Genomic DNA, 114,486 nt, shown 5'->3' on the forward strand with positions numbered 1-114,486 from the left:
ATGACGCGACGGAATTGGAGGTCGACGACGCGATTGCCGGCTTGGCGGTGCTGTTGGCCGATCCAGCGATCGCGGGGAAAGAACGGGCCTTGTTGATCCAAGTGGGCGCGACACTCTACCGGTTGGGCCTGAACGAAAGAGTGGTGGCGGCGTTCAAGAAACGAGGCGACACAGCTTAGTGACCATGTCCCCCGCCCCGCCGCCGCCGTGATGTCCCCGGAGTTGAAGGACAGAGGTGGAATGCGGGAACACCGGAACCAGCATTCCAGGCCGTTCGGCCGCTGCGGGAGCTGGTCATTGGCCAGCTTGGACGGATTGTCCGCAGCGCAACGCGGCACATCACCTGCCACGTTTCCCTCGCAGTCTCAGTCGCCTTTGAAGCCCACGCTCTGAACGATGGGAGCCCAGTATTCCACCAACCGCCTCTGTTGCTGGGTAACCTCCGTCGGTGTCGAACCGGCCAGCGGCTCGTATCCAATGTTCTGAATCCGACTTCTGACATCCGGCATGGCCAAGACCTTGCGCATTGCTGCGTTCCAGCGTGACACCTTCGCTGGCGGGGTACCGGCTGGCGCATAGAGCGAATAGCCCGAACCCACAACCAGCGAGGAATACCCCTGCTCGCTGAAGGTTGGAACATCTGGAAGCTGGCTGCTTCGCTGTTTGCCCGACACAGCCAGCACACGGACCTTGTTGGCCCGATGCTGCTCTACAAACACGCCGAGCCCATCGACGGCCGAACCGATCTGATTGCCGACCAAGTTGGTCACCATCGCAGGGCCTCCCTGGAACGGCACGATGGAGATATCGGCTCCCGAACGCCTCGTGAATTCGAATGCAACAAAGTGCAGAGCGGAGCCAAGCCCGGACACGCCGACTGTCGCCACGTTCCGGTCGATTTTTGCAGCCTTGACGTATTCAGCCAAGTTCCGATATGGCGAGCTTGCGCTAACCGCCAGCCCATAGTTGAGGGCAGCCACTTCGGTGATGGGTGCGAAGTCCTTGTCGGGGTCATAGCGGAGATTTTTGTAGACAAGGGGCGCAATCACCATCGTGTCGTGTAAGGTCATCAGCACCGTATTCCCGTCTGGTGCCGCCTGCTTCAACACTTCCGCCGCCACGCGCGTGCTAGCACCGGGGCGGTTCTCCACGATCACAGTCTGTTTTAGCTCGTCCCTGAGCTTTTCCACGAGCACACGTGCCATGGCGTCAGCGGCCCCACCGGCCGGGAAGGGCACGATAAAGCGAGCCGGCGCCTCAGCGTGGGCAGGCTGCGTTGCGCAAAGGCCCACTGCCAGCCAGGCGCCTATCCCTGCCAGGCTGCGAATGACACACCGCCGTCCAATTCGATTTGCTTCGCTCAACATGTTTGCTCCCCCTATCGGTTGTCTGGATGCTGATTTGCGGCCACGTGCTGAACTGAGGGGCATCTGCCCGCCGCTCGGCGATCCGGGACGCGTTAGCCAATCTTCGGAGGCAAATGAGGACCTTGTCGAATCACGATTACAAATACGCTATCACGAATGCGAAATCGCCAGATCTCGCATTCGCGCGCAATATGGAAGCAAGAGCCGGCGCAGTGTCGACCCTGTCCGGAGCCCTGCTGCCCAATCCTATTGGCATTCACATATGCACGCCTATCCGTACCTTCCGACACCCTCAGCGCCGACCAGTCCAAGTCACCTTGGCAAGATCGCCATCGTCGGCGCAGGCATCATCGGTCTCTGTACCGGGCTGTGGCTGCGGCGCGCAGGCTGCGAGGTAACTATCTACGATACGCTCGCCCCCGGGGGCGGTGCGTCATACGGCAATGCCGGGCTAATCAGCGTCGACAGCTGCATCCCGATCGCCCTACCAGGCATGGTATGGCAACTGCCGCGCTGGCTACTCGATCCCAGCGGTCCCCTTGCAATCTATCCACCGCACCTGGTTCGAGCTGCGCCATGGCTGTTTGCATGGCTGCGCGCCAGCAACCCCAAACGCGTGATTCAGGCGTCACGCGCGCTACGTGCCCTGCACGCGCCGGCCTTGGAGGCCTATCGCGAGTTACTAGGGAAGGACGGCTGTGACGAACTGATCAGGACCGGCGGGCAATTGCATCTGTGGTCTGCCAGCAAGGGCCGATCTCGGGCCGACCGGCTTGTGGATGAATTGCGCCGGCAGCAGGACGTTAAGTACGAAAGCCTGAGCGAGGCACGGCTCCGGGAGATGATGCCGAGCCTGGCTGGCCACGTGCGTGGCGGCGTATGCTTCCCCAAGCACGCGCACACGGTGGATCCACAGCGCCTGACTGGAGCGCTGGCCGCCCGGTTCGAGAGCGAGGGGGGGCGCATCCTGCAACGGCGTATTGTGAAGCTGCAAACGGATGGCACCGGATTCCGGCTCTGGAGTAACCTTGGTGACGTTCGCGCAGAACGCGTGGTCGTGGCCGCCGGCGCCTTCTCCGGAGAGCTGTTGCGACCGCTCGGTATCCGCCTGCCTCTCGAAGCGGAGCGCGGCTACCATGTGCAACTCCCCGATCCCGGCGTCACGGTTCCCTGTCCCTTAATTTACAAGGACAAGGCCGTTGCTGTGACGCCGATGGACGGCGGCCTGCGTTTTGCAGGCACCGTAGAAATCGCAGGCCTGAGGCATCCGCCCGACGAAAGGCGGGCGGAGGCGATCCTTGCTACTGCCCGGAGTCTATTCCCAGGCATTGCTACCAGCGGCGCCAGCACATGGTTTGGGCTTCGTCCCTCTACGCCAGACAGCGTGCCAATCATCGCCGAGGCGCCCAATCACCCGGGACTTTACATTGCGAGCGGTCACGGTCATACCGGATTGACAGGGGCGCCAATGACCGGCCGGCTAATCACACACCTCATTACCGGCGGCCCCGCCCCATTAGACCCTGCCCCCTACGGACTGGCGCGCTTCCGCTAGAAGTCCTTGACCGCCATCTCTGCCATGATGTCGCGCGCCAGCGTGACAAGCGGCTGGGGATCGAAATCCGCTGTTCTGGATTTTGGCCAGTATGCCCGGTATGTCAACCGCCGCGACGCCGCGAACCGTTTCACGCTCAGACGAGCGGGATCATAGATTTGTGCCGGGAGACAATCAAACAGGGTAAATCCAATCCCCCCCGCCACCATGCCGCAGGCCGCGATGGCGGCTGGGCATTCCGCCACCGGAACCGGGGTAGCCCCGCAATCTCCAAACGCGGCCCCCACCAGTTCTTCAATACCCTCGATACTCGATAGGGAAATCATCGGCTCGCCGAGCAATTGCTCCGGGGTAACTTCATCCTGTCGTGCGAGCGGGTGGCCGGGCGGCAGGTAGCAAAGTATCGGTAATTCGGCGATCACCGCGCTCTCCACGCCAGGCACCGGCGGCACCTCAAGTGCGAAGCCAATGTCGGCCTTTCGGGAACTAATCAAGGCGGCGACGTGATGCGCGTCCCTAGAATGGACTGACAGGAATACATCCGCGGAGCGGTGCATATAAGCGGCTGCCAGCCTCGGGAATACGGCGGCAGCAAAGGCTGGGGTGCAGGCAACCGACAGATGCCTTAGCTGGTTGCGTTGAATGCGTTCGCAGCAGGCATTAATTGAGTCCAGCCCGATAAAGGAACGCTCGATTTCCTCAAACAACTGATCTGCGCTGGGTGTCGGTAACAAACGTCCGCCGCGCCTCTCAAATAGCACAAAGCCAAGGCGCTCTTCGGCGTCCCGCAAGATGTTGCTGATCGCCGGCTGTGTGAGATGCAGGCGCGCTGCCGCCCCTGTCACCGACCCCGTCAGCACGATCGCGTGGACCGTCTCGATATGGCGAAATCCTAGTTTCCGTTTCATGGAGCCGCAGGCCATCAAAGAGAGATGGGAATTCTGCCCGTTTATACTCGTTAGAACCCAAAGGAAGGGCCCAAGCATTGGTAATTTGGTACCCGCCGCGGCTGGAACGCAGGATCGCTGGCCGGCCTCCCCGCGAGGCTATGGCGGATTGCCAAATATGAGCGTAGCCCCCTGTACTCGCCGATCGCGAATTAGCCGACCCGGTAAAACTCCACCGACTGCCCCGCATTGACCGCCCGCCGCAGCCAGTCCGGCATGTCGCCCTGCTCGTCCCAGCTCTGCCCCGCGGCGTTGCGGTAGCAGACCACGGGCGGTGGGGCGGGTGCGGGTGGCGGCGGTGGCGGAGGGGGCGGCGGATCGAAGCACCCCGCCGCTTCCAACTCCTCCATGGTCAGCCCGTAGTCGGCCATCTCCGCCTGGATCCAGCGGATCGCCGCCGCCCGCTCATTGATTTCTGTCATTGGTGCTGTCGTTGCTGTCGTCACTGCTGTCGCTGCCGTCTTCCGGGTTCAAGGCTGCGGCTGATGCGCCCTGCCTGTCGTCTTGCTGTTCGTCCCGTTTTTCGCCTGGTGCCGCCGACCCGGTCGACGCCGGGTTCCCGGCCTTGCGCCGCCGCCCGCCCCCCTCTCGTTCGGGCGGCCCCATCCGCAATTCTGCCAGCAGCTGGCGCGCCAGCGCCGCCTCGGCCTCGGCCCGTTCGGCCCGGCGCTGCGCACCGCCCCAATTCGCCGCGCAACGTTTCGGCCGTGCGCTCGCTCTGCTGGCGCGCGGTGCGCTCCGCGTCCAGTTCGCGTAAGGCCCGCCGCTCACTGGCCTCGGCCCGTTCCTGCGCGAGGGTCACCGCCTCGCGGGCACGCTCCAGCTCGGTCGAGAATTGGGTACGCAGCTCCGCCAGCTGCCGACCCGCGGCCTCCATAGAAATCGCCGCCGGCGAGGCTCTCCGTCAACAGGCGCAGCGTGGCTGAGCCGGGCAGCGATGTCTTGTCGCTGACCTGGAGCTTGCTCTGATCAGTCAGACGCAGCAGAATCGACAGATCCACCATGGCATCGCGCTCGGTGTACCGCACCGTCAGCCGGTTTTGGCCCCGTCAGTCAACTCCCCTGAAACACTGCCCCGCCCCCGAGCAGTTTTCGCACGTCATCGTCTGAGAAACCCAGCTCCGACAGTATTGTCTGTGTTTCCCAACCTTTTGGCTGTGCTGGCGCGCGTAGGGATGGATACTCATTGTCGAACCGGATCGTCGAGCGAAGTGCAGCCGTCCTGCCTTCGGTGGGATGATCTTCAAAATCGATCAACCCCACAGCGCTCAGGTGCGGATCGTCGGGCAGCGTCTCGAGCGTATGGCACGGCTTGGCGGCGATATCGGCCTGACACAAGATATCCAGCCACTCCGCCGTGGTTCTTTGTGTCAGTGGGGCGCCGCGGATGGCAAACCATTCTTTCACGTTCTGCGCGCGCGCCGCGACGGATGCAAAACGCGGATCGTCGAGCAGATTATGGCGGTCCACAGCCTTCAGGAATGCGCGCACCTGCGAGTCGGTGTTGACCGTGAAAGAAATCCAGCCGTCCGCTGTCTGGACGGGCTTGTTGTGCGGGCTGAGCAGCCGCATGTCGCCCGGCGGCCCCACCGGCGGATCGAAGCTGCGCTGCGCCAGGTGTTCCTGCAGCACGAATGCCGACATGGTTTCGAACATCGGCACCTCAATGCTGCAGCCGTTGCCCGATGCCTGCCACTGCAGCACGGCCGCCAGCACGGAACCGGCCGTGATCTCGCCGACCACATGATCGCAAATCAGCATTGGCACGTATGACGGCGTCCCATCGCGCGCCAGGGAGAGCCCCGTCATTCCAGTGGCAGCCTGGACCACGCTGTCGTAGGTCGGCTGGCCTGCATAGGGTCCGTCCGTGCCGTAGCCGGTGATCAGGCAATAGATCTTTTCCGGATACTTCGCGCGAATTGTCGCCTCGTCCAAGCCAAGTCGCTGGAGCGCAGAAGGACGCATGTTCGCAACGATAACGTGTGCGGAGGCAACCAGTTTCTCCATCGCCTCACGGGCGCCTGGCTTCTTCAGGTCCATGCAGACGTTGCGCTTGCCCCGGTTGAAATGCAGGTAGGTGCCGGAATGCTGCCCCGTCGGCGACAAGCCACCCAGCCCACGCATCAGATCGCCCTCCGGGCTTTCCACCTTGATAATATCGGCACCATACTGCGCCAGCCGCCATGTGCAGACGGGTCCTACTACCACACTGGTAAGGTCCAGTATACGAATTCCCTTGAGTGGCTCGAAGCTCATTGGACGTCGACCTCCATTTGCGCAGCAACTGCTCCCTGATCATCAATGGCTCGCACTTGCCATTTGCCGTCGTTGCCATCGGCGGCCAGCGTGATCGGGCGACCGCAGTAAAGGGGCGCGAGATGTTTCGTTCTGAATTGCACTGGCACCCGCTTCAGCTCATTGGCCACGAACTCGGTCATCAGAAGCGTAATGAGCCCCCCGTTCACGACGAGGTCCGGGAACCCCTCCACCTCGCGTGCATACGACTTGTCGATATGGATCTTGTGGGAATTGAAACCGAGCGCGGAATACTGGAACAGCAGCGTTTCGTCCGGGACGACCACCTTCAGCCGTTGGCCGCTCGGTGTCTGCACAGGCTTGAGGGAATTTGTGGCAGTGCCACGTCCCGCGGCGAGCAGCAGGTAGGTCTGGGTTTCAACAATGGCGATTTCGCCCTCGACGCTAAGTTGATGGCCGATTTCAACGATCGCCATCGGTCCCGCGGAGGTGCCCTTTTCGACTAGACCCTCTATGGCGCTGCTCCGCCGAACGGTCGCGCCAATCGGAATGTCGTTGACATAGCGAACCGACCGTCCACCCAGCATCAGGCGCGGCAAGCCTAGATCCGGCACGGGAACGCCCAGACCGGGGAACCCATCGCCTCGCAGCACATTGCGCGGCGTGTCAGCACCGAGGAGGATGAACTGCCATCCGCGTGGCAGCGCGCTGCCCTCCTTCACCGTGTCCGGATCGCGATCCAGCATGGCCGCTACCCGCCGTGCAGCAGCCAATGAGCACGCCTCGGTCCGGACGACGGCGACATTTTCAGAGTACTTTTCCATTCCCTGCCCTTCTTGATTCATGTCGTTCGCACAGGAGCGCGAAGGCCACGACAGCCATGCTCGCGATCTCGCATCACGTCACTGGTCCGATTTCGCCCCGGAGCGGCGAACGATGTCTTCCCATTTCTTGCGCTCGGCCGCATGTACTGGGCGAACTCCTTGGGCGTGGAGCCAATCGGCTCGGCGCCCATGTCCGCATACTGCTTGCGGACATCAGGTTGCTTGAGCGCAGCCGCCGCCTGCGCCGCCAGCTTTTCCACGATCGGAGCCGGCGTTCCTCGCGGTGCCCACATTCCATACCAGGTGCTGATATTGAAACGAGGCCCATCGGGGGCCGACCTTGCGACCGCTTCGGCGCCAATCATGCCACTGGCACCCGGCTTGTTACCGACGACGAAGGTCTGACCCAGACCTTCGCCCATCTTCACCGCCACCACACGGGCCAGCAGGTCAGTCGGGCCACCAGACGGGAACGGCAGAACCACGCGAACGGGGTGCTGTGGGTATTGCTGTGCCTGGCCCGCCACCGGCTGCACGATCAGCGCGCCCAGCATCAGCGCTCGCAGGGCGCCAAACAGCGTGCGCGCACCATTCTTGGCCAAAAATCGGTTGTCCGTCACTTCTCAGTCTCCTTGAATCTTCTTCCCCGCTTGTCCGGCGAACGGCCGTTGACGATCTGGGCCGGATGCCTGGAATGCGGATGAGCTATGCTATTTCCGTCTTCCCGCCAGGACAATCCGCCAAACCGTGCCAACAGTGTTGATTCATGATTGACAATAACTTCGACCTCAACCTGATCCGACTCTTCGTGACCATGGTCGAGTCGCCCACGCTGACCGCCGCTGCAGAGCGCAGCGGCATGACACGTTCCAATGCTTCGCGGCGCCTGAAGATTCTTGAAGAGCGTATGGGCGCGCAGTTGATGCGGAGAACAACCCGCAATGTTGAGTTGACCGAGGCGGGACACCTCCTCTATTCCCATGCCTTGCGCATGCTCGACGAATTGCAGTCTGCGGGTATGTCGATCGATAGCCTGGGGAAGGTGGTGCGTGGCGATGTGCGCGTTCGTCTGCCAACCGGGCTCGGCCATCTATACTTGACGCCGCTTTTGCTGGAATTCGCCCGAAGCCATCCGCAAATTTCGCTGCGCGTAGCGATCAACGACAACATTGGCGACCTGATTTCCGCCGAAATCGACGTGGCGTTGAAGATCACCTCGCAACCGCCAGAGGATCACGTCGCCCGCCGTATCTGCGAAGTGGGCTGGTGCCTGTGCGCCTCATCGGCCTTCCTGGATGCCCACGGTCCGATCCGCAGCGTGGAGGATCTCGAACGCTGCGATTTCATCACGCCACAATCCTTGGGGAGACGCTTCAACCTCAAGGTCTGGTTGGCCGGCACACCGCAGACATTGCGGGTCAGTCCGCGCATTCAATCCGGTGACTATCCGTTTCTGTTCGAATCGATGATGGCGGACCTCGGCGTTGCGCTGCTGCCGCGTTACGCCGTGTGGCGGCAGATCCAATCCGGAGTGGCACGCGAAGTGCTGGACGAGTGCGAGGCAGAGGGTGTGGGAGACAGCATCTACATGTTGACTGCGCCGAACCGCTACCCCACCCTCGCCACGCGAACGCTGATGGACTTCATCCGCAGTCATCTTGAGCGCCAGGCCGAGAACTGGCAGCGCCGGAATCCGGCCGCCGTCTCGACGCTCAATCGTCCCAGTTGACGCCTTCGAAGCGAAAACTTATCAGCGCTCGTAACCGGAAGGAATATATGGATTCATTCGCCGGTCTGGCCCATAGGATCCATAGAATCTGGCTCTATTGAATCCAGATCAGGTCCCCTAACGGCCGGCGGCGGCACGCGTTTTTCTCCACCGCCCTATCCCTGAATTGCCCTGCCATGAACGATTCCCAGACGACCATTTTCGCTGCGCGCAGCATTGTGACGATGAACCCATTGCAGCCGCGCGCAACACATGTGGCGGTTCGTGACGGGCGAATACTTGATGTCGGGGACGAGTCGCTTCGTGCGACCTGGTGCCACGCTACTCTCGATGACCGATGGCAACACAGCGTAGCTGCGACAATGCTTATCGGCGTTTCCTTCACATTACAAACTTCTCCGCATTAGCGGATCTGCATGTCGCGCAGCATGCGCTCGCGTAGCGGTGTCATGGCGGAACTCCAGAGAACAGTGGATGGAACGCCCCGTCGGGCGCCTCCATGCTGCTCCTGTCCGCCTGCTCATCCCCGTGGTTGCCCACCGCTAGACAAGCGGCCGACCCAACGTCAGGCACTGACCTGCGCGTACCGCCCACTACCGCGTCAGCGGTTTAGTGTACGCCCGTGATGGCGTGCCATCTGCAGGGTGAAAGTCCCTGTCGGAGTTGGCCACAGCTCCGTAGCCGAAGGTAACTGCGTCGTCGTGAGACGGGGTGGGGAGTAACCGGAAGCGAACTGTCGGTCCGTAGGTTAACGAACCTGTTTCGGCGGGGTATGGCGGCGAGCCTGCACTAAAGTGGCGAAGCCTGGAAGTAACACAGCACGCTGTCGTGGCGGACAAAGCGGTGCGGTGGCGTACCACGTGATTGAGGACGGAACGATGGGATGGTGGCACGAAGCAAGCGGGGAGACCTGCCGGCGAGGTGAACGCTGGCAGGAGTCAGAGTCCCGATAGTACTGCACACGGAAGCGTAGAGCCGTGGAGACCTGCGTCAGAGCAAAAGGCGCACTAGGGAAGCGGGGCAGGAAAGTTGATAGCAAAAGACCGGAAGGAAGCAGAGATGAAGATCGAAGCATCGCCAGTGTCGGAAACGACTAGACGAGATGCAAACGCGCTGGGAAGCTGCGTGCAGCGGAAATTCGCGTCAGCTTCAATCTGGACGGACGCTATGTTGGCTGCTCTACAAAACGGAGTTAAGGGAGGTAAATGGCACAGTCTGATTGACAAGGTGTTTCGCCTGGACACGCTCGCGCTGGGATGGACTCAGGTCGAGAAGAACGCCGGGGCAGCGGGAGTGGACCGCATGAGCGTGAAGCGATTCGCGCAAGCGCGGGACCGCTACCTTGCTGAACTGGCGCATGCATTGCAGGATGGTAGCTATCGCCCGCAGCCGGTGCGGCGCGTCTACATACCGAAAGGTAAAGGACGCCGCCCGCTCGGTATACCCGCTGTGAAGGATCGCGTCGTTCAAGCGGCCCTGAAGCTGGTCATCGAGCCGATCTTTGAGCATGAGTTTGAGCCGAGAAGCTACGGCTTCCGCCCGGGCTTGGGCTGCAAGGATGCACTGCGCGAAGTGGACCGACATGTGAAAGCGGGCTACTGCTGGGTGGTCGATGCCGATCTGCAAAGCTATTTTGACTCGATCCCACACCTGCCCCTTCTCGCGAGAGTGGCCGGGCGCATCGCGGACGGCCGGGTTCTGGAACTTATCCAATCCTTTCTCAAGCAAGACATCATGGAAGACATGACGCGCTGGACGCCCACTTCTGGGAGTCCGCAGGGGGCGGTCATCAGCCCTCTGTTGGCAAATCTGTACCTGCACGAGCTTGACGTGGAAATGCGTCAGGCAGGGCTGGTCATGGTGCGCTACGCGGATGACGCCGTGGTGTTATGCCGCACACGTGAGGAAGCGGAAGCTGCGCTAACTCGCATGCGGGCTTGGGTGGATGCGAACGGCCTGACACTGCATCCCGACAAAACCCACGTTGGGGATTGCCGGCTGGAGGGTCATGGGTTCGAGTTTCTCGGTTACCGGTTCGAGGCGGGCCAACGGTGGGTGCGCAAGAAGAGTCTTATGGGGTTGCGGGATAAAATCCGGGCCCTGACCAAGCGTAACAGGGGCGATTCGATCGAGAGCATCATTGCGTCGATCAACCCGACCCTGCGTGGCTGGTTCGGCTATTTCCAGCACGCCCACCGCTACACCTTCTCGTCGGTCGACGGCTTTGTTCGTCGCCGTCTGCGAGCGATCTTGCGCCGACAGCTTCATCGTCCGGGGCAGGGTCATTGCCTTCGCGATCACACCCGATGGCCAAATGCCTTTTTCGCTAATCTTGGGCTGTTCACGATGTCCGAGGCCCTTCGATTGGCGCGCCAATCCCGATGTGGAAACAACTGACTGGAGAGCCCGTCGCGGGTAAACCGCACACCGGGTTCGGAGGGAGGGGACGGCGCACGCCGTTTCCTACCCCTATACAATTGCGAATCTTGGTCGTAGGCCAACTACGGTGACCGATATCGGCACGGGGAGCCCATTGCATCAGGTTTCGTCGAGTCGGCCGTCAACCAGGTGGTCAGCAAGCGCTTCGTCAAACGACAGCAGATGGCCTGGCGGCCTCGGCACGCGCACAACCTGCTTCAAATCCGGACGGCCGTGCTCAATGGCCAGTTCCGATCGCACGTTGAGCGATGGTATCCCTCCGTCGCCGGAGGAGAACGCCACCGCCTTGCCGCTTAGTCAGCCCCCGCTTTGGCGCGGTCTCCGATCGATATGTATGGACCTGGTCATTGGGGGCAGGTCATCTGAAACACGAGATAGACATGCCCCCAGGACTGGCACCATCAATTTTTCTAATATACGTGTCACGAAAAAACGGGCCGCCTGCGGAAGACAGCTCGCTCACTGACGCATGACCTGTATAAACGTCATGGTCGATGGTTGCGGAAAAGTAGCAGATTTCACTCGTACTTGATACCTGACGCAGCCACAATCTTGCCATATCGAACGGATTCAGCCCTCAGATAAGTGTCCGCATCAGCTGGCGAGCTCAAGACCGGTTCCATGACCAGATCAGCCATCAGTTTCTTGTACTCGGTATCAGCCGCAGCGACCTTGATCGCTTGATGTAGCTTCTCAACTCGTTCCCGAGGTGTACCCGCCTTGACCGCGATAGCGAGGTACGTCACCACAGGCGGAATCGAAGCGCCGCTTTCGGGTGCTGCAGGCACATCCTTCATAGCGGGACTACGGCTGTTTTGCAGCAAGCCCAGCGTCTTCACCTTGCCACCTCGCAAATGCTGAAGAGTCGATCCCACGACGTCGACAGTGGCCACAACCTGCCCACCCATCAAATCAGTAACGGCTTGCGGTGAGCCCCGATATGGAACGATTGTGAAATCGAGTTTCGCCGCCTTTTTCCAGGCCTCCAGGCTCAAATGCGCGACACCGCCAAGGCCATTGATGCCAATCGTAACCGTACCTGGATGCGCGGCGATCGTGCGCTCCAGATCACCAATCGATTTCTCCGGCCGGTCGCTGCGCACCATGATCCAGTTCGATGCCCTCGCCAGTACAGTGACCGTCGCCAGGTCCTTCGCAGGGTTATATGGAACGGAAGACATCATCAGTGGAGCAAGATTGAACGTCGTCGCGCTGGACAGAATCATCGTATGTCCATCCGCTTCGTTGCGCATCAGGCTCTGGACAGCTGGAACAGTGGCGCCACCGCTGATGTTTTCGACGATCACGGGCTTTTTGAACTGACTTTCCAGGCGCGTAGCCAAACCGCGTGCCAAGACATCCGTCGAGCCGCCAGCCGGAAAAGGAACGATCAATCGAAGTGATTTCGTAGGCCACTCGGCACCGTAAACAGCACCACCTGATATCGCGCACGCCGCAAAAATGCACATGCTCGCAAACAGCTTTTTCATTGTGTCTCCTTCGTTTGATGAAATTTCAGCCGGCGAGAATCAGATCCGTTTTTGTTATGCTTCGCATGCATGCGCTCCAACAACATGTTGTCCTACCTGGGGAACAACGGGGCTTCGGTCATGCAGGATAAAAATCTTGCCCCGCCGGCATGGACGTGAATTACTCCACTTTGACACCTGCTTGGCTCACGAGCTTGCCATAGCGCGCCAATTCGGATTTAAGAAACGACGAAGCTTCCGCTGGCGAGTTCACAATCGGGTCGTACAGCACGTTTGTGGTCATCAGGGTCTGGAATTCCGCATCGGCAGCCGATTCCTTCATGATCTTGTTGAGCCTCTGCACACGCTCCGGTGACGTTCCAGCCTTGACGACAATTGCCAGGTACGTCGAAATCTCCGGTGCGGTTTTATTGCTTTCGCGCGCCGTTGGCAGATCCTTCAGCGCGGCACTGCGGCGCTCCTGAAAGACGGCAAGCGGCCGGACCTTACCCGCGCGTGCGTACTGGACTGAGGAGCCAGGCACATCAACCGTCGCAGTCACTTGCCCGCCCAGGAGATCAGTTACCGCCGCCGGGCCGCCACGATATGGAACCACGGTGAAGTCGAGATGCTCCGCCTTTTTCCAGGCTTCGAGGCCAAGATGAGCAGCGCCACCGATGGCGTTGACGCCGATGGTCACTTTTCCGGGATTGGCAGCGATTGTCTTGGCAAGATCGCCGAACGTCTTTTCCGGGCGATCCGACCTGACGATCATCCAGTTTGCCGTCGCACCCAGAATAGTGACGGGCGTGAAGTCCTTCAGCGGCGCGTACGAAATCGAGGGCAGCAAGTGAGGATTGACACTGAATGTCACATCACTGGAAATGAAAAGGGTATGCCCATCCGCATCTGAGCGCAGGACATTCTGCACTGCCGGAACAGTTGCACCGCCAGTAACGTTTTCCACCACAACTGACTTGCCCAGTCGTTTTTCCATGCGGACAGCCAGGGCCCGCGCAATCACATCGGTCGAGCCACCGGGGGGAAATGGCACAACCAGACGCAGATTCTTGGACGGCCAATCTGCAGACTGTGCGAACACAGGAGCGGCTGACGCGATAGCCACTGGAACGAACACACAACCGAGCAATTTCACGACTGTTTTCTCTAACATTTGAGTCTCCTAAATCACAATGCCTACTTTCTTATCCGTGGTTGATGTGGCATTCCAAGACGCACCCGGCACAACAACTATCGGACACCGCTCGCATATCAGGCAATCAGCGCAGTGGAATTCCTGACACCACACATGCATCGAGTGCGGCAAGGATTTTTTTCTGGTCGAGCGCTCGACCGATGAACACCAAGGCATTACCGTCGGTCTGCCGGTCTGGATCGACAATCAGCTCGCTACGTTTCCCAACAAGCTGAAATACAGCGCAACGCGGGTCTCCGTGAGAGAAGCAGACGAATCCCTTGCCTCGCACGACCGTCAGCGGCAATGTCCGCACGAAGTCATGAAACGCATTCGGATCCAATTCGCCAGGAGCGCTCCAACTCAGCGACACAAAGCCATGTGCGTTCTGGGGAGACCTGTTGGTTGTACCCACCGGTTTGCTGTCATCAATACGAATAACGCGACGGGCATCCACAGATCCCATGATCAATTCGAGCGGAACATTGCAGTGCTGTGTCGGGATCAGGCGAGCACGTGGAGCAATCACGCGAATGTCCGCGGAAAGTGCATCCAGTGCGGCCTGTTCAGCGAGATCACATTTGTTGAGCAACACCATGTCGGCAACGACCATCTGTGCCAGGGCAAGCTCACCATCGGAGAAGGAGAGTGCGGGATACGCCTCTGCATCCACGATCGCAATCACGGACTCCACGAAAACGTGCGGTGCGAGCAATTCATCATGCAAAGCCGCCGTAATCCCTAGAGGCTGAGCAATGCCGCTTGCCTCGATCACAATGTGATCAGGACGGTCGTTTGCGCTCGCCATGGACAGGACGCTGCCGAGAAGATCATTGTTCATCTGGCAACAAACACAGCCATTGGAAAGTTCAATCACTTCGGAATCGACACGCCGCACAAGGGCCGCGTCGATATTGAGTTCGCCGAAGTCATTGACAAGTACGCCTATCCGCAGTCCGCCCGGTTGTGCCAGGCTGCGTTGCAGCAGGGTGGTCTTTCCCGCGCCAAGAAAACCGGTCAGCACCGTGACAGGAATGGGGTTGTGTGTCTGTGTTGCCATGCTGTTACCTACCGCCATTACAGATCAATATGATCGATCTCGCCAGGAGACCGAACGAGCCAATCAGGTTCGCCGCAGAAGCCATCGGCTTCAAATCGTATGCGGAGAATCGAGCATTGCAGATAAAACGTACCCCTGCCGCACGCGGAAATCCGAGGCGGGCGTCATGTTGATCAAGCGAGCCCGTTTGACTCGCGGATAATTTATGAGGGTCTCTTGACTTCGCGTCCACCGACCCAGGTCGCAAGCACCGGGATGCTTGCGAGCGTCTCGGGTGAAACGGTCAGTGGGTTGATCGCCAGAATGGTGAAATCGGCATACTTTCCAACCTCGATGCTGCCAATGCGGTCATCCATGAACAGCTGATACGCTGCGTCGATCGTGACCGCCCGCAATGCTTGCTCGGCGCTGATGCACTGCGCTTGACCCAGTACACGGCCGGCGTGGGTGCGGCGTGTGGTTGCAATCTGCATGCACAGCAGAGGATTCGGGTCGGTCATGGGTGCATCGCTGTGGAGGCTAAAACGCATACCAGCGGCAGCGGCAGAGCCAATCGGCATGTACCGGGCTGCCACATCTTCCCCGAAGAGATAATCGGCCAGCGGCTCACCCCAGTAGTACAGGTGTCCTGGGAAAAAGCTGCACACGACACCCAGCCTCTTGGCGCGTTCGATCTGGTCATCGCGCATCAGGGCGCAGTGCTCGAGCCGGAAGCGATGGTCCTGACGGGGCAGCGTATCGAGGATCGACTCATAGAGATCCAGAATCAGATCAATCGTCCTGTCGCCCTGCACGTGCGTTGCGACTTGCCGTCCCGCTGCCGCGTAGGCTGGAACGAACTTCTGCAACGCCTCCAATGTGAAATTCATGTGCCCCGTGTTGTTGGCAGGCAGCCCCATTCGTTTAAGGGTAATTTCATTGTTCAGATAGGGATGCGTCACCGCAATATTGCCAACGAAAGGAGACCCGTCGCCCCATAACTTCACACCGACCATGTTCAGCCAGGCATGCTGCTTCTCGAAGCGAAGATGGCTCTTGCCATCGACATTGGCCTGCTCGTACCCGACCACGCGCATGGGGACGTCGTCCATCTGGAGGTAACGCTCATAGGTCGGCTCGAAGCCCGGGATCATGCCAATCTCGGTGCATGTGGTGATGCCTGCCTTGATATGCTTGGCCAGCCATTCGTCGAAAGCCTGCCAGGTTCCCTCATCGCCGCGCTCGGCATACATCGGCTCAAGGAAAATCGCGACGGCCCGTTCTTCGACTTTGCCTGTCAATTCCCCATTGTCATCCAGGCAGATGATGCCGGCGGGAGGTGCCGGCGTCTTCTTGTCCCATCCTCGCCGGCCAAAAGCGAGGCTGTTTGCGAATAGCGCATGCGCGTTGGATGTCTGGATACTGAGCGGATTGGCTGGCGCAATTTCATCCAGCTCCGCCAGAGTGGGTTCGCGCATATCCGGGTGACGCTGCGGATCCAGCCCAAAGAAATGCAGCCACTCGCCGGGAGCCGCTTTTGCGACGCGCCGGCGCACCATTGCCATGAGCGCCGCATACGTTGGCGTGGTTTCCGGTCGCGCATCGATCACGGGCGTTCCGCGATACATCGCAGTCTTCAGCGGATGTCCGTGCGGCTCGATGAATCCTGGTAGCAAAGTTGCGCCTGCGAGATCGACTTCGCGGGTCGCGGCACCACAGTGCTGGCGTATGGCATCGAGAGCACCGACCATGACGATACGGCCGGCCACCACCCCAACAGCCTCCACAGCCGACGTGTCTTCGGCCATGGTGACGATGTTGCCACCATGAAATATCAGATCCAGTTGAGCGCTCACAGACTCCTCCTGTCATTCAACCTGTTTTGGACTGCACAGCTCCCGTCACTAATATGACGGAGGCGTAATGACCCACAACACAACGGCGTCCTCATCGCCAGGATTCATGCATTGGTGCGGGCCCGTTCGATAGAACGCAAAGCTGTCTCCGGCTTCCAACAAAACCGTTTTTCCTTCGAAGTGCAGCTGGAGTTTTCCTGACAGCACGACACCAGCCTCTTCGCCACGACGAATCCGATCCTGATCGCCGGTGCGGCTGCCAGCCTTGAAGGTTGTCATGATGAGTTCCAACTGCCCGGAGAGATGCGGGGATAGCAACTCCTCCACCACTCCAGCACCGGTAAAAGCGAGCCGCTTGCGATTGCCCTTGCGCACGACAAAGTCCCGCTCCCCTTCCGGAACAGGCTGCGCTCCCTGAAAGAACCAGCCGATATTCACGCCCAGCGTGTCGGCGATTTCCTGCAGGGCAGAAATCGAGATCGGAGCGATATCCCGCTCGATCTCGCTGAGATATCCGACCGACTTTCCGATACGATCGGCTAGCACCTGTAACGTGACTCGCTTCAGCTTTCGCAACGTGCGAATCTGCTTTCCCACTGTCGAACCAGCGGCAAGCGCGGTACTTCTTTCGGGATCGCCTACTACATCACGGTCGCTCAGATCAGGATGACTGGGTGGCCTCACAACATGTACTCCTTATGAACATGCGACAGATCGGCAGTGTGTCACAAGCTGCATCGGAGCGGGCTCAGCCTGCATCGCCCAAGCGCTTTGTGACTGCTGATCGCTAGCAGAACTCATCGCGGAACCGATACCAGTGATAGAGACCGCGCTGCCCCAGGCGCCTGAACGGCGCAAGGACACTCCCAGGCAACGGCGAGTTGAATATTGGCAACGCAGGCAGGTTTTTGCCAGCGAGCAAACACGCGAGATGCCGACCCGCCTGGGTCGAATACATCACGCCGCTGCCGCCATACCCCAGCGCATAGCAAATGTTTCCGTGACCAGCACTCCGATAAATCCGCGGCATCATGTCATGACTGACATCGACCCACCCCCACCACGAGTAGTCCACACTTACGCCGGTGAGCGCCGGGAATTTTCGGAAGAAGCCTGCCAGTAGCGAATCATAGTGTTTCGGATTGTCGGCATCCGCACCGGTAATCGCGCCGCGCGTGCCGATCTGGATACGTTGGTCTGGTAGCTTTCTGTAGTAGTACCGAAGCGTGCGTGTGTCCGTCATGACCCGCGATGTCTTGAAACCAGCTGCTTCAATCTCGTCGGATGTGAGCGGGCGCGTAACAATCGAATTCGAGAGCACTGGAAACGACCGGTTCCGCAAGGCGGCATGCAACCCTGGCGAGGTATAGCCTCCTGTTGCAAAACCGATGGCGCGCGCCCGGATACGACCTTCCGGCGTGCGCAGATGATGGATACCCTCACCCGCCTCGATGGCGGTGACCGGGCTACCGGAATACACGCGCACACCGAGCGCGCGTGCCGTGCGCAGATAGCCAAACGCCAGCTTCAGCGGATGGATACCAACGCCATGCGGCTCCAGCATCGCGCCAACGGCATCGGCGTCGGCAACATGGTCGCGGTGAACCTGGCCCCGGCTCAGCATTTCGACCGGATAGGCGAAGACCTTCTTCAGAACGTCGGCTTCCTTGAGCAGCTCCTGAAATGTCCGCTGCCGGTGAGCAATGTAGAGATGCCCTTGTTCTTGCGGATCACACTGGATGTCGTGCTTCGCCACCAGATTGTGGAAAGCGGCATAGGCCTCATCCATCTCGGCATGCATCGCCAGGGCGATGTCCTTGCCCCATCGCTGCAGCCACTGACTGCGAGAAAGGCGGCCAGCGGTGTGAAGCACCTGCCCGCCATTTCTGCTCGTGCATCCCCAGCACACCTGATTGGCCTCGACAACGGTCGCCCGGATACCATGCTCGCTGGCAAGGTAGATCGCGGTGGCCAAGCCCGTCAACCCGGCGCCGACAATGATCACGTCGGCATCTATTTCGCCGCGCAGGACACCGTCATCCTCAGGCACGGCCCCTGCCGTGCTGACCCAGTAGGACGGCGCATAGGCCCTGCCAACACCCGGCCCATCACTCGTCAGGGGATCGTAGCGAGGATCGTACGCTGCGGCGCTCATTGTGCCGGATGGCAGACGCGCGGTCATTGGCTCGCCCTCGTTATTTGCGCACGGTTGGTGATTGTGATCGTCGTCATGATGTCAAACGCTGCTTGCGGAAGGCGTTCTTGACAGCGATCTTGCCGTTCACAAAAGTGAGGATGTCGCACCCATTCACTTCCGTGCGCGAGCCGTCGCGTGCGGTGCCGCTGAACGTCCATTCCGTGACGACGCTGTTGTCCGCAGCCAGTTCGCGGATAGGGGACCAATGGGCGTCGGGATACGCGCTGAATACAGCGGCGATCGCACGCCTGACGGCCGCCGCGCCGATGTGCCGGGCACCATCCCGATCAGTCCCCGCAGGGGACATGAATGTGCAGTCTTCAGTCATGCAAGCCATGACCGCATCAAGATCGTGGCGATTGAAAGCACTGGTAAACGCCCCGGCGACGGCCAGGTGTTTCTTGTCAGTCGGCGTCATCAAAGAACCTTGTTAAGTAATGAGTACAGTCCTCGGCGCCATCGGAGCGCAGAAGCGGGACCTGCACCCTGATCACCCCAAACATGCCCGGACCGGCGGCCGCACGGCCCAAGAATGGTCGCGTGTGCCGTTGAGTGAAAATATACATCAAAATTTCACAAAGGGAATAATTTATTGTAAATTTTCACTTCGGTGCAGCTGGCCTTTGCTCTGATACCGAGCCGGGCGGTTGCACCGTTCTTCGCTGGCGCCCTGCTATTAGAACCACAGAGAAAAAACTGGAGACACTACTAATGAAGCACATCAAATCATGTATACGCGCCCTGATCGGTGCGATGGCGATGACTTGTGCAATCGCCTCAGGCACATCCGCCGCCGCCGAATTCCCGCAGAAGGGCAGCACGATTACGCTGCTTGTGCCCTATGGCCCTGGCGGGCAGATCGATGTCATGGGCCGGGCCATGGCGGCATACTGGGATGCCAAATGGGGCACGCGCACCATCGTGCTCAACAAGGTCGGGGCGAACAACCAGATTGCGCTGTCCGAGCTGCTCAGGCGTCCTGCTGATGGCCATACCATCGCGTTCGCCCAGGGTTTCGAGGCACAACTGACCTATCTCAATCCAGAGGCCAATGCCCCCTATTCGCGCAGCAACTTCGTCCCTGTCGCACTATCCCAGCGCACGCCGGCGGGCTGGGTTGTCCGGGCCGACAGCCCATATCAGACCATGACCGACCTGGTGAAGGCTGCCCAGGCCAAGCCGGGCACCGTGACGCTCGGAACGCCGACCAGCCGCGGGCCCGCGCAGTTGTACATCGAAGAATTCGATAAAAAGCAAAAGGCAAAGCTCAACAGTGTCCCGTTCAACGATGGGCCGTCCATGATGAACGCACTGCTTGGGGGACATATCGACATCGCCGTCACCAATCCGACGATTGCGCTTCCCCATCTCAAATCCGGGCGCATTCGGGCAATCATGGTCAGCGGCAACACTCCTTCCAAATTCTTTCCGAGCGTGCCGACGGCGGGATCACTGGGTCTCGACATTTCGAGCTTCGGTGCGAGTACCGGGCTAACGCTTGCTCGCGGCACCCCCGCACCCGTTGTCCAGGCGTGGTCAACCATGCTCAAGGAGCTTTCGGAAGACGCCGACATGCGCGCAAAGATGGATGCCATGGGCATTCAACCGGAGTACGCCGGCCCCTCGGATTACGCGGCGTTGTGGGATGCGATGCAGGTTGAGGTGACCAAGTTGCTGATGCGCACGCAGGGCAAGGTCCGACCGATCCAGTAACCCCATTACTCCCCAGGAAGCATGCCGGAGCATATATTGACCATAAGCGCAGATACGCTTTCCGGCGTCCGGCGATCTGCGCTCATCGAAGGAACGACTATCGTGCATGCATCGACATCTTCACAGCCGCGCCAAATGCTGCGCATCATTCTTGCCAGGCACATCCACACCATGGATGAATCTCTGCCGCATGCGACAGCGGTTGGCATCATTGACGATCGCATCGTCGCCGTTGGAGACCTGGCATCCATGGAGCCGTGGCGCGCAGGGCGGGATGTTGTCGTCGATGAAAGTTTGCGCGACAAGGTATTGCTGCCGGGCTTCATCGACAACCATGTGCACCCGTTTCTCGGCGCACTGCTCACGCCAATGGAAATCATCGCGCCAGAAGCCTGGCGCATGGAAGGTGGTGAGATCGCGCCAGCGGCAAATACGCCCGAACAGTATCTCGAGCGGCTCAACGCCCGGCTCGCAGCGCGTACCGACCATAGCGAAATTTTTATTTCCTTCGGTTACCAGCCTGCCCGGCACGGCCGCTGGAATCGCCCTGAGCTGGATGCATTGTGCCCGGACAGGCCTGTCATTCTCTGGCAACGGTCGTTTCACGAGACGTACATGAACACCGCTGCCATCAATCATCTCGGCCTCGACGAAGAACCGGTGGCATCGCACCCCCAGGTCGACCTCGCCAATGGTCATTTCTTCGAAACCGGCAACAAGCTGGTCGTCGCCAGGCTCCTGCCCATGATGCTGCGCCCCGAGTGGTATCACCGCGGGCTCAATACCACGGCGACACTGATGCAACAGGGCGGTATCACGACCGCCGGCGACATGCTGTTTGGCTGCATCGACCCGGAGTATGAGCTTGCCGCGCTGGACGCGTGCATCGAACAGAAGAATCGTCCGCTCCGCATCGTCAATATTGCAGATGCACGCGGCTTTTCAAATCGAGCCGTGGGCCGCAAGACCATGGGGCCACCAGATGAATGCCCACCGTTCGAAGCGGGCCTTGCGATGATCGAGGCCATCCGGTCCCGGGAAAGCCGTCGCGTGCGCTTCTCGAAGGCCGTCAAGCTGTTTGCGGATGGCGCAATGTTCTCGCAGCTGATGCAGATGAATCCGCCCGGCTACATCGATGGGCACCACGGTGAATGGCTGATGAGCCCCGCTGTTCTCGCTGAAGGCGTGCGCATCTTCTGGGATGCAGGCTATCAGATGCACGTGCATGTCAACGGAGATGGCGGCATGGATGCTGTCATCTCGGCGCTTTCCGCCGCGCAGGAGCGCAAGCCGCGCTTTGATCATCGATTCACCGTGCACCACGTTGGTTTTCATACCAATGCACAATCGCGTCAATTGGCGGCATTGGGCGCACATGCCTCGGTCAACTCGTACTACATTCACGCACTGGCCGATGACTACGGCCTGCTTGGACTTGGCCGCGAACGGGCTGACCAGATCGTACGGGCCGGCTCGATGGTACGTAATGGCCTGCGCGTTTCGTTCCACTCGGATTTCATGATGGCACCCATGGAACCGCTTCTGCTCGCGTGGTGCGCCGCGACGCGTACCACGCGGTCCGGACGCCAGGTGGCACCAGAAGAAATGTTGAACCTCGACCAGGCCCTGCGTGGCATCACGATCGATGCCGCATTTGCACTCCGGATGGACCATGAAATCGGCTCCATCTCCGCCGGCAAGAAAGCCGACTTCGCCATCCTTGAAGATGACCCGTTCGAGTTTGGCGTGGAGCGGCTGAAGGACGTCCGTATCGCAGGCACGATATTCGAAGGAGAGTTCCATCTCCTCGGCCAACCCGTCGCCAGCGTTCTGGCCGGAGATGCCACCATGCTGATGGCTACGCGACAACATCCCAGGTCCCCATCCAGCGAATATCGGATGATCCCATCTGCATTGTGCTGCGGTCCAGATGGAGATCCTTGCGTATTCTTGCGCTACCTAGCCAGCGCCGGATTGATGAGATCGCATGGCTAGCTAGGATCGAGGCTGGAGGGAAGCTGCCAGGATAGCGCCGGATCCCACTGTAAAGTTAGTGACAAGGTCGCAGGAGAAACCTTGTCATGAAGAAATCGTGGTTCAACGAAGAGCAGATTATTGGGGTGTTGAAGGAGACCGCGCCAAACCGGGGACTGACTAAGCGGCAAGGCGGTGGCCTTCTTCTCCTGCGATGGACGGATACCATCGTTCAATGTAAGACCAGAGCTGTTTATTGAGCACCGCGGTCCGGATTTGAAGCAGGTTGTGCGCGTGCCGAGGCCGCCAAGCCATCTGCTGCCGTTTGACGAACCGCTTGCTAACCACCTGGTTGACGGCTGACTCGACAAAACCTGAGGCAATGGGCTCGCCATGCCGATAGCGGTCACCGTAGTTCACGATGAAGTGCCGGTTTTTGTCCTTCTAGGAGACCGCATGACTTACGTGAAAACCATTCGGGCCGTCTTGGCCTCGGGGCGCTTCATCGCCATCGACCTGCATCGGCACGAAAGCGCCCCGCATGCCGTTGAGGTGCTGATGTGCCTCCGGCCGGTCGAGCGCGGTATCGACGTGACCCTCCAACCTCTGCAAACGCCGGCCGCGATGACCGCCGACCAAGCGTTCGCGTTCGCCTGGGCGAAGGCGCAGGGGGTCGCGCAGCACCACGATGACCCTATCGTGGGCGTGCAAATGACGGTTAATGTGCTGTCCGACAGCGTGATCGCGGCCGTTACCGGCGGATTGCCCATCACGCCCATCTAAGCCGGTCGCCGGGGCGGAAGTCCCGGCGTACAGGTTTTCCCGAAATTGTCGCCATAGTGATAAGAAGTGCTATTTCCTGCAGACCGAGGGTGACGGCCACTACCAGGGCACCACCTTCCGGGCGCCGGCCTCAACGGCCAGCGCGAACTGACCCGCACTTACTTCAGCGTCTTCAATCGGTTGTTCGCCGCACGCGCGCCTTCGGTACCGGGATACTTGGCCACCACTTGTTCCAGCGTTTTGCGTGCAGCCGCCTTCTGGTCGGATTCGAGCTGATTATTGGCCACCGCGATCATGGCGTCCGGCACCTTGGGATGCGTCGGGTTGGCATGGATCATTTTCTGCAGCACCCAGGTGGACCCCTTGTAGTCGCGCTGCGCGTAGAGCGAGTTGCCGAGCCAGTACTGCGCCAGCGGCAGGTAGGGGCTCTGCGGATATTTCTTGATAAACGACGAAAACGAATTCCCGGCGCTCTCGAAATCGCCCGCCTGAAAATGCTTGAGCGCGGCGTCGTATTCGGGCTTCTCGCCGGGCTGCGACTGGTGGTCTTCGACCGAAGCGTGCTGCGGCTCGAACTTCTTCAGGCGCGCATCCAGGTCGGCGTAGTAGTCCTTCTGCTGCTTCTGCAGCGTCGCCACCGTGTTCTGCAGCACTTCGTTCTGGCCGCGTAGTCGCGCGACTTCCTGGCGTAGTCCTTCGAGCTGGTTCTGCAGGTCGAGTGTGGTGCGGCTGTTCTGCTCAATGCGCTGGGTCGCCGTCGCCTGGAAGCTGTTGAACTGGTCGCGCAGGTTGATGACCGTTTTGCGCGCCTGCTCATCGTCGAACACGCCGGCGTGTGCCTGCGTGGGTGGCAGCATGCCGCCGCTCGCCATGGCGGCGAGCCACAATAGGGTGGAAACGCGTACTTTCATAAATGGGTCGTCGTGGGTTGTGTCGGTTAGCCCTGGTCACATCGTCGTTGGACAGCGGGCCGAATGCATCGGCGGCCCTATCCAATCCGGAAAAACTCAACGCTCTGCCCCGCATTGACCGCGCGCTTGAGCCACGAGGGCATCTCGCCCTGCCCGTCCCAGGTGAGCCCTTCCGCGTTGCGGTAGCAAACCACCGGCGCCTGTGGTGCGGGCGGTGGCGGCGCGAAGCACGCCGCCGCGTCGAGCTCTTCGAGGGTGAGCCCATAGTCGTCCATCTGCGTCTGGATCCAGCGGATCGCGTCCGCCCGCTCAGTTTTTGCTGTCATCGCTGCCGTCACTGCTGTCGTTGCCTTCATCCTGATTGTTAGGCAGCGCCGCCGCCCCCGGCTCGTTGCCCGGCTCTTCCCCTTGGGCTTCCTACGCAGTGGCCGCCGAACTTCCGGCCTGCCGAGGTTGCTAGTCAGAATAGGGGCGGACCGGCCGCGCCCGCCAACCTGCCGTTCAGTACAAGAGATCGATGAGGAAACGCTCGGGCTTCTTGCCAATCCACGCGGGTGCCCGACCGCGCCCCGACCAGGTCTGGCCCGTCTTGGGGTTGCGGTACCTCGGAGGCGGCGCGGCCTTCGTCTTGGTCGGAACAGCGCGGGCAGCGGGCTCAACACTGGGCTTGCCCGCAATCTCCTCAATGCTGAGGTCGTACTCCTGCATCCACTGCCGAATCTCCTCCACGACCTTTGGCACTTCGGCTCGCAACTGCTCAAGTTGCGCATTGACAGATGCCAGTTGAGCGAGCAGTGAGGATTGGGACGGGCTTTGGGTTGCGGTAGGCGCTTTTTGCTCCTGTCGCGGCTTCCGGGTTCGCGTCTTCTGAGTCGGCGCTTCCGGGGCAGCCTCCACTCCAGGCAGTGTTATCTGCTTCGGTCCGCGCTTCCGGGTTGGGGTCTCTTGGGTCGTGACTTCCGGAGCGGCAACTTCAGCCAGGATTTTCGGCTTCCGACCGCGCTTTGGGGTCCGCCTCTCTTCCGGCGCAGCTTCCGGAGCGGCAGTTTCGGTGAGCGCTTTCGGCTTCCGACCGCGCTTCGGAGCCCGCGTCTCTTCCGGCGCTGCTTCCGCAGCGGCAGTATCGGTGAGCGCTTTCGGCTTCCGACCGCGCCTCGGGGCCCGCGTCTCTTCAGGCGCTGCTTCCGGAGCTGGGGCGTAATGCGGTGCTACCGGGGCGGCCGTTTCGGTCAGTTCGTCCTGGGCGGCAGCTTCCGTCGGTTCGTCCGTGGCCAGGACTTCAACCGGAGCTTCGGCCACGGCTTCAGTGGTCGCTTCCGAGGTCATGGCTTCAATGGGCGCTTCCGGCGCGTCAGATTCAGTCAACGCTTCCGAGGCGGCGGCTTCCATCGATGCTTCCGGTGCCACGTCTTCCGTTGAAGCGTCCGGGGCTGTGTAAGGCCGCCGGCGCCGATATGACACCGTCGCCGTCGGGCCGCTATCCCGGCTTGTGGACCAGAAGTCCAAGCGTCGGGTCTGAGTGTCAACGCTGACACTACCGACGCCTGCATCACTGGCTTCACCCATGACGGGATCCGCGTCGCGCATCGCCTCAGCGATGGGAAGCTCCATCTGACCAAGTCCGTCCGTCGCATGGCTCGCGACAACGGCTTCCACCACTTGCTTCGGGGTCAATTCGTTCTCCTTCATTGAAGACACTGCAGGTGCAGACACTTCCTTATTCCATGGACGGTGAGACCTTGTCTCTTGCGTGTCGTTCGCTTCAGCGGATCGCGTTCCCCGCTCAGTCTTTGCTGTCATCGCTGCCGTCGTTGCCTTCGTCCTGATTGTTGGGTAGCCCCACCCCCGGCTCGTCGCCCTGTTCTCCGGCCAGCTCATCCTGCTGAGCTTCCCCCTGACCGTCGCCCTGCTCTTCCGGCGCGGTCGCCGCCGAACTGCCGCCCTTGCGCCGCCTTCCACCACCGCCGTCCCGTTCGCGCGGCGCGACGCGCAGGGTGGCCAGCAACTGGCGCGCGAGCGCCGCTTCGGCTTCGGCCCGCTCGGCCCGGCGCTGCGCCGCGGCGAGTTCCGCCTGGACAGCCTCCAGGTCACCCGCTGTCTTGCGCTGCGCCTGCTCGGTGGCCGCGAGTCGCTCGGCCAGCGCCACGGCCTGCGCTTCCAGCTTCGCACGGCCCTCCGCCTGCGCCACCGCGGCATCGCGCGCCTCACTGCGTGCCGCCACCAGTTCGCCACGCAGGTCTTCGGCCGTGCGTTCGCTCCTCTGGCGCGCTGTGCGCTCGGCGTCCAGTTCGCGCAGGCTGCGCCGCTCGCTGGCTTCGGCGCGTTCCTGCGCGAGGGTCACCTGCTCGCGGGCGCGTTCCAGCTCGGTCGAGAATTGGGTACGCAGTTCCACCAGCTGCCTGCCCGCGACGTCCAGTTCGGCCCGCGCCGCTTCCAGCCGCGCCTGGGTCGCGGCGTGCGCCTGTCGCTCCGTGGCCAGGTCTGCCTGCACCGTGTCGTGCGCCTGCCGCGCTTCCGCCAGGGGGTAATCGTACTTTCCGTGCAAAATCTGGCGGTAAGAAACGAATTACTTTTACAAATCAAAGCGTTAGGAAATCATCAAGTTCACCTGCTTGCTGCCTTTCGATGCAAAATCTGGCGCCTGCCTTGCCGGCAAACGCAGCCCGAGAGCCCTTGGACAATGCAGAAAGGCGCGCTGCAAGTTTGTGCACCATAGAGCATATGTTCCTGCTAACCACTTGCTAGTCGCCAGCGCGGACGAAGTATTTCGTGAACATCCGCTCGGCCTCGCCGAGGCCCTCGTCGGTTAGCCACACCGACTTCGCCCGGTTCACCGGATCCCCGATGAGCCCTTTGTCGTGCAAGCGATTCAGCGCGTCCCAGTCAAAACTTTTCCAGGCGCGATTCTCGCCGCATAAATTGAGGTAGAGCAGCGCGAGGACGACCTCGTCGACTGCGTCGGTATTGATGTCCATCTTGCCTCCTCCTCGAAGGTGGCCTTCACGATCCTGCCGCACGCTGCCAGGGCGCCGCTTCGAGCAGCATGTCCTGGTACTGCTCAAGGGGAAATCGCAACATTCCCCGAAAGTTCACATGCGCCGAATGCGCCGGCCCCATTCGACGCAGCCAATCGTCGTCGACTCGCTGTCCCTTGCCGCGCCACGCGTCGACTGTTGCTTGCATGCGCTGCGTGTTCCAGGCAATCACCAGGTTCGTCAGAAGGGTCAAGGAGCCAGAAATCGCGATCATTTCGTCACGACGACGGCCGCGCTCCGGCGTGACCTTTCCCGTATAGATCGTACGTTGGAGCTCGTGTACCGACTCACCGCGACTGAGTAGTGCATGCAGTTCTCGGCGAAACTCGACGTTGCTGAAATAGTCGCACAGGAACAGGGTGCGCAGCAGCTTGCCAAGTTGTTCCGCCGCCCGATAAATCGGATCTCCTTGGGCTGCGCTGCCGAATCGCTGCAACGCGACGACAGCGCTGACACGCCCTGACTTGATTGATGCAACAAGCCGCAGCAGCCCGTCCCAGCCGTCGCGAATAGCCTTCAGGGAGATACCATGATCCACGATGGGAGCAAGATCTTCGGCTATCTCCATACCCCGCGGCAGATAGAGCTTGCGCTCCAACAAATTGCGCAGCCGTGGGCATAGATCGAAGCCGAGCAGCTTCGATACGGCCATCCCCACATTCGTATATCCATGCGTATCAACGGCGAGCGCGAGGAGGCCGCCATCTTCGCGCGTGTCGCTGTGGCGCACTGCCCCTTCAATTGCGACCCCCGCCTGGCGCTCGTTAAGGACGATCGGCTGGTTGTACACGATGCCATGCTGGTCCAGGACATGCGTGTAGATACCGACTGCATGCGTGCGCCTACGCGGATCGACACGAGCGTAAAACAGATGAGGTGAAGTATCCAGGCTCATCGAGTCGCTCGAGGCTCGCTGCCCGCGTCCCCACAACTCTGTGATGGGGTGCGTACGTTGAAACTCAACCACGCGCGAGTTGGCTCGCGACAGCCGTCCCGACATCTCAAGCACACGCATTGTGTTCGAAATCGCCGCAGCATCGACTTGCTGAATCATAGCGGCAACGCCTTTCGCGTCGATCTCGGTGCCGTGCGCCATCAGTGCACCGTAGAGCGAGACAAGTTCGTTGGCATCGCGTGCCCTCCGTGCCAGTAGTACTTCGCTAAAGCCCGTGTGGACATCCACTTCCATCATCAGATCCGCAAACTGAGCTGTGCCGATCGCCTTGAACAACAGGTCGCGTGTGCGCCTCGGTACCCCGTCCGTCGGTAGTGCCTCAAGTGCCGAGAGGTGCAGAGCGCCATCCTTGCCGATTGTCACGCGGCCGGCTTCGCGAGCTTCCTCCAGCGCCGCGAGGCCGGCCTTCAGGTTTTCAGTCAATCGCTCGAGAAAGGGATCCGCTGTAGCTGGTAGACTCAATAACGATAGGTGTCGGCCTCGCTCGGACTCCCAATCTGACGGCGGAATCAGCATCTGGTCACGTTCACGAAAGGACAGACTGTGGTTGATCCACACCGATCCGCGGCGCAGATCTTTGCGCAAGCTCGTGATCGCGGCGGCTTCCAAAGCGCGTAGTGCACGTTTACGATCGTCGCAGTCGACTATGGCGCGCCAGTTGGCGCTAATCAGCACTCCGTGGTCAATGGGCAACTCCGTCGCGCCGCTATCGCGCAGCCTGGCGATAAGCTCGAGTTGCTGCAGGCTTGGTTCTGCGTCTCGGCCTGATAATTCCAGTTCACATAGGGGTGCAAGGAGACTACGGATGCGCCGGTTATCATCAGTCAGCGTTTCGCGCACGCTGGCTGCATGGCTGGCGGGAGGCTTGTCCGGTAGTTCCCCAAGCAGTGCTTCAATCTCTGCAAGTCGGGCTTCCGCCGGGCGCGTATTGTCACGAACGAGCGCTTTGATCGCAACCAGTTGTTGTCGGTATTCAACTGCCGAGCGAGCTTGTTTCGTTGTGGTCTTGTTGTAAGCGTGCCGAACCAGATCGGAAACGCGACGTCCGATTTGATAGAGCAGCGAATCGGTCAACTCGAGCAGCGTCACGCGTAGGAAAAACACCACCTCAAGCGTGCGCGTCGACGCATTGAGCTCGTGGGTCTTCACCGGACGGCGCGCCTGAATCCGCTGTGCCCAGGCACGCTGCTTATCGATCGGCACGGTGTCCAGCGTCCACGTGTGTACCCCGATGTCCTTGAGATACCGAACCTTCTCCAGGGTTTCCGTGAGCGTCGTCGGACTGTGCCGGGCCGGCGGCGTCTTGAGCCACTCGAGAACAGTCATGCCTGCGGGCTCGTGTTGGCTCGATAGTTCTGCATCAGCGCGCACCAGTTGCGTCTCAGGAATGGTCGCCCCGATCAGGGCGAGCGTGTGGCGCTCGATCTCCGCCCAGATCGATCGTCCAAGATCCCGCAGGGTTCGCTCGGCGGGAATCAGAATCTTGCGCTCGTACAGCCAGTAGTGCGCGTGTTGGATCAGTTCGTCGAGCGTGAGCGATTCTTTGGCATCCTGGCGCATCCATGCTTCGAGCTCCGCCCACTGGTCCGGGCTGATCGACTTCAAGCCCAGATACCCGCAGGCCCAGATCAGGTGGTCATAGAGCGTCTTGTACCGGCGATATAGAGTCCGGAGCGATGCGATCGTCGGCGTCGGTAGGCCGAGCCGCTGGCCGATATAGTGAAGCAACTGGCGCGGCAGCGTACTGACCTGGCCGAGGCTATGCCCACTTGCGCGCAGAAATACCAGTTGGATGGCCGCGCCAGCGCGCCGATCGGTCCGAAAGCGCTCATTGAGCACTGCGACGTCACTGTCGGTCAATGCAAAGTACCGCTCGACATCGAATTCCGACAGCCGCATCGGCAGCCGGTCACTTCCCACATAGCGAAATCCCAAGCCCGGCATCTCTTGCCCCTATCGAGATGGCGCGATCCGAATCGCGGGCGGATATGTTACGCCCTCTCCGCATTCGCAGCGGCCAACGAGTGTGGGCTTGTCGGAAAGCCTTGTCGACAAAGGCTTTCAGGGAAACCGCCAGATTTTGCACGAAAAGTACGATTACCCCTGACAAGGCAATCCGTCGCGGCTCCTTTACCTCGGTCAGGGAACTGGTTCAAAAGATTGATCACTTCGTCGCTCACTACAACCAAAACTGCAAACCATTCACTTGGACCGCTACCGCTGATTCAATCCTCGCCAAGCTCAACAGACTTTGCGAACGAATCAGCGGAACGGGACACTAGCACCCGATCGCAGACCCTGAACGCCCGGGGAATTTCCACATCTGCGCTTCTCAGCAAGTCATCTTGGCTTACGGAGCGACGAAGTGCGACTGTTCATTGGCCAACGGCCATTACGCCCCATTGCGGCTCATCCCAAGCACATGCGCGGAGCGACGAAGCCGACCGGGCTGACATCTGCGCATTGCCTTGTAGAAATGCCCAGACACTGCGAATCCACGCAGTGTCGTTTGGTTGAGCGCGAATCAGCGAGCGTTAACGTCGACAAGAACGCGGCCGCGTAGGTGACCATCCAGCATCCGTTCAGAGGCGTCCTTCACCTCGTCGAGAGAGACGGTTTTCGCGGTGATGCTCTCCAGCATCTGGATAGGGAGATCGTGGACCAATCGCGCCCAGGTTTTGACGCGCTCCTGCGAGGGTAGCATTACAGAGTCAACCCCCAAAAGGCGCACATTGCGCAAGATAAACGGCATGACCGTGGTCGGCAAATCGGCGCCACCGGCGAGTCCGCACGCCGCAACTACGCCCCCGTAGTTCATTTCCGCAAGCACGCGGGCCAAAACTTTGGACCCCACCGTGTCGATGGCTGCGCCCCAGAGTTGCCCTTCTAGGGGGCGGGGAAGCTCTGACCATTGTGGGCCGTCCAAAAGCTCATCCGCTCCCAAAGCGGAGACAAAATCATGCTTTGCCGGATCTCCGGTCAATGCTGCTACGACGTAGCCGAGTTTCTTCAGGATGGCGATGGCGATACTTCCGACGCCGCCTGCGGCTCCTGTCACCAAGATTTTTCCAGACTCCGGCCTAATCCCAGCGCCCTCCAGCGCATTGACACATAGCATCGCGGTGAAGCCAGCGGTGCCGATCATCATTGCTTGACGCGTTTCCAGCCCATCGGGGAGCGGTACCAGCCAATCGCCTCTTACTCGTTGGAACTGCGAATATCCTCCCCAGTACTTTTCACCGACGCTCCAGCCCGTTAGCACTACCTTCGTCCCCGGAGTGAACTTCGAGTTTGATGATTCGACTACAGTGCCTGCGAAATCGATGCCAGGTACCATTGGCCAACCTTTAACGATCTTCCCGCGCCCCGTAACTGCCAACGCGTCCTTGAAATTCAGCGTGGAGTAGTCGATCCGTACGAGGGTGTCCTCACTGGGAAGCGCATCGATACCGATTGTTTCAACGGTGGCTTTAGTTTTCTTTTCTTCTTCACGAAGAATTACGGCGCGAAATTGGTCAATAGACATGTAGATTTCCAGATCGGATATATGAGGCCCACAGTGGACCGTTCCCTATCGGCGTCAAAAACTGGTCTGGGGTCGGGGCTGACGGCAGCCTCGGCGGAAAGGAGGTGCCAGCGCCTGCCCGCGCCCACGCCAAGTCGATGTTTACGCTGCGCCGGTAAAGACCGGCGCGCGTTTCTCGAAGAATGCCCTCACTCCCTCTACCGCATCCGGCATTACTTCCAGTTCCCGGGCGATTTTTTGCTCGAAGTCTTCCGCCGCAGCGACTCCTTGCCCTTCCCCAATGAGCACACCACGCTTCACCGCGCTAACAACGGCCGGCGCATTCGCCGCGATCTCGATAGCCAGATCAATCGCAACATTAAGAGCTTCGCCCGGTTCTACCAATGCACCGACAAAACCGGCTTGATAGGCATCAGCCGCAGAGAGCGGTTTTCCGGTCAGCATAAGTCGAAGCGCAGCAGAACGAGACATGAGAAGCGGCAACCGCCCAATCTGCCCGCCCTCTGGCAACATACCGAGACGCGCGCCCGGCGAGCCGAACATCGCGTTTTTGCTTGCGATACGGAAATCGCAGGACATTGCCAAGATGAGTGCTGCTGCATAGCAATGTCCATTCACGGCCGCGATGACCGGCTTTTTCATGCTCATTGGCCGGAGCATCGGGGTTTCACCCAAGCCGGAAGCCGCATGGGTGCCTGACGAGATCTCAGCGAGATCGTGACCGCTGCAAAAGGCTACCTGGCCCCCCCCAGTTACCACCACGGCGCGAACCCTTGCATCAGTCTCACACGCCTCGAACTGCGCAAGAAGGTCGGCGGCCATGCTTCCTTCCATCGCGTTTCGCTTCGGCTCATTGGAGATCGTCAGAATGCGGATATGGTCTCGGGTCTCTGACTTAATTTGAGGCATAAGTATTCCTGATAAAAATATGGTTACTTCTGTTCGCAAATCGTGTATCAGCGCCAGACCTTGTCTTGCGCGTCGTAAGCGCCGATCCGAAGATCAGGCTTCTCCTGACGCAGGACTTTTTTCTGGACCCGTTGAGAATCCGTCAGAGGGAGCGATGACCGGTATTCGATATATCGTGGGAGCTTGTAACCAGCCAGCAATGGTGCGCAATACGCTAGAATTGCCTCAGGCGTAACGACATCTGCACTGCACTCTGGGTAAAGCTGGATGTACGCCTTCACCTCCTCTTCACGATATGAGTCGGGTACAGCAATAACAGCAACGTCTTGAATCTCGGGCATGCTACGGATCACGCTTTCAACTTCTCGCGCGGAGATGTTTTCTCCGCTACGGCGAACCATATCCTTCATACGACCGAGAATATATAGATAGCCGTCCTGATCGATCCGCGCGATGTCGCCGGTGTGGAACCAACCGTTTCGGAAAGCCTCTTCGGTGGCTTCCGGATTCTTATAGTAGCCCTTGAGCAAGCCACGCCCGCGTACAACGAGCTCCCCTACGTCTCCCGGCTGGCATTCGTTACCCAACGCATCCAAGATTCTAAGTTCCCGGAATGGGGCTGCAATGCCACAACTTCCGGATCCACTCATTCGGGACAGTTCGCTAGCAGGGACATACGCCGCACCCCCAATCTCCGTCATACCATAGTACTCTTGGCCCCTGACATTGAAGCGAAGCTCAAAATCCCGATGATGATCCGGAGCAAAGGCAAAAATCGTGGCAAGCTTCAAGACATTTTGTCGATCCGACTCGATGGGCGGCTGCTTATATACCATCTCGAATAGCGCACAGTAGTCACATTTGAACTTCGCAACGTCCTGCATGAAGCGCTTCGCGCCCGCCTTTCGAGGGACGATGACGGCTCCACCACACACCATCGCATTCAAGAGAATGCGCTGTCCCACCATATAGAAAAGGCTAGACCCTAAATAGAAACGCCGTAGCTCAGTGCCAAAAAATGCCGCCGAGCTAAATGCGAGTACCAGCCAGTAATCGTGGGTCAGCATGCACGCCTTTGAAAAGCCCGTTGTTCCCGAGGTGTACTGAAGATTGAGTACGCTTTCCCGATCCGTTGGGATCGGGGGGAGCGCAGCCTTTGTACCCTTGCGCATGAGCTCTGACCAGGTGCAGGCGCCGACCGGAGCTGACGCGCCGATGACAAACAGCCGCTCAACCGGAATGGGCATCTTTGTGAGCTCTGTCAAACGAGCAACAAATTCATCTTCGATGATCAGGAACGAGGCGTCCGAAGTGTCCAGGACGTACTGAATCTCCCGGGACAGATAGGCTGCATTCACTGGGACCATTACGGCCTGTAGCCGTGCGAGCGCCAGCCACGTGAGCGCGAATTGCTCGCAGTTCCACGCCATGACCGCTACATGAGTACCCGGCCCAATTCCGACTTCCGAGAATGCCGCAGCAGTTCGATCGACGGCGTCAAGCACCTCTCGCCAGTTCTTTTTTACATCACTATCGATGAAATGCCATGCGAGAGACTCTCCCTGCCGAACTGCCGTCTGACGCAGAAGTTCATACACCGACACGGGAAGCTGCGCGCCCTCAATGCGCTTGCGAAGAGCGCCAGAATCCTCTGTACTGAAATCTTCAAACATTTGTTTCTCTAATTCAAAAAAATTATTGGACTTCTTTCCCGATCTCGCGGGGCCGTGCGAGAAACTCTGAAACTGCGAGGGCGAGTATCGTCAGAACAATAAGCAGAGTGGCTACTGCGGCGACGACAGGCGTCAGGTCGTCCCGGACATTCGACCAGATCCGCATTGGCAAGGTCTCATTTCGTCCCATGATGAATAGCGCCACCACCAACTCATCGAAGGACACGAAGAAGGCAAAGATTGCCGACGAAGTCAACGCAGGCCAAAGGGACGGTAGCGTGACAAACCAAAAAGCTTGCCACGGGCGAGCGCCCAATACCCTGGCTGCTTGCGTCAATGTTTCACCGCGTTGCCGCAGTGCGCCAGAGACGTTTGTGACAACAAACGGCAATGCCAGAACCGAGTGGGCAAAGATGATTCCAAGTACAGATCCGTACAGATGAAGCTTACTGTATAGAAGCAGGATCCCCAACGCCAAGATGATTACCGGGACGACCTGGGGACCGAGAAACGCGCCGCGTAAGAACTGGTCCACTCTTAGATTACGTCGTAACGCGATGGCAGCCAGCGCACCCAAGATCGTGGCCAAGGCAGCCGAAGCAAACGCAACAATCAGACTTCGCGTAGTCGCCGAGATCCAGGCCTCACTCTCAAAGAACTCCCCATACCAGCGAAGAGTGAAACCGCTCGGTGGAAACTTGAGATACGTAGTTTCGCTAAATGACATTGGCGCCACCAGGAATACTGGCATTAGCAGAAAGAGCAGGACTGCTACTACATATGCAACCAGCGCTGCCTTACCAGCATAAAACCGCGATCGTTGTGTCATCGAGATCCCCCTTCTGTTGTCAGCAACGTGTAGCGTCGCAGCAGCAGCGTTGCCATACCTACGATAAGCAAGCCGACAACAAGCAATGTCACGCCCAACGCGGAGGCGAGATTCCACTCGAGTGTCTCACTAACTTGCTGGGCAATGACATTAGAGATCATCATGTCTTTGGGCCCACCTACTAACGCCGGCGTGATAAAAAAACCTAGAGAGAGAACAAACGTCAGAATCCCAGCGGAAACAGCCCCTCCCGCACTCAATGGCAGGAACACTGAAGCAAACGCACGCCAAGGTCCAGCGCCGAGAATTCTCGCCGCGCTCATCAAGGATCGATTGATGGCCGACATCGACGAAAACATCGTCAGAATAGCTATCGGCAGCAGGACCTGGATCATCGCGGCATAGACCGCCCCCCTGGTGTAAAGCAGATGCATCGGACCAGTACTGAGTCCCACCGCCTGCGAGAATGAGTTGATCAAGCCATCGCGTCCGAGCAAGACAATCCAGCTATACGTTCTAATGAGAACGCTGAGCCATAAGGGAGTCATTATTAGGAGCAGCAGTATGCGCTGCTGCGCTGGCGGACGTCCGACCAGGTAGTACGCAACGGGATATCCCAAGATGACACATGCCGCGCCGACCGTAGCCGACAACGAGATGGTATTGATGAGGATCGTCCTGTATGGGCCGGCCTGAAGTGCTGCGCGGAAAAAGGCCGTTGTCCATCCCGAGTCCGCCTTAATGCTCCAGAGCGCGACCTCACCCACCGGCACCACGAAAAGCAGCACAAAGACGATTGCGGCAGGCAGAATCGACCAATAAGGCCAGTTAGGCCGAAGCTTCTGATCCCTGGAAGGAACCTCGGCAGATACGTGTGTAGATGAGAGATTCATTGCAACTCGATTCTGTTACTGGAGACGCCATGCCTTCCATCGGGCCAGAATTACATTCTGGTGATCAGCCCAGAAGTCGGGGTTGAACGTGAATTGCAATGCTACGTTCACGGGCGCAGTAGGAAGTGCCTTGGCTTCATCGGCACTGAGTAGCTTGAACATCTCTGGATTGAATCCTGCGTAAGGGAGTTCGCGGGCAATTTCGGCCAGACGATTGGGGTCATTCCAGCAGAATTTCATGAAATCCATCGCGGCAGTCGGACTCTTCGCGCCTTTCTGGATGGAGTAATAGCTCACATTGAGAGAACCTCCATTCCAGATCATTGCTACCGGAACCTTGTCTTTCTGGATCTGCGTGATACGTCCATTGAATGCGCTCGCATAGAACACGTCGCCAGATGCAAGAAGCTGAACCGGTTGCTGACCCGTGGTCCACCAGACGGTAATGGCCGGCTTAATCTCATCCATTTTTTTGAAGGCACGGTCAACCCCCCCTGGTGCCTTCAGAACGTCGTAAACTTTATCGACAGGGACCCCGTCTGCTATCAGGGCAAACTCCAGATTCTCGATTGGTGAATCGCGAAGCGTGCGTGGCCCTGGAAACTTCTTCACATCCCAGAAGTCTCTCCATCCCGATGGAATTTTGCCAACCGGTGCCTTATCGGTTCTGTAGCCAATCGTTGTGGAGTAGGCAATGGCCCCGACCGCATAGGGGTGTCGTGCTAGCGCGTTCAACTTATTCTCGGGATCGACGCGTTTCCAGTCGATGGGCTGGAGCCAACCGTTACGCTGGGCGACGGGCAGGGAGGCGCCTTCAGTGGGAGAAATATCCCATAGGACATTGCCTGTAGTTTGCTGAACGCGAATCTGTGCCAGCGAGTCACCAGTAGCTGCCTGCGTTACGGTAATACCGGTCTTTTTACTGTAAGGGTCAATGCAAACTTTTTTTAATGTCGCCGCCCAAGTTCCCCCATAATTGGCCAGAACAATCGATTCTGCATTGACCGTACTAGAAGTGATTATTGGAATTGCAACGGCGACGGAAAGCATTACAACACGTGAGATTTTCATTTTTAACTCCCGGCTATACGAAGTGGTCGCAGTCAATGGCCTGGCACCATGACAGCGTCCTGAGGACTGAACGCGAGGCGGATTTTTTCTCCACGGCTAGCCACGTTTGCATGACTCGCTCTTGGTTCTCGAAAATTGACACTGAATCCGCTTGCATGTTGTGCGCTGTATTCGATCACGTCGCCGAGAAATACGGCCTCGCTTACCGTGACCTCGATGACCAAGTCCTGTTCGCTAGGCTGCCTCCGCTCCAATTTCTCAGGGCGTATGCTCAGGAAACGCGCGCTTGCAGGATCAGCCTTATTGTCCGCTCGCCATTGAGCCCCCACGTCAGGCAGGTAAGCCGTCTGCTCGTTCAGTTCAAGTTTGAGGAGATTGGTCTGGCCAATGAACTGAGCAACGAAGCGTGTCTGCGGACGGTCGTACATCTCGGTGGGAGTTCCCACCTGTTCGATCCTGCCATCCTTCAAAACTACAATGCGATCCGACATCGCAAGGGCTTCCCGCTGATCATGCGTGACATACACTACGGTGCACCCTAGCAGATGCTGAATTTCCTTAATCTCGAATTGCAGGGCCTCGCGTAACTTGAGATCTAACGCGCCAAGCGGTTCGTCCATTAGTAATACAGGCGGCGCAAATACAATTGCCCTGGCAAACGCGACCCGCTGCTGCTGCCCGCCGGACAATTCCTTTGGCATTCGAGCCGCGTACTTCTCGAGGCGGACGGTATGGAGCGCTCGGTCTACTTTGGCAGCGATTTCGCTCCTTTTTACGCCACGCATGCGTAGCGGGAAGGCGATGTTCTGCGCAACCGACATGTGTGGAAACAGCGAGTAGTTCTGGAAGACCATTCCGAGATTCCGCCGTTCGGGGGGCGTGTATGTCACGGATTCGCCACCGATCGTGATCTCACCGGATGTTGCGGGCGCAAAGCCGGCCAGCGCATTCAGTACCGTACTCTTCCCTGAGCCACTGGAGCCCAGGATCGTTACAAACTCCCCCTCGCTGATCGACAGTGAAAAATCATGCAGCGCGGTCGTATCAGCATACGCTTTGCGCACATTGCGAAAATCGATTCTTGCTCCGTTCTTCATGCTGACTCTTAAAGGTTGGACTGTGAGCAGCCACCACAGTTGGGCACTAAACTGGTGGCACCAAACTTGACGCACCGGCTAAATTTGTACATCATGTCATATTTGGAGTCTATGTACATAACTGTAGGCTGTCAACACAGGTTTAACCCTAGCTAAGCTGCGGACCACGGATGAGTACAAGATCAGAAGCAATAGAGCTTTCCTACGCGGGATCACCGTTAGTGATCGAAGATGGCAGCCGCTTTGATGTGCTGCTAGAAGCACGGAGCAAGGATCGCGACTTTGGAAAGAGAGACCGGACCAGGTTTGCTGTGATGGCCTCGGTTGCCCGGCAACTCTCGGACAACCCAAGCAGAAATCCAGCAATGGAGACGGTTCTGGATGAAACAGGCCTGTCTCGGGGAACGTTCTACAACAACTTCACAGACATGGACGATGCGGTAGGGACAGTTCTAAGCGCATTTTTCCAAGCGCTATGGACCCGTCGCTCTCGACCGGCCGGGGCATTCAAACAAGGGGAAGACACCGATGCTGTCTACGAAGCAAACCTCTGGTACTGCCGCGCATATGAAACGAACGCCGGATTGTTTGCTGCTTTCACCAGGGTTGCCTCCTATACGCCAACAATACTGCGTATGCGCGAAGAAATGAATGCGGCATGGGTCGACCGGGTCATATCGGCGTCATCGAAAAAAAGGCTTCGTCCGCTGACCGATCGGGAGCACTTGGCCTTTCAGGGCGCATTGCGTTTGATGATCGCTATGTCAATCGAAGCCCTAAGGGAGAGATATGTTCATCTGGACTCCCTCCTTTCGCGTTCGTTTCCTGATTCGGAAAGTATGGCTCGCGGGCTAACCGACATTTGGAACGAAACCATCAAACGGCATACGGCGGGGTAAGCTTTCACATCAGGCTATTGCCGCCAATGCAGATGGGCCCCAATCTCCTTGCGCAGTCGCTCAGGCTTCTGCGGCAATACCACGCCGAATTCGGCCAGCAATCCGCGCATGCGGTTGTAAGTCGCGGTACGCTCTTCTACGAATCCCTGTCCGGTTCGATGCAAGCTCAGGGTTGCTTGCTGGCGCTCGTCCTTGACTGGCACAAAGCGCATGCTCGGTCGGGTCACCGCCTCGCAGATGGCCGCCGCGTCGGCTGCATCATTCTTGCCGCGCTTGCCGGACATCCGGTAAGGCGCCACCAGTCTAGGCGACATCAGCTTGACCGTGTGTCCGTGCTGGCGAAACAACCGCGCCCAGTAATGCGCGCCAGAGCAAGCCTCCATGCCTATCAGGCAAGGCGGCAACTGCGCAATCAGTGGCACCAACTGATGGCGTGAGACCTTCGGCTTGACCAGCACTGCCTTGCCGGCCTCGTCGACGCCATGAATGGCAAACACGTTCTTGGCAAGATCAATTCCAACGGTAACGATAGCCATGGACTTCCCCTTCGTTGGTTGTGATGCAGCTTCGACACGCCATCATGGCACGTCGGTGCCAACCGGCGGCTTCCGCCGCAACCTCGGGACGGGGAAGTCCCTTCCATTCGATTACCCCGAGGAAGAGTGGAATTGGCCAAGGCACACGCGACCACGTTTGAATGGCGCCGTACGAGCATCTTCCGAATCCAGTCTCCGAGCGCATCGGTGCGTCGGTGAAGGCGCGTCATCACGGCTCGGGCGCATTGAATCAGCAGACACCGCATCGTCTTGTCGCCCCGCTTGCTGATGCCAAGCAGAATCGGTCGTCCACCGGTGCTGTACTGCCTTGGTACCAGTCCGATCGATGCGGAGAAATCTCGACCGGAGCGGAAATGCTTGGCATCACCAAGCTCTGCGGCCAGCAAGCTGGCGGTGATGGCTCCGATGCCCGGGATGGCTAGCAGACGCTGAGCGTTGTCGTCTTCCTTGAGCTGCTGCGAGAGTTCAGACTCCACTTGCTTGACCTGGTCGTCAAGGTACTTGAAATGGGCGTGCAAGCGGTCTAGCACCTGCACGAGCCTGGGAGGCAGCGTGTGCTCGGCCAACGTGGCGGGCAGCCGCTCAATGACACGCATGCCCACGCGTAAGCTGATGCCAAACTCAAGCAGAATGCCGTGAATGCGATTGACGGTTGCCGTGCGTTCTCGCACCAATCCTTCCCTGACGCGATGCAGCGCGGCCAGCGTTTGCTGGGCTTCTGTCTTGGGCGTAACGAAATGCATGGCAGGTCGGGCAGCCGCCTCGCAAATGGCCTCCGCGTCCACGAAATCGTTCTTGTTGCCCTTCACAAACGGCTTGACGTACTGTGGCGCGATTAGCTTGGCTTCGTGACCGAGTGCCTGCAGCTCTCGCGCAAGGCAATGGGAACCTGCGCAGGCCTCCATGACCAGCGTGCAGGGCGGAAAGTTGCTCATCAAAAGGAGCAACTGCTTGCGCGTCACCTTCTTGCGCCAGAGTTCATGCCCACCGCGATCCTGGGCATGCAAGTGAAAGACATGTTTGCCGAGATCAATGCCGATCAACGCGACTTCACTCATGGCAGTCTCCCTCCGAGAAGTAACGCCTCCAGCCTAGGCGATGCATCGGGCGATCGGGCTGACCATTTCATTATGTCGTACCCCCTAGCTAAGGCTGGCATGCTGGCGGCGTCCCGTCTGCCGCATCCGCCGCAACAGACCCGGCGGGCGCCGGCCTCAACGGCCAGCGCGAACAGACCCGCACTTACTTCAGCTTCTTCAACCGGTTGTTCGCCGCACGCGCGCCTTCGGTACCTGGATACTTGGCCACCACCTGTTCCAGCGTTTTGCGCGCGGCATCCTTCTGGCCGGAGTCGCGCTGACTATTGGCCACCGCGATCATGGCGTCCGGCACCTTGGGATGCGTCGGGTTGGCATGGATCATTTTCTGCAGCACCCAGGTGGACCCCTTGTAGTCGCGCTGCGCGTAGAGCGAGTTGCCGAGCCAGTACTGCGCCAGCGGCAGGTAGGGGCTCTGCGGATATTTCTTGATAAACGACGAGAACGAATTCCCAGCGCTCTTGAAATCGCCCGTCTGGAAATGCTTGAGCGCGGCATCGTATTCGGGCTTCTCACCCGGCTGCGACGTGCCTTGGTGGTCTTCGACCGAAGCGTGCTGCAGCTCGAACTTCTTCAGGCGCGCATCCAGGTTGGCGTAATAGGCGGCGAGCCACAACAGGGTAAAAACGCGTACTGTCATAAATGGGTCGTCGTGGGTTGTGTCGGTTGGTCCTGGTCACATCGCCGTTGGACAGCGGGCCGAATGCATCGGCGGCCCTATCCCACCCGGAAAAACTCGACGCTCTGCCCCGCATTGACGGCGCGCTTGAGCCACGAGGGCATCTCGCCCTGCCCGTCCCAGGTCAGCCCTTCCGCATTGCGCTAGCAGACCACCGGCGCCGGTGGTGCGGGCGGTGGCGGGGGCGGTGGGGGCGGCGGTGGCGCGAAGCACCCCGCCGCGTCGAGCTCTTCGAGGGTGAGCCCGTAGTGGTCCATCTGCGCCTGGATCCAGCGGATCGCGTCCGCCCGCTCAGTCTTTGCTGTCATCGCTGCCGTCACTGCTGTCGTTGCCTTCGTCCTGATTGTTAGGCAGCGCCGCCGCCCCCGGCTCGTTGCCTGGCTCTTCCCCTTGGGCTTCCTGCGCAGTGGCCGCCGAACTTCCGGTCCGCCGAGGTTTGCTAGTCAGAATAGGGGCGGATCGGCCGCGCCCGCCAACCGGTCGTTCAGTACAAGAGATCGATTAGGAAACGCTCGGGCTTCTTGCCAATCCACGCGGGTGCCCGACCGCGCCCCGACCAGGTCTGGCCCGTCTTGGGATTGCGGTACCTCGGAGGCGGCGCGGCCTTCGTCTTGGTCGGAACAGCGCGGGCAGCGGGCTCAACACTGGGCTGGCCCGCAATGTCCTCAATGCTGAGGTCGTACTCCTGCATCCACTGCTGAATTTCCTCCACGACCTTTGGCACTTCCGTGGCTCGCAACTGCTCAAGTTGCGCATTGACAGATGCCAGTTGAGCGAGCAGTGAGGATTGGGACGGGCTTTGAGTTGCGGTAGGCGCTTTTTGCTCCTGTCGCGGCTTCCGGGTTCGCGTCTTCTGAGTCGGCGCTTCCGGGGCAGCCTCCACTCCAGGCAGTGCTATCTGCTTCGGCCCGCGCTTCCGGGTTGGGGTCTCTTGAGTCGTGACTTCCGGAGCGGCAACTTCAGCTAGGATTTTCGGCTTCCGATCGCGCTTCGGGGTCCGCCTCTCTTCCGGCGCTGCTTCCGGCGCTGCTTCCGGAGCGGCGGTTTCGGTGAGCGCTTTCGGCTTGCGACCGCGCTTCGGGGCCCGCGTCTCTTCCGGCGCAGCTTCCGCAGCGGCAGTTTCGGTGAGCGCTTTCGGCTTCCGACCGCGCTTTGGGGCCTGCATCGCTTCCGGCGCCGCTTCCGGAGCTGGGGCGTAAAGCGGTGCTACCGGGGCGGCCGTTTCGGCCAGTTCGTCCTGGGCGGCAGCTTCCGTCGGTTCGTCCGTGGCCAGGACTTCAACCGGAGCTTCGGCCACGGCTTCAGTGGTCGCTTCCGAGGGCATGGCTTCAATGGGCGCTTCCGGCGCGTCAGATTCAGTCAACGCTTCCGAGGCGGCGGCTTCCATCGATGCTTCCGGTGCCACGTCTTCCGTTGAAGCGTTTTCCGGGGCTGCGTAACGCCGCCGGCGCCGATATGACACGGTCGCCGTCGGGCCGCTCTCCCGGCTTGTGGACCAGAAGTCCATGCGTCGGGCCTGAGTGTCATTGCTGCCACTACCGACGCCTGCACCACTGGCTTCACCAATGACGGGATCCGCGTCGCGCATCGCCTCAGCGATGGGAAGCTCCATCTGACCAAGTCCGTCCGTCGCATTGCTCGCGACAACGGGTTCAACCACTTGCTCTGGGGCCAATTCGTTCTCCTTCATTGAAGTCACTGCACGTGCAGACGCTTCCTAATCCCATGGACGGTGAGACCTTGTCTCTTGCGTGTCGTTCGAACTTACCCATCGGCGTTTATGTGATGCAGGGTTGGGGGATTGCCCGTCGTCGTCCATCTGCGCCTGGATCCGGCGGATCGCGTTCGCCCGCTCAGTCTTTGCTGTCATCGCTGCCGTCACTGCTGTCGTTGCCTTCGTCCCGTTTATTGGGTAGCGCCGCCCCCGGCTCGTCGCCCTGTTCTTCGCCCTGCTCATCCTGCTGAGCTTCCCCCTGACCGTCGCCCTGCTCTTCCGGCGCGGTCGCCGCCGAACTGCCGCCCTTGCGCCGCCTTCCACCACCGCCACCGCCGTCGCGTTCGCGCGGCGCGACGCGCAGGGTGGCCAGCAACTGGCGCGCGAGCGCCGCTTCCGCTTCGGCCCGCTCGGCCCGGCGCTGCGCCGCGGCGAGTTCCGCCTGCACGGTGTCCAGGTCGCCCGCCGCCTTGCGCTGCGCCTGCTCGGTGGCCGCGAGCCGCTCGGCCAGCGCCACGCCCTGCGCTTCCAGCTTCGCGCGGCCCTCCGCCTGCGCCACCGCCGCATCGCGCGCCTCGCTGCGTGCCGCCGCCAGTTCGGCGCGCAGGTCTTCGGCCGTGCGCTCGCTCTTCTGGCGCGCGGTGCGCTCCTGGTCCAGTTCGCGCAGGCTGCGCCGCTCGCTGGCTTCCGCCCGTTCCTGCGCGAGCGTCACGGCCTCGCGCGCCCGCTCCAGCTCCGTCGAGAATTGGGTGCGCAACTCCGCCAGCTGCCTACCCGCGGCCTCCAGTTCCGCCCGCCCCGCATCCAGCCGGGCCTGGGTCGCCGCGTGCGCCTGCCGCTCCGCGACCAGCTCCGCCTGCACGGCGTCGTGCGCGTCGCGCGCCTCGGCCAACTGCGCTGAGAGGGCGGCCACCTCCTCCCGCGCCGCCGCGGTCTCGGCCCGCGCGGCGTCGCGCTCGGCCTCGGCGACGCTGGTCGCATGGCGAGCCTCGGCGCGCAGCGTGGCCAGCTCGCCGGTGGCGGCCTCGTTGGCCGCCTGCCAGATGGTCTGCACCGCCCCCGCCGCGATGTCCTTCAACGCCTCCGGCAAGTCGGGATGGTCGATGGTCACGCGCGCGCGCCCGCGCAGCTCCTGCCAGAACGCCTGCAACACCTCGGCAGGCGTGCCCATGCTGCCCTTGCGCACCAGGCTGTAGAGCTTGTTGGCCGTGGGCGTGACGCCGTAGCGAAAGAACAGCAGGCCGCAGACCTCGCGGTAGAGCGCGCGAGTCTCGGGAAAGCGGCTGCGCAGCTCGGTGAGATCCGCTTGCAGCGCGGCGTCGGTCAGATCCAGGTCGGCAGCGGGCATGGGAGAAGAAGACGGAAAAGTGATGATAAATATTACACCGTAATACGTAGTAAAACCGATTTCAGGTGGCATACTTTAGACATAACTGCGCTTATGTCTACAATGTCGAAGCTAGGTGTGATTTTTAAGGCTCTACGAGAGCCTGGCCGACGCTTGTCCTAACCAGGGCTGACGGCGCCCGGTACCCCCCGGGGCGCCGGCTCGGATCTCCGCTGGCGATGACAAGGCCGCAGTGACGGCCTGGTTGGCTCGCATCAAACCATTACGAACGCCGCGGTCTTTTTTAGTATCCCAAATAGACTACAATTTTGTTTGCTATTTTGATTTCATGACGTATATTGGAGTCGATGCGAGACCAACGAGACGCGCGCTGTGCAGACCGTACGAGTTGGCGGATTGCTGCCGGTGAGCCGGGAAGACGCGGCGTGGGGAAAATGTCTTGTTGCCGTGGACCGGGTCAGTGGATCCCCACAACACCCGCCGTAAGAACAGCAAAACAGAAGGAGACCTTTGATGCTGTCATTGATCAATCGCGCTTTTCGGGCGGCCGCTTTGGCCCTTGTCGGGATGGCCATCACCAGTGGACCGTTGCAAGCGCAAGGCAAGTATCCGAATCGGCCGATCAAGATGTTTGTCGGCTTCTCCGCTGGTAGCGCTACCGACATCGTGGCGCGCGTGGTGGCCCAATACCTGTCGGAACGGCTCGGGCAATCGATCGTTGTCGAGAACAAGACAGGCGTGGGTGGCAGCCTCGCGGCAGAAGCCGTTGCCCGCTCCGCACCAGACGGCTACACCCTGCTGACCGTGTCGAGCGCGATCGCTGTCAACCCTGCGGTGTATCCAAACCTCTCGTTCGACGTTGAAAAAGATCTCACGCCGATTGCATTGGTCGGCCGACTGCCTACCGTATTGCTGGTCCGGAATGACTTCCCGGCCAAAACGCTGAGCGAGCTTTTGTCATACGCACGTAGCCATCCCAAAAAGATCAACTACGGCTCCTCCGGCGTGGGCGGCTCATCACATCTGGCCACCGAATATCTCGCGACACTCACCAACACATCGTTCACGCATGTACCGTACCGCGGCAATTCGCAGGCTGTCGCTGCGTTGTTCGGGGGCGAGATCGACATGGTGACCGACACCATCCTGCTCGCTGCACCCAACATCCAGGCTCGTCGTGTCCGCGCGCTGGCCATCTCCAGCCAATCGCGCTCGCCGTTGGCACCCGAAGTGCCTACCTTTGCCGAGGCTGGCCTAAAGGGCTACGACGGCAGCTTGTTCTTTGGACTGATGGGGCCGAAGGGAATGCCTTCGGAGATCGTTCAGCGGATTAACCGCGAAGTGAATGACTTGCTGAAAAACTCGCCTGAACTGAAAGAGCGCCTGCAATCGGCGGGGGGCCTGGAACTCGTTGGCGGAAGTCCGGACCAGTTCCGCGTCACCCTGCACAAGGAAGTGCTCCAGTGGCGCAGCGTCGTGAAGAACGCCAATGTGACCGTCAACCAATGACACGAGCGGAGATTTCCCGAATGACTCCCAACCAACGTATCCAACCGCTGTCCGGGTACACCGTTATCGAACTTGGCTCGACCGTTGCTGGCCCCTTCTGCGGCAGGCTGCTGGCCGACTTTGGCGCAACCGTCATCAAGGTCGAGGTGGCCGAGGGCGACGCGTTGCGCTCAATGGGCAGCCATAAAGACGGCGTATCGCTGTACGCCCTTTCCATGTTCCGCAACAAGGAGTTGATTTCGGTCGACCTGCGCACTGAAGAGGGGCAATCGCTGTTACGACAGCTGATCAACAAGGCCGACTTCGTGGTCGAAAATTTCCGCCCTGGCACGATGGAACGTTGGGGCCTCGCTTACGAGTCCCTAAGTGCAAGCAACCCTGGTTTGATCATGGTTCGTATCAGTGGCTACGGTCAGGATGGCCCATACAGTCTCCAGCCAGGCTACGGCGTGATCGGTGAAGCCATTAGCGGCCTGCGCTCGATTACTGGCGATCCAGATCGCCCGCCGGCACGAGTTGCCACCTCGCTGTCGGACTACCTCACGGGGCTGTATGGAGCATTTGGCGCGCTGCTGGCGCTGGAAGCCCGCCACCGCACAGGACGCGGCCAAGTGGTGGATACCGCGCTGGCCGAATGCGCATTTAGCTTCATGGAACCGCACGTCATGGCCTACGACCAACTTGGCGTTATCGCCCAGCGGGCGGGTTCACAATTGCCAGGGTCCAGCCCCAACAACCTATATCAAGCCGGCGATGGCTGCTACATCCATGTTGCAGCGCTTGCGGACCCAATCTTCCGACGCCTTTGCGTGGCGATGGGTCAGCCAGAACTGGCCAACGAGCCTCGCTACGCCTCTAACATGATGCGCAGCCAACACAGCGATGAGGTGGATGCTGTCGTGCAATGCTGGATCGGTGCGCGAACCTATCACGAGATTCACCAGGTGCTGGGCGACCACGATATCCCACATGCCAAGATCTACAACATCGATGATGTCTTTGCCGATCCCCACTTCGCCGCACGCGGCAGCATTCAACGCCGGCCGCACGAAAGGGTGGGCATGGTCGCTGTTCCGAACGTAACGCCGCGGCTCACCGAAACCCCTGGCGAAGTGCGGGAACTTGGTCGCGACACCGGCGCCGACACCGCCACAGTCCTTGCCCGCATGCTGGGGCTTACCTCCGAGGCGGTGTCCACTCTGCAGCGGCGCGGCGTCATTTATGACCCGGCCCTGGCCCACTGAGCCAGACTACACCTCAACTCTTCCCACAACGTTACGACATTTAAATTGCAAGGATGGAGGTTATGAGCATCAAAGTGAAATCGGAGGTGGTTGGTTCTGTCTGGAAGTGCGAGTGCGAGATTGGACAGACCGTAACCGAAGGCGACGTGCTCTTCATCATCGAATCGATGAAGATGGAGATTCCGGTAGAAGCGATGTACGCCGGTACGGTATCTCAGGTACTGGTCAAAGAAGGCGAGCCAATCGCCGAAGGCCAAGTGATGGCAGTAGTCGATCCGGCGTAAGGAGATGGCCATGGAAATGAACCATAGCATTCCCTCCGAGGACCTTCTGGAACTCGAACGGCGCCGCCAACTCGCGTTGGGACTCGGCGGGCCTGAAGCCATCGAACGGCATCATGCGGCCGGCAAGCTGACGATCCGCGAGCGCATCGAGGCACTCTCTGACAAAAACTCGTTCCATGAAGTCGGCCGACTCACCGGCCAAGGCCACTACGACGCGGCCGGTGTGCTGACGAAGGTTACACCAGCGCCGTATGTGATGGGGCTAGCTAACGTGGACGGTCGTCCTGTCGCAATCGGCGGAGAGGACTATACCGTACGCGGCGGCACAAGCTGGAGCGGCGACCGGAAAAAAGGCGGTCAAGGTGGCTTCGTCGAAGATCTTGCCCTGAATTACAAGATTCCGCTGATCAACCTGATTGACGGCGTGGGCGGCAGCGTCACCTCTGCGCAACGGCGAGGCCATACAGTCTTTCCTGGCGTGCATGGCTTTGAAACGTCCGCAGCGCTGCTTGGCCAAGTACCGGTTGTCAGTGCCGTGCTGGGTACGGCAGCAGGAGGGCCAGCCGGAAGGGCTATCATGTCACACTGGTCGGTGATGGTGAATGGCACCAGCCATGTTTTCGCCGCAGGGCCCCCGGTGGTGAAACGTTCGCTTGGCCAGGAAATTTCTAAAGAAGACCTCGGAGGCGCCCCGATTGCAGTGGCTTTGGCTGGATCGGTAGACAATGCCGTTGAAACCGAGGCGGACTGCTTCGCGATGATCCGGCGCTATCTGTCGTACATGCCGCAGAACGTGTGGGAACTGCCGCCAGTGACGCCGTGCGATGATCCGACCGATCGTCGCGACGAGGAACTGGCGACCATCGTGCCATCCGCTAGGCGTAAGGCTTATGACATGCGCAAGATTGTGCGCATGGTATTTGACCGTGGCTCGATGTTCGAAATCCAACCCACATACGGCAAGGCGGTAATCACATGCCTAGCGCGTTTGAATGGCAAGGTTGTGGGCGTGGTAGCGAGCAACCCCATGGCTTACGGTGGGGCCATTGATGCCAAGGCTGCGCGCAAGCAAACGCACTTCATCGAATTGTGTGACACCTTCCATATCCCTTTGGTGTTCCTGGTGGATGTGCCCGGCTTTATGGTCGGTCGCGACGCAGAGGCTCAGGGTACCCTTCGCGAAGGCATGCGCAGCGTGTTCGTCAGTCTGCAGGCTACTGTGCCGATAGTGACGGTAGTCATTCGAAAGTGCTACGGCATGGCAGGCATGGCAGCCACCGATAAAAACGGCTTGGGCCTCAAGCTCGCGTGGCCGACGGCGGAATGGGGCTCGCTGCCGATCGAGGGAGGCGTGGCTGCAGCGTTTCGGCGCGAGATCGCTGCGTCCGAAGATCCTGCGGCAAAGGAACGCGAGCTCGAACATCACCTGCGTCAGCTCGCATCACCCTTCCGTACCGCGGAGGCCTTCGGCGTGGAGGACATCATTGACCCCCGCGAGACTCGCCAGACGCTTTGCCGCTTCATCGACGCTGCTCAGATCTCGCTGAAAACCACGCTGGGCCCGAAACTTAGGGCCGGCGTGCGCCCGTAACAGTATCGACGTGCCTTTTTTCACTAGTCCACTGAATCATTGAGATTGGAGGTGAAGGGCATGTCATGCGGGATACAGCGCTAGGCGCAAAGCGCAGCAATAGCACGGCTATTGCGAGCATTTGCAACGACGCGATGTGCCCGCATTACATGGCAGGCACCGACCGATTTTCTTGTTTTCACGAACTGGCGGGACCGCCCGACGTAGTTGGGAATGGTGCGCTCAAGGAGGTGTTCCTGGCCGAACATGCCACCAGTACGTTCGGAGAGCGATCGGGCTGTGGCACCGAGCATTTCGAGCTTGGGCGCATCGCCAAAGTGAATGCGGTCGAAGCCAGCACCGGCTTCGACTGAGCGTGGGCGTGGGCGTGGGGCGGCATTCGACGCGCACTTGGGCTCACCAGATATTGAGATCTAGGAGATCAACAACATGCAAACGGTACTCATCGCAAACCGCGGCGCGGTGGCTGCTCGCGTACAGCGAACCTTACACAGGATGGGCCTGCGGTCGATCGTGGTTTATTCCGAAGCCGACCGTGACCTGCCTTATGTGGCGGAAGCCGACCAGGCGTATTGCATCGGACCATCACCGGCGGCACAGAGCTATCTGAACGAACCTGCCCTCTTTGACGCAATACGCCGCTCGGGTGCCGATGCGGTGCACCCCGGCTATGGCTTCTTGTCAGAAGACTCAGGATTCGCCAGCCGCGTGGAAGCAGCGGGCCTAACGTTTATTGGCCCCAGCCCGCGCTGGATCGACGCGATGGGACATAAGACCCGCGCGCGCAATTTGATGGCGCAACACGGTATGCCGATGTGCCGCTCCTCTGGCATTATCGGCGACGACGCCGCCGCGATCCGGGCGGCTGGCGTTGAAGTAGGCTATCCGATATTGGTTAAGCCTGCCGGAGGCGGCGGTGGCATTGGCATGATTGCCGCCCACGACGCCGATGAACTCGTGGAAGCCGTCGGCCGCGCAAGAGCGCTTGCACAACGAAGTTTCGGAAATGGCGACGTGTATCTGGAGCAGCTGTTTGAGCGGCCGCGGCATATCGAGTTCCAGATCCTCGGCGATCGGCACGGCAACGTGCAGCATCTGATGGAGCGGGATTGCTCGGTGCAACGACGCCACCAGAAGGTAATCGAAGAAGCCTGCGCGCCTGGACTGCCACCCGGCGAGGCCGACGAAGTCGCAGACCGTGTGGCAAGATTGCTGGGTAAGCTCGGCTACGACGTGATCGGGACCGTGGAGATGCTGCGCGGCTCAGACGGCAGCTACAGTTTTCTGGAAATGAATACCCGCCTGCAGGTTGAGCACGCGGTCACCGAAGCCATTACCGGGGTGGATCTGGTCGAAGCACAAATCCGTCTTGCGGCAGGTGAGGCCCTGCGCGATGTCCTTCCCACGCCGGTGACGGCTTCGGGTCACGCCATCGAGCTGCGAATTTATGCGGAAGACCCCGTCCGCTTCTTCCCCTCGCCGGGCATCCTACAGACTTTCCGCCTGCCATCGGGTACCGGCATCCGAATCGAGACAGGCTATGCGGAGGGAAACACCGTAAGCCAGTACTACGACCCTATGATCGCGAAGCTAGTGATTCACGCGTCAGACAGGCATGCGGCCATCGAGCTTGCAGAGCAGGCACTGTCCGAAACGAGAATTGAGGGCGTAAAGACCAACATTCCGCTCTTGCAGCGCATGCTTGATTTTCCTGCCTGGCGCGCGGGTGATTTGCACACGAGCCTCGTGCAGGACCTTTTCGCCAGCGGCGAGGCGAAGAAATAGCGAGACAAGTGACGTCCCTTGCGAAAAGAATGCGTCCTTCAGGCCGCACCGAATTGTGCTGGCTTGAATCCAGCTCCTTGCTAGTGGGATGGGCGTGTCGCTTTCGTGAGCGGAAATAAGGGAGCTAGCGAAATGCGTTCGCCTTGCACAATTATTAGTGAAGACGTAGTAACAACGATGGGAACGGGCGATGAACAATGCCGAAACCTCCCAAGTCCTTGGCTCGGAAGTCCGGGCCCGGCAGCGCGGTGACGGTGCGAACAAAGCGCTTGAGATACTGCGGATACTGCGCGCAAGAATCGCGAAGCAAGATCTTCTGCCTGGCGCCAAGGTGAGGGAGCAGGATCTAGCCGAAGAATTTGACGTGCCGCGCCCGCTGGTGCGAGAGGTTTTTGCGGCTCTCGCGCAGCGTGGTCTCATTGAGCGAATACCAAACCGCGGCGCGGTGGTGACACGGATCGATCTTCAACAATTATTGCACATCTACGACGTGCGTGAGGTGCTCGACGGGCTTTGCGTCAGATTGGCGACTCAAAACGTACCGCCGGAATCGTGGCAAGATCTGGTTGATTTTTTTAACGGTCCGATGGTTCAGTATGTCGAGGAATCGAACCTGGACGCCTTTATTGACGGTTATGATTTCTTTCGCCGGAGAGTTATTGAGGCAGCGGCCAACCCTCCGCTCGCCGAAATGCTAGATAGTATCTGGGACAAGACGCAATTCCTGATCCGACGCATCATCATACTTCCCGGCCGGCCAAAACAAGGCCTTGCCGAGCATTCCGCCGTGCTGAACGCAATGCGGGCAGGCGATGCCGCGGCAGCAGAAGCGTTGCGGCGGAAGAATTTTCAGAGCGCCAAGAAAACCTTGTCTCGTTATCAAAAGTATTTGGTTTAGCGGTGGCGCGCGCCCTGCAATGCCTGTGGCTGCCACCCGCCAATCACTACGCGCCTTTCAACTCGGGCTGATGGCGACTTGCAAGCGCCGATATTGGTGCTCAAACGACATACTTGCGAAAGCGGCTTAAATACTCTGCCGCCTCTCTGAGGCTCTGGCGTCGGATCGATTCAGCCTTGTCCGCATCGCGATCACGCAGGGCGGCAAGCACGGCTCGATGATGCTCCAGCCCCAGACGCGCCCGGCCCGGCAGAACGATCGCACGCTGGATAACAGCTTGCGAGCGCTCAACGATCGTGTCAAGCATGCCTTGGATAATCGGGTTATTTGCATTCTTGAAGACGCGTTGGCGGAACTGCTCATAGCCCGCCATGTAGAAATCAAAATCCCCTTTCTCGAGCGCCTCTTCCATTGGAGCCCCGAACAGGGCTATCAGATCGTCCCACTCCCCCTGTGGAGCGTTTTGCGCGGCCAAGCGCACGCCCATGCCTTCAAGTGCTTCCCGGGCGCAGTAAATTTGCAGGATCTGCTCAAAGCTAATGCGGGTGACGATGGCCCCTCGATTGGGAATTCGCTCCACCAACCCACGCTCTTCCAGTGCCGCCAGAGCTTCCCGGATGCGCGGACGCGTCGAATCAAACTCGTGAGCCAGTTCAGCTTCCACAAGCTTCGTCCCCGGCAGTAGATCATGGCGAGCAATCCGGGCCCGTAGTTCGTCCGCAATCGCTGTTGCCGACGTTGCCTTCGACTTCCCGGCTTGATTGCCGGCGACGCCTTTCTGTTGGCTGGCTTTCGCTGTAGCTGTCATGGTGTTCCGTTCCGTGCGCGCGAATGATCAGTGTTCTTGAAAACATAATAGTAAACCCTTTTGTAAGCGCTTTTGGAGGCCAGAGGGTTCTGCCGTCGAGTTCAGCTTTGGCCCCCTCACTTTTCCGGTCCGCAAGCGCCCTTCCTTCACACGTCCACTGTTCAGTGCAGGCTCCCTAGTCTCGACAACTTTTCCGTACCGGCGCGACACATTGAGCACAAACCATTACGGTAGTCAAAATAGACTACAAAATAGTTTACTTTTTTGTCTTCTGTGCCCATACTGACCTTGCGCAAGATGGAAAGCGACGACTTTGACGGGCAGGGGGCGTGGCATCGCTGGTGAACTCGCCCGACCAGCGCATAGAACCGGAAGAAACCACTCGCGGTCTTGGCCGCAGAGCACGATCGATAAAGGTAGGACACTATGGAATACCTCACGCTTTGCAGTGCCGACTCGGTGCCGGTGGAGGGCACCCGGCTCGCTGCCACAAGTCTCGCCCGGCGCAGTGTGCGTTCCGTGTGGCATCCGTGTACTGCACTCAGACCCGGTGACACCGTCGAGCCGTTGGCGATAGCGCGTGGCGAAGGCGTATGGCTGATCGACACGGAGGGGCGGCGCTACTTTGACGCCACCAGCTCCTGGTGGGTCAACTTGTTCGGTCACGCCAACCCACATATCAATGCCGCCCTGGTGCACCAGCTGGAAACGCTTGAGCACGTGATGCTCGCCGGATGCACCCACGCACCCGCAGTGGAACTGGGCGAGCGTTTGTCGGCACTGACCGGTGGGGCACTCGGCAATGTTTTCTACGCGTCGGACGGCGCGTCGGCCGTTGAGATCGCGCTCAAGATGAGTTTTCACTACTGGCGCAATATCGGTCTGACAGCCAAGCGGGAATTCATCTGCCTCCGGAACGGTTACCACGGCGAAACGGTGGGCGCCCTGGCCGTGACCGACGTCGAGATCTTCCGCGACGCCTACGACCCATTGATCCGCCGGGCCCATGTCGTGATGTCGCCTGATGGGCGCCAGGCTGTGAGTGGAGAATCGGCTGCTGACGTTGCCGCGCGTGCCCTGGCGGAACTGGAAGCGCTGCTGCGCGAACGCTCCGGACAAATCGCAGCGCTGATCGTCGAGCCTCTGGTACAGGGAGCGGCCGGCATGGCGATGCACGACCCTTCCTATCTGGACGGGGCACGGGCGCTGTGCGACCGCTACCGGGTTCACCTGATTGCGGACGAGATCGCGGTTGGCTGTGGCCGCACTGGCACCTTCTTCGCATGGGAGCAATCGCGTGAGGGCAGAGCGCCGTTGCCAGCCCATCTTTGGCCGGATTTCCTGTGCCTGTCCAAAGGCATCAGCGGCGGCTATCTGCCGCTATCCCTGGTGCTGTCGCGGCCGGAAATTCAACATGCCTTCATTGCAGATGATGTGGCCAGAAGCTTTCTGCATTCGCATTCCTACACCGGCAATCCCCTGGCCTGCCGTGCCGCACTCGCCACGCTAGACCTGTTCGAGTATGACCACGTCATCGAGCAAAATCGTCAGCGCGCGCAATGGCTTGGTGAGGCGTTGGCGTCGCTCGGCGCGGACGCGCGCCTGATGCATACGCGCCAGCGTGGCGTGATCTGGGCCGCCGACGTGCGGCCTGAGTTCGCAGGAGCCGACTTTTCCGCGCGCTTCCACCGATCGGCGCTGGCCCACGGCGTCCTGGCACGTCCGATCGGCAACACCCTCTACGTATTGCCACCGTATTGCTTCGACCAAGCGCAGGCGCAATGGCTGGGCCAACAACTGCAGGCTGCGCTCGATGCGACGCTGACCGAAGCGTCGCAAATCCAAGGCGGTGCGCCAATGGAGGTCTGCCATGCTGCTTGAGCGACTCGAGCGCGCTGCCGCCGAGCGAGCTGCGAGCGCGCTAACGCGCCGCCGCCGCGTAACCCATACCGCCTGCGCGCCGCACCAGGCGGTCAGCGACGGTCACGGTGCCGCGCGCCCGTTGCTGAGCTTTTGCAGCAATGACTACCTCGGCCTGGCAAACCATCCCGCAGTGGTCGACGCCTTCGCCGAGGGCGCCCATCGCTACGGTGCCGGCAGCGGAGCCTCCCATCTGGTCAGCGGCCACTCGGTGGTCCACCATCAGCTCGAGGCCGAGCTGGCAAACTGGCAGGCGCCCTATATTCCTGACGTGCGGGCGCTTTACTTTTGCACCGGCTATATGGCCAATCTGGCGGTGCTGAGCGCCCTCGGCACGTCCGACGCTACCCTCTTTTGCGACAAGCTCAACCACGCCTCACTGATCGATGGCGCGCTGCTCGCTCGTGCGGAGGTGCGCCGCTACCCGCACCGGGACACCGCCGCGTTGAGCCGGCAGCTGACCGTCAGCAGCAGCCGGCTCAAACTGATCGTGACCGACGGCGTGTTCAGCATGGATGGCGACATTGCCCCCTTGGCTGAACTGCTGGCACTGGCTGAACTGCACGACGCATGGATTGTCGTGGACGACGCCCACGGCTTCGGCGTGCTGGGCGAGCGCGGCCGCGGTGTGCTGGAGCATCTCAGGCTGATGTCGCAGCGCTTCATCTACATCGGCACGCTGGGCAAGGCCGCTGGCGTAGCGGGTGCATTTGTGGCCGCGCACACCACGATCGTGGAGCACTTGGTCAACGTCGCAAGACCTTATATCTACACCACGGCCGCGCCGCCGGCAGTGGCCCATGCGCTTCTGACCAGCTTGGCATTGATCGCGGGCGACGAGGGCCGGCAGCGGCGCGGGCAAGTGGCGAAATCGATCGCCCTCCTGCGCGGTGGCCTGGAGATCTTGCAAGCCCGCCACCCCCAAACTGGCTGGCGCATGGTCAACAGCGCAACGCCGATTCAGCCCCTGATCGTGGGCGGCAACTCGATTGCGCTCGCGCTGTCCGAGGCGCTGGAGGCCGGTGGCATCCGCGTCACTGCGATCCGGCCACCGACGGTGCCCGATGGCACGGCGCGCTTGCGCATCACCTTGTCGGCCGAACATACCTGCGCCGACGTGGCGCGGCTGCTGGACAGCTTGGGAGTCCTGGCGGCGCACAAGGAGACGGCATGAATGCGACGGGCACTTTCGCAGGCATTGCCTGCTTTGTCACCGGCACCGATACCGGCGTCGGCAAGACTTACGCCAGCGCGACATTGCTGCATGCGCTGCGCGCTGCCGGCTATCCCAGCGTAGGGATGAAGCCGGTGGCCAGTGGCAGCGAATGGCGTGACGACCATTGGCACAACGATGATGTGGCCGCACTGCGCAATGCGAGCAGCGTGGACGTACCGCCCGCAATGACCTGCCCTTTCCTGCTGCGCACGCCCTGCTCGCCGCATTTGGCCGCGGCGCTCGAGGGCACGCAAATCACGCCCGAGCCCATCCAAGCCGCGTTCAGCGAGCTGTGCACACGCGCCAGTGCAGTAGTCGTGGAAGGCGTGGGCGGCTTTCATGTGCCGTTATCCGCCGGCCTGGCCCAGTGGACCACGGCTGACCTGGCCGTCATGCTCGGCCTGCCGGTGGTATTGGTGGTCGGTATCCGGCTGGGGTGCCTTAACCACGCAGTGCTGACTGCCGCCGCGGTACGTGCGCGGGGCCTACGACTCGCCGGCTGGATCGCGAACCGCATAGATCCGGATATGGCCCTGGCCGCCGAGAACATCGCCACGCTGTGCGCCTCCCTGGATGCCCCCTGCCTTGGGGAAATCCCCTGGCAGAAGGATCCGCGGGAAGCCGCCGCAGCGATCGATCTGTCACCGCTACTGACAGCTCCTTTCGCCTATCAACTGGCCGAGACCCGAGGCCAAACTGCCTAACCTGGACTCAGACATGACCATGATCGCCGACGCCTCCACCGCGAACGATGCCACAATCGCTACCATAGATGTCGAAACCCTGCGCAACGCCGTGCGCCGCCCGACCACAGCTCAGGAGCCCGCCGGGCGCTGGAGTGTGGCCCAGGTCGGCGAACTCTTCGCGCTGCCTTTCAACGACCTGCTCTTCCGGGCCCAGCAAGTGCACCGCGAACATTTCGACGCCAACACGGTGCAGCTGTCGACCCTGCTCTCAATCAAGACCGGAGGGTGCGAAGAGGACTGCGGCTATTGCCCACAGAGTGCGCATCACGATGCCGGCGTCAAGGCCGAGAAGCTGATGGCGCTGGACGAGGTGCTGGAGGCCGCGCGCGCCGCCAAGGCCAACGGCGCCACGCGCTTCTGCATGGGGGCCGCCTGGCGCAGCCCCAAGGACCGTCACCTGGAGCCGGTGATGGAGATGGTGCGCGAGGTCAAGGCGATGGGCATGGAGACCTGCGTCACGCTTGGCATGTTGAAGGCGGAACAGGCGCAGCGCTTGAAGGAAGCGGGCCTCGATTATTACAACCACAATTTGGATACGGCGCCCGAGTTTTACGGAAAGATCATCGGCACTCGCACGTACCAGGATAGGTTGGACACCATCGGCCATGTGCGCGACGCTGGCATCAATGTCTGCTGTGGCGGCATCGTCGGCATGGGCGAATCCCGCGAAGCCCGCGCCGGGCTCATTGCGCAACTCGCCAATTTGGAGCCTTATCCGGAGTCGGTGCCGATCAACAACCTGGTTGCGGTGGAAGGCACGCCCCTCGCCGGCACTCCTCCGATCGATCCCTTCGAATTCATCCGTACCATTGCAGTGGCTCGCATTACCATGCCGCGCGCCATGGTTCGGCTGTCCGCGGGACGTGAGCAGATGGACGACGCGTTGCAAGCACTTTGCCTCGTGGCCGGCGCCAACTCCATCTTCTACGGCGACAAGCTACTCACCACCAGCAACCCCCAGGCCGACCGCGACCGCGCCCTGCTCGAACGCCTCGGCATCCGCACTGAAGGCGACGCAGGATGACGGCCGCCGTTCTGTCTGAACGCGCCAGGGCGCGGTCGGTGGCATCGCAGGACGACCGCGCGCCTTGCGACGCCTTCGTCGATGCCAGCTTCCTGCGCGACCCGTATCCCGCCTACCACGCATTGCGGGCCGCCGGCCCCATTCACTGGAGCGAAGAATTCTTTGGTGGAGCCTGGCTGCTAACTAGGCACGAGGACATGGAAGTCGTGCTGCGCGATCCGCTCTACTCAGCGCGCCGCACGGGCGGCTGGGTCATGCGTAACAGCGAGGACGAGCGCCAGGCGCTGTGCCCCTTCCAGCGCCTGTTCAGCCGGGCCATGCTGTTCCTCGACGCGCCCGACCACACGCGCCTGCGCCAGGTGCTCAATGCAGGCTTCCGGCCCGCAGCCCTGCGCGCTTTCGCCGGCACCATCGAGCAAATGATCGCGCTACTGATGGACCGGATTGCGCAGGAACACCAGTTCGATTTCATGGCGGCGGTGGCCAGGCCGCTGCCCGCGATGGTGATCGCGACGTTGCTGGGCATGGACGTCAACGAGCAACCGGGCTTTCTGGCTTGGTCAGAAGACCTGGCCGCATTTATCGGCTCGCCGGATCCAGACCTGGCGCTAAAGCGGCGTGCGCAAGCGAGCCTGCTAAAGATGAGCGCCGCCTTCGAAGCCATGCTGGCGCGCCGCAGAACGCAGGCCTCGTGCCCGACTTACCAGCAACCCCAACAGCGGGACCTGATAAGCCACCTGCTGCAGGCCGAGGCTGAAGGAACGATCGAAACCGGGGCCGAACTGCTGGCGCAATGTGCCATGCTGCTGTTCGCCGGGCACGAGACGACGCGCAACCTTCTCGGTAATGGACTACATGCCTTGCTCAGCCATCCGCAGCAGTGGCAGCGCCTGCAACAGGCACCCGAGCTTGTGCCAAACGCCCTTCGCGAACTGCTGCGCTACGAAAGCCCGGTTCAATATACCGGCCGACGCGTCACAGCGGATATCATCTTGCACGGGAAACAGCTCCGGCGCGGTGACCTGATTGTGCCGTTGATCGGAGCCGCCAACCGCGATCCATCGCGCTACAGCGACCCCGACACATTGGACATCACACGGCGTGAGGGCTCGCACCTTTCCTTCGGTCATGGCGCGCATTTCTGCATCGGGGCCGCGCTAACGCTGATGGAGGCGGAAATCGTCTTCCGCAGCCTGCTTACCAGGCTGCCCGATCTGACACTGGTGGATGCGGACCCCCACTGGAACGGGAACCCGGTCTATCGTGGGCTCATCAGCCTGCGGGTGTGGAACAATCGTGCCGTCGGACTGGAGCGGTGAACTACATCGATCAGGCAATACGATGCGCTGCCCGGGAGGCGACCCGCTTGAGGCCGCCTCGGGGAGCGCGTCAATAGCCGGTTCTCGGATCGACGACGTTAATTTATGATTCGCCTCGCTGGAACCTCGCAAGGTTCTCAATGGAGATTGCCGCCTAACGATCCTGCAACCCGGACGGCGAAGAAGTCTGGGCTTGCAACGCCTTGTATGTCGCCGCCCATTTCCATCGCCGCTTCCGGAATCGCTACAGGCAGCTATCATCCACAGCTTCGAATTGGAGTTGGAGAGCCGCGGTCAGGACGGCCTAAACGTCTCCCTAAGCGAGACCGAATTGCGCGGGGCATCCGGACCTGATGCCGCGGCACCCCTACTGGGCTTGCCTCATCGAAGGCGCATCGCGGGTGGATCTGGCGCCCCAAGAGGCTGCGCGCGTCCGAGGGAAGATGCCAATCGTGCGCATGCTATGCCGAGGGCGACGGGGAACAACCTCATGCCAGCAAACGACTGATGGTTGCAAGCGAAGCTTGGCGATTAATTGCATTTTAAGTTCGGCTAACGGCTTCGTCTGGTGCCGAGACCGACGATGGGTCGATGATCATCCGCAAGGACGACCCCAACATCGCGCCGCACATCGGGACCAGCTCTGGACCTTCGAAGCACATGCGCCCGGCATGGCGCGTGTGTACGGAAATGGAAGAGCCTGCCGGCAGCGGGCTGTGGTAGCCATTGAGCGCGTGTGCGACCACCGCGCCCAGGCGAAGCCAGTTGAAACCCGGCATGAGCAGCTTGAGTTCAACCGGGTAACTCGATCATTTCGCATTGCCCACACGCAATATCACGCTGATGGATGCGGTTCAATCCAAATGCATTGTCCGTCCGGACATCCCGATGCCCGATCGGGCTATACACGTTCACCAGCGTTGCTTCTTGTGTCGACATCTTGTCTCTCTCCTTCAGTTAAAGTCTTTCCCCTCTGCCGCCCGCGGCGTACCCATGCCCCCACGCAAGCCGATCGATTCCCGAGCGCGGCGGCCGCGGCAAGATCCGCGGGCCGTGGCCTGGTGCGAATGCCGTCGACCTTCGACGTCGAGCTTGCTCCGTAGGGAGATCCCGCAACTTCGAAGATGTCGGCGGTGTAGCCCGGGCAGGCCACGATCATGCCAAGATGGCTCATCGCAACCACCAGAGACAACAGCGTCATTTCCTGGCCACCGTGAGGCGTCGACGCCGTGGTAAAGGCTGCGCCGACCTTGTTGGCCAATGCCCCGTCGCTCCATATCGGTCCCAGCCCGTCGATGAAGCGTTTCATCTCGGCCGAGAGCGTCCCCATGCGCGTCGGGCAGCCAAGGATGATCACGTCCGCGTCCAGCACTTCATCCACCGTCACGACCGGATATGCGCACGCTGCTGCAAACTGCTGGCCGAATCGTCGGTCCAACATCAGCTCCTGTTCATTCCGTATCTCGGAGACTCGGCGGATGCTGACCGTTGCGCAGGATTCGCTCCTTGCTCCCTCTGCGACTGCCTGGGCAAGCGACAGCGTATTTCCGGACCACGAGTGAAAAATGACCAGTACGCGGATGGCGGAACGATGTTCAACCCCGCCAACTGCCGCTTGTGTAAGGCTTTCGTTCAATGTCGGTCTCAATGGAAAAGGCAGCAGGGAAAAAATCAGTATCCCGCCGATGTGATTTCATTGCCGGTGGTGACCAGATCCATCCAAGGTCGCGTTGAATCAGAGCGCCGCCGGTATATGGTCTGCTCACTGGAATTTTCACGTCTCCTTAATCGTCTTTACGATAATAAAACCACGTCATTTCCGCCATTCCATAGCCCGTATTCACTTTATTCCCGGAATCGAATGACCGAAGATGGCCGGCCGGTTCGCGTGGCCCCCCATCGGACGACACGATGGCTGACGCAGACGCGCGGCGAGAAACGGGGGAAGGAAATGACACAGATTGAAAGATGCCGCGCAGTCCGTAAAGCAGCGATTGGTGAAGCTGCCATCGCGGTGCGCGATGGCAGCGCTATGTCGCCTGCCGCAGGTGGTCAGCCCCTGGTGTAGCGCGAACTCGTCCATGGCCTGATAGCGGATGCCGAACCAGGCTGGCTCGATGACTGCTTCACGGTAGAACAAAGCAATGTTAGGTCTTCCGCACTTTGTGTGACGAGGGCGCGCTGGCGTGGAGGATGTTGTAGCGCGGAGCGGCCGTCGTCTCCACCGCCCACCACCATTCTTCTTGTTGACGAACGTAGGAGCCCGCCAGCATCATGCCGGCCGCGCGAGCTCACCCGCCTGCGAGCGATCGGACTAGCGTGTCATGCAGGACAAGGCAGGTCTATCAGTTTGGCTTCAATACCCGCAGCCGCAGAAGCTCGATGTTCGCGCGGCCATACATCTGGCGCTTGAGGAACTTGAGCCGGTTGACGTGCCCTTCGGTCTGCCCATTGCTCCATGGCAGCTTGAAGGCCGCCCGCACAGCCGGTAAGTCGGCGCGCAGGCTTTGCGCGAACCTCCGCATTTCCAAAGCGTCGCAGCGCGACAAACGCTTCAACCATCGATCGAACTGCCGCGGACTTCGCCTGTGCATGAGCCCAAGAAACTCCCGCGCGAGGCTGCGGACCTCGCCCACCACGGGTTCGATCTTGCACAGCGCCTGCACGAAGCGCTCGTGGTCCGCGCTTTTTGGCTCCGCGACCGCGAGCTTCCTCCATCGGATAAGCCATCCGAACACGCGCCGGGCCGACGGGCACGGCATCGTGCGCACGGGTGCCTGGAAAGGAGGCTTCTTGCCCTGCGGAAAAAGGAGGCGAATCACGCAATTCCGAACGGCGGCGCGACTGCCCGTATATCCTCGCTGCTTGAGTTCCTGCCAGATCAGTTCAGGAAAGCGACAGCCCTGTGCGATTCGTTCCTCGATATAGCCGAGATAAGGATCTAAAGGCGTCGGACCCCGCGCCCTGGGGGCGCGCTCGGGGAATGCCCCCGCGGTGATGAAGTTGCGCACGCTTCGATGGTCGATTGAGAGCTCGCGTCCGATTCCTTTCATCGTGGCGCCCTGGGCGTGTAGCGCCATAACCCGCTCGTACAGCGCCACCCGCGAGGCGCGTCGCTGATCGCTCAGACGCTGCCATGACCACAGTGAGTTGCGGCTCAGCTCCCGCTGCCGTCCCAGGGTCACGCCACCGACCTCGACTTGCTGCGCGGCTTGGCGCAGTTGCGGTCCGAGTCGGCACAGCAGTCTCTCAACGTTGTCGCGCAGATTGCACAGTAGATGCCAGCGATCCGAGATTTGCGTGGCTGCCGGCAGCGCGATGTCGACCGCCTCGGAGTAGGCCCCAGCCCGGTCCCTGGCGACGATCTCGATCGATGGGTGCGCACGCATCCACGCGGCCACCGCAGTTCCTTCCCTGCCGGCGAACACTTCGATAGGCTCACGCCGCTCCAGGTCGACGATGATCGTTCCGTACTGGTGACCGCGCGCGATCGCCCAGTCATCGATGCCGACGACCCGCGGTCGTGGTTTGCGCTTGCGCTCAGGAGCTCTGCGCAACTCCCGCAGCACGGTGTCGGCACTGGTGCGCAAGCCCAGGACGTTAGCAAGCCTGGCTGCCGCCTCACCACCGAGGGCATGGCCCAGCGCGTGCAACGCCCGAGCCTGCGATCGCGTACAACGTTGATGCGGACCGGCTAAGGCGTGGATGTTCTCGGCAAAGGTACGACGCGGGCAGCCGGCGTTTGCACACTTGAAGCGACGCACCTCAACGGCGAGAACGACCCGCTGTTCGAGCATCGGACGTTCTTCCAGCCTGCGCACATAGCTGCCGTGGCGTCGATTACTCCAACGATGGCAGGCAGGACACGGTGCCGCGCGAACCGTACTGCAGGCTTCGACGGTAATGGTATCCCCTCGCGCATCGCTGGAGATGAAGCGCTTACCCACACGGGCGAGAATACGATCGATCCCACCGAGAACGTGGCTCATGGTAACGATCAACGTAAAGCCAGATCGGCCCGAAATCAAGCCCTTGACGCGGTCGTCACACAAAGTGCGGGAGATCCCGAAAAATCCCCTTCTGCATGCGCGCCGACGGCAGCGGCTTTACCGCCCGTGCGACACTTCGTCCGCTCCGGCCGCGACGAGGCCATCGTCACACTCCCGGCTCCAGCCCGCAATGACGCGCGCGACTATGAGTGTGCGGCTACCCCGCAGACCGTCCGGCTGATCCGACAGATCTCGCCAGCCGGTAAGGTGCGCGTGCTCATCACCAATCTGCTCGACATGCACCGCTACCCGGCTGCCGCCTTCCGCGATCTCTATCACCAGCGCTGGCGCCTCGAGGAGGCGTTTATGCGTCTCAAACACCGCATGGCACTCGAACACCTGTCCGGCCTCTCACAGTTGGCCGCCAGGCAGGGCTAGGTGCAACGCAACATGCTTCGTGATCTTTGAGCCTCCATGCTGCCCACAAGGTAAACCCCATAGGCAGTATCCCTATCTTCTAGAAAGCCATTGCACGCCTATAATCAGTTAACAGTCGATTGTTAACAATTTACCAGTCCGGGGAGAAAGATGGTGCTTTTGTTATCACTCTTGTTAAACGGGGTGGTCTTCGGATCGATCCTGTTGCTGTCCAGCCTGGGGCTGACGCTGATCTACGGCGTCGGGCGAATCATCAACTTCGCCCACGGCGCCCTCTACAGCATCGGTGCCATGGCAGGCGTCTGGCTGGTGGCGAAGGGCTTACCCCTGTGGTGGGTGCTCCCGCTCACGGCGCTGGCAGTCGGCGCTGTCGGCGTGGCGATGGACTGGGCTCTGTTCTCGCGCATCCGTCACCGCCCCATGATGGACGGTCTTCTTCTGACCTTTGGCCTGGCCATGCTAATTACCGGACTGCTGTACGAGGCGGGCGGCCGGGACATCCAGGTGCTGGTGCCGCCTACAGCGCTGGCCGGAACGTTGGAGATGGGCAGCGTGTCGTTGCCGGTGTATCGGGTCTTTGCCTCGCTATTGTCAATCGCGCTGGCTGCCGCCTTGATGCTGGTCTTGAAAACAACCCGGTGGGGACTGCGCGTGCGGGCCGCGAATGACAACGGCGAAATGGCCGCATGCCTGGGTATTGATCGCAACGTGCTGATGCATTCAGTGGTTGGCGTGAGCGCGGCGCTCGTTGGCATCGCGGGGGCGGCATCCGCGCCGATCTTGAATGCCTACGCAACTGTTGGCGACAAGATGCTGATCCTGTCGTTTATGACCGTCATTCTCGGCGGGCTGGGCAGCTTTCGAGGCGCCGTGGTATCGGCATACCTGGTGGGGCTCGTGGTCGTGTTTGGCGAGGCCTTCACCGGCGGCCACGCGGCAATGATGCTGCTGTTCATAATCCTTATGGCCATGCTGGTTCGCTGGCCGCGTGGCCTGTTTGGCGAAGGGAGGACAGAATGATGAGGACCTCGTCTCTACCAGTCGGGCTGCCGCCGCGCCGCATCAACCTGGTGTCCGTTGCTGCGGTGCTGGTGGTCATCGCTGCCGCGCTTCTGCCCCTGTGGCTCACCGAGCAGCCCTTTGTCATCGTGCTGTTCTCGCACGCGTTCATCGCCGCCATGCTGGCGGTGAGCCTGGACATGCTGACGGGCAATACCGGCCTGCTGTCCTTCGGTCATGCCGCCTGGTTCGGCCTGGGCGCCTACGCTGCGGGACTGCTGGCGCGCGGGGTGACTGCCGATCTGCTGTTGTTGCTGCTGATGGCGGCACTGGTGGCGTTGCTGTTCGCTACCGGCGTTGGACTGATCTTCCTGCGCCAAGTCGGCAAGGCCTTTGCCATCCTGACGTTGGCGTTGTGCCAGGTACTGTACTCGCTGGTGTTTGTGGCGGCCGGTATCACCGGGGGCGAGGACGGCCTGCAGGGGGTGCCCTCCCCCACGCTGTTCGGACTGAAGATAGTTGGCCAAAACACCTGGTACTGGCTTTTGCTGGCGGTGCTGGTGGCCATGGTAGCGGGCGTGATTTACCTGCGTGCCACGCCGCTGGGTAAAGCCTGGCTGGGGTTGCGTGACAACCCCGAGCGCGCGCGCTTCATCGGCATCGACGTGTTCCGCCTGAAGCTCACCGCCTACGTCATCTCGGCCATTCTGGCTTCGATAGCGGGCGCGTTGTTCGTCCTGTTCAACGGCGCTGTCACGCCGGAATCGCTGCACTGGTTCCAGAGCGGCAAGATTCTGATGTACGTCGTACTGGGCGGTGTTGGCAGCGTGGTGGGGCCCGCGCTAGGCGCGGTGGCCTTCACCTTTGCCGAGCACGCGATCAGCAGTATCACCGACGCGTGGCTGGTGTACTTCGGCGCGTTGTTCGTGGTGATCGTACTGGTGGCGCCGGGCGGGTTGTACGGATTGCTGCGGCCGTTGTGGGCGACGCGGGTCGGACGAGCAGATAAGGGAGCGGGACGATGAGCGCGCTGTTGCAAACCACTGGCCTGTCCCGACACTTCGGTGGCCTGAAGGCGGTGCAAGACGTTTCGCTGAGCGTCATGCCGCGAACCATCCATGCCATCCTGGGGCCAAACGGCGCCGGCAAGACCACGTTGTTCAACCTGATCACTGGCGCGATCCCGCCGGCATCCGGCCGCGTGTCGTTCGACGGCAGCGATGTCACCGGCTGGACGCCCGAACGCCTCGCGGGCCGCGGCATCGTTCGCACCTTCCAGCGCACCAGCGTCTTTCTTGAACTGACGCTGTGCGAGAACGTTGCGCTGGCGATTCGCTCAAGCCGCAGACTGAACTTCAGCGTACGGTGTTCCCGTGCCGATGAAGACGAGATTGCTGCCGAAGCCCATCAGCACCTTCGCAGCGTCGGCCTGGCCGATAAGGCGGCCCTCACTGCCAAGCAACTGGCCCACGGCTCGCAGCGCGCGCTCGACGTGGCCATCGGGCTGGCGCTCAAGCCGAGGTTGATCCTGATGGACGAGCCCCTGGCTGGAATGTCCAAGGGCGACCGGCATGGCATTGGCGAGCTGATTCTGAAACTGCGCGACGAAATGGGCTTGACGATCGTGCTGGTAGAGCACGACGTCGGCATGGTGATGGCGCTGTCCGATGCGATCACCGTGATGCAAAACGGCAAGGTGATCGCCGACGGCCCGCCGAGGGTCATTCGGGAAAGTGCTGCGGTCAAGAGCGCGTACCTGCACGGGAGCTTTGCATCATGAACGGCATCACTAACCGCGAACTGAGACTCGACCAGTTGTCGGCTTCCTATGGCAGTAGCCACATCCTCCATGGCGTATCGATGCGTGTGCGGCGCGGCGAGGTAAGTTGCCTCCTGGGCTTGAACGGCATGGGCAAGACCACCACGCTGCGTGCCATCCTCGGTCTGGTTGACCGCCAGGAAGGACAGATCGTGTGCGACGGTCGCCCCCTGCAAGGTTCGACGCACCGCCGCGCGCGAGCCGGGGTCACGCTGGTGCCGGAAGACCGCAAGGTATTTGCCAGCCTCAGCGTGCGCGACAACCTGGAGGTAGCGCGCCAGCCCGCTACGGAAGGCTCACAGCCATTCACCATTGACGACGCCACGCGGCTGTTCCCTCGCCTGGCAGAGCGCATGGACCAACTGGCCGGCACGCTAAGCGGCGGGGAGCAGCAGATGCTGGTAGTGGCGCGCGCGATGGTGGCCAACCCACGCTACATCCTACTCGATGAGCCCACCGAGGGGCTGGCTCCGAATTACGTGGGAGCGATCCATGACGCCATCCTCGAGATGCGTGAGCGCGGCATTGGCGTACTGCTGGTGGAGCAGAGCCTGGCGCTGGCCACCGCCGTCGGCGACCACTTCCAGGTCATCGAGAGCGGCCATATCGTCTTCAGCGAGACGCGTGAACGCGTGCTCGCTGACCCGGCTTCCCTGGAAAAGCGACTCACTGTGGAGTGACTCTGATGCCTGCCATCCGACTCGAACTGCGCGACGGCATCGCCGTGCTCACGATCGACAACCCGACCAAGCGCAATGCCTTCACGCATGAGATGACACAGGCGCTGGGACGCCATCTCGACGCAGCCGAGCGCGACCCTGCTGTGAAATGCGTCGTGATCACTGGTGAGGGCGATGTCGCGTTCTCCAGCGGCCATGACCTGAAGGAGATGCTCACGCATCAGGACCAGGCCTCGGATGCTTCGCTTAACGAGCCTTTCCTCATGCCTGCGCGCATGCGCACGCCCACGATCGCCGCCGTCAATGGATACGCGCTCGCTGCCGGGTTCATCCTGGCCCTGAATTGCGACTTTCGCGTATGCGCGGCCAATGCCAGCTTTGCCGCGCCAGGCGCCCGCATTGGCTTGCTGCCGATTGGCGGACAGCTAAGCCGGCTCCCGGCACTGCTACCGCGCCCGGTGGCACACGAACTGCTGGTGACCTGCCGCGAGATGAAAGCTGAAGAGGCACTGCGCCTCGGCTTTGCCAGCCGTGCCGCGCCGCAAGGTGGTGCGCTTAACGTTGCGCTGGCCATGGCCGGCGAGATCACGCGTCATTCGGCCGGCGTCGTCTGGGAGGTAAAGACTGGCCTCGAGACAGGGCTGTACGCCGGCGCCGACGCGGCGCGTGAGCACGAATGGAGCGCAAGTGCCGAACTGCAGCGCGCACCCGATGCAAGCGAAGGCATCCGCGCCTTTCTCGAGAAGCGTGCGCCACGTTTCCAATAGACCCGCTCTCGTCCGAACAGATGTCAATGAGGATCTCCTCTTTGCCAGGGTCGAGTTGCCGCCGCGCCGTCTCCATCCGGTGTCCGCTGCCGCGGTGCCGTGGGCAAACGCCGGAGCCGCTGCATTGGTTCCAGTGAGGCAAGATCCTGATCTGACGTGCGCCCTGCTCGCTAAACCTAGTTACCTTCGAACGGACACCATGAAGAACGAGATTGAATCAAAAAAACTGCTGCGCGCCTGCGGGATCGCAACCACTCGACCGCAATTGGCCACCTCTGCGGCTGAGGCGATACAAGCGGCGCGAGCGCTTGAGCGGCCCGTGGTGATGAAAGTGGTATCACCCGACATTGTGCACAAGGCGGCCGCCGGGGGTGTGCGCGTAGGGGTGCCCCTGGCGGAGGTGGGACAAGCCTTCGACGACATCCTGAATGCGTGCAGGGCTTCATCGCCACAGGCGCGCCTCGACGGCGTACTGGTCGAAGAGCGCGTGCCGGAGGGACTGGAGGTTTTCATCGGGGCTCGGGTGGACCGCGACTATGGCGCCGTGGTGTTGCTGGGTTCCGGGGGCACGGGCGTGGAGCAGAAAGCTGCTCCCGCCGCGGCACTGGCCCCGCTTACCGAGCGCGCCGCCTCCGCGTTGATTGACGAGGCGTTTCCGCCCGGGCGCATACCGCTCGACCCGGATGCTCGGGCGGCGCTGCGCTCTTGCCTTTTGGCGGTGGCAGGTCCGGATGGGCTGATCTTGCGCGGCGAAGTCGGGGACGTCGATATCAATCCGGTGATCGTCGGCCCTAGCGGCTGCCTGGCAGTAGACGCGGTGGTCATGCCACTGGCGAAGGAGTTGGGCCCGCGGGTCCTGTCGGCGACGCAAGTAGCGGAGGCGGCGGCGCGCCGCGGCGCGAGACTCGAGGGCGTCGAGGCATTGTTCGACCCCCAGTCCATTGCCTTCATCGGCGCGTCAACTGTTACGACGAAGCTGGGCTACCGTAGCATCCGGAACCTGCTGGATTTCGGCTTTCACGGACCAATCTACCCGATTCATCCCAAGGCCAAGACAATTTGCGACCTGCCGGCATACCCCTCGATCCTCGATGTGCCGGCACAAGTAGATCGCGCTTATATCGCGCTGGGCGCCGCTCAGGTGCCCGACGCATTGCGCCAGTGTCAGGACATAGGCGTGAAGGTTGTACAGGTTCTCACCGCCGGCTTTTCCGAATGGTCAGCAGGTGACGATCCCTCAAAGGGCGAGGCACTGGAACGTGAGATCGCAGCAGTGCTCGCGAACGGTACCATGCGTATGGTTGGCCCCAACTGCATCGGCACGTTCAGCGCGACGAGCCGCATGGCGATGGGTGCGGCACAATACTGCCCGACGGCCACGCGCGGGATCAGCTTCATTTCCCAAAGCGGCACCTTCGCGGGTGACGTGGTGCGACGCGCCCAGGTGCAAGGCGTTCCCGTGGCACGGGTGCTCTCTTGCGGCAACTGCAGTGACCTCGACTTGGTGGATTTCCTGCTGTTCTGCGAAGCGGATCCGGCCACCACACTGATCGCGTTCTACAGTGAGTCGATCCGTGACCCCGGTCTGTTCTTCCGCTTGGCGCGACAAATTAGCAAGCCGGTGATCCTGTTCAAGGGCGGCACGACGGAGCAAGGGTTGGTCGCTGCCGGCAGCCATACCGCCGCGCTGGCCACGGACCAGACCCTGTGGCGTGCCGCGGTGAAGCAGTCCGGCGTACTGGAGGTCGATAGCGTTGACGAGCTGATGGACGCTTTCCTCATCCATAGCGCGCATGGCAGCCTGCGCGGACTAGGCCTTGGTATCTTTGGCTCTGGCGGCGGTGTCAGTGTGACGTGCTGCGACGCCGCTGCACGTGCAGGCCTTGAGGTGCCGCCCCTCTCGGATGCTACCGCTCATGCGCTCAGCCGTTTCGGGCTGCCGGGCACCAGCGTCGCCAATCCGATTGACATTCCAGTGTGGGGGCTGAAAGAAGGCGAGCGGCACATCTTTGGCGACATAGTGGACCAATTGAAGAAGGATCCGGCCGTCGATGCGGTGGTGGTATATGTGGAAATGGGCTCGATCATGGATTTCGCGGACAGCGAGGCCGACGGTGTGAAGGAGATCGAATCCATCTGTGCCAGCATTGCCAGCGCCAGTTCCAGCGGTCCTCCTGTGTGCGTGGCGCTACGCTCAACCGGCGACACGACACAGGAGGACCTCGTGCGTCGCAAACGCGTGGAGCTTCTGGAACAAGGCATCGCGGTGTTCCCCTCCACTGCGAGGGCGGTCCGGGCATTGCAGAAACTGCTTTTGCTCTCGACAAAGCCGCATTGATTAGCGCCGCGGCGGCGGCAAACGAAGACAAGGACTGATATGGCCCACAACGAAGATTCAGGGCGCGACAACTACCTGCCTGATGGCCGAGGCGCAAAAGTGCCGCTGATGCTGGTCGAGCAAATCGCAAACAGCCTGGCGGATGACATCATCCGCGGCGTGTACGCGCCCGGCCAACCGCTGATTGAGATGACGATTGCCGAGGCCTTCAACGTCAGCCGCGGCCCCGTGCGTGAAGCGTTTCAGCAACTCCAGGTCGAAGGGCTGGTGGATGTTCAGCCGCGCCGGGGCGCCAGAGTTGCGGTATTGACGCCGCAGACCATGAAGGAGTCCTTCGATGTACGCGCTGTGCTGTATGGCCTGATTGCCGCGGAGGCTGCATCGAAAAACGATGCGGCCACATTGAAGGTACTGCATGAAAGCACCAATGCTCTCAAGGCAAGCGTGCAAGAGGACACTGACACCTTCTTCGCGCAGATGTTCCGGCTCAACCTGCAGTTCGTCGAAGCCGGACAGAACCAGTACGCGCGCAAATTCTTGATGTCCCTGCGTCGGCTGACGCTACCGATCACGCGCAAGGTGATGCGCGACGAGGGCAACCGCGCCGGCTGGATCGAGAACTGGGAAGCGGTCTTGGCCGCCATCGAGCGTGGCGATAGCCGCGAGGCCGACGAGGCCGCGCGGCGCTGGATCATGGCGGTGTACGACAAGGACCGTGAAATCGCGGAAGACGAGCCGCCTGGCTCACCATATAGCGCAACCGCGGGCGCCAATCAGACCGTCCGGCAGATGAAGCTGGCAGCGGGCACTTCGATTAAGAGGGGATGACATGAAAATCAGCAAGACGTTTGCGTTCTGCGCCGCTGCAATCACGTGCGCTACGCTTTTGCCCGTGATGGCCAACGCGGCGGATGACGTGGTGATCGGTGTGATCGTTCCGACCACCGGTGCGCTCGCGCCGCTGGGCATTGACATGAAAAACGGCTACGAACTGGCCGTCAAGGACCATCCGACGGTCAAAGGCAAGCCGGTACGCCTTGTGATTGAGGACGACCAGGGCAACGCCGCCACCGGCTTGATGAAAGCGCAAAAGCTTGTCATCAAGGACCGGGCCCCCATTCTCGTTGGCGGCGCCACCAGTGCTCTGGTACTGGGGCTGGCCGCACAAGCTGAGCGGCTCAATGTTCCCATTGTGACCACGAATGCTCAGGCGGTTCAGGTGACTGGCGCGCAGTGCAGCCGGTTTGTGTTCCGCACCAACCCGAACGATGCAATGGTGGGGAATGCCACCCGCGTGCTGATGCAAAAGCGGCCCGAGCTGCTTCAGAAAAAGTGGTTCATTGTCTACCACGACGTTGTCTGGGGCCAGAGCAACAAGGCAGAGTTCGCGAAGATCCCGGGGGTCAAGATCGTCGGCGAGGCTGGCCGCTCAATGGGCACGGCTGACTGGTCCAGCGCTATCTCGCAGATCAAGAGCAGCGGCGCCGATGCCATCTACTTGGCGCTGGCGGTAGGCGACGACATGCCCGCCTTCATTCGTCAGGTACGAAGCTTTGGACTGAAGCAGTTCATGCTGCCGCCGCTGGGCATGCCGGATTCCATGCTTGCCGCACTCGGCAGTGACGTCCCGCAGCTGGTAACCGCTGGCTTGTTCGGTTCCTGGACGACGGAGAGTACGAACAAGGAAATGGCGCGCTTCGTCAAAGCATATACCGCCACGTTACATAGTGTGCCTGGCCCGCAGGCGATTCAGGCGTACGCCGGAATGCGCCTTGCCCTGGCTGCGATGGACGCGTCGCCGTCCATGTCGCCCAAGGACCTGATCGCCTCGCTGGAGAAGACCTCAGTGGACACGGTGGTCGGCAAGCTTGCCATTCGCAAACAGGACCACCAGGGCACCGTGGGCACCTACTTCTCGGAGACGGTTGCGGTGAAGGACTCGCCCTATGGCGCCAAGGTCGGCTGGAAGGTGATCGAGCCGTTGCCGTGGGATACGGTGAAGGTTGACGCGGCCCACACCGGCTGCAAGGAACTCTGACTCCATGGCCGCCGCAGCGCTCCAAGCCAGGCCGGTGACGTGGATCGTCATCGCCCAGTTGTTTGGCACTTCACTCTGGTTCAGTGCCAACAGCGCAGCCGACGACCTGCGGCGGCTGTGGGGCCTGAGCACGGCCGATATCGGCTGGCTTACCAACGCTGTGCAGGCCGGCTTCATCGCCGGAACATTGGGGTTCGCGCTTAGCGGTTTGGCTGACCGCTTTGCGGCGAGCCGAATCTTCATGGGGTGTGCCCTGCTCGGTGCCACCTGCAATGCCGGCTTCGCGTTGCTCAGCCAAGGGATGGCCGACGCCATGGCCTTTCGGTTCGCCGTCGGCCTTGCACTGGCGGGCATTTACCCGCTGGGTATGAAGCTCGTCGTCAGCTGGGATCCGTTGCGCGCGGGACAGAGTTTGGGTCTGCTGGTAGGGATGCTCACGCTCGGGACAGCTTTGCCGCATGGCATCCGGGCACTGGGCGCGTCGGTGTCGTGGCAGTGGGTGATGCTTAGCTCGTCTTGTTTAGCGCTGCTTGGGGCGTTGCTGGTCGGATTGCTGGGGGACGGACCGCACGCGAAGCTGCGCGGTATTGGGCCACCCCCAGGTGGCGCCCGGGTTTTGCAGGCCTTCCGCGTGCCGGCGTTCCGGGCATCTGCCTTCGGCTATTTCGGGCACATGTGGGAACTCTACACCTTCTGGACGTTGGTGCCGCTATTGCTGGCACCGGTGCTGACGCACGGTGCCGCAGCGGCGCCAACCGCTGTCTCCGCCTGGGCTTTTGCGGTAATCGGGGTAGGCGCGCTGGGTAGCATTGCTGGCGGCATGCTAAGCCGGCACGTGGGTTCGGCGCGCGTAGCCTGGGTTGCGCTTGGCACCTCGGGACTCATGTGTGCACTGTATCCGATGCTCGATCATGCGCCTGCAGCGCTGGTTCTGGCGCTTCTTCTTCTGTGGGGTATCGCGGTGATTGCCGATTCGCCACAATTCTCGGCCATGTCGGTACAGGCTTGCCCGCCGCAACTGCTGGGTAGCGCGCTCACCATCCAGAACTGCCTGGGCTTCGCACTCACGACCGTATCGATCCCGATCGCCACCGGTTCCTTTCCGGCACTAGGGTCGCATGTGGCATGGATCATGCTGCCGGGGCCGATATTCGGACTAATTGGCATGCGCCGGCTGCGTAGGAACCGGCAGGAACCACGTTAAGGACTGAACCCTCCGTCAGCGTCGACTACGACCGCCACTGAGGTAGGACGCTCTGTCGGAACCAAGAAACACGACGAGATCTGCCATCTCACCCGCGGATGCGGCACGGCCGAAAGGCAGGTGTTGCAGCATTTCCTGCCAGCGCAATTCGCGCTCCGAACTTCGAGGACAACACCGTACCCACGGTGCCGAGTTGGCGTACCAGGGCGGCCCGCTCGGGCTGACCCTCGGCCTGCTGTTTCGCTGGCTCATCGGGTTGTCGATGGGCCATGCAGTCTGGGCTCGACTTGGTACTGCTGCAAATAGTCGCGAATCATCTGGCGAACAACTTGAGATGGGGTCTGATCCTGGGCGGCACAGAGCGCCTTGAAGGCCCTCTTCTTCGCCGGGTCGATCAATACGGTCAGGCGAGCGGTCTTGCGAGGCCAATCTGAAATTCTTGGCCGAGGCGGCCAGCGACAGTACGCCCCAGGTGTTGGAAACCCAGCACGCGCTGTCACCGCATTTCGACGCACTGGCCACCCAAAGCTTCATGTCGCGCAAGGATCCCGACAAGCTCGTGCTGGGTTACACCCGGACGATGATGGGCTTCCTGCTGTTGCACCCGACTCCTACCAGAATCTCGATGATGCGCTTGGGTGGCGGTTCACTTGCCAAATACTGCTACCGGCATCTACCCAACACCAAGGTTGTAGCAATTGAAATCAATCCGGCGGTCATCGCCTTGCGCAAGCAGTTCCAAATCCCTCCGGACGATGAACGACTCAAGGTGGTTTGCGCCGATGGCGCCGAATATGTCGCGAACCAGAATGCGCGCAGCATTTGATTTTCAAAATTCGAAAAATATTTCTTATTTTAGATAAAAGCGATTGAATTATTTTAAATAATGCTTATACTTTTTCTCCAGCGACTCTATTAACTATCGCATGTTTTGAGGCATCTTCTAGGTGTATTGTCGTGAAGAAAAAATTTATTAAAATAGAAATATTAATTACTTATTGACTGACTCGGCATACTCGTCCCGCAGCTTGCGCTTGAGAACCTTGCCCGAGACGTTCTTGGGCAATTCCGTGCGGAAGACCACCTGCTTGGGCAGCTTGTAGCCAGCGAGCAGTTCGCGGGCGCGGGCGATCACCTGGCCGGCATCAAGCTGGACGCCCGGCCGGAGTACCACAAAGGCCGTGACCGCCTCGCCCCATTTGTTGTCAGGGATGCCGACGACGGCCACCTCCAGAATCTCATTGACCGCCTTTTGCAGGGCCAGTTCGACTTCCAGTGAGTAAACATTCTCACCGCCGGACTTGATCATGTCCTTTTTTCTGTCGACAAAATAAAGCAGATTGTCCTTGTCGAAATACCCCAGGTCGCCTGTATGCAGCCAGCCGTTCTTCAGCACTTGCTCATTGGCCTCGGGGCGCTTGAAATATCCCTTGAAGACATTCGGGCCGCGTACGATGATTTCTCCGATTTCCCCAGTGGGCAGCGGGGTGTCGCTGTCATCGACGATTCTTACGTCGTTGTACCAGACGGGCTGCCCCAGCGTGTTGGGCTTGGAGATCATGTGGATCGTGTATTCGCTCACGGTGACGGCCGGCGCGGCCTCCGTCAGTCCATAAATGAAATGCACGCTGTCCAGCCCCATTTCCTCGATGGCTTGGACAATCATTTCTGGCGTGTATTTGGCGGCTGCCGATATGAGCCGGCGAAGCGAGTTGAGATCGTATTTCTTGCGGGCCGTGGATGACAAAAGCTGGATCAATGGTGTGACCAGGATGTAGGCCAGGGTCACCCGGTGCTTTTCGATGAGCCGGCAGGCTTCTTCCGGATCCCACTGCTCCATGATGACCATGGGCAGGCCGCGCGCGAGAAAGGTGGTGGTCTGCGTGTGCAGCCCGCTGACGTGGCTCATGGGCATGGACAGCAAGAAGCAGTCGTTCTGATACGGCGGCACGTAGGTCAGCGAGGAAATCGAATCCCAGCAGACATTGGAGTGCGTCAGCACGGCCCCCTTGGGCAGTCCGGTCGTGCCGGACGTGTACATGATGATCGCGTCATCGCTGCCTTTTACCTCGACCTGTGGCTCATCCCTGGGGGCCTTCGATAACAATTCCTCGTAACGGAGCGCGTTTTTTATTTTTACCGCCCCGTTGTAGACGATGAGTTGAACGCCTTCGAGTTCATCGACGAATTGCGCGGCCAGGTCTTGGAGAGAGGAGTCGATAAGCAGCGCCTTGTTTTCGGCATCCTTGATGATGAATTGCAACTCCTGCGGGGCCAGGCGCCAGTTCAGCGGGCCGAAAACCGTTCCTATCTTGGCAGATGCGTGGCACATCTCCAGATATTTGATCGAATTCTTCCCCAATACGGCGAAATGCTCGCCCTTGGAAAGGCCCAGTTTTGCCAGCGCGTTGGCGCACCGGTTCACCCGGGCGTTGTATTCGGAAAAACTGACCCGCTCTTCGCCAAAAATCATGGCGGTTCGGTGCGGATATTGCTCGGCGGAGCGGCGGACTATCGAGCCCATTGTCAAACCATCGATCATTTTCAACTCCAATGCAGTCAGCTTGAAAACTTGCCAGGGACAGGGTGTTTCACGCGATTCATGATGGTGTCTCCGGCGAGGTTGGGGTTTGCTGGGGGTAGCTGATGGACATGCCGGCCCGTGCGTCCATCTGGATACCGTACTGGGGAAAGGGGTAGCGCAGGCCGTTGCGCGCTAGGGCCTGCATGCCGTCCAGGGCCTTCGCGATGTCGGCCACCGTCAGCGCCATCAGCATCTCGTCATCGAGCACGCCGCCGTAGCGGCGTTCGGCGAAACAGGGAATGGACAGGCTAGGCTCTCGGGTCTTGAGCGCCCTGCCCCAGGAATCGGCGCAGGAGGATTCGCCCACCACCCCCCATTGAAAACTGCGGTAGCCGCTCCATTGGAGCCCGTTGATGAAATACATCATGGCGCCTGGCGTGGCGTAGAACAGCGCGATGTCCGGCTCGCCCAGGGGCGCGCCCGGTGTGCCGCTCCACTTGCGCAGCGGCGCCGCCACCAGAGCGTGGTAGCTTCCCTGGGGAACGCGGTGCATGGCCGATTGGTGGCGCGTGGCGTCCTCCACGGTGGCGAACCACACGCCCGTCATGTGCCGGCCGGTGTGCCAGGCGGGGTCGTCCTGGCCCAGGCCGACGACGAAGCGGCACTGGTCGCCCACCAGGTCTTCGGCGGTGATGCCCACCGTCCAGCCCAGGCGGCTGGCCTGGCCGACGATCTGATCCATCGTGTGCACTGCCGTGGGGCGGCGCAGGCGGGGGATGGACTGCAACTGCTCGGTGGTTTCGAGCAACTGCATGCCGATCGGCGCCACGCGCAGCTTGAGCAAGGCTTCCAATTGTTCGGACAGGGCGGCCAGGGAAGGCAGCGGTGCACCAGCGGGCGGTGGCTCGTTGGTACCATGTGTGCTTACCAAGGCGACGTCGTTGCCCATGCTCTCTCCTGTGGGGTGGTCAATATAATTAATTATTGGTCATTAAAATGACCTATCAAAGGCGGGTTTTCCCTGCGTTCGCCTTACCAAAGCTCACTCCAAACCATGACCGATATCAATCAGACCGTTGCCCGCAATGTGGAGCGCTACCGCCAGCAGCGCAAAATGTCCGCTTCTCAGGTCGCGAAGCTCGCGGGCATTTCCAAGGCCACCTTGCTCTCCATCGAGCTGGGGCGCGCCAACCCCACGCTCGACACCTTGCAGCGCCTGGGGGATGCATTGAACGTCCGTCTGGCGGAACTGATTGCCGAAAGCTCGGAAGCGGTGGTGGACGTGCGCAGGGCCGGAGAGGGGCGCAAGCGCCAGTTGGACGGCATGCAACTGAGGCCCTTGGCGACCTTCTACGGCTCCGAGCTGGTCTACGTGTTCACGGCCACCGTCAATGCGCAGGGGGTGACTTCCCCGGCCCACGAACCGGGCAGCGCCGAGAGCCTGCTGGTGCTCTCCGGTGCGGTGATGGCGGGGCCCTGCGATGCCTTGGTCGAACTGGGCAAGGGTGACTGGATCCGCTTTCCCACCGACCGCCCTCACGCTTGCAAGGCGGCCGGGGAGACGGCCGAGGTGCTGTTCGTGGCCGTGCGGCGCAGGATTCCGGGCGTCGTGAACGAGTCGAGGACAAACAGGGTCTGCAGCCCCTGAACTCAGCGCGGCACCTCAGCATCCTCAAAGCGGTTGACGTCGCGCAGCGGACTGAACCATGCCATCCACGTCCCCGCCAGAGTGCACAGCCCCCAGCATGGCCGCCGGCACCACGCCCAGCCAGGCCGCGCTGGTGCCGGCGCGGAACTCGCCCAGATCGTTGGGCGAGCAGATGAACAGCATGTTCACGCGCCCGCGTATCTCCTCGGGCGTGGAGAACTGCACCAGAACAGATGCAAAACAAATGGGGTCGGATAACGAGATTGCGGCAATGAGCACCCCCCTCAATCCGCTCGACCGCTTCCTTCAAGCCCAGGCGCGCGACTACGCCCAGGCCCTCGCCGAACTGCGCGCAGGCCGCAAGCGCACGCACTGGATCTGGTATGTGCTGCCCCAGTGGCGACCGCTGGGGCATAGTGCCATGGGCGCGAATACGGCATCGCTGATCGTAGAACAAAGGAAAGTCCTCTGTTTGGCGGATCCCGATACCCGGGTTAAGCGTTGCTTGCGCCGGAGCAGTCTGTAATTTCACGATCGTGCAATTACCTCAGCCGGTGCGCTGATGTATGCGCCCACTCTTCCTTTACCCCACCACGGGCCTTGACAGGCGAGCGGTTGCACTTTCACGCGCTACGCTTTGCCGCGCTACATCGGGGCGTGGTGTCATTTTGGCACATGGTTGCATTTTGTCACCACAGCCGCTATCATTCGTTTACCCCGTTCCCTTAGCCAGGGGGAAAAGGCCATTAGAGCTTTACACGAGGGGGTTATAACTCCGCCGTATCGGCGGACAACCGAAACCGCCCGAAGTTGGGCGACGTGTCCGTACGCCGGGAGGCGCAGAAGGACACGGAAACAAGGGGTATGAGAACCATGGCACACAAGCACGAGGTCGTGACAACTCAAGACCGCGGGCGAATTACAGCCCGCCTAAGTGCAGAGAACCAGGAGGTTCTACAGCTTGCTGCAGACCTATCTGGAAGTACGTTAAACCAATTCATCGTACAAGCGGCGCTTCGCGCGGCTGAGGCGGTGATCGATCATCAAGAGACCCTCCGGGTCATCAAGCTGACGGCCGAGCAGTCCCGTCGCTTCCTCTCGATGCTCGAGAACCCGCCCGCGCCAAACGAAGCCCTGCAGCGTGCGATGGCCCGTTACAGGAAATCGAAAATTGGAAATTCATCTTTTGAATTCGTCCCACGACCGCAAAGCGTTTGATTGCGGCAACGACGAAATGAACGCTTGGCTGCGCCAGATGGCGCGCCAGCAAGCAGACAAGGATCTGATCAAGATCTACGTCGCAACAACAGCCGACGAACCCACCAAGATCGCTGGGTATTATGCGATCAACACGACCTCGGTTCTCACCGAGGGGATGGGTGGCCAGAAACTTCCCTCGAACGTACCCGCGGTGCTCCTGGCACGGCTCGCCGTTGACGCGAGTTACAAGGGCCAGGGGCTCGGCGGGTGCCTTCTGATGAATGCACTCGAGCTGGCGGCCGAAACGGCTGAGTTGGTCGGAATTCGTTGCATCGTGGTCGACGCCATCGATGACAACGCGGCTCAATTCTACCAACACTACGGCTTTGAGCCGTTGACCACCGACCCTTACCGGCTGGTCCTGCACCTCCATACGGTGCGCACCCTCTTGCAATAAGAGCGGCAGCTGATAAACGGGCTGGGGCGCTTCCACGCGGCCCAGCCCCGTTTTCTTCACCCGTTGAGCAGCGCGAAGCGTCGCTCTTCCGCCGGCGCCGGCACCGCCCGCGCCCGACTCCATGAAGGTCACGTCGCCTTCTACGTTCAGGGCGCCGTTGTTCGCACGATCAAACGGGCCTCGGGCTATCGACGCTGCCACAGACCCGTGCCTACGGGAGATTAGCCTCGATAGGATGGACGGATAGCAGCCTTTCGGTCGTCGTGCAGCTTCCGAGCAACAAACGCCTCTCGCACGAAACCCCGGAACGCCTCCTTGACGTCGTCCAACGTCAGGTCGCTCAACGCCTTCACCGAGGTCTTTCGCGCACTGCTTTCAAGCTCGTTCCAAGTCTCGAAGCGGACTGCGCCGTCAGCATCGGAAACGATGTTCAGGGTATGCGTATTAGTCTCCCCTGCGAATCCCGGCCCGAACTGGCTACGGTCCTCGATATGTTCGCCCTGCTTTGCGACAAAGGCGATGGACACGTTCGCGCGGAAATCGACAACGTCGCGCGCATACCGACAGGAGTATCCCTCCTGCTTCATAGCATCCGCCTGTTCCCGTAGGTAGCGGTAGATGCCAGCCTCTTCGAACGCTTCGCGAGCACGGACCACCATGTGTGCCCGCGCCGCTTTCTCCCGATCCTTCGCGGCCTGCCGCTCACGAGCCTCTGATGCCTCCATGTCTCGGAACTCAACGGAAATTTGTCTGAAATCGCTCATACGTGTAGTTGGGTAATAGGTGGTTGGCAGGAAGCTTTACATCCGTAGCCTGGTGGACTTGGGAAGCGTGTCGAAGGCGTTGTAGTCGTCAGGAATAGCGGCCGACCCGATCTCGGCACGCAGCCGCTCCTTGGCGCTGCGGACTGCGGGCGAGTCGGTCGGTGTCGGTGCAGGCAGTCCGGGAGTATTCGTCGCGGCCATCACGACAGCGGAGCCGTCGCGATAGCGAATTTCGACTGCTTGGCCAAGTTTCGGCATCTCACGCAATGCCACGGCCTGGTGCAGGATGCCCGACACGTCATCGATCTTCTGCACCACAAGATCCTGACGTACGGCGACAATCGGCCCGACATAGCGACCGTCGCCTGGCTCTGCGCGCCGCAGGTCAGCAACAACCTGTGCGGCAAGCTGAGCGACCTCCTGATCCACGCCGAGTCGATCCTCGAAACCCCGGGCAACCCGGTTGTGCATCTCCACTTCTGGGCGCCCTGCAAAGCGGTTCACGGAGTTGCCGATGTGATGCCCGACGTCAGCGAACTTCTCATAGATCACCGATTGACCGGCCATCTCGTGCTTCATTGTTTCAGATGCATCGCCTAGAATATGGGAAGGAATTTGTTTAAACCGCGCGTGCTCAGTTGCCGTGAATTGACGCATAAGCGAAGGATCGTCTCGATGCCGTAATTTCGGGTCAGTCGACCTAATTTTGGCGTACCCTTTAGTTAACGTTCCGACATTTTCGTCATTGGCATCGTAGATCTGCATTTTGAAGTTCTTGCCTGCGGCGAGATCCCTCGCCTCCTTTTCAACAAGGCCTCTCATCGTGCCCCAGCGAGCGTCGTCTGCTGGGATGTCTTCGAGTAAATCGCCAATAACCTGGCGCATCGCTTTCGGCGGCATCAGCTGATCGAAGTCGAAATCGATTCCCTGAGTTACAGCGACCATACACCAACGATCTCGATTTTCAATCGCACCCCATTCCTTTCCATTTAGAATTCGTTCATGCGTGGTGTAACCTAGATCGCGGAGTTGAGAGCGGAGAATGCTAGCGGACGCCGTATTCGCGTAAGTCGGCACATTTTCAATAGCGACAATTGCCGGCGCAGCCTTGTTCAGGATGACGAGCGCCGCGACGACCAGGTGCCCGACCTCCGGATGCGCCTCGGGATGTTTGAGGCCGCGTTTGGCCGTGCCGGCTCGGCTCGCTCCCGAACAGGGGATGCCAGCCTCCAGAATCTCGACCTTCGGTATGTGAGCCAGGCCCCGATCATCAAAAGCCAGCTCCTGCATGGGTGCGGCGAGAGGGACGGTATCGTCTGACCAGGCATCATTGAACTCGGACGCGTGCTCAAGCAACTCGGGGCGGATCTCGTTCGCGAATTCGAGCTTCGCCTTGAGCCCTGCCCGCTGCAGGCCTGCATGTATGGCATGCGACATGATGCCGCCGCCGTGCGATAGACTGCCGATGCGCAACGGCTCGCCATTCTCCATGCGCGATCTCAGGCGCTGCAGGCGCTCCTGCTTCTTCAGCTCAGATGCCAACGGCAGTAGGTAGATCTGGCCGTCCTTGACCACCATCCGGATCGCAGCCATGCCATCGAACGCAGCCAGCAGTTGGTTACTGTTCAGGTCGATTACGGGCATCGTCCGGGATCGAACCTGCTTCGGTGTCACGGTACGAGTTCCGTCCTTGCTTAGCGTGAGCACCACGCTTCTGCCCTTCACTTCGACTTCGTAACTCTGGCCTGGCCCGAAGCCAGCGCGCTCCAGCTCGAGGCCCTGAAGCCAAACACGCGGCTTGCCGCGGTTGGCACCAATTGTCTTGATGAAATAGCCGTCCATGGGTGTTTTTGGTGGTCAGTGGATCTTTTCGTACCGGCTGATGGACTCGGCGTTGCTGCCGAGCATTCGTTCCGTGGCGAACTTGAGAGACTCCAGGCGAGCAGCACTTGACGATCCCGACCAGATCTTCCGCGGCATAGACCGCGTCAGGCGACGGACCGCTTTGACCAGCGCTTCTTCGCTGTCGAACTGGCGACCATGGAGATCAGCGAGGCCTGCTTCCAATCCGGCCGTGCACACTGTTGCCGTAGCCGGCCAGGAAGGCATATCACCGGGGTGTTCGCTTTCGTCTCTGTCGTAAGCCATCATCGCTGCCAGGTAGGCATTGGCTTGGGACGGCTCCACCAGGGCTAGACGTCGGGAGGAAGCTGGACCCACGCCACCATTCCAGGCAAGCGGGCCGTAGTAGACGTCAGGTTCTGACGAGTTGGCGTCGCAGATTTCGAATGTGAAGCTGTCCACGTCCGTCAGAAAGAATCCCGCACCCAGTTCCACGTACTTGCTACTCATGAGGGGGCTCCCGCGTTGTTGCGTTCTCCGATACGCTGCAACGTTCGGCCAAGGGGGTGGGCGGGCGTGGGAGGAGTAGACGTTAGCCAAGACGCCACTTGTTGGACCATACCAGCGGGTCTGTCGATCACGGATGGCTTCACACGTTCGATCATCCCCCTGCTCTGCAGATGGAGCGACAGGCGGCTGTACTCTTCTACGGTGTAGCCAACAGCATGAGCAGCCCGTTCGACCAGTGAGTAGTCGTCCGGGTGCATCAGTAACTCCAGCTTCCGCTTCATCGATGGAACCGACTGGCCTGGCATCGGTGCTTCGGCCAACCATCTTGATGCGGCCACGCACAGGTATTCCTCGATGGAGAGCCCCACGTCCTGCGCCGCTCTTTCGAGCCTCGCATAGTCGTCGGCATGCAGATCCAGCTCGAGTCGCCGGCTCAGGGTTATGGGGGCATTCTGTTCGGACATATAGACTCCCGATGACCAGCGGTATGGGGCTACGCGCAGACCTCGCGCAGGAGCGCGGCCTGACTTGCGTGGACCTGGATGGGAAGAGAGTTCACCCCGGCATCGATCAGATACCGGGTGCGGTGCCTTCCGTTGATGAAAGAGACGACGGGCGCGGGAGGTTTGGCCCGGAGCGACCACCAGGAGCGTTGGACCTGCTGCATGTAAATGCCAGCGCGGGGGACATTAATCGCCCCTCCCTCCTCATTGAGAAACTCTTCGATGCCGGCCCGTTTGGAGCTGGGCCAATGGCCTACGGGACCAACGATGTAGCTGTCTCGCTCCCAACAGGAAAGCAACTTTCCCGCGCACACCACGATGACGGGCCACTCGACCAGGTCTTCGATATCGGGCTTGAATACGACAGCCCTCACCGGAATTCGAGTCGCGTGGAGGGTGACTCGCCAGCATGAGGCGGAGATCTGACTGAGCATGATGGTCACGAGTTCAGCGCGGATCCAGACGTGACAAAGCGCGGGATGACAGTCAGCCCCCCCATCTCGTAGCGCTCGAAGACAGCTCCCCGCAGCCGGGATGCGCGCTCCAGCTCAAGAAACCCAGCCATAAGGTGCGCATCTGCCAGGCTGTCGGCGCTCTCGGTCGTGATCGTCGCGGTCACGTTGCCGTGGCGGTCATAGCTGATGACCTTGACACAACCGCCAAGCAACTCTGCCTCTGCTGAGCTGGATACATCGATGTACAGTCGTTTCATGACGACTCCAAAAAAAAGAAGCCCCAAAGCCGAGGGTTTCGTCGCTTTGGGGCGTGGGAGGCAGCGAGGCAGAGCCAATCGGGTCAGGTCATGGTCTGGGGAGGGAGAGCCGCCAAAACAGTGCGTAAAAACGCGAAACCCTACGGAGAACAACGGCGAACGTGAGGGAACGAATACGCTATAATTTTCCGTAGTGATGCTACGATACATAAATCGATTACTGGAGTCAAGAAATGCGAATCATGTTGCCGGACCCCGAAACGCATGAGGTGGTGGAAGCTCTCATCGCTCTCGACCCGCAGCTCGGCCCCAAGCTTAGCGGCTTCGTCTACGAGACGCATTCCCGTGCCGAAATCTTGCGGCGGACCGACCTGGTGCATCGAGTCACCACTTCGACGGCGCGCGCGCTGCTCGCTGCAAAAATCGTGATGCCGTCTGGCGACGCCAAGCTCCAGGCCGAGATCGAAAAATCGCTTTCGGATGCAAGACATGCCCCGGCCCTGCGAGATCTCGCTCTCTCCATCGTCAAGGCGGAGGTAGACACCGAAGACGACGCCTTCCGGGATAAGAAGAGCATTCCGGACGCAGTCTTCCACAGACGACTTGCGCACATCCGCGAGTTTCTCGCTCACTGAGTCGGAGGATCGCCATGCGTGCATTGCAACGGCTGCAGCAAAAGGTCCTCGCCGAGGATCAACACCTTCCTCGAAACTTTGACCTGACACCTCGCGCACTGCGACTTCATGACAAACTGAAGCGACAGGCATTTGTTGGAGCGACTGTCGTGGCGCTTAGCGGCGCAGTGGCCTTCGGCGTTGGGAGCAACGACTATGACCCCGCCAAGCTGTACGTGGGCAATATGGCAGAGAGCTGGCAAACACAGCGAAGCCTCTACGACACGCATCTGAAGCTACTGGCGGCGGAAGAGCGGGCACAAGATATCAAGCTTGAAATGCTCAATGCGTCAACAGCGAAGGAAGTAGACGGGCTGCGCAAGGAGTACAAGCAGGAGCGCACCAAGATCGAAGCTTTGAAGCTGGACTATCACATCCTGACTACCGACCAAGATCCGGTGAAGGTCCAGCAGATCGCCCGCGAGGCAGACGCTGACTTTGGCCCGCGCGCATCGCGGCCTCGCATCTAGTCACCAGGTACCGAATGCTCCCTCCCCGCTCTGTGCACCTCTACTCGTCGCCCAATGGCGATCTCGTCGGGGAGATCTCCACGACTACGCCGGTCGACAAGTACATCGGTGCAATGAGAATCCTGCAGGCCCGCACCGGTAAGGCTCCGCGGGCCGCGCTCGAAAACACGTTTCCCCTGGTGCTCACATCCGACGATGCGGTTTTGTCAACGGCTCGGACCAGCGGAATTCCGCACGGGCAACGCCTGGAACACGAGCCAGTGGTGCAGAACTACAGAGAGCAGATCCTGTTCCTGCAGCGCGGGGATCTCGTCATGAGTCAGGTGGAAAACGAGGATGGATACCGCCGCCTGCATATTGGGGTGACTTTCGACGTAACCCCTCGAATCCTTCTATCCCCGGACCCGATCACGATTCTGTCACCATGGACCCAGCCGATTGTGGACGCTGACGCCCTCCAGCTGGTCGAGGTGGCCCTGCAGCGCGAGCTGACGCAGGCAGAGCAGTTTTTCGCCGCGGTGGCCATGCCGCATACCTGGCAAAGATGCGGTGGCGGGCCGGTGGCCGCAGTATCGAATCCGGGTAGAGAGGAAGCAGAGCAATGCCGCGGATTTGCGGCGCTTTTCACGCAGCCAAATGAGAAGCTACGGCAACTCGCAGCTATATCGCCCGTCTGGGAAAACGCGCTCTTCGCCGAAAGCCCGGCCACGACGCCATCAGCCGCCAGCCCCACCAAGTTGAGGAAGTAGAAATGGCGGTGCGCCATCTCACACAAGCGAAACACTAAGGCTGAAATGACGGGTTTAGCTGTCTTCCGACATCAGGTCGCGGTCCAAGGCCGGCAGCGGCGCTCCGGTTTCCCACGGCAGTTGCAGAGCATAGTCGGAGAGACTGGAAGCAAACAGGCCGGAGCCGCCAAAGTCAAATTCTGGATGGGCCTGCCGGACATAGATGTACGCCAGAAACGCGTCCTCGCGGGTATTAATCCAGTCGGCCCATTTGGTTTCCAAAATATCTCGCGAATAGTCTCCCCACGCGCAGCCGATAGCAAGGTCGTCCCATTCCGATAGCTCAGGGTGATTGGCGCGAATCTGTTGAATCGCCGCACCAACCTTGCCAGTCCACTGCCCATCGTCCAACTCAACAGTGACACCAAACGTGGTGGCGTCAAAGCGGAAGTCGCTGCCGCGCAGTTCACACGGTAGGCGAAAGCTGAGGAACCAGTCATCAGGAGTGTTGTGGTAACCCCCTGCAATCATTGGCTGAGCGTGGGGGCCATGCAGCGCAAAGATTGCAGTGGTGATGCAGTCAGGGTCAACCACCAGTTGCGGGAAATCTGCCCTACGTAACTCATGCCCTCCCGGTAAGCGACAATTTCCCAGATACAGCGCACGCAGCCCCACGGCAATTGGCGCATAGCGCTGATCGTTGATCGTCACCGCGCCGCCATGCGGCGGCAGCGCACGGAGCACTTGTACACGCGCGTGCCCCTTGATCCAACGCACGGCGTCCTCAGCAGTCCAAACCTTGCTTTCCATCGAATGCCTCTAATTTACTTGTTGTCGGTGCCCTGTCCAGATTTGCTGGTCTGGAAGGGCCATGTATTCGAGCTACACATCTCGCGACCCAACCCAACAGAAGCTGCGCGCGGCCCCAATACTGTCATTTGAGGATCGTGATGTTCTTGGGGATTTGTTTGACTTGGTCCGGCGTGACATGCTCAACAATCAGGCCGTGACGGGGAAAGGCGGAGAACGCCATTTCAATCTCATTCCAGTCGAGCCTCGATTTGATGTCATGCGGAAGCACAGAGAACAGTACGATATTGCCCACGTCACCTTTCTCCAAGGCGCGGCGCTTACAGTCAAGTTCGGCACTGTCCGTCGCTTCCGTGACGACGAGACCATACGTCGTTTCCGTATTGCGAAATACCTTCATTGGATTGTCCTTTTGGTATCGTGACGTTATATCGGTTGCCCGGAGCCTTTGTTTACCCCCCAAAAGTCCGGGGCAAAGCGCTTGGCTCGGTCGATACGGGAAGTTATTCGCAGATGACTGTCAGGGAAGCTTTCTAAGCTTTTGCAGTTCCTTCTCCAGCGCCTCAATCGCCCAGTCCTGACATACCCTCGCGCGTGCCGACTGCACGTCGCAAGTCCACGACTTCACCGCGTCCGTGCTACAAGGCCGGTGCGTGTGCTTGGTGATAAGGCGAGCTGCTTCGGCCTGGGAACCCGCGAACCCGCACAACTCTCGCATTCGCTCCCGATTCCGGGGCTCACTTATCGGCAATGGTCCTTCCGAAGCCAGCGGCAAAACGTCAGTCGGAGGGTCGAAGGAGCGCGCCAGGATGCACAGTTCATGCGCCTCTCGCAGCGCCGCCACTGCCTTATCCATAGAGAATCTGTCACGGCCGCTCAAGACGGCGCTCTCGGCTTGCCCGATCAAATCCTGCAACCTCGTCAACACCTGCAGGAACGTATGTCTCTCGTCGGCTTGCGGTCAATCCCCATGCCGCTTGCTTGCACGTGCTTTCGGCTCAAAAGTACCCCCTCCGTTGGTTGACCTCGCCGCTCGATGAACTGCACGGTCAGGTAATTGCTGACCTGCGGTGGGTTTCTGCGTTGCGGTCGTGGCGATTCTTCTCATCTCGCCGGACAAAATGACGACATATGCGCAGTTTGTGTGTACTTGTACACTCCGTCAAGTGTACGCGAACAAGAGAGTCGCTGCTGCTCCGAAGATCCTCATCACTGTAGGAAACCGGAATTAGCCGGACTACAGATCAGTTTGCTGGACTGGAAATCCGGATTTAGCTGGACTGCCGTGCAACTCTCGCCGATACTGAGCCAGGATCTGTAGGTCGGTTTGCTCACTGGGCATGGCTCAAGAAGTCGGCGAGGCGGCCGTCAATACGGGGAACTCCATCCCGTGTCTTCGCCATGCGTTACATCCCGATCCGCGACCAGCAACTCACTATCCTCGCCCGCAACCGCGAGGCCTGGCGGGCTCGGGCGGAACGACTCTTTGACGTCGAAGATCTCATTCGGGCATGCGTTCCGGAAGCCGCCACTTGCGATCCAAGCGTTGTGGCCGACGCGATCCGGGAGTGGTTCGATAGTTTCGACGACGGCATTCCGACATGGCGGCTGGCGTCGCAAGATCAATAAAAAGCCCGCGCCGGGGGCTACCACACTTGGCCTGCCGCCGCGACCGAGACAGTCTGACTGCCGCTAGCGTCGGGAACCATGAACGGTCGTTTGCGATTGATTTGCGAAAGACCGTTCACGAAGGAAGTACCGACTGTCGAGGGCCGGCCACAAACGTACTACGACGCCACGGCTGTAATGCCTTCCAGCGCGATAATCCTTGTCGTTGCACATCTTTCACGGATGCCTTGAGGCGGGCATACTCTGGCGAGTCATACCAGGCCATCAAGGAATCCATATCCGGGAATTCGACAATAACGAGACGATGCGGCTGCCAGTCGCCTTCGAGAACCTTGGTTCGACCACCGCGGCCTAGATATTTTCCACCGTAGCGCGCCTCAGTAGCCGGTACTTCTCGTTTGTACTCTTCAAAAAGGGCGGGGTCTGTTATATCGACATCGGCAATCAGGTATGCAGACATGGCGCGCTCCTTTCCGCGGTAGTCCCACGGCCCCTTGTCATTGCATGATTGTAGGCGGCGCTGCCGTGAAGTCGAGGATTGGCCATGCCACTGGGCATAATCGCCCAACGGCCTTCTGACCTCCGCACGCCCAATGTCCTGCCGTGTCAAGGCTCATTTCCTGACTACGATACCCGCTTTCGCCTTGCCGACAATATCAATCAAACAATTCCTTTTGCTCAGCAGCCGGAACCTTGAACCTATTAAGGCACTTCTTGAACTCCTCGGCAGCGTCAACCCCGCAGTGGCCTTTGGGGTAAGGAGCGAACGGGCGTAATGGACTGTCAGAGACGACCGCAGTCTGGCGGCGGGTATCCGGCCGAGACCGGCATGAGCAGCCAATTAGCACGAACGCTGGGAGGGCTGCTTCTGACTGATCTGAGACATTCGCGGTCTGTCGTATGAACTGGCGCAGCAAGAAATAACCGTTCGCTAAACCTCATGCCATCTCGTGCTGCGTTTCGAGCATAGACTGCTGTCGAATCACCGATGCAACCTTGGTTGCATGAGGCGACTTGCCGGCTGGGTGGGTGCGATACCAATCCATCCAAGATAAGCACCAACAAATAGGCATCAAAAAGCCTTGTAAGTAGCATGTCGATGAGGTTTGTGGCGAGGCGGACGTGGCTTAGCGCGATCCGGTCGCACGCGATGGGTACGTGTTGCGATCAAGGCCAAGGTCTCATTCAGAGCAGCCTTGGCCCATCGCAAGCCGAGCAGCGCCGCGGACAGGACAGGTTTGAGAGCGGTGATGGCGAAGGTTCGATTGATGCGATGGTCCGAGTCGATTTCATGCTCCTGCGCGGCGCTGAGGCAGCATAGGGCGTGCAGGTTGTCGCTGAGGATTTTGGCGCCGAAGTCCTGCCTGGCGGCCAACTGTGAGAGGCCAGACAGATGTTCGAGTGCCATGCGGTGCTTGAGGCGTTTGAATGCCTCCTCGAGGCGCCAGCGCTGATGGTAGAGATCGCGGAAGGTGGCCGCCGGATAGCGCTGCATGTCGAGCAGATTGGTGATGAGCACGCGCACCTTGCCGGCTGGCGAGATCTGCCGGATCAGCCGAACGGTCTGGGGGGTAAGTGTTGGCAGGGTGAGCTTACGCTGACGAGTGAATGCAGCCGGATATTCGACATGACGGGCAAGATCGTGAAAGACCTGGGTGTGCAGATATTGGGTAAGCGTAGCGAACAGATCGGACAGGGGCATCAGAGCCAAGCGAGGATCGGGAAACGATCCCCTATTGGCCGCCGCCCTGCTTGCGCCAAACAGCCAGCGCAAGCAGGGCGGCGGCCACTCGAACCTCGGCACCTGTCAAGCGTTCTTGGCGCAAATTGCGATTTATCTTGTCGGCTTATCTTGAATTGGATTGGGTGCGAGACACCCTGCGAACCGCCAGTACCCAAAAACCTCGCTTCATGGCACGATTCATGCCACGAATAAAATGGGCAGGGAGAGGCAAGTGATTTCAATTGGAGACATTTACGATAAGGATATCAACTTCCTCTTCGGATCGGGGGCGTCCTTTGGCCTGCTGCCGACGCTGCAGCTTCAAATGCGAACAGGTGTAGACGATGCGCGGTACTCGCTTGAGGAATTGGCGACTAAGTTCGAGCAGGAGGATGGTGACCGTCGGCGCCTCGTGCCGCTGTTCATGCACTACTACTCGTCCTGCATCAGACCTGCGGAACGGCTCACCCTCCAAGCCGCTGTCGGCAATGCGGCGGGTGCCGAGACCATCAAAAACTACCGGGCTTTCCTGACCACGGCGCTGGAGATGGCGAGTCGCCGCAAGGCACTGGACCGGCGTTGCAATCTCTTCACGACGAACTACGACGGGTGTTTCCCGCTGGTGGCCGACGAACTGATCAAGGAAGGGCGCACCGACTTCGTTTTGAATGACGGTGCGCGCGGTTTCAGCAAGCGCATCTTGCAGGCCCGCAACTTTGGGTCGTACCTGTGCCAGGCAGGCGTCTTAGGGCGCTACCAAAGTAGCATCCCTCAAGTAAATTTAATCCATCTCCACGGGTCGGTGTACTGGAGCAAGGCAGGGTCGGCGATCCAGGTCCGCTACGACACGGAGAACCGTGCTGACCTGCTTGACGCTGAAACCGCCGAATTGCTGCAGCCGTTCTCAGCCGCGCTGAACAACCCTGATGCCGAACTCGCTCAGTTGCCGGACACTGGAATCGACAACGAGGTGCTGGCGGCGTTCTGGGCGAAGTACGAGCGCATGCCCATCGTTAACCCGACCAAGTGGAAATTTCACGAGACGGTGTACGAGGAGCACTATTACCAAATGCTACGCCTGCTCAGCTATGAGCTGGAGAAGCAAAACGCTGTGCTCATCACGTTCGGCTTCTCCTTCGCAGACGAGCACATCCTCAACCTCGTCCTGCGATCCCTCTCCAACCCAGGGCTGCAGGTCTTTATCTGTTGCTACAACACTTCGGAGCGCACAGCCATGGAGGACAAGTTCAAAGGCCACCGCAACGTCAAGTGTTTGGCTCTGGACGGCGAAAATATGGACTTCACTGCCTTCAATGAGAGGGTGTTGGTCTGGCCGGAGGCGGTTGCCGCGAAGCCAGCGTCGGCGCTGCCGCCTCCCGCAGCAGCCGCGGTGCCTCCTGAGCACGATGACCTTGAGGACTTGGTCCAATGAGTATTCGTGTTGGCGAGGTCATTGCGGTTCAAGGAACCAAGGTGGTTCTGAAGATCGACGAGCAGTCCAGCAAAGAGACACTTTTCCACGGTGGCGACAAGTACAAGGGCGTCTCCATCCGAGAGTACCTGTCGATTCAGCGAGGTTTCCGAGACATCATCTGCATGGTTGACGGTGAATACCTGGACGAGAGTCGTGTTGAAACGCAAGATGGCAAAGCAACCTTCATTCGCAAGGTGGAGGCCAGGCCTATCGGCTTCTTCGACCGTACCGGCTTCACACAGGGCATCAAGTTCCTGCCGATGATCCAGGATGCGGCCTACCTCTTGCCCGAAGAGCGCATTAGATCCATCTTCGACCGCAAGGCCGACAGCAGCTTCAAGATCGGGCAGATGCTCAAGGAAGAGATTGCAGTCGGGCTGCCTTGGAAGCGGCTGTTCAACAGCCATATCGGCATATTTGGGAACACAGGCAGCGGAAAATCGAACACGCTCGCCAAGCTCTACACGGTATTGTTTGACCAAAAGCTGCCGCGCATCGAGGGAAAGAGCCGTTTCGTTATCCTCGACTTCAACGGTGAATATGGGGGCGAACAACTCGCACCTACGGCGCATAAGACGGTGTATCAGCTCTCGACTCAAGAGCAACCTGGCGATGCCAATGCGGGGGACAAGTTTCCCTTGGCTTCTACCGAATTCTGGGACCTTGATACCCTTTCGCTCTTGTTCCAGGCCACGCTGAACACCCAGCGCCCGTTCCTAAGCCGCGTCCTTACTGGAAAGGCGCGATTCGAGGCTAGGCCAGGTTCGCTTGATACATATGCGAAGAGTAAGTTCCGGCAAGCATTTTGTGCGGGCGAGGTCAGGCCTGCAACGCTTGATCTAATGCGGGTCGTTGCGCGGCTAATCAACTTCCAGGCGTTGGATGATTTGCTAAGACAGGTAATCTGGCATCAGCGGGGCGGAAGATTCGCCCTCAACGGTGTGTTCTTCAATACGGACGGTGAAAACTATGACCACCATATCGCTCCTACTGTGGACGCACTGGACACGTCTGGCCTAGATGAATTCGACCAGCTGATTGTGCGGATCAATCTGCAGCTGATGTCCGACCTGAATGCTGGGTACGTCCAATTCGAGCACATCCAACCCCTTCTCAAGCGCGTGGAGTCCTCGCTGAAGAGCATGCGCCGGGTGCTGCGCATAGCTAATGCCGCAGAAGACGAGAGGGTCTTGACTGTGATTTCCTTGCGCCGATGCAACAACGATGTCAAGAAGGTTCTGCCGCTCCTGTTTGCGAAGCACTACTACAACGCCCATAAATCGGCGGTGGCCAGCCCTCCAGACCGGACCGTCCATCTTATAGTCGATGAGGCGCACAACATCCTTTCTGAACAGTCAACGCGAGAGAGTGAAAGCTGGAAGGACTATCGCCTCGAACTCTTCGAGGAGATCATTAAGGAGGGCCGCAAGTTCGGCATTTTCGTAACGATTGCTAGCCAACGTCCGGCTGACATCTCGCCAACCATCGTCTCGCAGTTGCACAACTTCTTTATCCATCGCTTGGTGAACGACAGAGACCTGTTTCTCATCGACAACACCATCTCTACGCTTGACGCCGTGTCGCGCAGTCTCATCCCTGGGCTGTCCCAAGGGTGCTGCGTGGTCACTGGAACCGCGTTTGAGCTTCCGATGGTCATCCAGGTGGAACGCTTGCCGAGCGGAAAGCAGCCAGCCAGCGAGGACGTTGACCTTGAAAGGCTATGGAGCGAGGCCCCGGCGGTCTTGGTTTGAGTCATCGACTGGGAGGGGCGGCGATGCAATTCGCTGAGGTGGATGGGAAGAAGGCGGCGCCGTTCTATTCGGCAACCAGGCGGACGCAGCCGTGGCGGCGGCATCCTCTTCGGTGACGTTGTGCTGACCTGCGACAAGAAAGCCGGGCCACTGCTAGAGGCTTCTGAACAGGGAGGAAAAGTCCCATCTTCCTTTCGGGAGCTCTCCTGGCGACGAAGCCGCTTGGCGAGATCGTGCGTTCCATCGCGCAGCAGTGAGCCCTTCGCCGCCAGTCCTCCACTACTCACCGCCTGGCGGTGTAGCAGTTCTTCGCGTAGTCCTGAATCTTTCCCTTGACGCCGCTGATGTCGACTGCGGCCGTGTATCCCACGGCCCCGTCCGCGGCAATCCAGGCGGTAATGGTCTTGGATGACAACAAGGTCCGCATTTCGGCGGATAGCAATTCCCGATGTACCCACACGACGGACTCCCTGCGCTGGAGCCCCTGCGCAGTGGCCCCCTTTCTCTGAGGCTGAATCTCTGTTCCGTCGAACGTAAAATACGAGTTTGTGGCCCACTCGAATTTACCTTTGGCATCCGCTTCAGTGGTGACCAGCCCACCGCCCAACCCCATTTTTCCATCAAAGCACGTGAACAGGAAACGGGCACTCCAGTTTGTATACTCCTGCTCCACTTTCAAATAGGTTGCACCTTGCGCCTGTTTCAGCTCCGCGGTTGCCGGCTGTGTCCCGTTATTCGAGAATCGCAGCTTCGCCGCAACATGCGCGGTCAACCAAAGAATGTCCTCAGGACGCACTGAGGCTGACGCCGAAAATGCCAAGGCATCGACGCCCATATTCTGTAGATATGCCACGATGAGACCGCTCGTTTCCTGGCTCGTGCCATTGTCTATCGTTGTGCTTTTGGCCGAAAACTGATGAAGCCCGAGCTTTGTCTCCTTGCCTGAGAAGTATCGCCCACGACCGCCCGCAAACGCGTAGGCGCACGCGCTCGCACAATATCCCCGTTCAACCATCTGGCCTTGCGAATACGTCGCGATGCCCGTGTCGAATCCGAGGCTGCGGATTTTGGTGCCGAGTTGTATGCCACCAAACAGGGATCCGCCCGGGGAATTAAACAGCACGGTCGCGGAGGTTATATTGTTTGCCTTGACGAACCGCTCAAAGTCCATCGCCGTGGACGAGGTAATCTCACCGTCCGCGTAGATTCTCGTTTCGCCGCCCCCGCGATTGATCCATGACAGCGCGTCATACGCCTCATGCTTCGGAGCGGAGAATGTCATGGCATCGGCATTGCCCACCAGCAGGGCAATGGCTAATAACGAAGCCTTAGCGAAGATTTTCATTTTGGTGAGGTTATAGATTACCTGGCGAGCTAGATTCGCAACGACTGGCAGTGTAGCTGAACTGCCTTCCCTTTTTGCACCCCTCTCTGCGCGGGCTGACGGCCGCATCCACCGGCTTGACAGCCCTCTTGCGAACGGGCGATATGAACAAGGCTGAGAATTCCACCTGCTCGGCCGGTTAAGCGAAAGCCGTTCCGTGGAGAGGCGACGCCGACTGGCGTCGTCGCCTCCGACGACCGGTAAACGCTCAAGAGCGGCCACAGTTGGCTTACATGTTCACCGGCAGTTAAGGGTCGCAGACGGGAACAAGCTGACGTGGCCAGACTGGGGCGTACGCGAATAAGTTAGACTTTCTTTCAGCGGCTAACAGCTAGGGCCAATATGCGGAAAATTCTTGGGTGGGTCGTAGGGTTCGTTGTTGTCATCGCGGTCGGCGTTGCGCTCACGTTAGCGGGCGCCGCGCTAGGGGTGCCGACGTCTATTGACTTGGACGGACCGACGACAATTACGCACGGGAGTGGCCGCTACAGCTACGAAGAGGAAACAGAATCACTGACAACCTCCTTTGGACTTGCAACTTTGGGACTTTCCTTGCTCATCGGCATTTGGGCTGGCCAAGCTACGTATGCGGGCGGTTGGAACGCCGGGTTCACAAGGAGAGGCTGGGTCTCGTTCCTTGCATGGCTAATGGCGCTTATGATCCTAACGGTTCTAGCCGCGCTCTCGCACCTGGCTTTCAGGGGGTTATCCGGAAGTGTCGCCGCGTATGCACAGCTGTTTATTGAGGTCGGCGCAACAGTTGGCATTGGATGGGCATGTCATCAGTGGTGGAAAAATCGTGTCGGAGAAACCTCTGGCAGTGAATGACCATAAGCGGTTGGCGCTTCGGAAATAGTTAGGTGGTGTACCGTTAGATCCAAGGGAGAGACACGAGATGGAAAGGCATAAGAAAATTGGTACTCTGATGATCGCGGTATCCATCATCATGGCGCTCACGTCAGTTGTCTTCTCTGAGAATGCTTGCCATGCAGGCTGGGGCGCCGACGAGTCTTTTCTTCGATTGCTGCTAGTCTGCCTTCGCATCAACTTCTACGAAGAAATCCCTGGCAACGAGTTTTCTGACCACATCTACTTGCCAACGAAGTACGCGCTGCTCGGCTGTGCAGCACTGCTTCTTCTCGGGGGGCTTTTTCTAAAGGGTGTATTCGCCTCATCGCATGTAACGCCTGCGGATCCCAAGCAGCCCGAATGACTATGGCGCTGAACGAAAGGGTGCAGTCCAACGAATTCACGTAGTAGCGCGGCTGCTGGAAGCATGTGAAGGAAGAAGTGGGCAACCATGAAATCCCTAGTCTGACTAGCACTCGATAGTGCGCGCGTAGCATGCGTCTGTCGGCAACGGACGATGACAAACATAAGTAGTCGGCCCTGCAGAATCCCGTGAAGCCGCGCCGGGCAAGGGATTGGGGTTTCTGAGAGGACCACAGAACTCCCGGAATCGATATGATTCGATTTGATTTCTGGAAGTTTTCGAGGCTAATCGATGAGCACACCGGACTTCTTTCGCAGCCGCCTGGACGCCATGATCGACCTGCGCCACCCGCTGGCGGTCTTGGCCAAACGCATGCCATGGGACGCGATTGAAGTCAGTCTGGCGCCTGTTTTAGAGCGCAAGGCACGCGATGGTCAAACGGTTGTGGATGCTGATCTGTTCGGACCGACGTTGGCAGTGGCTGGTGCGGGTGTGAGTGCAGCGGGACGTTCGCGTCTGCCTATTCGTTTGCTGGTAGGCCTGTTGTACTTGAAGCAGGCCTATAACGAGAGCGACGAATCGGTATGTGAGCGCTGGGCACAGGACGTGTACTTCCAGTACTTCTGCGGTGAGGAATATTTCCAGGCCTGCCTGCCATGCTCGCCGACCAATCTGGTGCGATTTCGCCAGGCGCTGGGCGAACCCGGCGTCGAGGAACTGCTGGCCGCGACCATTGCGGCTGCGGTAGAGATGAAGGCGGTCAAGCCGGCCGAATTCGATCGCATCATCGTCGACACGACGGTCCAGGAGAAGGCCGTTGCCTACCCGACCGATAGTCGTCTGCTCGAAGTGGCACGTGCGAAGGTCGTGATGCTTGCCCAACGCGCTGGACTGGTGCTCAAACAGACCTTTGCGCGTGAGGGCAAACACCTGCGTCGCCGTGCCGGCGGCTATGCGCACGCGAAGCAATTCCGGCGTCTGCGCCGCGTGCTCAAACGACAGCGGACCGTGCTCGGCCGTGTGCTGCGCGACATCGAGCGCAAGATGGCGGCGCTGCCAGAGAGTCAACAAGAGGGGCTGCGTCTTTGGCTTCAGCGTGCCTGGCGCATCTGCCGGCAGCAGCCCAAGGATAAGAGCAAGTTGTACGCGCTGCACACACCGGAGGTCGAATGCATCGGAAAAGGGAAAGCTCGCCAGCCGTATGAATTCGGCGTGAAGGTCAGCTTGGCGATCACCGCCAAGCAGGGACTGATCGTGGGCGCCCGCAGCTTCCCTGGCAACCCATATGACGGCCATACGCTGATGGCCCAGATCGAGCAGACCAACATCTTGCTGCAAGAGTTGCCCGGCGCTCCAAGGCCGCACACGGCCATCGTCGACCTTGGGTTCCGCGGTGTGGATGCGGAGGTGGCACCGGTAAAAGTCATCCACCGCGGCAAAGCCAAGTCTCTCGATGCAAGACAGCGCCGATGGCTCAAACGCCGTCAGGCGGTCGAACCCATTATCGGACACACCAAGGCGGACCACGGCATGCGCAGATGCTGGCTGAAAGGAGAAAGCGGAGACGCCTTGCATGCGGTGCTATGTGCCGCGGGGTTCAACATCCGCTGGCTACTGCGCGCCATTGCCCGTGGGGCATTTTTGCCCTTCTTTTTTGCCGCATGTGTTTGCTCTGACTCTTGCCATCGATACCTCGCGGCGCGTTCTTGATGCGATAGCGCGCGAGTCAGCACCCGCAAAGTGACGCCCTCCAAACCGGGAAAGTGAATTTTGGAGGGCCGACTAAGTTATTTGACAAAGAAGGACTTTGACTCTAGGCCGTGGTGGCAAACGACGTTTCGCCGCATGCTGGTGTGGGTGCGAGCCTGACTGGGAGTTCGTGGCAGCCTGCATTGCAGTCCAGCTAAATTCGCGCTTCTCGTGATGGCAGTCCAGCCATTTCCGCTTCGGGGCGCGGGCGAGCGGCAACGGAATTGGCTGTTAAGTCATTGATTTTCCGGACAACGCAGTCCGGAGAACTCCGATTCCCAACGTCACGTCTACTACGCCGTACCGGTTCAGGGGCTGAGCTAAACCTGACAGATCCGTATAGATGGTGTGGCACCGCGCAATAGGAACCGACCATCTCCTTGTTGCATTCGCCACCGTTGCTGCTGCACGGTTGCGCGTGCGTCGTGACCTTGCCTACGCGGGGCACCCAGCAGCGGAAAATCCGGCATAATCGTCAGCTCGACCAACCAAATGGTGTTTACCATGCTCACTCGCCAGGCATCGGAATTATGAATTGCCACGATTTGATGGCGAGGGGAGTAAAGCCGGCTGGCAGCGGTAACGGTGGCCTCGCCGGGTACTTGCTTCCTTACGGCTTGGGGCGAGATCCGGCCCTCTCTTCAGGCGCCGCAACGTTGAGAAGTGATGACCGGTCGATTTTGCCCTTCGAATACCTATATTGAAGGCACTGCCAGGCACCATCCTTGATGACGTCAGTCGCGAGCAGCTGGCGGTCGTGCAGTATGTATTGGCCTTTTGCGCCGACCTGAAGTACATGGTGGTCAGTGTGAGCGAGCACTAGGCCAATGTAATCAGCTCCGTTTTCGGCAAGAGCAGGGCGAAGCAAATGCTGAACGTCCTCGGGATCCGCCCCATGTTCAACCGCAAGGTCCATCAGAACAGAACGGGAATTGAGGCGAGCTTGCCAAGGCCTCTCCAATGCATCGAGGATCCAGTCTGCGTCACGGTCTTCCGCGTCCTCGATCTCCAATCGCTCGTCCGCCTTCCTTGCGACGACTACCGGCTTTACGTCATCCAAGGAGTTGTCGTACACCAAAGCCATATCTGCTTGCTCGACCGCACACGCCAGTAGCTCCAAGGCCCGCCAGTAGCGATCTCGGATGGTGTCAGGTTTCACGGCATGGCCGCCGAGGCTGACGCGATTTGCTACACGCGCGACATTGATCTCGGGATTATTGGTGGCCACAAATACGAGGAGAACTTCGTATCCTTTGGCCTTTGCCTGGGTGAGCAAAGCCACCTTTTCCGGCGTGGACATGACGGTCTCGAATGCAAACGAGTCCCCGGTTTCGAGGGCGGCAAGTCGGCGCTCTTCGGCGATTGCCGCGGCCTTCCGATTCCGCTCGTCATAGTCCGCAATTTCGCTCTCGAGCGTCTTCGCGATATCGTCAGCGTTGATGTAGGCTTCGGGCGGAAGCCCTGACGCCTCCAGGACTTCGCGACTGGCAGTTGTCTTGCCAGAACCGTTCGGTCCTGCAAAAGACAGGACCGTGGTTTCAAAAGGGGGATCTTGTTGCTGCGTCTTGTCGATTGTTGTCATGCAACTCGCGGCGTCTTGCGTTTGGGTGTGGTCGGGCGCGGGGCCTCATACACCACAGTCGCACGACGGGCCTTGGCCTTAAGGACGCGTTGGTCGCCAGCCGGTGGTAGACCGGCAGCTCGCGCCTCTTCCGCTGCTTTCTTCACGCCACGCGCAAACAGGTCATCGAACTGCTTGCTCATAACGAATTGGGCCAGCTTTGAAGCCATTTTGCACCTCCATGTCGCCTATGGGTTTCATTATAGGCCCGTCCGGCTAAGCACGCTCGCAGAACTTAAATGGAGCGTGCCTCCTACTTTACATTTTAGGCCTCCTTTGGTCATTTTTCTGCGTTACATCCTGCTCCAGTCCGGCGCTTGCTGCCGCCTGGGTGCGGTCAAAGACATACACCAGTCCTCGGTGGTAAGCGCTGAGGGCTCCGCCCAGAAGGGCGGCATCCAAGGCCGCCCCCACAGACGAGGCTGTCTCCCAAGGCGATTGCCCGTAGCTATTCGGCCAGCTCAGATGCTTGGTCTCCCGCCAGAACTGGATTAGCTTGGCCTTGGTTGCGCCGGCCTTAATCAGACCCGCCACCCTTTCTTGCTGACTGCCAAAGCCACCTTCAATGGCCCTATCCTTGAAGCCGTCCCATTTTTCGAGGGCCTCCTCGTTGGGCAGCGGATGTACGTCGACCAACTTACGCTCGAGCTTCTCGCCGGCATGACGATCCTCGTGCGCGGCACTGCGTTCAACCAACTCGCAGACGTGGCCGACGATGTCATTGGCCATGACTTCGGGTGGCAGGTCAGGATAGGCTTTGCTGTATGTGTCCAGAATACGGTCATACGAGACATGTTTCAGGTCAATGACCGGCGTGCTGTCCAGAGACTCGCTGACCGCGACCGCGCTTCCCGGGGAAGCGTCCATCATTCGTTCAAACAGGGTTTCCCATCGAAACGACCCGGGCATTGAGGGCGGCATGATGGCGTAGCGGCCGTCCGACAGCCGGCAGCACTCTTCAATGTAGCGTTGCGCTGCCCCTCCCATCGCCGACGTGTACTCAACCGATTCCAGCTGTTCGGGAATACTTCCGTTGTCAGCCAGGCGGGAAAGCACCCGCGCCGCCTTGCCGCAGGGATGAGCGAGATCCTTATCCCAGCCCCCCGTGTAATTCATCAGAGCTTGCAGTGCCCCTGCCAGCTGGGAGTATGTGGGCAAGCCCGCGTCTTTGAGGCGCGCGTCGGCGCTGGCGATATCATCGGTAATAGAACTAGTTTTCATCGGTTTCACCAGGTTCACATGCGGGGAGCCGATGGCTTGGAGTGGGTGGCATGCTCGACACCATCCCCACCGGCTCGGAAGCGCGCCAGCGCCGATGTAGTGAGCGCCGCGGCCCGCTCGCGCAGCCAAGCATCCGCCGACTTGGCGAAACCGAACGTTCGCATGATCAGAGCGGATGGCGTCACCCCGCTCTTGCTCTCTGCATCCGGATCAGCACCAGCCATTACTAGGGCCTTCGAGTTCAGGATGCTCCTGCTCGCCGCAAAATGCAGCGGTGTGTGCCCATAGGAGTCGCGAGCATCGATCTCTGCCCCGAAATCGATGAGCGCCTTGAGAACCTCGTGGTTGTCGTTCAGAGCAGCCTTGTGCAGCGCTGTTGCTCCCTTGGACAGGCCCGGGTATTCCTTCTCCATGCGAGCCATCACCGTAGCGCCGCCCTCGATCAGCATATGGACGCTCTTCGCATCCTTTGCCATATGGAGCAACGGCATGCCATCTACCACCGCCCGAACGTTGGCCCCCTTATCGATGAGATGCTGAGCCAGAACATGGTCCTGATTCAGGATGGCATAGGCCAGGATCGGCGTGCCGCGCCAGAGTGAACTTTTGACGTTCGCATCGAACCCGCCCTCCTCCATGATCCGGAGAATCTCGTCACGGTCGCCTTCGATTGCCGCCTCGAACAGCTTATCCTTCTTTGTCTTGAACATGCTTGATTTCCAGTTGATGGCGCGCTGCGCGCCTGGAGTTACTGTAATTAAGGCTTCATCCGGGGTCGCTGGACTATCTGCTCGCGCTCCAGGTCGTACTGATCGCCCGTAACAACGTTCATCGGCTGCGCAGCCTGACCGAAGACGGACCGCATCTCGGAGAATTGCTCTTGGGACGGCTTGCGCCCTGCGTTAATGGCGCGATACTGGGCGAGGAAATCTGAGATCTCGGTGTCGCGGGCCTTTGCGCTCCTTTCAATCTCGAAAGGCTTGCCTGCGAACTTCCATAGATCGAGGACGGGCTGAGGAGGCACCTGCCGATTACTGAGCCAACGCACAATGCCGGCTTCCACTCGGGCTCGCGACTCGAAGCCGTCGAGTACATGCTGCGCTTCCTTGGCATCGCCCGGAGTAATCGGCCAAAGGTACTTGCGGATGTATTCCGACTTATCCTCTGGGATCTCCGCGTCGGGCAGACGGGTGACGGTGTGGGATGGGCCGTAGTCGGGGCATGTCCATGACTCGCCAACTTTCAAGGACCGGATGCGCGCAACGTCATCGTCTGAGTAACCCGCCTCTGCGTTGAAATGCCGCTCGAGCTGCACCCGCTCTCCGGGCTGTTCGAAACTGGCATCCAAGTGGGCGGTGAACAGCTTCGCACGAAGCGGCTCCAACTGGAGTGCCGCTGCTTGCAACATATCGCCGCGCGTCATGGCTTCCTTGTTTTCCATGTTCGATTCGTCATTGGTGATTGCAATGAGCTGCTTGACGGCGCTCTTACCAAACACTTCCTGCTCGATCTCATCGATGCGGTCGTGCAGAACATTAATGCGGTCGAAATTGGCGCGCTCACCTAGCTTGACCTTGCTGAGCAGCGCTTCGCGCTCCCGCCTGGCAAGCTCCAGCTCCGCATTAGCCTCGGCGACAACTTTATCGGGGATCGCAACCATTGGGAGGGAGTGCCGCCAGGCCGCCCCATCTGCAGTGAGCATCCCAAACTCGATTTCCTGCTGTGGGTGCGCCGCTTGCAGTGCTTGTGCAAGTGCCGTCGCAATCCCGCGCCGTCGATGATCGGGAGACACTTCGATGAATGCGATGCTCGGAACGCCCTGATAACAGGAGTAGTCAAGATGGCCGACACGCACATCGCCGATACTTGCGACTACCGTGTAGTCGTCCTGGCCGTGATGCGTGCCGCGGTGAATCGAGTGGATCTGGATCGGCTGCGCCATGGACTTGGCCTCAGGTATTGCGCATGCGCGAAGTCGCGCGATCTGCTGGCGAGTCCTCCGCCTTGGCGTCTTCATCGTGCGGCTCGTCAACGGCTTTCCAGCCTTGCACCGTCGCTTGCTTCCAAGATGAGGCGAAAACGTCCGAGCCGTACTCGGCTTCCAGCTTGTTGTCGATGAACTTGTGCTTCGGGTAGAACTGGGCCATGTAGCGGCGGGCGACCGCGTCGAAGACCTGCTGCTCCTGCTTGGATAGACCGGATGCGATCTCACCTGTCGGGATAATCGCGTGGTGCGCGGACACCTTGGCGTCGTTCCAGCATGCGTACTTGATGCTGGGACTGCTGCCGCTGGCCAGCTTCGTGTAGATCTGGGAAATCCCCTTCAGGACAGCGGGGGCTTCGACGTGCATGGACTCCGGCAGGTACTGGCAGTCGGTGCCCACGTACGACACCATCTTGTGATTCTGGTAGAGGGACTGCGTGGCGGTGGATGTTTCCTTGGCCGACATGCCATGCTTCGCGGACATTTCCGACTGTAGCTTCGCCAGGTTGAAAGGCAATGGCGGAGCCTGCTCCTTTTCAATTGAGTCGTAGCGGCTGACGACGCCGTCCAGGCTCGCCTGGATCGCGCTGACAATGGCTTCCGCCACTGACCTATCGATGATGCGCCCCTCCCCGTCAATGCCGCGCATGTCGCCCCCTTCCTTGCGGCTTGACCAGATGAGGACCCGACCGTCCGGAAGCGCAATTTCAGGCACGTAGTACGCCACCGGCTTGAAGTTTCGGATCTCCATCTCCCGCCGCACGACTAGTGCGAGGGTCGGCGTCTGAACACGCCCCACCGAAAGTGACTTTTTCAGGCTGGCATTGACAGCTGCGCGCACGGCCCGCGAGCCGTTCATGCCAACCAGCCAATCCGCCTTGGCGCGCGAATCGCCCGCCTGGCGCTGCAGGACGAACTGACTCTCGCCATTGTTCCGAACGGCGTTGTGCGCGAATGCCCCGGCCAGTGACGCGTGATTGAGCGCTTTGATCAGAACTCGCTCAACAGGCTTGCCACTCCCACTGGGGTCAACACCGGCGTAGCGAATCGTCTTGTCGGCGATGTACTGCCCCTGCCGGTCGATATCGCCCGCGTTGACGACGACGTCGGCTCGCTTCAGCAGGGTGGTGACGTGTCGCAACTGATCGCGCTTCTGCGCGTCAGGAAAGTCCTTGAAGGCCTCCGGCAGAATAGGCAGTTGCGCAAAGCCGCGGAGCGCCTTCTGAGACTCGCTCATATAGTCCTCCGGCTTACCCTGATCGAACATGTCGCCGATCATCCACGTCACGGCATCACCGTTCTTGAGCCAGTAGGCCCCGGATTCGCGCCGCTCGTAGCCAAAGAACTCCGCAACATGCTTGGCGACATCGGGCTTCTCGGTCAGATAGACGCGCATGGCAGTCATCCCTGCTTCGCTGCAAGCAGCCGGACTGCCTCGCAGAATTGCAGAAAGTTGGTGTGCACGTCTTCGTCGCGGAACACCACCTCTTCGGCCTCGGCATCCACGCGCGCCACGCCGTGGAATGTGGCCCCTTCGGCGTCGTCCTCATACATCGACCAACTCATTTCGGGCTCGCCACTCTTGAGGCGCATCTGAGCGAATACGCCAGGCTGCAGCCACGCCTGCGCGTGCGTACCCATTTCTGCGAGCGGAATCCCGATTAGGGCCGCGATACTCTTGTAGGTCTCAGTGATCTTCATGGGCATCCTTTACATGCGCGGACGGGGCGCTTGCGCCGTATCGTTCGCGTGGTTCGGACTGCTGTCGACTCGCCTTTGCACCTGGAGGAAATGGTCGTCCTTCACGGTGGCCAACCACTCAGGCCCAAGCTGGTTCCGGATCGCCTGCAGATGGCCGGGATGTGCGGCGCGTACCCATCCGGCAAGGAGCTTGGACTTCCATCTCGTGCCGGCTTCATCTCGAAACCGAGACAGTGCTTCGAGCTGCCCGCCCTCCAGCTGATCAAGCGGGTTCGCTGCTTTGGCGTCAACGCTGCGTAAAGCTTGCCGGACGGTTCCCCACGGCAGGTCGTGGCCTTTGTCATTGGCAACCTCCATGTCGCGGAGGGCGCCCACCAGGTCAGAGTATGTGGCTTGACCACTACCGGTCCCCTGCCCGCTCAGCGCGCGACGCAGCCGCTGTTCCAGCACTGGGCTGTGCGCAACGACCTCCTCCCAGTCAGCATCCGACCATCCGGCGATCTCGTGGATCAGTTCAGTTTTCCTATTCATCGTGGTCTCTTAATGTTGGCTAGGCGCTATTGTTCCGTATCGCTATCATAGTACGCAACATCATGCGGCCATTTTCGGCCTCGAGGGCGCGCCTTCGGCGTGCTCTTCGCTCCAGGCGGCGTCTGCGCCGTGCTGCGGCAAGAGCCGCTTGGCTTTGCCGGCAGCGACATACAGGGCCTGCCCGCAGGGTCCAGTCAGCGCTTCGATCACCGGCTCCAGCTTGTAGAGCGGGACGTCGACAGCCATCCAGGTCCTATTTCCCCCGAAGTCCCCAGTCAGGGCGGTGAGGGCCGTATTGGTGTAGATGCTTCCCCCAGCCGTCTTCGTACCGGGTGCGACCAGCTGGAAGCGCTCTGGATCTTTCCCATTAAAGACGAGTTGCACCCCATTCTTCGGCTCCAATGCGGGATCACCGACGAGAAGGACATTGACACCTTCCGCGCTGGCCCGCTCCACGATTGCCGCAGCCTGGCTCTTCGAGAGCGCCAAGGGTTGGCTCTCCAGGTCCTCGCGCGTAACGCGGCCATACATGATCACGGCACGATGGCGCTCGCCCTTATCGTCCACGAAGATGCCGGCGTTGCCGAAGCGGTTCTGTGCTGCGAACTGGGCTGCGGCGAACATGTTGCCCATGAGCACATACCGGCTGAACAGAATGCGCCCCGGCTTTGCTTCGTCAAACGCAGGGAATGGATCATTCTGTCCAGGCGCGAGTTGAGCCAGGGGCGTATACATTGGGTCCCCAAACAGCTGGTTCAGCGTCAGCGTGATAGCCGTGGCCGAACCCGGCACAACCACCTTCACGTCATACTGGCCGAGCAGATGCGCGGCTTCCTTCTCTTCAGGGGGATCGAAGTGCATGACCATGCCTTCACGCGCCTCGTCTTCCTCCCCAGTGAAGCGGATCAGGCGGCCTGGCATCACGCGCGGCAGGTTCTCCCGCATCCAGTCTCGCCGCAGTTGCGAGAACTTGATCGGATTGGACTCGCTGGCCTGCAGCGCGGCCTGAACCGACTCAAACTCCGTCATCGAGCGCAACGCTCGCTTCTGCACATGGTCGAACGCAGCATTCACGTCGGCCATGAGCTTCTCGGGCGCTAGTGCCCAGCGATGCGCCTCGCTGACGGCATACTGGTTCTCCTTCAGTTCGAATCGACCGTCGTTCTCCACGAGATGCTGGCGGCTCCGCGCGACAGCCGCACGCATGACCTCGGCACTCAGCGGAATGACCTCCTCTTCCCACTCGACGCGCGCGCAGTAGGTCGGACGGTCGAACACCGAGCCCGACTCTGTGCCTGGGCGGAAGACGGTTTTCTCGACAATGCGTGCGCCCCAGTCATACACCGACGTCTGGAATGGATTGATCCCTTTCGCCGCCATCTCCTGCAGCGTTTCCGCGTAGCCGCGTGATAGATCTGCATACGCCTGTCGCTGCTTCGCCACCGGCAATAGCGCAATCCGGCCAGTTAGCTTGTTCGCGAAGTACGCTTCATCGTCGCTCGGTGTCTCCTCCTCAGGATCAATATCGAGCAGCGCCGCAATATCCGGATTCTCCATCAGGTATCGCTTGCAGATCTCATTGCCGACCTTGTTCAGGATGTCCGGTACGTCCCGCATCTCCGCCTGGTTGTTACGGTTCGACTGCGTGTTGGCCGACAGCTTACGCAGCTTGGCGTTCTGCATGGCGAGTGTCCGCGCCTCCGAAGGAAGCGGCGACACAAGTGTCGTGATGATCGGATCGCATACCTGACCGCGGCGGTTCACGCGCCCAAAAAACTGGACACGTTCTGCGACATTGTTTGCGATCTGCAACTCGATCATTTCGCGCTGTCGTTGGTCCGCGAATTTCTCGCTGGCATGAAGCGAGAGTCCTGTCGCCCCGGCTCGGGTAATGGCAACAGCGTCCCTGGTGCCGTTGTTGAACTCTTGGATCGTGCGCAGTCGCTCGTCCGGACGGACAGTGACAATCATCCTGTTACGATCACTCGGGTCTACCCGGGTCTCAAAGCTGCGCCCGGAGATCTCGCCAGCCGAGTAGCCGAGCGCCTGGATGCGTTCCCGCACCGTATCCAACGGTGAAACAGGCAAATCGGGTAAGTCATCAATGCGTGCGCGCATCGATGCGAGCATTTCCTCGATAGCCTCCCGTTCTTCGTCAGTCTCCGCCTGCTGGAGGACGTGCTCGTAGTGCCCAACGCCATAGTCGTCGCGCACGTAGATGTATTCGAGCTTTGCGGCCACCCGTCGCATCACGTCCCGGAAAGTCACACGCTGGATGGTCGTTCCATCACCGCCGATCCCCATCATGCTGGCATCCGTACTGTCCGGATCAGGGGAGTCGTTCTGCTGCAGCGCTTCTTTGAGCAAGGCTTCGAACGTCTGTTCGACTACCAGCACCGGTTTGCGGCCTTCGCGCAGCGCGTTCGCCGCGGCCTCAGCCGCATCGTCAACCTTGATCGCAAGGCTGAACTGCCGCAGGATGTTGTAGAGGCGCGAGCCGAAGCTCTGGTAGGAAACACCCATGCGGTTCCCCTTCCGGGCGGCTTCCGGCAGCTTCTCCAACTCCTTCTTGATGGCCTTGTTCATCCGCTTCGTGATCCGGGTTACGTCACCGGAGAAGTAAGCCATTTCGCGCAGAGCGGCGCTCAGAGAATCGGCCCACGATTCATAGTCGGCGGCATTCTTGCTCGCGACCACGGTGCGGAATTCCAACTTGGACAAGTCGTGTTCGCGACGGATGAAAACGCCCTCCTCCGCCAGCATCGCTGACAGCACTTCCTGCAGAGGCTCCCCACCGACTGCCAGGGTATCCGCGAGACTTTCCACCTGTACGCTTTCGGGGAAAACCTTGCGGTACGCGCGCATGTTTTTGGCACCCTTGGCATACGTCGCGCTTGAGTAGATGGCGGCGTCGCAATACTCAGCTGCGCGCGCAATGTTGTCGGAGATGTTCGAATCGCCCGCGGCAACGTGGGACTCGTCCAGGATCATGACGCTGCCCTTGACGCCATCCGAGATCCAGTCTGCCTTCTTGCTCTTTATTGCCTCGCGGTTGAACTGCGAGTAGGTAGCGAACATGATGTTGTAGCCGGCGTCGCGCACTGACAGCTTGGCGTCCATGATGCGCTGCAGTTCGCCGGCCTTCGTCGCTTTGATCTCGACTTTGTTGGTATCCATGTTGCGGATGGGCTCGTCCGCATTCAGGATCATCGGACGGAACAGATCTTCGGTGCCGATGTCTTTCAGGTCGCGCCAGAAGTCCGAGAAGAGGTTCGCCTTCTCCGTGCAGAACGTAACGGCCTTCCCGTTGAGTACGGCATAGCGCGCAATGCCAGCCAGTACGCGCCCCTTTCCTTGGCCCGTCTGGTCCCCAAGAATGAAGCCGCGCCCTTCTTCGCTACGCTTGATTGCCAGCGCGATGGCGTCTACTTGTTCTGCAGTGAACGCAATTTCGAGATCTTCCGGCGTGAAGTCGAGTTTCCGAGCGACATAGCTGTCGACGCTCTCGCCGATTTCATCGGTTAGCTTTGCCAACGCCTTACGCACCGGTTCAAGCAAGTTTCGCGGCGTCATTGCGGTGGGCTCGCTGATCTGGGACGCGGGCACGTACGGGGCCTGGTACTCGTTCTCTTCCTTCGGCGAGTGCGCGGTCTCCTCTGCAGCTTCATCCGGCTTCGTCCCATCGTCGCTGGTCAGGTCAATGGCCTGTGCCGGGAGCGCTTCGGCTTCGACGTCCTCGGATTCCACCTGGTGGGCGTCCGTAGCGTCGTTATCGACCGGCTCCGCGCCAGCGAGTTGCGATAAGTCGGCAGCCTTTTGGGACAGACGGTCGGAAAGTACCTTTGCATGGGACCACAACGAATCCCACGTATGGAGCACCGGCAGCGTGTCACCAAGGCGGTACTCCTTGGTCCGCAGCGCCTCCGAGGCCTCAGCGTCGGTACGCCGACGTCCCACCGTGACCATGCGCACGGGGTACTCCGACCCCTGCTTCCGATATAGGGCACCGTTCAGCTCAACTACGTCCTCCAGCTCGTAATGGTCGGACAGCCACGCGAAGAACGCCTTGCTGCCCCCAGCAATCTTGCCGGGGTGCACAAGACTCTCGCGGTCCGCGGCGATGATGAATACCCCCCGGCCGTCCGCCCTGCGCCGTTGCAGCGCCTTGATTGCGATGAGGTGGTCGATGCGGGTACAGCGCAGATCCTCGACTACGACAGACTGCTGCAAGCCGCCGAAAGGCGGGTTCGCGATCACTCGGTCATAGTCCTTGCCTCCGCGCTGGCCAATGCCGACGAAATCGCCCTCGATAACGGTGATCGGCTTGCCGTTCACCTCGCTACCGAATCGGGTCTGCTCCGCCCTCTTGGGATCGATCTCTACGCCGGTAACAGCCACGTCCGCGGGAAAGAGAGCGACCAGGCTTGCGTTGCCGATGGTCGGCTCCAGGACCGTTTCGCCCGATGTGGGCGCCAGAATCCTCTGCGCCGCTACCGACATCGGCAACGGTGTGGAGTATTGCTGATTCTCGACACTGGTGGACGTGCGGAATGTGAAGACCGGCTGCTTGTCGCTCAGGGAAACTGCGTGAGCGAAGGCCTCATCGGTGGCAGAGTCTGCAGTGCGAGTGAGTTCGCGCTGCATGGCGGCTTCAATGGCTTCTTGTGCCTGGCGTAGCCGGGTATCGGACGCAGCTAGCGGCTTCTCAGCGCCGAATGCTGCTTGCGCAAACAGCCGCAGATCCGCTTGTCGCATGTTCCGACCGCCGAGCATCTCCTGAATAAATCCGTCTGCGCAGAACTGCAGGCCGGTGTCGTCATCGGCACGCAGCCACTCAGCACCGCGGGCACTGCGTTCGTTTGCGGTTGCGCCGGCTGCGATATAGCAGCGGTCCTCATAGACCTGGGAACCTTGATACCGATAGAACCGACCGGATTTGTCTTCGAAAACGGGGTGTCCAGCATGATTGACGCCGAGTTGAAGTACGTCACTGTCGGCGCGGCGCTTTCTCGGCTCAGCATCGTGTCGCGTGGACTTCTGCGAGGCAGTCTGTGCCTTCGCCTTGATCCAGACCCGCGACACTTCCATGTCCGCGATAGCCGCGCGCGGGAAGATCTGGCGAAGCGCGCGACTGTTCAGATCAGCACCCTCTCGGATCAGCGTCTTGCCAGAGGCGGATGCCACGAAACCAAGCGCCTCCAACTCCTGCCACTGCTGCGAACCCGAAGAAACTCCGGCAACGATGAGGTGGGTAGTTCGGTCGTCCGCCTGATATAGCGCTAGACGCGCGTTGTGTGCGGACAAATCAAGCCAACGCATTGTCGGGGAGCTGGACATAGTCTTGGAAAGCAGGAGTTGATGCAGAAAAAAGGCCGCCCGCGGGCGGCCCAGAAGGCGAACCTGGTATTACATGCGCATGCGCGAGGCGGTCTGCGTGGGGGCAGCCGTCTCCGGCACGACGTCGTGCAGGTCGAAGTCCTCTTCATCCTCGAAGCCGGCCTCCGCACGAGTGCCTTCGCTCAGGTCGCGCGCCTCCGCCGTAACGCTATGGCCAACGTAGTTCGCCGTGGCAACGTCGCGCGCATGGAACAGCTGCGGCTTGTTCGACAGCGGCTCGGCCATGGTGAAGACCTTGGCATCGTTGGGCAGTCGATGCAGCACCAGGTAGGACTCGGCAAAGCCGGTTTCACTTTGGTCTTCGCGATCCAGACGATACGCGCGGTTGGCAACGTCCAGCTTGCCGCCATTCTGCTCGTAGCCGGCTTTGGTCTGGCTGCCCATCGACAGCGAGGCCAGCGGCATCACTTCGACATTCAGATCCGGGTTCGCGGCGAAGCCGGAAATCTGCTTGCCAGTCGAGGACTGCAGGAACCGGACGGTGGCTTCGTCAAACGGCAAATCCGAATACTCACCGCTCTCCTTATTCTTGATGCGCGGCACTACCACTTCCACGGCCTTGCTGACCTGGCCGTCGCTGAGGCGGATCAGTACACCGTTGCGACCGCCCACTTCATTGCCATTGCCGCCGAATGCCGACAGAATTGCGCCCTGCAGCTGCTCCCCCGACTTCACGACTTGCGCCATTGCCGGGTTGATCACCGTGACCGTGGCCGAGGCCGGGGCGTTGTCACGGTAGATCACCGGATCGACGCGCGCCATGACGGAGGGATGCACGACCGTATGGCCGGCGTACTTCGACGCCGAAACCAGCCACCCGGCCTGCACCATGCCTTCGGCATCGGTGAATGCGCGCTGCACGATGATCGTGCCGCCCGGCTCGGTCTTGGCCTTATAGCCCTTCATGACGTTCTTGCGGACCTCGTCATTCGGCAGGCTGTCGATGACGCTCGAGATCTCGCCAGGCTTGGCATAGAAGTCCTTGATCTCAGCACGAGGCGCCTTCAGGGGTGTCTTGCCGGTATACGGTCGCAGGTAGACGCAAACCTCTTCGCCCGTGTCCTGGCGAATGCCGGTGATGAACGGCTTGCCCGCGGGGTCACGCTTGTAGCCCTGGACTTCCATGGAGAAATTCTCCGTGGGGGGCAGCTGACGACGCGCACCGGTCTGCTCTTGGAACGAGTTGAGAATGGACATTTCCTGCTCCTGTGTGCTAGTTAAAAAGAAGCCGGCTTGCGTGCAGGCTTTCGGGTGATTTCCGTTGCCGGAAGTAGCTTTGTTTCAGGCACGTCGCGAATGGACGTCACCGAGGACAAACGGGTATCGAGCATCTCCGCCACGTCACGTCGCAGGGCTTCTCGAACGCTGGAGATCTGCGGGCTGCGGGCGATCAGGAAGCGCAGATCACCGGCTTCCGATGCTTCGACGGTCAAGGCTCGCAGTTGCAGACTGGCGCTGCGCAAGCGCTGCTCAGCCAGATGCGAGCGAAGTGCGGGTTCGATGGCCTTGAATTCGGCATACGCGGCGTCGCCGAGCAGCTTGAGGAACGCAGCGCGATCTGCGAGTTCCTGCAACTCGTCTTTCGCTGGGTTGGGTAGCTGGTTGACCGCAATATGTGACTGCCAGTAGTGATCGTGAACGCGGTCAATCTCTGCCAGCATTTGAGGACTCAGCTTGACCTCGGCGATGCCGGCGTGCGAGTCCACCGCGAACAGACCAGTAACGCGGCAACCCGACGACCTTGCTATCAGCGCGTCCACATGCAACTGCACTGCCTGTTCGTACCCCTGCAGGTCCGTGCGAGAGATCATGACTACGCCGTTACCAGGCATGCGCGCCATCACGCTGTTACCGGGCCGTAGCATCTGCTTCGCCAACTTTGGCCTCACCTGCTGGCCAAGACCTGGGGCCGGAATGGCGTTCAGGCGGTTAAGTGCATTTTCCTTTTCGCCTTCGATCCACTGCGCTTGCCCGACGACTGTCAGCTGAGCAGGAACCGCGAGCAGCAGCTTTTCTGCGCAGATCTCGCGTGCAGTGCGCCCTTGGTGCGGGATGCTATTCAGTTCTTTTGCAAGAACAGCGACTTCGTCGTGGGAAAAATGGCTGGCCCGAACGGCAGCTTGAAGGAGGGAGTCAGGACCATGCCGGCGCTCTACCTCTGCCGCCCATTTAGGGAATCGGCAAGCGATGTCATGCCAATGCGGAAGCTCTGCAAGGACGGCAAAAGCCGTCGCTCGTGGATGCATGGTTGCGGCTCAAGTTGGTTGCGTATCAAAGGAATGATACGTAACGTAGCGGCCGCATCAAGTCGTTTCTGACATTGCCCGACTCGGATTTTGCCTAGCCAGCAACGGATTTTGTGCTATTCCGCTGCATAGGCCATTAATTTGTGACCCATGGCGCAAGAAAAAAGTTGGGCGATACCAACGCGATTCGGCATTGCCCCAACAGAAGGCGCCTCGGAAGCGCCTACGCTGCGTCGCGCAAGCCCATGCTTGGCGTCGCGTCGGTCGGCGCGTGGTGCGCCATGGGGTGAGGAGTATGCAGCGCGAAATGCTCTGCGCTTGACCACGTCCGTTTCTGGACGGCGGGACTGCCGGCCACGAGAGAGAATGCCGGAACGTCTCGCGTCACTACCGAGCCAGCAGCCACGACGGCATGCTGCCCGATGACCACGCCTGGACAGATCACAGCACCAGCGCCGATCCACGCATGATCGCCTACCGTGATTGGCCTGCTGAACGAGTGCGGTTCGTTGTGCCGAAGGCGAGGGTCGACATGATGCGTGTCAGTGCAGAACTTTACGCCGGGTCCCACAAGCACATGCTCGCCGATGCGAACCTCCGCACCATTTAGCACGACGCACCCACTGTTCATGAAGCTACGGTAGCCAAGGAGGAAGTTTCCTGAGGTACCAGCGTGGAAAGGCCTGGCAATGCTGGATTTGGCGTGCACTGCCGGGAAGGCCCGTCGCAAAATCCGGTGGCGATGACTCCGCGAGAGCCATGCTGAATTGAAGAAGTGGCATGCGGTATCTGCGGAGATCCGCCTGCGCAACAAAAGAGCCAGATACAGTACGAACGACATATGCAAATTGACGCTTACCGCGCCCTCAAGAAAAGAGCCGCCCGGTTGCTTCTCCGTGCGACTCTCGTCTCTATCGGCATCGGTCTCTAATACTTAACGCACATATACATATGGTTGCCACCCTCCACCAGCACCTCGGTTCTTCCCCATCCCCCCGGACATGCCATTGGGCCACTGCCCCAGCCTATTCCCATGCATGAAACAGTAGGTGCCCCAGTGTTCCACTGAACCCCGCAAAGGGAGCCAGCCGGTGGGTCGCTGCCTCCCAGCTTTTTCCAAAGACCGTTCTGGCAGCTCAGGAGCGCCCCCGGCCCATCCCGACCGACAAGCCCATTCGGGCCACAACCCCAATTTTCATTCGCGATCCCGTCGATCTGCATATACTCGCCCGAACGAACTCGCCCCCATGACGAGATGTATCCGGAACTCACGCTGCCGTCCGCTTGAAGTGTACCGGGCGTCCAAATGTTCTTGCCGTTGTACGCACGAATCCAGCTGGGGTCGCTCATATACCAGCCGCCTCCCCATTTCTCCCAATAGATACCGCCGTCATTGCGGGCGCGGAACCACCCGTTCACGTAACTTTCGTTCGCCTGTGTGGTGTTCGCGTATACGTCTCGCGTGTAGATATCCCTGGACGACTTGATATCCGCTGCGTTGCCATTTACGTCCTGAACATAGAAGCCGCCTCCAGGCTGGGAACGAACTGCCGTGTTCTGGGTGTCGCCATAAAAGTAGGTACTACCAACACGCATACTGTTGGCGTTGCTGGAACCGGGAAGGCTGGCAGACTGTGCATCGAGGGCGTTGACGTTCGCGATGTCGTGACGAGCACCCGCGGTATCTCGCATGTTCAACGTGCCCATCATCGGCAGCGAACCATCCCGCCGCAGGAATTGCTGCCAGCCCAGCGTGGCGTAGCCGACCTGCATTGCCAGCGTCCCGACCTGGGAGCCCATGGGATTGGCTTGATTCCACTGGCCTCCGAACCCAGAAATCGTACCTGGGCTGAGATCGTCCGAGAAGCCGCCATCGCCGCCGATAGCCGAAATCGCTTCGCCGAGGCCTCGACCGTATACACCACCGGTCGCGGGGTCCGTCAATGGACCGGCCAGGTAGACGAGACCGTTCACATCGCAAGCCGGTGGCGTACAGCCGGATGGCACGCGCTGGAAGCGAAAGCGGTATGGCAGGTTGGTCCAGCCCGTGTCTGCGAAATTCTGAATCGGCAGACCAATGGCTTTCAACTCCGCCATCGTGGGCTGATATGGGTCCGCCACGCCTGGAATGCTTGGCGCAGCCTTCTGCAGCTCGTTGTAGTAACGCAGGATGTACTCGTTGCCGCCCGCGTTGCCGATAGCCTTCAGGGTCTCGCCCTGAGCCTCGAACGCGTTAGCCAGCGCATCTTGACGCGCTGCCCACATACCTGCAGACAGACCAATTGCCAGCAACGTCGATGCGATCAGCATCTCGACAATCGTGAAGCCACCCTGGCCTTTGCGGGTTTTCGAACGACGGTGCAGTCTGATTCGGTGCATAGTGGTCCCTTACGGGCGCATCTGGGATTGAAATGCGGCCCGCCCAAGCAGTTGAGTGCTTGCCTGGCGTCGCTGTTGATCGATTGCCGTCGCGAGCGTTTTCAGATCCGCCGCAGAATCCGAGATGATGTTTGCCACCTCCTGCGTGACACGCAGGCATCGCACCATCGCACGCTGATTCTCCAGCTTCTGATGGACCACAGCGCGCAGGTTTTGCCCAATAAGGCTGCGCGCGTAGGTTTCGCCGCCGCGCTCGGCGAATGCGATCAGCATCTCAATGGCCTGTTCCATCGTGGCCGAATGAATGGTTGTGATGACGAGATGGCCGCGCCCGATCAGTCGTGCTAACTCGGCTGCCGCCTCTTCATCAAGCACTTCGCCGAAGAAGAACATCGAACGAGTCTCAGCCGGGAACTTGCGCATCGCGCTGGCCACCTCGGACTTGAAGCCAGTGTTTGTCGCGTCCACCTGTTCGCAGTAGCCGTCACC

100 protein-coding genes and 11 pseudogenes (2 of these 111 cut by a window edge) are annotated in these 114,486 nt (G+C 60.2%); 46 read left to right on the top strand and 65 right to left on the bottom strand.

From position 1 onward, the window contains the following. Positions 1–179, top strand: partial view of a hypothetical protein gene (locus tag CTP10_RS40550; RefSeq protein WP_116323552.1) — the 3' portion only. The gene continues 46 nt to the left of window position 1, outside the view; the window shows 179 of its 225 coding nt (coding positions 47–225); its start codon lies beyond the left edge, outside the window; its stop codon occupies positions 177–179. A 186-nt stretch (positions 180–365) separates the two neighbouring features. Here the strand turns inward: CTP10_RS40550 and CTP10_RS40555 are convergent, their stop codons facing one another. Then, positions 366–1,367, bottom strand: a complete 1,002-nt coding sequence (locus CTP10_RS40555; protein WP_158577763.1) for a Bug family tripartite tricarboxylate transporter substrate binding protein — start codon at positions 1,365–1,367, stop codon at positions 366–368. Positions 1,368–1,629: 262 nt separating this feature from the next. Here CTP10_RS40555 and CTP10_RS40560 point away from each other — a divergent pair, with 262 nt between their 5' ends. After that, complete coding sequence (locus CTP10_RS40560) at positions 1,630–2,922, top strand: NAD(P)/FAD-dependent oxidoreductase (protein WP_158577762.1); 1,293 nt, start codon at positions 1,630–1,632, stop codon at positions 2,920–2,922. Here the strand turns inward: CTP10_RS40560 and CTP10_RS40565 are convergent. The 6 genes and pseudogenes from CTP10_RS40565 to CTP10_RS40590 all read right to left on the bottom strand — a co-directional run bounded on the left by CTP10_RS40565 (position 2,919) and on the right by CTP10_RS40590 (position 7,569). Continuing rightward, complete coding sequence (locus CTP10_RS40565) at positions 2,919–3,830, bottom strand: LysR substrate-binding domain-containing protein (RefSeq protein ID WP_158577761.1); 912 nt, start codon at positions 3,828–3,830, stop codon at positions 2,919–2,921. The genes CTP10_RS40560 and CTP10_RS40565 overlap by 4 nt on opposite strands. A 191-nt stretch (positions 3,831–4,021) precedes the next feature. Then, the gene (locus CTP10_RS40570; protein WP_116323549.1) at positions 4,022–4,291 is read right to left on the bottom strand and encodes an H-NS family nucleoid-associated regulatory protein; all 270 of its coding nucleotides are present in this window, start codon (positions 4,289–4,291) and stop codon (positions 4,022–4,024) included. Further along, positions 4,275–4,752, bottom strand: a pseudogene (locus tag CTP10_RS40575) (DNA-binding protein); the annotation flags it as partial. The gene CTP10_RS40570 and the pseudogene CTP10_RS40575, both read right to left, overlap by 17 nt. Before the next feature lie 170 nt (positions 4,753–4,922). Beyond that, positions 4,923–6,125 (bottom strand): CaiB/BaiF CoA transferase family protein, encoded by a 1,203-nt coding sequence (locus CTP10_RS40580; RefSeq protein WP_116323547.1) that lies wholly within the window; start codon positions 6,123–6,125, stop codon positions 4,923–4,925. After that, positions 6,122–6,970: a hypothetical protein gene (locus CTP10_RS40585; protein WP_199414738.1), complete on the bottom strand. Its 849-nt coding sequence runs from the start codon at positions 6,968–6,970 to the stop codon at positions 6,122–6,124. The genes CTP10_RS40580 and CTP10_RS40585 overlap by 4 nt, the downstream gene beginning before the upstream one ends. Beyond that, on the bottom strand, positions 6,967–7,569 hold the full coding sequence (locus tag CTP10_RS40590; protein WP_233528453.1) for a tripartite tricarboxylate transporter substrate-binding protein: 603 nt from the start codon (positions 7,567–7,569) through the stop codon (positions 6,967–6,969). The genes CTP10_RS40585 and CTP10_RS40590 overlap by 4 nt, the downstream gene beginning before the upstream one ends. A 146-nt stretch (positions 7,570–7,715) precedes the next feature. Here CTP10_RS40590 and CTP10_RS40595 point away from each other — a divergent pair, with 146 nt between their 5' ends. From CTP10_RS40595 to CTP10_RS40605, 3 genes and pseudogenes are all read left to right on the top strand, one after another. Further along, positions 7,716–8,678 (top strand): LysR family transcriptional regulator, encoded by a 963-nt coding sequence (locus CTP10_RS40595; protein WP_116323545.1) that lies wholly within the window; start codon positions 7,716–7,718, stop codon positions 8,676–8,678. A 1,059-nt stretch (positions 8,679–9,737) separates the two neighbouring features. After that, positions 9,738–11,075, top strand: coding sequence for a group II intron reverse transcriptase/maturase (gene ltrA, locus CTP10_RS40600; protein ID WP_116324081.1), 1,338 nt, complete (start codon positions 9,738–9,740; stop codon positions 11,073–11,075). A 102-nt stretch (positions 11,076–11,177) separates the two neighbouring features. After that, positions 11,178–11,414 (top strand): annotated as a pseudogene (locus tag CTP10_RS40605) (ISKra4-like element ISBte1 family transposase); the annotation flags it as partial. A gap of 221 nt (positions 11,415–11,635) precedes the next feature. Here the strand turns inward: CTP10_RS40605 and CTP10_RS40610 are convergent. The 7 genes from CTP10_RS40610 to CTP10_RS40640 form a co-directional block, all read right to left on the bottom strand. Continuing rightward, positions 11,636–12,607, bottom strand: coding sequence for a Bug family tripartite tricarboxylate transporter substrate binding protein (locus tag CTP10_RS40610; RefSeq protein WP_116321229.1), 972 nt, complete (start codon positions 12,605–12,607; stop codon positions 11,636–11,638). A 160-nt stretch (positions 12,608–12,767) separates the two neighbouring features. After that, the gene (locus tag CTP10_RS40615; RefSeq protein WP_116321230.1) at positions 12,768–13,760 is read right to left on the bottom strand and encodes a Bug family tripartite tricarboxylate transporter substrate binding protein; all 993 of its coding nucleotides are present in this window, start codon (positions 13,758–13,760) and stop codon (positions 12,768–12,770) included. Positions 13,761–13,866: 106 nt separating this feature from the next. After that, complete coding sequence (locus tag CTP10_RS40620; protein ID WP_158577679.1) at positions 13,867–14,841, bottom strand: CobW family GTP-binding protein; 975 nt, start codon at positions 14,839–14,841, stop codon at positions 13,867–13,869. Positions 14,842–15,044: 203 nt separating this feature from the next. Continuing rightward, positions 15,045–16,676, bottom strand: a complete 1,632-nt coding sequence (locus CTP10_RS40625) for an amidohydrolase (protein ID WP_116321232.1) — start codon at positions 16,674–16,676, stop codon at positions 15,045–15,047. Between the two features lie 48 nt (positions 16,677–16,724). Next, entirely contained in the window at positions 16,725–17,273 is a 549-nt protein-coding gene (locus CTP10_RS40630; RefSeq protein WP_116321233.1) for a helix-turn-helix domain-containing protein, read from the bottom strand. Between the two features lie 190 nt (positions 17,274–17,463). Further along, complete coding sequence (locus CTP10_RS40635) at positions 17,464–18,858, bottom strand: NAD(P)/FAD-dependent oxidoreductase (protein WP_116321234.1); 1,395 nt, start codon at positions 18,856–18,858, stop codon at positions 17,464–17,466. A gap of 46 nt (positions 18,859–18,904) precedes the next feature. Beyond that, positions 18,905–19,291, bottom strand: a complete 387-nt coding sequence (locus tag CTP10_RS40640) for a nuclear transport factor 2 family protein (RefSeq protein WP_116321235.1) — start codon at positions 19,289–19,291, stop codon at positions 18,905–18,907. A gap of 293 nt (positions 19,292–19,584) precedes the next feature. On the opposite strand from CTP10_RS40640, the gene CTP10_RS40645 reads away from it, so the two are divergent. Further along, on the top strand, positions 19,585–20,586 hold the full coding sequence (locus tag CTP10_RS40645; RefSeq protein ID WP_116321236.1) for a Bug family tripartite tricarboxylate transporter substrate binding protein: 1,002 nt from the start codon (positions 19,585–19,587) through the stop codon (positions 20,584–20,586). Between the two features lie 135 nt (positions 20,587–20,721). Continuing rightward, positions 20,722–22,581, top strand: coding sequence for an amidohydrolase (locus CTP10_RS40650; protein ID WP_158577680.1), 1,860 nt, complete (start codon positions 20,722–20,724; stop codon positions 22,579–22,581). Between the two features lie 159 nt (positions 22,582–22,740). Here the strand turns inward: CTP10_RS40650 and CTP10_RS40655 are convergent. Next, positions 22,741–23,001, bottom strand: a pseudogene (locus tag CTP10_RS40655) (ISKra4-like element ISBte1 family transposase); the annotation flags it as partial. Between the two features lie 15 nt (positions 23,002–23,016). Here CTP10_RS40655 and CTP10_RS40660 point away from each other — a divergent pair. Further along, a complete protein-coding gene (locus CTP10_RS40660; protein WP_116321238.1) occupies positions 23,017–23,343 on the top strand; it encodes a hypothetical protein in 327 nt (108 codons plus the stop codon). 158 nt (positions 23,344–23,501) lie between these two features. On the opposite strand, the gene ybgF (CTP10_RS40665) is transcribed toward CTP10_RS40660, so the two are convergent. The 6 genes and pseudogenes from ybgF (CTP10_RS40665) to CTP10_RS40690 all read right to left on the bottom strand — a co-directional run bounded on the left by ybgF (CTP10_RS40665) (position 23,502) and on the right by CTP10_RS40690 (position 30,188). Next, on the bottom strand, positions 23,502–24,254 hold the full coding sequence (ybgF, locus tag CTP10_RS40665) for a tol-pal system protein YbgF (protein WP_116321239.1): 753 nt from the start codon (positions 24,252–24,254) through the stop codon (positions 23,502–23,504). A gap of 77 nt (positions 24,255–24,331) precedes the next feature. Continuing rightward, entirely contained in the window at positions 24,332–24,580 is a 249-nt protein-coding gene (locus CTP10_RS40670) for an H-NS histone family protein (protein WP_116321240.1), read from the bottom strand. A 175-nt stretch (positions 24,581–24,755) separates the two neighbouring features. Next, positions 24,756–25,943, bottom strand: coding sequence for an H-NS histone family protein (locus tag CTP10_RS40675; protein ID WP_116321241.1), 1,188 nt, complete (start codon positions 25,941–25,943; stop codon positions 24,756–24,758). 94 nt (positions 25,944–26,037) lie between these two features. Continuing rightward, positions 26,038–26,775: pseudogene (locus CTP10_RS40680) on the bottom strand (DNA-binding protein); the annotation flags it as partial. 220 nt (positions 26,776–26,995) lie between these two features. Further along, positions 26,996–27,229, bottom strand: a complete 234-nt coding sequence (locus CTP10_RS40685) for a DUF6429 family protein (protein WP_116321242.1) — start codon at positions 27,227–27,229, stop codon at positions 26,996–26,998. A gap of 25 nt (positions 27,230–27,254) precedes the next feature. Next, entirely contained in the window at positions 27,255–30,188 is a 2,934-nt protein-coding gene (locus tag CTP10_RS40690; RefSeq protein ID WP_116321243.1) for a Tn3 family transposase, read from the bottom strand. Between the two features lie 152 nt (positions 30,189–30,340). On the opposite strand from CTP10_RS40690, the pseudogene CTP10_RS40695 reads away from it, so the two are divergent. Beyond that, positions 30,341–30,526: pseudogene (locus tag CTP10_RS40695) on the top strand (IS630 family transposase); the annotation flags it as partial. A 242-nt stretch (positions 30,527–30,768) separates the two neighbouring features. Here the strand turns inward: CTP10_RS40695 and CTP10_RS40700 are convergent. The 7 genes from CTP10_RS40700 to CTP10_RS40730 form a co-directional block, all read right to left on the bottom strand. Then, the gene (locus CTP10_RS40700; RefSeq protein WP_116321244.1) at positions 30,769–31,770 is read right to left on the bottom strand and encodes an MDR family oxidoreductase; all 1,002 of its coding nucleotides are present in this window, start codon (positions 31,768–31,770) and stop codon (positions 30,769–30,771) included. 141 nt (positions 31,771–31,911) lie between these two features. Next, entirely contained in the window at positions 31,912–32,679 is a 768-nt protein-coding gene (locus CTP10_RS40705; protein ID WP_116321245.1) for an enoyl-CoA hydratase/isomerase family protein, read from the bottom strand. Positions 32,680–32,726: 47 nt separating this feature from the next. Further along, positions 32,727–34,352: a class I adenylate-forming enzyme family protein gene (locus CTP10_RS40710; RefSeq protein WP_116321246.1), complete on the bottom strand. Its 1,626-nt coding sequence runs from the start codon at positions 34,350–34,352 to the stop codon at positions 32,727–32,729. A 22-nt stretch (positions 34,353–34,374) separates the two neighbouring features. Beyond that, positions 34,375–35,181 (bottom strand): ABC transporter permease, encoded by an 807-nt coding sequence (locus CTP10_RS40715; RefSeq protein WP_116321247.1) that lies wholly within the window; start codon positions 35,179–35,181, stop codon positions 34,375–34,377. Further along, entirely contained in the window at positions 35,178–36,074 is an 897-nt protein-coding gene (locus CTP10_RS40720) for an ABC transporter permease (protein WP_116321248.1), read from the bottom strand. Before CTP10_RS40720 ends, CTP10_RS40715 begins: the two co-directional genes overlap by 4 nt. Positions 36,075–36,089: 15 nt before the next feature. Then, positions 36,090–37,145, bottom strand: coding sequence for an ABC transporter substrate-binding protein (locus CTP10_RS40725; RefSeq protein WP_116321249.1), 1,056 nt, complete (start codon positions 37,143–37,145; stop codon positions 36,090–36,092). 32 nt (positions 37,146–37,177) lie between these two features. Further along, positions 37,178–38,242, bottom strand: a complete 1,065-nt coding sequence (locus CTP10_RS40730) for an ABC transporter ATP-binding protein (RefSeq protein WP_116321250.1) — start codon at positions 38,240–38,242, stop codon at positions 37,178–37,180. 170 nt (positions 38,243–38,412) lie between these two features. On the opposite strand from CTP10_RS40730, the gene CTP10_RS40735 reads away from it, so the two are divergent. Further along, positions 38,413–39,141 carry a TetR/AcrR family transcriptional regulator gene (locus CTP10_RS40735; protein ID WP_147316230.1) on the top strand — a complete coding sequence of 243 codons (729 nt, stop codon included), beginning with the start codon at positions 38,413–38,415 and terminating at the stop codon, positions 39,139–39,141. A gap of 35 nt (positions 39,142–39,176) precedes the next feature. Here the strand turns inward: CTP10_RS40735 and CTP10_RS40740 are convergent. The 6 genes and pseudogenes from CTP10_RS40740 to CTP10_RS40765 all read right to left on the bottom strand — a co-directional run. Further along, positions 39,177–39,677: pseudogene (locus CTP10_RS40740) on the bottom strand (IS110 family transposase); the annotation flags it as partial. Positions 39,678–39,808: 131 nt separating this feature from the next. Further along, positions 39,809–40,756 (bottom strand): annotated as a pseudogene (locus CTP10_RS40745) (IS110 family transposase); the annotation flags it as partial. A gap of 184 nt (positions 40,757–40,940) precedes the next feature. Next, positions 40,941–41,396: pseudogene (gene ybgF, locus CTP10_RS40750) on the bottom strand (tol-pal system protein YbgF); the annotation flags it as partial. 116 nt (positions 41,397–41,512) lie between these two features. After that, positions 41,513–41,782: pseudogene (locus CTP10_RS40755) on the bottom strand (H-NS histone family protein). A 176-nt stretch (positions 41,783–41,958) separates the two neighbouring features. Beyond that, positions 41,959–43,164, bottom strand: coding sequence for an H-NS histone family protein (locus CTP10_RS40760; protein WP_116321252.1), 1,206 nt, complete (start codon positions 43,162–43,164; stop codon positions 41,959–41,961). A 163-nt stretch (positions 43,165–43,327) separates the two neighbouring features. Next, positions 43,328–44,536, bottom strand: a complete 1,209-nt coding sequence (locus tag CTP10_RS40765) for a DNA-binding protein (protein WP_116321253.1) — start codon at positions 44,534–44,536, stop codon at positions 43,328–43,330. Positions 44,537–45,049: 513 nt separating this feature from the next. Here CTP10_RS40765 and CTP10_RS40770 point away from each other — a divergent pair. The 7 genes from CTP10_RS40770 (at position 45,050) to CTP10_RS40800 (ending at position 51,847) form a co-directional block, all read left to right on the top strand. Then, positions 45,050–46,045, top strand: a complete 996-nt coding sequence (locus CTP10_RS40770; RefSeq protein WP_116321254.1) for a Bug family tripartite tricarboxylate transporter substrate binding protein — start codon at positions 45,050–45,052, stop codon at positions 46,043–46,045. 20 nt (positions 46,046–46,065) lie between these two features. Then, on the top strand, positions 46,066–47,289 hold the full coding sequence (locus CTP10_RS40775) for a CaiB/BaiF CoA transferase family protein (RefSeq protein ID WP_116321255.1): 1,224 nt from the start codon (positions 46,066–46,068) through the stop codon (positions 47,287–47,289). A gap of 62 nt (positions 47,290–47,351) precedes the next feature. Then, positions 47,352–47,573, top strand: coding sequence for a biotin/lipoyl-binding carrier protein (locus CTP10_RS40780; protein ID WP_116321256.1), 222 nt, complete (start codon positions 47,352–47,354; stop codon positions 47,571–47,573). Positions 47,574–47,583: 10 nt separating this feature from the next. Then, a complete protein-coding gene (locus tag CTP10_RS40785; RefSeq protein ID WP_116321257.1) occupies positions 47,584–49,164 on the top strand; it encodes an acyl-CoA carboxylase subunit beta in 1,581 nt (526 codons plus the stop codon). A 149-nt stretch (positions 49,165–49,313) separates the two neighbouring features. Next, positions 49,314–49,517: a hypothetical protein gene (locus CTP10_RS40790; protein WP_147316231.1), complete on the top strand. Its 204-nt coding sequence runs from the start codon at positions 49,314–49,316 to the stop codon at positions 49,515–49,517. A 76-nt stretch (positions 49,518–49,593) separates the two neighbouring features. Next, positions 49,594–50,949, top strand: a complete 1,356-nt coding sequence (locus CTP10_RS40795; protein ID WP_116321259.1) for an acetyl-CoA carboxylase biotin carboxylase subunit — start codon at positions 49,594–49,596, stop codon at positions 50,947–50,949. A gap of 190 nt (positions 50,950–51,139) precedes the next feature. Then, a complete protein-coding gene (locus CTP10_RS40800) occupies positions 51,140–51,847 on the top strand; it encodes a GntR family transcriptional regulator (RefSeq protein ID WP_116321260.1) in 708 nt (235 codons plus the stop codon). Between the two features lie 100 nt (positions 51,848–51,947). Here the strand turns inward: CTP10_RS40800 and CTP10_RS40805 are convergent, their stop codons facing one another. Further along, positions 51,948–52,655 carry a GntR family transcriptional regulator gene (locus CTP10_RS40805; RefSeq protein WP_116321261.1) on the bottom strand — a complete coding sequence of 236 codons (708 nt, stop codon included), beginning with the start codon at positions 52,653–52,655 and terminating at the stop codon, positions 51,948–51,950. 426 nt (positions 52,656–53,081) lie between these two features. Between CTP10_RS40805 and bioA the strand changes: the two genes are divergently transcribed. Genes bioA through CTP10_RS40830 form a run of 5 tightly spaced genes read left to right on the top strand, consistent with a single transcriptional unit; the run spans position 53,082 to position 58,880 of the window. Next, the gene (gene bioA / locus CTP10_RS40810; protein WP_116321262.1) at positions 53,082–54,536 is read left to right on the top strand and encodes an adenosylmethionine--8-amino-7-oxononanoate transaminase; all 1,455 of its coding nucleotides are present in this window, start codon (positions 53,082–53,084) and stop codon (positions 54,534–54,536) included. Further along, a complete protein-coding gene (gene bioF, locus CTP10_RS40815; protein WP_116321263.1) occupies positions 54,526–55,749 on the top strand; it encodes an 8-amino-7-oxononanoate synthase in 1,224 nt (407 codons plus the stop codon). Before bioA ends, bioF begins: the two co-directional genes overlap by 11 nt. Further along, on the top strand, positions 55,746–56,495 hold the full coding sequence (gene bioD / locus CTP10_RS40820; protein WP_116321264.1) for a dethiobiotin synthase: 750 nt from the start codon (positions 55,746–55,748) through the stop codon (positions 56,493–56,495). The genes bioF and bioD overlap by 4 nt, the downstream gene beginning before the upstream one ends. 13 nt (positions 56,496–56,508) lie before the next feature. Further along, complete coding sequence (gene bioB / locus CTP10_RS40825) at positions 56,509–57,561, top strand: biotin synthase BioB (RefSeq protein ID WP_116321265.1); 1,053 nt, start codon at positions 56,509–56,511, stop codon at positions 57,559–57,561. Continuing rightward, positions 57,558–58,880: a cytochrome P450 gene (locus tag CTP10_RS40830; RefSeq protein ID WP_116321266.1), complete on the top strand. Its 1,323-nt coding sequence runs from the start codon at positions 57,558–57,560 to the stop codon at positions 58,878–58,880. Before bioB ends, CTP10_RS40830 begins: the two co-directional genes overlap by 4 nt. 901 nt (positions 58,881–59,781) lie before the next feature. On the opposite strand, the gene wrbA is transcribed toward CTP10_RS40830, so the two are convergent. Beyond that, entirely contained in the window at positions 59,782–60,516 is a 735-nt protein-coding gene (wrbA, locus tag CTP10_RS40835) for an NAD(P)H:quinone oxidoreductase (RefSeq protein ID WP_158577681.1), read from the bottom strand. A gap of 709 nt (positions 60,517–61,225) precedes the next feature. Next, on the bottom strand, positions 61,226–62,869 hold the full coding sequence (locus CTP10_RS40840) for an ISL3 family transposase (RefSeq protein WP_116321372.1): 1,644 nt from the start codon (positions 62,867–62,869) through the stop codon (positions 61,226–61,228). A 126-nt stretch (positions 62,870–62,995) separates the two neighbouring features. Between CTP10_RS40840 and CTP10_RS40845 the strand changes: the two genes are divergently transcribed. The 10 genes from CTP10_RS40845 (at position 62,996) to CTP10_RS40890 (ending at position 73,152) form a co-directional block, all read left to right on the top strand. Beyond that, positions 62,996–63,307, top strand: a complete 312-nt coding sequence (locus tag CTP10_RS40845) for a hypothetical protein (protein WP_233528218.1) — start codon at positions 62,996–62,998, stop codon at positions 63,305–63,307. A gap of 150 nt (positions 63,308–63,457) precedes the next feature. After that, entirely contained in the window at positions 63,458–64,327 is an 870-nt protein-coding gene (locus CTP10_RS40850) for a branched-chain amino acid ABC transporter permease (protein ID WP_116321268.1), read from the top strand. Next, positions 64,324–65,331 carry a branched-chain amino acid ABC transporter permease gene (locus CTP10_RS40855; RefSeq protein ID WP_271816383.1) on the top strand — a complete coding sequence of 336 codons (1,008 nt, stop codon included), beginning with the start codon at positions 64,324–64,326 and terminating at the stop codon, positions 65,329–65,331. The genes CTP10_RS40850 and CTP10_RS40855 overlap by 4 nt, the downstream gene beginning before the upstream one ends. After that, complete coding sequence (locus CTP10_RS40860) at positions 65,328–66,086, top strand: ABC transporter ATP-binding protein (protein WP_116321270.1); 759 nt, start codon at positions 65,328–65,330, stop codon at positions 66,084–66,086. The genes CTP10_RS40855 and CTP10_RS40860 overlap by 4 nt, the downstream gene beginning before the upstream one ends. Next, complete coding sequence (locus CTP10_RS40865) at positions 66,083–66,805, top strand: ABC transporter ATP-binding protein (protein WP_116321271.1); 723 nt, start codon at positions 66,083–66,085, stop codon at positions 66,803–66,805. Before CTP10_RS40860 ends, CTP10_RS40865 begins: the two co-directional genes overlap by 4 nt. A 5-nt stretch (positions 66,806–66,810) precedes the next feature. Further along, positions 66,811–67,572, top strand: a complete 762-nt coding sequence (locus CTP10_RS40870) for an enoyl-CoA hydratase/isomerase family protein (protein ID WP_116321272.1) — start codon at positions 66,811–66,813, stop codon at positions 67,570–67,572. 199 nt (positions 67,573–67,771) lie between these two features. Further along, positions 67,772–69,910 (top strand): acetate--CoA ligase family protein, encoded by a 2,139-nt coding sequence (locus CTP10_RS40875; protein WP_116321273.1) that lies wholly within the window; start codon positions 67,772–67,774, stop codon positions 69,908–69,910. A gap of 39 nt (positions 69,911–69,949) precedes the next feature. Next, positions 69,950–70,738, top strand: a complete 789-nt coding sequence (locus tag CTP10_RS40880) for a GntR family transcriptional regulator (protein ID WP_116321274.1) — start codon at positions 69,950–69,952, stop codon at positions 70,736–70,738. Between the two features lies 1 nt (position 70,739). After that, positions 70,740–71,948 carry an ABC transporter substrate-binding protein gene (locus tag CTP10_RS40885; protein ID WP_116321275.1) on the top strand — a complete coding sequence of 403 codons (1,209 nt, stop codon included), beginning with the start codon at positions 70,740–70,742 and terminating at the stop codon, positions 71,946–71,948. A gap of 4 nt (positions 71,949–71,952) precedes the next feature. Then, positions 71,953–73,152, top strand: a complete 1,200-nt coding sequence (locus CTP10_RS40890; RefSeq protein ID WP_116321276.1) for an MFS transporter — start codon at positions 71,953–71,955, stop codon at positions 73,150–73,152. A 248-nt stretch (positions 73,153–73,400) separates the two neighbouring features. On the opposite strand, the gene CTP10_RS40895 is transcribed toward CTP10_RS40890, so the two are convergent. After that, positions 73,401–73,589 (bottom strand): ribbon-helix-helix protein, CopG family, encoded by a 189-nt coding sequence (locus tag CTP10_RS40895; protein WP_116321373.1) that lies wholly within the window; start codon positions 73,587–73,589, stop codon positions 73,401–73,403. Here CTP10_RS40895 and CTP10_RS40900 point away from each other — a divergent pair. Beyond that, positions 73,550–73,969: pseudogene (locus CTP10_RS40900) on the top strand (spermidine synthase); the annotation flags it as partial. The gene CTP10_RS40895 and the pseudogene CTP10_RS40900 sit on opposite strands and share 40 nt — an antisense overlap. A 174-nt stretch (positions 73,970–74,143) precedes the next feature. On the opposite strand, the gene CTP10_RS40905 reads toward CTP10_RS40900, so the two are convergent. Together CTP10_RS40905 and CTP10_RS40910 are read right to left on the bottom strand one after the other, a co-directional pair. Continuing rightward, positions 74,144–75,694 (bottom strand): long-chain-fatty-acid--CoA ligase, encoded by a 1,551-nt coding sequence (locus CTP10_RS40905; protein ID WP_116321277.1) that lies wholly within the window; start codon positions 75,692–75,694, stop codon positions 74,144–74,146. A 58-nt stretch (positions 75,695–75,752) separates the two neighbouring features. Continuing rightward, positions 75,753–76,625, bottom strand: a complete 873-nt coding sequence (locus CTP10_RS40910; RefSeq protein WP_116321278.1) for a DUF169 domain-containing protein — start codon at positions 76,623–76,625, stop codon at positions 75,753–75,755. A 105-nt stretch (positions 76,626–76,730) separates the two neighbouring features. Between CTP10_RS40910 and CTP10_RS40915 the strand changes: the two genes are divergently transcribed. Beyond that, positions 76,731–77,324, top strand: coding sequence for a helix-turn-helix domain-containing protein (locus CTP10_RS40915; protein ID WP_116321279.1), 594 nt, complete (start codon positions 76,731–76,733; stop codon positions 77,322–77,324). A 2-nt stretch (positions 77,325–77,326) separates the two neighbouring features. Here the strand turns inward: CTP10_RS40915 and CTP10_RS40920 are convergent. Further along, positions 77,327–77,558, bottom strand: a pseudogene (locus CTP10_RS40920) (MFS transporter); the annotation flags it as partial. Positions 77,559–77,595: 37 nt separating this feature from the next. Here CTP10_RS40920 and CTP10_RS41545 point away from each other — a divergent pair. From CTP10_RS41545 to CTP10_RS40935, 3 genes are all read left to right on the top strand, one after another. Then, positions 77,596–77,850 carry a DUF1810 family protein gene (locus CTP10_RS41545; RefSeq protein ID WP_199414640.1) on the top strand — a complete coding sequence of 85 codons (255 nt, stop codon included), beginning with the start codon at positions 77,596–77,598 and terminating at the stop codon, positions 77,848–77,850. A 347-nt stretch (positions 77,851–78,197) separates the two neighbouring features. Next, a complete protein-coding gene (locus tag CTP10_RS40930; RefSeq protein ID WP_116321374.1) occupies positions 78,198–78,542 on the top strand; it encodes a type II toxin-antitoxin system TacA family antitoxin in 345 nt (114 codons plus the stop codon). Beyond that, positions 78,496–78,981, top strand: coding sequence for a GNAT family N-acetyltransferase (locus tag CTP10_RS40935; RefSeq protein ID WP_233528219.1), 486 nt, complete (start codon positions 78,496–78,498; stop codon positions 78,979–78,981). The genes CTP10_RS40930 and CTP10_RS40935 overlap by 47 nt, the downstream gene beginning before the upstream one ends. A 221-nt stretch (positions 78,982–79,202) precedes the next feature. On the opposite strand, the gene CTP10_RS40940 is transcribed toward CTP10_RS40935, so the two are convergent. From CTP10_RS40940 to CTP10_RS40965, 6 genes are read right to left on the bottom strand one after another with little or no spacing between them, the layout of a single operon-like run. Further along, positions 79,203–79,745, bottom strand: a complete 543-nt coding sequence (locus CTP10_RS40940; RefSeq protein WP_116321281.1) for a hypothetical protein — start codon at positions 79,743–79,745, stop codon at positions 79,203–79,205. Between the two features lie 36 nt (positions 79,746–79,781). After that, positions 79,782–81,587, bottom strand: a complete 1,806-nt coding sequence (locus tag CTP10_RS40945) for a DNA cytosine methyltransferase (RefSeq protein WP_116321282.1) — start codon at positions 81,585–81,587, stop codon at positions 79,782–79,784. 15 nt (positions 81,588–81,602) lie between these two features. Then, entirely contained in the window at positions 81,603–82,097 is a 495-nt protein-coding gene (locus CTP10_RS40950; RefSeq protein ID WP_116321283.1) for a hypothetical protein, read from the bottom strand. Further along, complete coding sequence (locus CTP10_RS40955; RefSeq protein ID WP_116321284.1) at positions 82,094–82,561, bottom strand: hypothetical protein; 468 nt, start codon at positions 82,559–82,561, stop codon at positions 82,094–82,096. Before CTP10_RS40955 ends, CTP10_RS40950 begins: the two co-directional genes overlap by 4 nt. 29 nt (positions 82,562–82,590) lie before the next feature. After that, positions 82,591–83,034, bottom strand: a complete 444-nt coding sequence (locus CTP10_RS40960; protein ID WP_411860284.1) for a plasmid fertility inhibition factor family protein — start codon at positions 83,032–83,034, stop codon at positions 82,591–82,593. A gap of 5 nt (positions 83,035–83,039) precedes the next feature. Then, entirely contained in the window at positions 83,040–83,312 is a 273-nt protein-coding gene (locus CTP10_RS40965) for a hypothetical protein (RefSeq protein ID WP_116321286.1), read from the bottom strand. A gap of 233 nt (positions 83,313–83,545) precedes the next feature. Here CTP10_RS40965 and CTP10_RS40970 point away from each other — a divergent pair, with 233 nt between their 5' ends. Genes CTP10_RS40970 through CTP10_RS40980 form a run of 3 tightly spaced genes read left to right on the top strand, consistent with a single transcriptional unit; the run spans position 83,546 to position 85,205 of the window. Further along, complete coding sequence (locus CTP10_RS40970) at positions 83,546–83,947, top strand: hypothetical protein (protein ID WP_116321287.1); 402 nt, start codon at positions 83,546–83,548, stop codon at positions 83,945–83,947. Positions 83,948–83,961: 14 nt separating this feature from the next. Then, entirely contained in the window at positions 83,962–84,456 is a 495-nt protein-coding gene (locus CTP10_RS40975) for a hypothetical protein (RefSeq protein ID WP_147316232.1), read from the top strand. A 14-nt stretch (positions 84,457–84,470) separates the two neighbouring features. Beyond that, entirely contained in the window at positions 84,471–85,205 is a 735-nt protein-coding gene (locus CTP10_RS40980; RefSeq protein WP_116321289.1) for a hypothetical protein, read from the top strand. 54 nt (positions 85,206–85,259) lie between these two features. Here the strand turns inward: CTP10_RS40980 and CTP10_RS40985 are convergent, their stop codons facing one another. Both CTP10_RS40985 and CTP10_RS40990 read right to left on the bottom strand, forming a co-directional pair. Further along, positions 85,260–85,994 carry a hypothetical protein gene (locus tag CTP10_RS40985; protein WP_116321290.1) on the bottom strand — a complete coding sequence of 245 codons (735 nt, stop codon included), beginning with the start codon at positions 85,992–85,994 and terminating at the stop codon, positions 85,260–85,262. Between the two features lie 124 nt (positions 85,995–86,118). After that, positions 86,119–86,394 carry a hypothetical protein gene (locus CTP10_RS40990; RefSeq protein ID WP_116321291.1) on the bottom strand — a complete coding sequence of 92 codons (276 nt, stop codon included), beginning with the start codon at positions 86,392–86,394 and terminating at the stop codon, positions 86,119–86,121. 1,001 nt (positions 86,395–87,395) lie between these two features. Here CTP10_RS40990 and CTP10_RS40995 point away from each other — a divergent pair. Continuing rightward, entirely contained in the window at positions 87,396–87,623 is a 228-nt protein-coding gene (locus tag CTP10_RS40995) for a hypothetical protein (RefSeq protein WP_116321293.1), read from the top strand. A 115-nt stretch (positions 87,624–87,738) separates the two neighbouring features. Here CTP10_RS40995 and CTP10_RS41000 read toward each other — a convergent pair whose 3' ends face one another. Both CTP10_RS41000 and CTP10_RS41005 read right to left on the bottom strand, forming a co-directional pair. After that, positions 87,739–88,083 (bottom strand): DUF1330 domain-containing protein, encoded by a 345-nt coding sequence (locus CTP10_RS41000; protein WP_233528220.1) that lies wholly within the window; start codon positions 88,081–88,083, stop codon positions 87,739–87,741. A 612-nt stretch (positions 88,084–88,695) separates the two neighbouring features. Next, on the bottom strand, positions 88,696–89,325 hold the full coding sequence (locus CTP10_RS41005) for a transposase (RefSeq protein WP_233528221.1): 630 nt from the start codon (positions 89,323–89,325) through the stop codon (positions 88,696–88,698). A 253-nt stretch (positions 89,326–89,578) separates the two neighbouring features. On the opposite strand from CTP10_RS41005, the gene CTP10_RS41010 reads away from it, so the two are divergent. Further along, positions 89,579–90,778, top strand: a complete 1,200-nt coding sequence (locus CTP10_RS41010) for an SIR2 family protein (RefSeq protein ID WP_116321375.1) — start codon at positions 89,579–89,581, stop codon at positions 90,776–90,778. Beyond that, a complete protein-coding gene (locus CTP10_RS41015; RefSeq protein WP_116321295.1) occupies positions 90,775–92,571 on the top strand; it encodes an ATP-binding protein in 1,797 nt (598 codons plus the stop codon). The genes CTP10_RS41010 and CTP10_RS41015 overlap by 4 nt, the downstream gene beginning before the upstream one ends. 283 nt (positions 92,572–92,854) lie before the next feature. On the opposite strand, the gene CTP10_RS41020 is transcribed toward CTP10_RS41015, so the two are convergent. Beyond that, positions 92,855–93,916 (bottom strand): hypothetical protein, encoded by a 1,062-nt coding sequence (locus tag CTP10_RS41020; protein WP_116321296.1) that lies wholly within the window; start codon positions 93,914–93,916, stop codon positions 92,855–92,857. 934 nt (positions 93,917–94,850) lie between these two features. On the opposite strand from CTP10_RS41020, the gene CTP10_RS41025 reads away from it, so the two are divergent. Then, on the top strand, positions 94,851–95,168 hold the full coding sequence (locus CTP10_RS41025) for a hypothetical protein (protein ID WP_147316233.1): 318 nt from the start codon (positions 94,851–94,853) through the stop codon (positions 95,166–95,168). A gap of 291 nt (positions 95,169–95,459) precedes the next feature. Next, complete coding sequence (locus CTP10_RS41030) at positions 95,460–96,878, top strand: IS5 family transposase (protein ID WP_233528222.1); 1,419 nt, start codon at positions 95,460–95,462, stop codon at positions 96,876–96,878. A gap of 649 nt (positions 96,879–97,527) precedes the next feature. Here CTP10_RS41030 and CTP10_RS41035 read toward each other — a convergent pair. The 11 genes from CTP10_RS41035 to CTP10_RS41550 all read right to left on the bottom strand — a co-directional run bounded on the left by CTP10_RS41035 (position 97,528) and on the right by CTP10_RS41550 (position 112,063). Next, positions 97,528–98,499, bottom strand: a complete 972-nt coding sequence (locus CTP10_RS41035; RefSeq protein WP_116321298.1) for a zeta toxin family protein — start codon at positions 98,497–98,499, stop codon at positions 97,528–97,530. A gap of 297 nt (positions 98,500–98,796) precedes the next feature. Further along, a complete protein-coding gene (locus CTP10_RS41040; RefSeq protein WP_116321299.1) occupies positions 98,797–99,759 on the bottom strand; it encodes a hypothetical protein in 963 nt (320 codons plus the stop codon). Between the two features lie 14 nt (positions 99,760–99,773). Then, complete coding sequence (locus CTP10_RS41045) at positions 99,774–100,469, bottom strand: ankyrin repeat domain-containing protein (protein WP_116321300.1); 696 nt, start codon at positions 100,467–100,469, stop codon at positions 99,774–99,776. 47 nt (positions 100,470–100,516) lie between these two features. After that, complete coding sequence (locus CTP10_RS41050; protein WP_158577682.1) at positions 100,517–101,701, bottom strand: GNAT family N-acetyltransferase; 1,185 nt, start codon at positions 101,699–101,701, stop codon at positions 100,517–100,519. Positions 101,702–101,711: 10 nt separating this feature from the next. After that, entirely contained in the window at positions 101,712–103,139 is a 1,428-nt protein-coding gene (locus tag CTP10_RS41055) for a DNA topoisomerase (protein WP_158577683.1), read from the bottom strand. Positions 103,140–103,144: 5 nt separating this feature from the next. Further along, entirely contained in the window at positions 103,145–103,444 is a 300-nt protein-coding gene (locus tag CTP10_RS41060; protein WP_147316234.1) for a hypothetical protein, read from the bottom strand. Between the two features lie 9 nt (positions 103,445–103,453). Further along, positions 103,454–103,975: a hypothetical protein gene (locus CTP10_RS41065; RefSeq protein ID WP_116321304.1), complete on the bottom strand. Its 522-nt coding sequence runs from the start codon at positions 103,973–103,975 to the stop codon at positions 103,454–103,456. 60 nt (positions 103,976–104,035) lie between these two features. Next, positions 104,036–109,159 (bottom strand): strawberry notch C-terminal domain-containing protein, encoded by a 5,124-nt coding sequence (locus CTP10_RS41070; RefSeq protein WP_158577684.1) that lies wholly within the window; start codon positions 109,157–109,159, stop codon positions 104,036–104,038. A gap of 222 nt (positions 109,160–109,381) precedes the next feature. Beyond that, positions 109,382–110,569, bottom strand: coding sequence for a hypothetical protein (locus CTP10_RS41075; RefSeq protein WP_147316235.1), 1,188 nt, complete (start codon positions 110,567–110,569; stop codon positions 109,382–109,384). A 20-nt stretch (positions 110,570–110,589) separates the two neighbouring features. Then, entirely contained in the window at positions 110,590–111,618 is a 1,029-nt protein-coding gene (locus CTP10_RS41080) for a hypothetical protein (RefSeq protein ID WP_116321307.1), read from the bottom strand. A gap of 223 nt (positions 111,619–111,841) precedes the next feature. Then, on the bottom strand, positions 111,842–112,063 hold the full coding sequence (locus tag CTP10_RS41550) for a hypothetical protein (protein WP_411860315.1): 222 nt from the start codon (positions 112,061–112,063) through the stop codon (positions 111,842–111,844). Here CTP10_RS41550 and CTP10_RS41085 point away from each other — a divergent pair. Further along, complete coding sequence (locus CTP10_RS41085) at positions 112,031–112,228, top strand: hypothetical protein (protein ID WP_233528223.1); 198 nt, start codon at positions 112,031–112,033, stop codon at positions 112,226–112,228. The genes CTP10_RS41550 and CTP10_RS41085 overlap by 33 nt on opposite strands. 317 nt (positions 112,229–112,545) lie before the next feature. On the opposite strand, the gene pilV is transcribed toward CTP10_RS41085, so the two are convergent. Continuing rightward, on the bottom strand, positions 112,546–113,997 hold the full coding sequence (gene pilV / locus CTP10_RS41090; RefSeq protein ID WP_116321309.1) for a shufflon system plasmid conjugative transfer pilus tip adhesin PilV: 1,452 nt from the start codon (positions 113,995–113,997) through the stop codon (positions 112,546–112,548). Between the two features lie 9 nt (positions 113,998–114,006). After that, positions 114,007–114,486, bottom strand: the 3' portion of a protein-coding gene (locus CTP10_RS41095) for an ATPase, T2SS/T4P/T4SS family (protein WP_116321310.1). 531 nt of this gene lie beyond the right edge of the window; only the last 480 of its 1,011 coding nucleotides appear in the window; the start codon falls outside the window, past its right edge; its stop codon occupies positions 114,007–114,009.

Source organism: Cupriavidus sp. P-10 (genome assembly GCF_003402535.2).
In the GTDB taxonomy this organism is placed as follows: domain Bacteria; phylum Pseudomonadota; class Gammaproteobacteria; order Burkholderiales; family Burkholderiaceae; genus Cupriavidus.

Excerpts from the sequence above, each read along its gene's own strand:
- CTP10_RS40555 (WP_158577763.1), bottom strand. The coding sequence starts at position 1,367 with ATGTTGAGCGAAGCAAATCGAATTGGACGGCGGTGTGTCATTCGCAGC.
- CTP10_RS40560 (WP_158577762.1), top strand. The coding sequence starts at position 1,630 with ATGCACGCCTATCCGTACCTTCCGACACCCTCAGCGCCGACCAGTCCA.
- CTP10_RS40565 (WP_158577761.1), bottom strand. The coding sequence starts at position 3,830 with ATGAAACGGAAACTAGGATTTCGCCATATCGAGACGGTCCACGCGATC.
- CTP10_RS40570 (WP_116323549.1), bottom strand. The coding sequence starts at position 4,291 with ATGACAGAAATCAATGAGCGGGCGGCGGCGATCCGCTGGATCCAGGCG.
- CTP10_RS40580 (WP_116323547.1), bottom strand. The coding sequence starts at position 6,125 with ATGAGCTTCGAGCCACTCAAGGGAATTCGTATACTGGACCTTACCAGT.
- CTP10_RS40585 (WP_199414738.1), bottom strand. The coding sequence starts at position 6,970 with ATGAATCAAGAAGGGCAGGGAATGGAAAAGTACTCTGAAAATGTCGCC.
- CTP10_RS40595 (WP_116323545.1), top strand. The coding sequence starts at position 7,716 with ATGATTGACAATAACTTCGACCTCAACCTGATCCGACTCTTCGTGACC.
- ltrA (WP_116324081.1), top strand. The coding sequence starts at position 9,738 with ATGAAGATCGAAGCATCGCCAGTGTCGGAAACGACTAGACGAGATGCA.
- CTP10_RS40610 (WP_116321229.1), bottom strand. The coding sequence starts at position 12,607 with ATGAAAAAGCTGTTTGCGAGCATGTGCATTTTTGCGGCGTGCGCGATA.
- CTP10_RS40615 (WP_116321230.1), bottom strand. The coding sequence starts at position 13,760 with ATGTTAGAGAAAACAGTCGTGAAATTGCTCGGTTGTGTGTTCGTTCCA.
- CTP10_RS40620 (WP_158577679.1), bottom strand. The coding sequence starts at position 14,841 with ATGGCAACACAGACACACAACCCCATTCCTGTCACGGTGCTGACCGGT.
- CTP10_RS40635 (WP_116321234.1), bottom strand. The coding sequence starts at position 18,858 with ATGACCGCGCGTCTGCCATCCGGCACAATGAGCGCCGCAGCGTACGAT.
- CTP10_RS40640 (WP_116321235.1), bottom strand. The coding sequence starts at position 19,291 with ATGACGCCGACTGACAAGAAACACCTGGCCGTCGCCGGGGCGTTTACC.
- CTP10_RS40645 (WP_116321236.1), top strand. The coding sequence starts at position 19,585 with ATGAAGCACATCAAATCATGTATACGCGCCCTGATCGGTGCGATGGCG.
- CTP10_RS40650 (WP_158577680.1), top strand. The coding sequence starts at position 20,722 with ATGCTGCGCATCATTCTTGCCAGGCACATCCACACCATGGATGAATCT.
- CTP10_RS40660 (WP_116321238.1), top strand. The coding sequence starts at position 23,017 with ATGACTTACGTGAAAACCATTCGGGCCGTCTTGGCCTCGGGGCGCTTC.
- ybgF (WP_116321239.1), bottom strand. The coding sequence starts at position 24,254 with ATGAAAGTACGCGTTTCCACCCTATTGTGGCTCGCCGCCATGGCGAGC.
- CTP10_RS40670 (WP_116321240.1), bottom strand. The coding sequence starts at position 24,580 with ATGACAGCAAAAACTGAGCGGGCGGACGCGATCCGCTGGATCCAGACG.
- CTP10_RS40675 (WP_116321241.1), bottom strand. The coding sequence starts at position 25,943 with ATGAAGGAGAACGAATTGACCCCGAAGCAAGTGGTGGAAGCCGTTGTC.
- CTP10_RS40685 (WP_116321242.1), bottom strand. The coding sequence starts at position 27,229 with ATGGACATCAATACCGACGCAGTCGACGAGGTCGTCCTCGCGCTGCTC.
- CTP10_RS40690 (WP_116321243.1), bottom strand. The coding sequence starts at position 30,188 with ATGCCGGGCTTGGGATTTCGCTATGTGGGAAGTGACCGGCTGCCGATG.
- CTP10_RS40700 (WP_116321244.1), bottom strand. The coding sequence starts at position 31,770 with ATGTCTATTGACCAATTTCGCGCCGTAATTCTTCGTGAAGAAGAAAAG.
- CTP10_RS40705 (WP_116321245.1), bottom strand. The coding sequence starts at position 32,679 with ATGCCTCAAATTAAGTCAGAGACCCGAGACCATATCCGCATTCTGACG.
- CTP10_RS40710 (WP_116321246.1), bottom strand. The coding sequence starts at position 34,352 with ATGTTTGAAGATTTCAGTACAGAGGATTCTGGCGCTCTTCGCAAGCGC.
- CTP10_RS40715 (WP_116321247.1), bottom strand. The coding sequence starts at position 35,181 with ATGACACAACGATCGCGGTTTTATGCTGGTAAGGCAGCGCTGGTTGCA.
- CTP10_RS40720 (WP_116321248.1), bottom strand. The coding sequence starts at position 36,074 with ATGAATCTCTCATCTACACACGTATCTGCCGAGGTTCCTTCCAGGGAT.
- CTP10_RS40725 (WP_116321249.1), bottom strand. The coding sequence starts at position 37,145 with ATGAAAATCTCACGTGTTGTAATGCTTTCCGTCGCCGTTGCAATTCCA.
- CTP10_RS40730 (WP_116321250.1), bottom strand. The coding sequence starts at position 38,242 with ATGAAGAACGGAGCAAGAATCGATTTTCGCAATGTGCGCAAAGCGTAT.
- CTP10_RS40735 (WP_147316230.1), top strand. The coding sequence starts at position 38,413 with ATGAGTACAAGATCAGAAGCAATAGAGCTTTCCTACGCGGGATCACCG.
- CTP10_RS40760 (WP_116321252.1), bottom strand. The coding sequence starts at position 43,164 with ATGAAGGAGAACGAATTGGCCCCAGAGCAAGTGGTTGAACCCGTTGTC.
- CTP10_RS40765 (WP_116321253.1), bottom strand. The coding sequence starts at position 44,536 with ATGCCCGCTGCCGACCTGGATCTGACCGACGCCGCGCTGCAAGCGGAT.
- CTP10_RS40770 (WP_116321254.1), top strand. The coding sequence starts at position 45,050 with ATGCTGTCATTGATCAATCGCGCTTTTCGGGCGGCCGCTTTGGCCCTT.
- CTP10_RS40775 (WP_116321255.1), top strand. The coding sequence starts at position 46,066 with ATGACTCCCAACCAACGTATCCAACCGCTGTCCGGGTACACCGTTATC.
- CTP10_RS40780 (WP_116321256.1), top strand. The coding sequence starts at position 47,352 with ATGAGCATCAAAGTGAAATCGGAGGTGGTTGGTTCTGTCTGGAAGTGC.
- CTP10_RS40785 (WP_116321257.1), top strand. The coding sequence starts at position 47,584 with ATGGAAATGAACCATAGCATTCCCTCCGAGGACCTTCTGGAACTCGAA.
- CTP10_RS40790 (WP_147316231.1), top strand. The coding sequence starts at position 49,314 with ATGGCAGGCACCGACCGATTTTCTTGTTTTCACGAACTGGCGGGACCG.
- CTP10_RS40795 (WP_116321259.1), top strand. The coding sequence starts at position 49,594 with ATGCAAACGGTACTCATCGCAAACCGCGGCGCGGTGGCTGCTCGCGTA.
- CTP10_RS40800 (WP_116321260.1), top strand. The coding sequence starts at position 51,140 with ATGAACAATGCCGAAACCTCCCAAGTCCTTGGCTCGGAAGTCCGGGCC.
- CTP10_RS40805 (WP_116321261.1), bottom strand. The coding sequence starts at position 52,655 with ATGACAGCTACAGCGAAAGCCAGCCAACAGAAAGGCGTCGCCGGCAAT.
- bioA (WP_116321262.1), top strand. The coding sequence starts at position 53,082 with ATGGAATACCTCACGCTTTGCAGTGCCGACTCGGTGCCGGTGGAGGGC.
- bioF (WP_116321263.1), top strand. The coding sequence starts at position 54,526 with ATGCTGCTTGAGCGACTCGAGCGCGCTGCCGCCGAGCGAGCTGCGAGC.
- bioD (WP_116321264.1), top strand. The coding sequence starts at position 55,746 with ATGAATGCGACGGGCACTTTCGCAGGCATTGCCTGCTTTGTCACCGGC.
- bioB (WP_116321265.1), top strand. The coding sequence starts at position 56,509 with ATGACCATGATCGCCGACGCCTCCACCGCGAACGATGCCACAATCGCT.
- CTP10_RS40830 (WP_116321266.1), top strand. The coding sequence starts at position 57,558 with ATGACGGCCGCCGTTCTGTCTGAACGCGCCAGGGCGCGGTCGGTGGCA.
- CTP10_RS40840 (WP_116321372.1), bottom strand. The coding sequence starts at position 62,869 with ATGAGCCACGTTCTCGGTGGGATCGATCGTATTCTCGCCCGTGTGGGT.
- CTP10_RS40850 (WP_116321268.1), top strand. The coding sequence starts at position 63,458 with ATGGTGCTTTTGTTATCACTCTTGTTAAACGGGGTGGTCTTCGGATCG.
- CTP10_RS40855 (WP_271816383.1), top strand. The coding sequence starts at position 64,324 with ATGATGAGGACCTCGTCTCTACCAGTCGGGCTGCCGCCGCGCCGCATC.
- CTP10_RS40860 (WP_116321270.1), top strand. The coding sequence starts at position 65,328 with ATGAGCGCGCTGTTGCAAACCACTGGCCTGTCCCGACACTTCGGTGGC.
- CTP10_RS40865 (WP_116321271.1), top strand. The coding sequence starts at position 66,083 with ATGAACGGCATCACTAACCGCGAACTGAGACTCGACCAGTTGTCGGCT.
- CTP10_RS40870 (WP_116321272.1), top strand. The coding sequence starts at position 66,811 with ATGCCTGCCATCCGACTCGAACTGCGCGACGGCATCGCCGTGCTCACG.
- CTP10_RS40875 (WP_116321273.1), top strand. The coding sequence starts at position 67,772 with ATGAAGAACGAGATTGAATCAAAAAAACTGCTGCGCGCCTGCGGGATC.
- CTP10_RS40880 (WP_116321274.1), top strand. The coding sequence starts at position 69,950 with ATGGCCCACAACGAAGATTCAGGGCGCGACAACTACCTGCCTGATGGC.
- CTP10_RS40885 (WP_116321275.1), top strand. The coding sequence starts at position 70,740 with ATGAAAATCAGCAAGACGTTTGCGTTCTGCGCCGCTGCAATCACGTGC.
- CTP10_RS40890 (WP_116321276.1), top strand. The coding sequence starts at position 71,953 with ATGGCCGCCGCAGCGCTCCAAGCCAGGCCGGTGACGTGGATCGTCATC.
- CTP10_RS40905 (WP_116321277.1), bottom strand. The coding sequence starts at position 75,694 with ATGATCGATGGTTTGACAATGGGCTCGATAGTCCGCCGCTCCGCCGAG.
- CTP10_RS40910 (WP_116321278.1), bottom strand. The coding sequence starts at position 76,625 with ATGGGCAACGACGTCGCCTTGGTAAGCACACATGGTACCAACGAGCCA.
- CTP10_RS40915 (WP_116321279.1), top strand. The coding sequence starts at position 76,731 with ATGACCGATATCAATCAGACCGTTGCCCGCAATGTGGAGCGCTACCGC.
- CTP10_RS41545 (WP_199414640.1), top strand. The coding sequence starts at position 77,596 with ATGAGCACCCCCCTCAATCCGCTCGACCGCTTCCTTCAAGCCCAGGCG.
- CTP10_RS40930 (WP_116321374.1), top strand. The coding sequence starts at position 78,198 with ATGGCACACAAGCACGAGGTCGTGACAACTCAAGACCGCGGGCGAATT.
- CTP10_RS40940 (WP_116321281.1), bottom strand. The coding sequence starts at position 79,745 with ATGAGCGATTTCAGACAAATTTCCGTTGAGTTCCGAGACATGGAGGCA.
- CTP10_RS40945 (WP_116321282.1), bottom strand. The coding sequence starts at position 81,587 with ATGGACGGCTATTTCATCAAGACAATTGGTGCCAACCGCGGCAAGCCG.
- CTP10_RS40950 (WP_116321283.1), bottom strand. The coding sequence starts at position 82,097 with ATGAGTAGCAAGTACGTGGAACTGGGTGCGGGATTCTTTCTGACGGAC.
- CTP10_RS40955 (WP_116321284.1), bottom strand. The coding sequence starts at position 82,561 with ATGTCCGAACAGAATGCCCCCATAACCCTGAGCCGGCGACTCGAGCTG.
- CTP10_RS40960 (WP_411860284.1), bottom strand. The coding sequence starts at position 83,034 with ATGCTCAGTCAGATCTCCGCCTCATGCTGGCGAGTCACCCTCCACGCG.
- CTP10_RS40965 (WP_116321286.1), bottom strand. The coding sequence starts at position 83,312 with ATGAAACGACTGTACATCGATGTATCCAGCTCAGCAGAGGCAGAGTTG.
- CTP10_RS40970 (WP_116321287.1), top strand. The coding sequence starts at position 83,546 with ATGCGAATCATGTTGCCGGACCCCGAAACGCATGAGGTGGTGGAAGCT.
- CTP10_RS40975 (WP_147316232.1), top strand. The coding sequence starts at position 83,962 with ATGCGTGCATTGCAACGGCTGCAGCAAAAGGTCCTCGCCGAGGATCAA.
- CTP10_RS40980 (WP_116321289.1), top strand. The coding sequence starts at position 84,471 with ATGCTCCCTCCCCGCTCTGTGCACCTCTACTCGTCGCCCAATGGCGAT.
- CTP10_RS40985 (WP_116321290.1), bottom strand. The coding sequence starts at position 85,994 with ATGGAAAGCAAGGTTTGGACTGCTGAGGACGCCGTGCGTTGGATCAAG.
- CTP10_RS40990 (WP_116321291.1), bottom strand. The coding sequence starts at position 86,394 with ATGAAGGTATTTCGCAATACGGAAACGACGTATGGTCTCGTCGTCACG.
- CTP10_RS40995 (WP_116321293.1), top strand. The coding sequence starts at position 87,396 with ATGCGTTACATCCCGATCCGCGACCAGCAACTCACTATCCTCGCCCGC.
- CTP10_RS41000 (WP_233528220.1), bottom strand. The coding sequence starts at position 88,083 with ATGTCTGCATACCTGATTGCCGATGTCGATATAACAGACCCCGCCCTT.
- CTP10_RS41005 (WP_233528221.1), bottom strand. The coding sequence starts at position 89,325 with ATGCCCCTGTCCGATCTGTTCGCTACGCTTACCCAATATCTGCACACC.
- CTP10_RS41015 (WP_116321295.1), top strand. The coding sequence starts at position 90,775 with ATGAGTATTCGTGTTGGCGAGGTCATTGCGGTTCAAGGAACCAAGGTG.
- CTP10_RS41020 (WP_116321296.1), bottom strand. The coding sequence starts at position 93,916 with ATGAAAATCTTCGCTAAGGCTTCGTTATTAGCCATTGCCCTGCTGGTG.
- CTP10_RS41025 (WP_147316233.1), top strand. The coding sequence starts at position 94,851 with ATGGAAAGGCATAAGAAAATTGGTACTCTGATGATCGCGGTATCCATC.
- CTP10_RS41030 (WP_233528222.1), top strand. The coding sequence starts at position 95,460 with ATGAGCACACCGGACTTCTTTCGCAGCCGCCTGGACGCCATGATCGAC.
- CTP10_RS41035 (WP_116321298.1), bottom strand. The coding sequence starts at position 98,499 with ATGACAACAATCGACAAGACGCAGCAACAAGATCCCCCTTTTGAAACC.
- CTP10_RS41040 (WP_116321299.1), bottom strand. The coding sequence starts at position 99,759 with ATGAAAACTAGTTCTATTACCGATGATATCGCCAGCGCCGACGCGCGC.
- CTP10_RS41045 (WP_116321300.1), bottom strand. The coding sequence starts at position 100,469 with ATGTTCAAGACAAAGAAGGATAAGCTGTTCGAGGCGGCAATCGAAGGC.
- CTP10_RS41050 (WP_158577682.1), bottom strand. The coding sequence starts at position 101,701 with ATGGCGCAGCCGATCCAGATCCACTCGATTCACCGCGGCACGCATCAC.
- CTP10_RS41055 (WP_158577683.1), bottom strand. The coding sequence starts at position 103,139 with ATGCGCGTCTATCTGACCGAGAAGCCCGATGTCGCCAAGCATGTTGCG.
- CTP10_RS41060 (WP_147316234.1), bottom strand. The coding sequence starts at position 103,444 with ATGAAGATCACTGAGACCTACAAGAGTATCGCGGCCCTAATCGGGATT.
- CTP10_RS41065 (WP_116321304.1), bottom strand. The coding sequence starts at position 103,975 with ATGAATAGGAAAACTGAACTGATCCACGAGATCGCCGGATGGTCGGAT.
- CTP10_RS41075 (WP_147316235.1), bottom strand. The coding sequence starts at position 110,569 with ATGTCCATTCTCAACTCGTTCCAAGAGCAGACCGGTGCGCGTCGTCAG.
- CTP10_RS41080 (WP_116321307.1), bottom strand. The coding sequence starts at position 111,618 with ATGCATCCACGAGCGACGGCTTTTGCCGTCCTTGCAGAGCTTCCGCAT.
- CTP10_RS41085 (WP_233528223.1), top strand. The coding sequence starts at position 112,031 with ATGCTGCCCGATGACCACGCCTGGACAGATCACAGCACCAGCGCCGAT.
- pilV (WP_116321309.1), bottom strand. The coding sequence starts at position 113,997 with ATGCACCGAATCAGACTGCACCGTCGTTCGAAAACCCGCAAAGGCCAG.